Origin of the sequence: Kaistella montana, assembly GCF_024436175.1 — a bacterium.
Taxonomy (GTDB): Bacteria; Bacteroidota; Bacteroidia; order Flavobacteriales; family Weeksellaceae; genus Kaistella; species Kaistella montana.
In genome coordinates this window covers 576,716-692,058 of the sequence record NZ_JANFQP010000002.1, presented here as the reverse complement: position 1 = coordinate 692,058, position 115,343 = coordinate 576,716, and the positions used below count along the sequence as shown (strand labels likewise).

General features: G+C 36.5%; 110 protein-coding genes and 3 tRNA genes (2 of these 113 running past the window's edge). 52 read left to right on the top strand and 61 right to left on the bottom strand.

The window, feature by feature from the left end:
* Both NOV28_RS09420 and NOV28_RS09415 read left to right on the top strand, forming a co-directional pair.
* Positions 1-468: the 3' portion of an endonuclease/exonuclease/phosphatase family protein gene (locus NOV28_RS09420; protein WP_255930158.1), read on the top strand. It extends 735 nt beyond the left edge of the window; 468 of the gene's 1,203 nt are visible here — the last part of the coding sequence; the start codon falls outside the window, past its left edge; the stop codon is at positions 466-468.
* An 81-nt stretch (positions 469-549) separates the two neighbouring features.
* Positions 550-966 (top strand): DUF6146 family protein, encoded by a 417-nt coding sequence (locus tag NOV28_RS09415; protein ID WP_255930156.1) that lies wholly within the window; start codon positions 550-552, stop codon positions 964-966.
* 64 nt (positions 967-1,030) lie between these two features.
* Here the strand turns inward: NOV28_RS09415 and NOV28_RS09410 are convergent, their stop codons facing one another.
* Both NOV28_RS09410 and rho read right to left on the bottom strand, forming a co-directional pair.
* Positions 1,031-1,627 carry a superoxide dismutase gene (locus NOV28_RS09410; protein WP_255930154.1) on the bottom strand — a complete coding sequence of 199 codons (597 nt, stop codon included), beginning with the start codon at positions 1,625-1,627 and terminating at the stop codon, positions 1,031-1,033.
* 147 nt (positions 1,628-1,774) lie between these two features.
* Complete coding sequence (gene rho, locus NOV28_RS09405) at positions 1,775-3,565, bottom strand: transcription termination factor Rho (RefSeq protein ID WP_255930152.1); 1,791 nt, start codon at positions 3,563-3,565, stop codon at positions 1,775-1,777.
* Positions 3,566-3,719: 154 nt separating this feature from the next.
* Between rho and NOV28_RS09400 the strand changes: the two genes are divergently transcribed.
* From NOV28_RS09400 to NOV28_RS09390, 3 genes are all read left to right on the top strand, one after another.
* A complete protein-coding gene (locus tag NOV28_RS09400) occupies positions 3,720-4,109 on the top strand; it encodes a DUF4293 family protein (protein WP_255930150.1) in 390 nt (129 codons plus the stop codon).
* Between the two features lie 93 nt (positions 4,110-4,202).
* A complete protein-coding gene (locus tag NOV28_RS09395) occupies positions 4,203-5,126 on the top strand; it encodes a M28 family metallopeptidase (protein ID WP_255930148.1) in 924 nt (307 codons plus the stop codon).
* A gap of 37 nt (positions 5,127-5,163) precedes the next feature.
* Positions 5,164-7,002: an ABC transporter ATP-binding protein gene (locus tag NOV28_RS09390; protein ID WP_255930146.1), complete on the top strand. Its 1,839-nt coding sequence runs from the start codon at positions 5,164-5,166 to the stop codon at positions 7,000-7,002.
* A 51-nt stretch (positions 7,003-7,053) separates the two neighbouring features.
* On the opposite strand, the gene mutS is transcribed toward NOV28_RS09390, so the two are convergent.
* Positions 7,054-9,633, bottom strand: coding sequence for a DNA mismatch repair protein MutS (gene mutS / locus NOV28_RS09385; RefSeq protein ID WP_255930144.1), 2,580 nt, complete (start codon positions 9,631-9,633; stop codon positions 7,054-7,056).
* 69 nt (positions 9,634-9,702) lie between these two features.
* Between mutS and NOV28_RS09380 the strand changes: the two genes are divergently transcribed.
* Complete coding sequence (locus NOV28_RS09380) at positions 9,703-10,239, top strand: RNA methyltransferase (RefSeq protein ID WP_255930142.1); 537 nt, start codon at positions 9,703-9,705, stop codon at positions 10,237-10,239.
* Position 10,240: 1 nt separating this feature from the next.
* Here the strand turns inward: NOV28_RS09380 and NOV28_RS09375 are convergent, their stop codons facing one another.
* Genes NOV28_RS09375 through NOV28_RS09355 form a run of 5 tightly spaced genes read right to left on the bottom strand, consistent with a single transcriptional unit; the run spans position 10,241 to position 17,034 of the window.
* Positions 10,241-10,762 carry a 2'-5' RNA ligase family protein gene (locus NOV28_RS09375; protein ID WP_255930140.1) on the bottom strand — a complete coding sequence of 174 codons (522 nt, stop codon included), beginning with the start codon at positions 10,760-10,762 and terminating at the stop codon, positions 10,241-10,243.
* 18 nt (positions 10,763-10,780) lie between these two features.
* Positions 10,781-12,187, bottom strand: coding sequence for an efflux transporter outer membrane subunit (locus tag NOV28_RS09370; RefSeq protein WP_255930137.1), 1,407 nt, complete (start codon positions 12,185-12,187; stop codon positions 10,781-10,783).
* A gap of 10 nt (positions 12,188-12,197) precedes the next feature.
* Positions 12,198-15,347 (bottom strand): efflux RND transporter permease subunit, encoded by a 3,150-nt coding sequence (locus NOV28_RS09365; protein WP_255930135.1) that lies wholly within the window; start codon positions 15,345-15,347, stop codon positions 12,198-12,200.
* On the bottom strand, positions 15,347-16,576 hold the full coding sequence (locus NOV28_RS09360) for an efflux RND transporter periplasmic adaptor subunit (protein WP_255930133.1): 1,230 nt from the start codon (positions 16,574-16,576) through the stop codon (positions 15,347-15,349). The genes NOV28_RS09365 and NOV28_RS09360 overlap by 1 nt, the downstream gene beginning before the upstream one ends.
* A 2-nt stretch (positions 16,577-16,578) precedes the next feature.
* A complete protein-coding gene (locus NOV28_RS09355; RefSeq protein ID WP_255930131.1) occupies positions 16,579-17,034 on the bottom strand; it encodes a transcriptional regulator in 456 nt (151 codons plus the stop codon).
* Between the two features lie 144 nt (positions 17,035-17,178).
* On the opposite strand from NOV28_RS09355, the gene NOV28_RS09350 reads away from it, so the two are divergent.
* Together NOV28_RS09350 and NOV28_RS09345 are read left to right on the top strand one after the other, a co-directional pair.
* On the top strand, positions 17,179-17,502 hold the full coding sequence (locus NOV28_RS09350) for a translation initiation factor (protein WP_255930129.1): 324 nt from the start codon (positions 17,179-17,181) through the stop codon (positions 17,500-17,502).
* An 89-nt stretch (positions 17,503-17,591) separates the two neighbouring features.
* Positions 17,592-18,446, top strand: a complete 855-nt coding sequence (locus tag NOV28_RS09345) for a nucleoside phosphorylase (RefSeq protein ID WP_255930127.1) — start codon at positions 17,592-17,594, stop codon at positions 18,444-18,446.
* A 46-nt stretch (positions 18,447-18,492) separates the two neighbouring features.
* On the opposite strand, the gene NOV28_RS09340 is transcribed toward NOV28_RS09345, so the two are convergent.
* Positions 18,493-19,053, bottom strand: coding sequence for a DNA-3-methyladenine glycosylase I (locus tag NOV28_RS09340; RefSeq protein ID WP_255930125.1), 561 nt, complete (start codon positions 19,051-19,053; stop codon positions 18,493-18,495).
* Between the two features lie 176 nt (positions 19,054-19,229).
* Between NOV28_RS09340 and NOV28_RS09335 the strand changes: the two genes are divergently transcribed.
* Entirely contained in the window at positions 19,230-19,529 is a 300-nt protein-coding gene (locus NOV28_RS09335; RefSeq protein WP_255930123.1) for a hypothetical protein, read from the top strand.
* A 101-nt stretch (positions 19,530-19,630) separates the two neighbouring features.
* Positions 19,631-20,440, top strand: coding sequence for an enoyl-ACP reductase FabI (locus NOV28_RS09330; RefSeq protein ID WP_255930121.1), 810 nt, complete (start codon positions 19,631-19,633; stop codon positions 20,438-20,440).
* 53 nt (positions 20,441-20,493) lie between these two features.
* Here the strand turns inward: NOV28_RS09330 and NOV28_RS09325 are convergent, their stop codons facing one another.
* Together NOV28_RS09325 and NOV28_RS09320 are read right to left on the bottom strand one after the other, a co-directional pair.
* Positions 20,494-21,837 carry a M20/M25/M40 family metallo-hydrolase gene (locus NOV28_RS09325; RefSeq protein ID WP_255930119.1) on the bottom strand — a complete coding sequence of 448 codons (1,344 nt, stop codon included), beginning with the start codon at positions 21,835-21,837 and terminating at the stop codon, positions 20,494-20,496.
* Complete coding sequence (locus NOV28_RS09320; protein WP_255930117.1) at positions 21,834-22,865, bottom strand: threonine aldolase family protein; 1,032 nt, start codon at positions 22,863-22,865, stop codon at positions 21,834-21,836. Before NOV28_RS09320 ends, NOV28_RS09325 begins: the two co-directional genes overlap by 4 nt.
* Positions 22,866-23,191: 326 nt before the next feature.
* Between NOV28_RS09320 and NOV28_RS09315 the strand changes: the two genes are divergently transcribed.
* The 3 genes from NOV28_RS09315 (at position 23,192) to NOV28_RS09305 (ending at position 26,032) form a co-directional block, all read left to right on the top strand.
* Positions 23,192-23,842, top strand: a complete 651-nt coding sequence (locus NOV28_RS09315) for a metal-dependent transcriptional regulator (protein ID WP_255930115.1) — start codon at positions 23,192-23,194, stop codon at positions 23,840-23,842.
* Between the two features lie 83 nt (positions 23,843-23,925).
* Complete coding sequence (pruA, locus tag NOV28_RS09310) at positions 23,926-25,551, top strand: L-glutamate gamma-semialdehyde dehydrogenase (RefSeq protein WP_255930114.1); 1,626 nt, start codon at positions 23,926-23,928, stop codon at positions 25,549-25,551.
* A gap of 238 nt (positions 25,552-25,789) precedes the next feature.
* Positions 25,790-26,032, top strand: coding sequence for a YtxH domain-containing protein (locus NOV28_RS09305; protein ID WP_255930112.1), 243 nt, complete (start codon positions 25,790-25,792; stop codon positions 26,030-26,032).
* Between the two features lie 102 nt (positions 26,033-26,134).
* Here NOV28_RS09305 and ypfJ read toward each other — a convergent pair whose 3' ends face one another.
* The 12 genes from ypfJ to NOV28_RS09245 all read right to left on the bottom strand — a co-directional run bounded on the left by ypfJ (position 26,135) and on the right by NOV28_RS09245 (position 40,898).
* Entirely contained in the window at positions 26,135-26,992 is an 858-nt protein-coding gene (gene ypfJ, locus NOV28_RS09300) for a KPN_02809 family neutral zinc metallopeptidase (protein ID WP_255930110.1), read from the bottom strand.
* Between the two features lie 45 nt (positions 26,993-27,037).
* Complete coding sequence (locus tag NOV28_RS09295) at positions 27,038-29,116, bottom strand: LTA synthase family protein (protein WP_255930108.1); 2,079 nt, start codon at positions 29,114-29,116, stop codon at positions 27,038-27,040.
* Positions 29,117-29,174: 58 nt separating this feature from the next.
* Entirely contained in the window at positions 29,175-29,693 is a 519-nt protein-coding gene (gene ribH / locus NOV28_RS09290) for a 6,7-dimethyl-8-ribityllumazine synthase (RefSeq protein ID WP_255930106.1), read from the bottom strand.
* Positions 29,694-29,707: 14 nt separating this feature from the next.
* Positions 29,708-30,418, bottom strand: a complete 711-nt coding sequence (locus NOV28_RS09285) for a YfgM family protein (RefSeq protein WP_255930104.1) — start codon at positions 30,416-30,418, stop codon at positions 29,708-29,710.
* A 129-nt stretch (positions 30,419-30,547) separates the two neighbouring features.
* On the bottom strand, positions 30,548-31,084 hold the full coding sequence (locus NOV28_RS09280; RefSeq protein WP_255930102.1) for an adenine phosphoribosyltransferase: 537 nt from the start codon (positions 31,082-31,084) through the stop codon (positions 30,548-30,550).
* A 2-nt stretch (positions 31,085-31,086) separates the two neighbouring features.
* Positions 31,087-32,241 (bottom strand): hypothetical protein, encoded by a 1,155-nt coding sequence (locus tag NOV28_RS09275; RefSeq protein WP_255930100.1) that lies wholly within the window; start codon positions 32,239-32,241, stop codon positions 31,087-31,089.
* A 219-nt stretch (positions 32,242-32,460) separates the two neighbouring features.
* The gene (locus NOV28_RS09270; protein WP_255930098.1) at positions 32,461-33,792 is read right to left on the bottom strand and encodes a quinol:cytochrome C oxidoreductase; all 1,332 of its coding nucleotides are present in this window, start codon (positions 33,790-33,792) and stop codon (positions 32,461-32,463) included.
* Between the two features lie 13 nt (positions 33,793-33,805).
* Positions 33,806-34,501: a c-type cytochrome gene (locus NOV28_RS09265; RefSeq protein WP_255930096.1), complete on the bottom strand. Its 696-nt coding sequence runs from the start codon at positions 34,499-34,501 to the stop codon at positions 33,806-33,808.
* The gene (locus tag NOV28_RS09260; protein ID WP_055042053.1) at positions 34,494-35,015 is read right to left on the bottom strand and encodes a DUF3341 domain-containing protein; all 522 of its coding nucleotides are present in this window, start codon (positions 35,013-35,015) and stop codon (positions 34,494-34,496) included. Before NOV28_RS09260 ends, NOV28_RS09265 begins: the two co-directional genes overlap by 8 nt.
* A complete protein-coding gene (nrfD, locus tag NOV28_RS09255) occupies positions 35,002-36,399 on the bottom strand; it encodes an NrfD/PsrC family molybdoenzyme membrane anchor subunit (RefSeq protein ID WP_255930092.1) in 1,398 nt (465 codons plus the stop codon). The genes NOV28_RS09260 and nrfD overlap by 14 nt, the downstream gene beginning before the upstream one ends.
* Before the next feature lie 20 nt (positions 36,400-36,419).
* A complete protein-coding gene (locus tag NOV28_RS09250) occupies positions 36,420-39,515 on the bottom strand; it encodes a TAT-variant-translocated molybdopterin oxidoreductase (protein WP_255930090.1) in 3,096 nt (1,031 codons plus the stop codon).
* A 21-nt stretch (positions 39,516-39,536) separates the two neighbouring features.
* Positions 39,537-40,898 (bottom strand): c-type cytochrome, encoded by a 1,362-nt coding sequence (locus NOV28_RS09245; RefSeq protein ID WP_255930078.1) that lies wholly within the window; start codon positions 40,896-40,898, stop codon positions 39,537-39,539.
* Between the two features lie 187 nt (positions 40,899-41,085).
* On the opposite strand from NOV28_RS09245, the gene NOV28_RS09240 reads away from it, so the two are divergent.
* Positions 41,086-41,613, top strand: a complete 528-nt coding sequence (locus tag NOV28_RS09240) for an SPOR domain-containing protein (protein ID WP_255930076.1) — start codon at positions 41,086-41,088, stop codon at positions 41,611-41,613.
* A gap of 68 nt (positions 41,614-41,681) precedes the next feature.
* On the opposite strand, the gene NOV28_RS09235 is transcribed toward NOV28_RS09240, so the two are convergent.
* On the bottom strand, positions 41,682-42,368 hold the full coding sequence (locus tag NOV28_RS09235) for a response regulator transcription factor (protein ID WP_255930074.1): 687 nt from the start codon (positions 42,366-42,368) through the stop codon (positions 41,682-41,684).
* Between the two features lie 67 nt (positions 42,369-42,435).
* Complete coding sequence (locus tag NOV28_RS09230) at positions 42,436-43,983, bottom strand: sensor histidine kinase (protein WP_255930072.1); 1,548 nt, start codon at positions 43,981-43,983, stop codon at positions 42,436-42,438.
* A 189-nt stretch (positions 43,984-44,172) separates the two neighbouring features.
* Between NOV28_RS09230 and NOV28_RS09225 the strand changes: the two genes are divergently transcribed.
* On the top strand, positions 44,173-44,673 hold the full coding sequence (locus NOV28_RS09225; RefSeq protein ID WP_255930070.1) for an SRPBCC family protein: 501 nt from the start codon (positions 44,173-44,175) through the stop codon (positions 44,671-44,673).
* A 14-nt stretch (positions 44,674-44,687) separates the two neighbouring features.
* Here NOV28_RS09225 and NOV28_RS09220 read toward each other — a convergent pair whose 3' ends face one another.
* From NOV28_RS09220 to NOV28_RS11270, 4 genes are all read right to left on the bottom strand, one after another.
* Entirely contained in the window at positions 44,688-45,041 is a 354-nt protein-coding gene (locus NOV28_RS09220; RefSeq protein WP_255930068.1) for a hypothetical protein, read from the bottom strand.
* Positions 45,031-47,085 (bottom strand): S9 family peptidase, encoded by a 2,055-nt coding sequence (locus NOV28_RS09215; RefSeq protein ID WP_255930066.1) that lies wholly within the window; start codon positions 47,083-47,085, stop codon positions 45,031-45,033. Before NOV28_RS09215 ends, NOV28_RS09220 begins: the two co-directional genes overlap by 11 nt.
* Before the next feature lie 119 nt (positions 47,086-47,204).
* Positions 47,205-47,945, bottom strand: coding sequence for a uroporphyrinogen-III synthase (locus NOV28_RS09210; RefSeq protein WP_255930398.1), 741 nt, complete (start codon positions 47,943-47,945; stop codon positions 47,205-47,207).
* Positions 47,946-47,956: 11 nt separating this feature from the next.
* A complete protein-coding gene (locus NOV28_RS11270) occupies positions 47,957-48,526 on the bottom strand; it encodes a DUF4271 domain-containing protein (RefSeq protein WP_500793331.1) in 570 nt (189 codons plus the stop codon).
* Positions 48,527-48,743: 217 nt separating this feature from the next.
* Between NOV28_RS11270 and NOV28_RS09200 the strand changes: the two genes are divergently transcribed.
* From NOV28_RS09200 to NOV28_RS09185, 4 genes are read left to right on the top strand one after another with little or no spacing between them, the layout of a single operon-like run.
* On the top strand, positions 48,744-49,460 hold the full coding sequence (locus NOV28_RS09200; RefSeq protein WP_255930396.1) for a polyprenol monophosphomannose synthase: 717 nt from the start codon (positions 48,744-48,746) through the stop codon (positions 49,458-49,460).
* On the top strand, positions 49,457-49,825 hold the full coding sequence (locus NOV28_RS09195; RefSeq protein WP_255930062.1) for a DUF4296 domain-containing protein: 369 nt from the start codon (positions 49,457-49,459) through the stop codon (positions 49,823-49,825). The genes NOV28_RS09200 and NOV28_RS09195 overlap by 4 nt, the downstream gene beginning before the upstream one ends.
* A 4-nt stretch (positions 49,826-49,829) precedes the next feature.
* Complete coding sequence (tgt, locus tag NOV28_RS09190) at positions 49,830-50,963, top strand: tRNA guanosine(34) transglycosylase Tgt (protein WP_380265549.1); 1,134 nt, start codon at positions 49,830-49,832, stop codon at positions 50,961-50,963.
* A 15-nt stretch (positions 50,964-50,978) separates the two neighbouring features.
* Entirely contained in the window at positions 50,979-52,073 is a 1,095-nt protein-coding gene (locus NOV28_RS09185) for an LptF/LptG family permease (protein WP_255930060.1), read from the top strand.
* Here the strand turns inward: NOV28_RS09185 and NOV28_RS09180 are convergent.
* A complete protein-coding gene (locus tag NOV28_RS09180; RefSeq protein ID WP_255930059.1) occupies positions 52,067-52,783 on the bottom strand; it encodes a biotin--[acetyl-CoA-carboxylase] ligase in 717 nt (238 codons plus the stop codon). The two genes, NOV28_RS09185 and NOV28_RS09180, sit on opposite strands and share 7 nt — an antisense overlap.
* Positions 52,784-52,870: 87 nt before the next feature.
* Between NOV28_RS09180 and rsfS the strand changes: the two genes are divergently transcribed.
* The 5 genes from rsfS to NOV28_RS09155 all read left to right on the top strand — a co-directional run bounded on the left by rsfS (position 52,871) and on the right by NOV28_RS09155 (position 57,574).
* Positions 52,871-53,233 (top strand): ribosome silencing factor, encoded by a 363-nt coding sequence (gene rsfS, locus NOV28_RS09175; RefSeq protein ID WP_255930057.1) that lies wholly within the window; start codon positions 52,871-52,873, stop codon positions 53,231-53,233.
* Between the two features lie 52 nt (positions 53,234-53,285).
* Positions 53,286-55,280 (top strand): ATP-dependent zinc metalloprotease FtsH, encoded by a 1,995-nt coding sequence (gene ftsH / locus NOV28_RS09170; RefSeq protein ID WP_255930044.1) that lies wholly within the window; start codon positions 53,286-53,288, stop codon positions 55,278-55,280.
* 115 nt (positions 55,281-55,395) lie between these two features.
* Positions 55,396-55,977: an LUD domain-containing protein gene (locus NOV28_RS09165; RefSeq protein WP_255930033.1), complete on the top strand. Its 582-nt coding sequence runs from the start codon at positions 55,396-55,398 to the stop codon at positions 55,975-55,977.
* 60 nt (positions 55,978-56,037) lie between these two features.
* Positions 56,038-56,913, top strand: a complete 876-nt coding sequence (locus NOV28_RS09160; protein ID WP_255930031.1) for a phosphatidate cytidylyltransferase — start codon at positions 56,038-56,040, stop codon at positions 56,911-56,913.
* A 7-nt stretch (positions 56,914-56,920) separates the two neighbouring features.
* A complete protein-coding gene (locus NOV28_RS09155; RefSeq protein ID WP_255930029.1) occupies positions 56,921-57,574 on the top strand; it encodes a phosphatidylserine decarboxylase family protein in 654 nt (217 codons plus the stop codon).
* An 82-nt stretch (positions 57,575-57,656) separates the two neighbouring features.
* Here NOV28_RS09155 and NOV28_RS09150 read toward each other — a convergent pair whose 3' ends face one another.
* The gene (locus tag NOV28_RS09150) at positions 57,657-58,862 is read right to left on the bottom strand and encodes a BaiN/RdsA family NAD(P)/FAD-dependent oxidoreductase (RefSeq protein WP_255930027.1); all 1,206 of its coding nucleotides are present in this window, start codon (positions 58,860-58,862) and stop codon (positions 57,657-57,659) included.
* Between the two features lie 135 nt (positions 58,863-58,997).
* Here NOV28_RS09150 and NOV28_RS09145 point away from each other — a divergent pair, with 135 nt between their 5' ends.
* Together NOV28_RS09145 and thiL are read left to right on the top strand one after the other, a co-directional pair.
* Positions 58,998-59,525 (top strand): acyl-CoA thioesterase, encoded by a 528-nt coding sequence (locus NOV28_RS09145; RefSeq protein WP_255930025.1) that lies wholly within the window; start codon positions 58,998-59,000, stop codon positions 59,523-59,525.
* Positions 59,526-59,565: 40 nt separating this feature from the next.
* The gene (thiL, locus tag NOV28_RS09140) at positions 59,566-60,618 is read left to right on the top strand and encodes a thiamine-phosphate kinase (RefSeq protein ID WP_255930023.1); all 1,053 of its coding nucleotides are present in this window, start codon (positions 59,566-59,568) and stop codon (positions 60,616-60,618) included.
* 1 nt (position 60,619) lies between these two features.
* Here thiL and NOV28_RS09135 read toward each other — a convergent pair whose 3' ends face one another.
* The 3 genes from NOV28_RS09135 to rplU form a co-directional block, all read right to left on the bottom strand.
* Positions 60,620-61,465: a UDP-2,3-diacylglucosamine diphosphatase gene (locus NOV28_RS09135; protein ID WP_255930021.1), complete on the bottom strand. Its 846-nt coding sequence runs from the start codon at positions 61,463-61,465 to the stop codon at positions 60,620-60,622.
* Positions 61,466-61,630: 165 nt separating this feature from the next.
* Positions 61,631-61,888, bottom strand: a complete 258-nt coding sequence (rpmA, locus tag NOV28_RS09130; RefSeq protein ID WP_027376950.1) for a 50S ribosomal protein L27 — start codon at positions 61,886-61,888, stop codon at positions 61,631-61,633.
* Positions 61,889-61,900: 12 nt separating this feature from the next.
* Complete coding sequence (rplU, locus tag NOV28_RS09125; RefSeq protein WP_255930015.1) at positions 61,901-62,506, bottom strand: 50S ribosomal protein L21; 606 nt, start codon at positions 62,504-62,506, stop codon at positions 61,901-61,903.
* A 201-nt stretch (positions 62,507-62,707) separates the two neighbouring features.
* Between rplU and NOV28_RS09120 the strand changes: the two genes are divergently transcribed.
* Complete coding sequence (locus NOV28_RS09120) at positions 62,708-63,802, top strand: acyltransferase family protein (RefSeq protein WP_255930013.1); 1,095 nt, start codon at positions 62,708-62,710, stop codon at positions 63,800-63,802.
* A gap of 29 nt (positions 63,803-63,831) precedes the next feature.
* Here NOV28_RS09120 and NOV28_RS09115 read toward each other — a convergent pair whose 3' ends face one another.
* On the bottom strand, positions 63,832-64,077 hold the full coding sequence (locus NOV28_RS09115; protein WP_255930011.1) for a hypothetical protein: 246 nt from the start codon (positions 64,075-64,077) through the stop codon (positions 63,832-63,834).
* Between the two features lie 157 nt (positions 64,078-64,234).
* Between NOV28_RS09115 and NOV28_RS09110 the strand changes: the two genes are divergently transcribed.
* The 3 genes from NOV28_RS09110 (at position 64,235) to tnaA (ending at position 66,982) form a co-directional block, all read left to right on the top strand.
* Positions 64,235-64,816, top strand: coding sequence for a MiaE family protein (locus NOV28_RS09110; protein WP_255930009.1), 582 nt, complete (start codon positions 64,235-64,237; stop codon positions 64,814-64,816).
* 66 nt (positions 64,817-64,882) lie between these two features.
* Complete coding sequence (locus tag NOV28_RS09105) at positions 64,883-65,503, top strand: DUF502 domain-containing protein (protein ID WP_255930007.1); 621 nt, start codon at positions 64,883-64,885, stop codon at positions 65,501-65,503.
* Between the two features lie 102 nt (positions 65,504-65,605).
* On the top strand, positions 65,606-66,982 hold the full coding sequence (tnaA, locus tag NOV28_RS09100; protein WP_255930005.1) for a tryptophanase TnaA: 1,377 nt from the start codon (positions 65,606-65,608) through the stop codon (positions 66,980-66,982).
* A 109-nt stretch (positions 66,983-67,091) separates the two neighbouring features.
* Here tnaA and NOV28_RS09095 read toward each other — a convergent pair whose 3' ends face one another.
* The 3 genes from NOV28_RS09095 to NOV28_RS09085 all read right to left on the bottom strand — a co-directional run bounded on the left by NOV28_RS09095 (position 67,092) and on the right by NOV28_RS09085 (position 71,708).
* Positions 67,092-69,215: an elongation factor G gene (locus NOV28_RS09095; protein WP_255930003.1), complete on the bottom strand. Its 2,124-nt coding sequence runs from the start codon at positions 69,213-69,215 to the stop codon at positions 67,092-67,094.
* A gap of 437 nt (positions 69,216-69,652) precedes the next feature.
* Entirely contained in the window at positions 69,653-70,615 is a 963-nt protein-coding gene (locus NOV28_RS09090) for a YpdA family putative bacillithiol disulfide reductase (RefSeq protein ID WP_255930001.1), read from the bottom strand.
* 145 nt (positions 70,616-70,760) lie between these two features.
* Entirely contained in the window at positions 70,761-71,708 is a 948-nt protein-coding gene (locus NOV28_RS09085; RefSeq protein WP_255929999.1) for an isopenicillin N synthase family dioxygenase, read from the bottom strand.
* A gap of 181 nt (positions 71,709-71,889) precedes the next feature.
* On the opposite strand from NOV28_RS09085, the gene menD reads away from it, so the two are divergent.
* A complete protein-coding gene (gene menD / locus NOV28_RS09080) occupies positions 71,890-73,554 on the top strand; it encodes a 2-succinyl-5-enolpyruvyl-6-hydroxy-3-cyclohexene-1-carboxylic-acid synthase (protein WP_255929997.1) in 1,665 nt (554 codons plus the stop codon).
* Position 73,555: 1 nt separating this feature from the next.
* Here menD and NOV28_RS09075 read toward each other — a convergent pair whose 3' ends face one another.
* Genes NOV28_RS09075 through NOV28_RS09065 form a run of 3 tightly spaced genes read right to left on the bottom strand, consistent with a single transcriptional unit; the run spans position 73,556 to position 77,775 of the window.
* The gene (locus NOV28_RS09075) at positions 73,556-76,129 is read right to left on the bottom strand and encodes a DUF5686 family protein (RefSeq protein WP_255929995.1); all 2,574 of its coding nucleotides are present in this window, start codon (positions 76,127-76,129) and stop codon (positions 73,556-73,558) included.
* 58 nt (positions 76,130-76,187) lie between these two features.
* A complete protein-coding gene (locus NOV28_RS09070; protein WP_255929993.1) occupies positions 76,188-76,814 on the bottom strand; it encodes an aminotransferase class IV in 627 nt (208 codons plus the stop codon).
* Complete coding sequence (locus NOV28_RS09065; protein WP_255929991.1) at positions 76,798-77,775, bottom strand: aminodeoxychorismate synthase component I; 978 nt, start codon at positions 77,773-77,775, stop codon at positions 76,798-76,800. The genes NOV28_RS09070 and NOV28_RS09065 overlap by 17 nt, the downstream gene beginning before the upstream one ends.
* A gap of 78 nt (positions 77,776-77,853) precedes the next feature.
* On the opposite strand from NOV28_RS09065, the gene NOV28_RS09060 reads away from it, so the two are divergent.
* From NOV28_RS09060 to NOV28_RS09045, 4 genes are all read left to right on the top strand, one after another.
* The gene (locus NOV28_RS09060; RefSeq protein ID WP_255929989.1) at positions 77,854-78,576 is read left to right on the top strand and encodes a hypothetical protein; all 723 of its coding nucleotides are present in this window, start codon (positions 77,854-77,856) and stop codon (positions 78,574-78,576) included.
* A gap of 68 nt (positions 78,577-78,644) precedes the next feature.
* Positions 78,645-79,379, top strand: a complete 735-nt coding sequence (locus NOV28_RS09055; protein ID WP_255929987.1) for a beta-carotene 15,15'-monooxygenase — start codon at positions 78,645-78,647, stop codon at positions 79,377-79,379.
* Between the two features lie 72 nt (positions 79,380-79,451).
* The gene (locus tag NOV28_RS09050; protein ID WP_255929985.1) at positions 79,452-80,534 is read left to right on the top strand and encodes an AI-2E family transporter; all 1,083 of its coding nucleotides are present in this window, start codon (positions 79,452-79,454) and stop codon (positions 80,532-80,534) included.
* A gap of 2 nt (positions 80,535-80,536) precedes the next feature.
* Positions 80,537-80,797 carry a DUF3820 family protein gene (locus NOV28_RS09045; RefSeq protein ID WP_255929983.1) on the top strand — a complete coding sequence of 87 codons (261 nt, stop codon included), beginning with the start codon at positions 80,537-80,539 and terminating at the stop codon, positions 80,795-80,797.
* On the opposite strand, the gene uvrB is transcribed toward NOV28_RS09045, so the two are convergent.
* Positions 80,794-82,782, bottom strand: a complete 1,989-nt coding sequence (gene uvrB, locus NOV28_RS09040) for an excinuclease ABC subunit UvrB (RefSeq protein WP_255930394.1) — start codon at positions 82,780-82,782, stop codon at positions 80,794-80,796. The genes NOV28_RS09045 and uvrB overlap by 4 nt on opposite strands.
* 142 nt (positions 82,783-82,924) lie before the next feature.
* Positions 82,925-84,430, bottom strand: a complete 1,506-nt coding sequence (locus tag NOV28_RS09035) for a S41 family peptidase (RefSeq protein ID WP_255929981.1) — start codon at positions 84,428-84,430, stop codon at positions 82,925-82,927.
* Between the two features lie 47 nt (positions 84,431-84,477).
* Here NOV28_RS09035 and NOV28_RS09030 point away from each other — a divergent pair, with 47 nt between their 5' ends.
* Complete coding sequence (locus tag NOV28_RS09030) at positions 84,478-84,858, top strand: hypothetical protein (protein ID WP_255929979.1); 381 nt, start codon at positions 84,478-84,480, stop codon at positions 84,856-84,858.
* Positions 84,859-85,069: 211 nt separating this feature from the next.
* On the opposite strand, the gene NOV28_RS09025 is transcribed toward NOV28_RS09030, so the two are convergent.
* Genes NOV28_RS09025 through NOV28_RS09015 form a run of 3 tightly spaced genes read right to left on the bottom strand, consistent with a single transcriptional unit; the run spans position 85,070 to position 86,314 of the window.
* A complete protein-coding gene (locus NOV28_RS09025) occupies positions 85,070-85,489 on the bottom strand; it encodes a hypothetical protein (protein ID WP_255929977.1) in 420 nt (139 codons plus the stop codon).
* The gene (locus NOV28_RS09020; RefSeq protein ID WP_255929975.1) at positions 85,486-85,626 is read right to left on the bottom strand and encodes a hypothetical protein; all 141 of its coding nucleotides are present in this window, start codon (positions 85,624-85,626) and stop codon (positions 85,486-85,488) included. Before NOV28_RS09020 ends, NOV28_RS09025 begins: the two co-directional genes overlap by 4 nt.
* Positions 85,627-85,648: 22 nt before the next feature.
* Positions 85,649-86,314 carry a GLPGLI family protein gene (locus NOV28_RS09015; protein WP_255929973.1) on the bottom strand — a complete coding sequence of 222 codons (666 nt, stop codon included), beginning with the start codon at positions 86,312-86,314 and terminating at the stop codon, positions 85,649-85,651.
* Positions 86,315-86,395: 81 nt separating this feature from the next.
* Here NOV28_RS09015 and NOV28_RS09010 point away from each other — a divergent pair, with 81 nt between their 5' ends.
* Positions 86,396-87,631: a PQQ-dependent sugar dehydrogenase gene (locus NOV28_RS09010; protein ID WP_255929971.1), complete on the top strand. Its 1,236-nt coding sequence runs from the start codon at positions 86,396-86,398 to the stop codon at positions 87,629-87,631.
* 5 nt (positions 87,632-87,636) lie between these two features.
* Here NOV28_RS09010 and NOV28_RS09005 read toward each other — a convergent pair whose 3' ends face one another.
* From NOV28_RS09005 to NOV28_RS08970, 8 genes are all read right to left on the bottom strand, one after another.
* Positions 87,637-88,149: a DUF6973 domain-containing protein gene (locus NOV28_RS09005; RefSeq protein ID WP_255929969.1), complete on the bottom strand. Its 513-nt coding sequence runs from the start codon at positions 88,147-88,149 to the stop codon at positions 87,637-87,639.
* A 52-nt stretch (positions 88,150-88,201) separates the two neighbouring features.
* On the bottom strand, positions 88,202-89,050 hold the full coding sequence (gene accD, locus NOV28_RS09000) for an acetyl-CoA carboxylase, carboxyltransferase subunit beta (RefSeq protein WP_255929967.1): 849 nt from the start codon (positions 89,048-89,050) through the stop codon (positions 88,202-88,204).
* 93 nt (positions 89,051-89,143) lie between these two features.
* Positions 89,144-90,214: a class II fructose-bisphosphate aldolase gene (fbaA, locus tag NOV28_RS08995; RefSeq protein ID WP_255929965.1), complete on the bottom strand. Its 1,071-nt coding sequence runs from the start codon at positions 90,212-90,214 to the stop codon at positions 89,144-89,146.
* 171 nt (positions 90,215-90,385) lie between these two features.
* Complete coding sequence (locus NOV28_RS08990; RefSeq protein ID WP_255929963.1) at positions 90,386-91,252, bottom strand: NAD kinase; 867 nt, start codon at positions 91,250-91,252, stop codon at positions 90,386-90,388.
* A 2-nt stretch (positions 91,253-91,254) separates the two neighbouring features.
* On the bottom strand, positions 91,255-91,908 hold the full coding sequence (locus NOV28_RS08985) for a CBS domain-containing protein (RefSeq protein WP_255929961.1): 654 nt from the start codon (positions 91,906-91,908) through the stop codon (positions 91,255-91,257).
* A gap of 173 nt (positions 91,909-92,081) precedes the next feature.
* On the bottom strand, positions 92,082-92,966 hold the full coding sequence (locus NOV28_RS08980; protein ID WP_255929959.1) for a DMT family transporter: 885 nt from the start codon (positions 92,964-92,966) through the stop codon (positions 92,082-92,084).
* Entirely contained in the window at positions 92,963-93,607 is a 645-nt protein-coding gene (aat, locus tag NOV28_RS08975; RefSeq protein ID WP_255929957.1) for a leucyl/phenylalanyl-tRNA--protein transferase, read from the bottom strand. Before aat ends, NOV28_RS08980 begins: the two co-directional genes overlap by 4 nt.
* A gap of 69 nt (positions 93,608-93,676) precedes the next feature.
* The gene (locus tag NOV28_RS08970) at positions 93,677-94,054 is read right to left on the bottom strand and encodes a DUF3127 domain-containing protein (RefSeq protein ID WP_255929947.1); all 378 of its coding nucleotides are present in this window, start codon (positions 94,052-94,054) and stop codon (positions 93,677-93,679) included.
* A 157-nt stretch (positions 94,055-94,211) separates the two neighbouring features.
* On the opposite strand from NOV28_RS08970, the gene NOV28_RS08965 reads away from it, so the two are divergent.
* From NOV28_RS08965 to NOV28_RS08950, 4 genes are all read left to right on the top strand, one after another.
* Positions 94,212-94,293, top strand: a tRNA-Leu gene (locus NOV28_RS08965).
* 9 nt (positions 94,294-94,302) lie between these two features.
* Positions 94,303-94,375: transfer RNA gene (locus tag NOV28_RS08960), tRNA-Gly, on the top strand.
* Between the two features lie 9 nt (positions 94,376-94,384).
* Positions 94,385-94,468: transfer RNA gene (locus tag NOV28_RS08955), tRNA-Leu, on the top strand.
* Between the two features lie 102 nt (positions 94,469-94,570).
* Positions 94,571-94,912: a hypothetical protein gene (locus tag NOV28_RS08950; protein ID WP_255929945.1), complete on the top strand. Its 342-nt coding sequence runs from the start codon at positions 94,571-94,573 to the stop codon at positions 94,910-94,912.
* Positions 94,913-94,930: 18 nt separating this feature from the next.
* On the opposite strand, the gene NOV28_RS08945 is transcribed toward NOV28_RS08950, so the two are convergent.
* Positions 94,931-97,582 carry a hypothetical protein gene (locus NOV28_RS08945; RefSeq protein ID WP_255929943.1) on the bottom strand — a complete coding sequence of 884 codons (2,652 nt, stop codon included), beginning with the start codon at positions 97,580-97,582 and terminating at the stop codon, positions 94,931-94,933.
* 64 nt (positions 97,583-97,646) lie between these two features.
* On the bottom strand, positions 97,647-98,444 hold the full coding sequence (locus NOV28_RS08940) for a DUF2797 domain-containing protein (RefSeq protein WP_255929941.1): 798 nt from the start codon (positions 98,442-98,444) through the stop codon (positions 97,647-97,649).
* A 66-nt stretch (positions 98,445-98,510) separates the two neighbouring features.
* On the opposite strand from NOV28_RS08940, the gene NOV28_RS08935 reads away from it, so the two are divergent.
* The 5 genes from NOV28_RS08935 to msrA all read left to right on the top strand — a co-directional run bounded on the left by NOV28_RS08935 (position 98,511) and on the right by msrA (position 104,436).
* Positions 98,511-98,633, top strand: a complete 123-nt coding sequence (locus NOV28_RS08935) for an NAD-dependent epimerase/dehydratase family protein (protein ID WP_305120002.1) — start codon at positions 98,511-98,513, stop codon at positions 98,631-98,633.
* A gap of 554 nt (positions 98,634-99,187) precedes the next feature.
* The gene (locus tag NOV28_RS08930; RefSeq protein ID WP_015807225.1) at positions 99,188-99,409 is read left to right on the top strand and encodes a DUF2795 domain-containing protein; all 222 of its coding nucleotides are present in this window, start codon (positions 99,188-99,190) and stop codon (positions 99,407-99,409) included.
* 115 nt (positions 99,410-99,524) lie between these two features.
* Complete coding sequence (secA, locus tag NOV28_RS08925; RefSeq protein WP_255929926.1) at positions 99,525-102,596, top strand: preprotein translocase subunit SecA; 3,072 nt, start codon at positions 99,525-99,527, stop codon at positions 102,594-102,596.
* Positions 102,597-102,700: 104 nt separating this feature from the next.
* On the top strand, positions 102,701-103,669 hold the full coding sequence (locus NOV28_RS08920) for an ROK family protein (RefSeq protein WP_255929924.1): 969 nt from the start codon (positions 102,701-102,703) through the stop codon (positions 103,667-103,669).
* A 122-nt stretch (positions 103,670-103,791) separates the two neighbouring features.
* Positions 103,792-104,436, top strand: coding sequence for a peptide-methionine (S)-S-oxide reductase MsrA (msrA, locus tag NOV28_RS08915; RefSeq protein ID WP_255929922.1), 645 nt, complete (start codon positions 103,792-103,794; stop codon positions 104,434-104,436).
* Positions 104,437-104,461: 25 nt separating this feature from the next.
* Here msrA and NOV28_RS08910 read toward each other — a convergent pair whose 3' ends face one another.
* The 5 genes from NOV28_RS08910 to NOV28_RS08890 form a co-directional block, all read right to left on the bottom strand.
* Positions 104,462-105,028 (bottom strand): DUF3267 domain-containing protein, encoded by a 567-nt coding sequence (locus NOV28_RS08910; RefSeq protein WP_255929920.1) that lies wholly within the window; start codon positions 105,026-105,028, stop codon positions 104,462-104,464.
* A gap of 94 nt (positions 105,029-105,122) precedes the next feature.
* Complete coding sequence (locus NOV28_RS08905; RefSeq protein ID WP_255929918.1) at positions 105,123-107,261, bottom strand: S46 family peptidase; 2,139 nt, start codon at positions 107,259-107,261, stop codon at positions 105,123-105,125.
* A 136-nt stretch (positions 107,262-107,397) separates the two neighbouring features.
* Positions 107,398-107,862: a GNAT family N-acetyltransferase gene (locus NOV28_RS08900; protein ID WP_255929916.1), complete on the bottom strand. Its 465-nt coding sequence runs from the start codon at positions 107,860-107,862 to the stop codon at positions 107,398-107,400.
* Positions 107,859-108,479, bottom strand: coding sequence for a ribosome biogenesis GTP-binding protein YihA/YsxC (yihA, locus tag NOV28_RS08895; RefSeq protein WP_255929914.1), 621 nt, complete (start codon positions 108,477-108,479; stop codon positions 107,859-107,861). The genes NOV28_RS08900 and yihA overlap by 4 nt, the downstream gene beginning before the upstream one ends.
* A 42-nt stretch (positions 108,480-108,521) precedes the next feature.
* Complete coding sequence (locus tag NOV28_RS08890) at positions 108,522-109,301, bottom strand: alpha/beta fold hydrolase (protein ID WP_255929906.1); 780 nt, start codon at positions 109,299-109,301, stop codon at positions 108,522-108,524.
* A gap of 244 nt (positions 109,302-109,545) precedes the next feature.
* Here NOV28_RS08890 and mraZ point away from each other — a divergent pair, with 244 nt between their 5' ends.
* The 6 genes in view from mraZ to mraY are tightly spaced (at most 55 nt apart) and all read left to right on the top strand, a layout consistent with a single transcriptional unit that may run on beyond the window.
* Positions 109,546-110,016: a division/cell wall cluster transcriptional repressor MraZ gene (gene mraZ, locus NOV28_RS08885; RefSeq protein WP_255929904.1), complete on the top strand. Its 471-nt coding sequence runs from the start codon at positions 109,546-109,548 to the stop codon at positions 110,014-110,016.
* A gap of 55 nt (positions 110,017-110,071) precedes the next feature.
* The gene (rsmH, locus tag NOV28_RS08880; protein WP_255929902.1) at positions 110,072-110,965 is read left to right on the top strand and encodes a 16S rRNA (cytosine(1402)-N(4))-methyltransferase RsmH; all 894 of its coding nucleotides are present in this window, start codon (positions 110,072-110,074) and stop codon (positions 110,963-110,965) included.
* A 15-nt stretch (positions 110,966-110,980) separates the two neighbouring features.
* The gene (locus tag NOV28_RS08875) at positions 110,981-111,346 is read left to right on the top strand and encodes an FtsL-like putative cell division protein (RefSeq protein ID WP_255929891.1); all 366 of its coding nucleotides are present in this window, start codon (positions 110,981-110,983) and stop codon (positions 111,344-111,346) included.
* On the top strand, positions 111,330-113,321 hold the full coding sequence (locus NOV28_RS08870; protein WP_255929889.1) for a penicillin-binding transpeptidase domain-containing protein: 1,992 nt from the start codon (positions 111,330-111,332) through the stop codon (positions 113,319-113,321). Before NOV28_RS08875 ends, NOV28_RS08870 begins: the two co-directional genes overlap by 17 nt.
* Positions 113,322-113,351: 30 nt before the next feature.
* A complete protein-coding gene (locus NOV28_RS08865; RefSeq protein ID WP_255929887.1) occupies positions 113,352-114,812 on the top strand; it encodes a UDP-N-acetylmuramoyl-L-alanyl-D-glutamate--2,6-diaminopimelate ligase in 1,461 nt (486 codons plus the stop codon).
* Positions 114,813-114,860: 48 nt separating this feature from the next.
* Positions 114,861-115,343, top strand: partial view of a phospho-N-acetylmuramoyl-pentapeptide-transferase gene (mraY, locus tag NOV28_RS08860; RefSeq protein ID WP_255929885.1) — the 5' end (the start) only. It continues 759 nt past the right edge of the window; only the first 483 of its 1,242 coding nucleotides appear in the window; its start codon is at positions 114,861-114,863; its stop codon lies beyond the right edge, outside the window.

The window sequence follows — 115,343 nt, the reverse complement described above, 5'->3', positions numbered from 1 at the left end:
GCCGCAGCTGCAAAAATTTTGAAAGATGAAATGGATAAAACAATTGCCGAAGATTCGGATAGAAAATTATTCGCAATGGGTGATTTCAACGATGATCCGGTAAGCCCAAGTTTGCGCAAAATTTTCGGTGCGGTGGGAGAACCTTCTCAACTTTCTGAAAGCAGTCCTTATTATAATTTAATGTACAAACTCTATAAAGCTGGTGTTGCATCTTTAGCATATCGTGATGCTCCAAACCTTTTCGACCAAATTATTGTTTCTAAAAACCTGTATTCAACCGAAAAATTAACTCCAACTTACAGCGTTTACAAAGCAGAAATTTTCGCACCTTCTTACCTTGTTAATAGCGAAGGTCAATGGAAAGGTTATCCTTTAAGATCTTGGGATGGAGACAGATTCACAGGCGGTTATAGCGACCACTTCCCTGCAGTTTCTGTAATTCAAAGAGAATACAAACCAGCAAAATAAGATTTCCAAAAATCAATAAAAAAAACCGGACTTTTATAAGCTCGGTTTTATTTTTTCATAACTTTATATCAAAATAATACGATGAAAAATTTTGTTTCTTTTTTAATGATATTAATGTTGGCTGTAAGTTGTTCTCCGCAACAAAAAATTGCCGACAATAAAGAAAATACTACCATCAAACCAGAAAAAAACGAAGATGGCGAATGGGATATTGAAGTTTTGGATTCTCAATACGATTATTTCCTGAATGCGATTGCTCAACCGATGAACATGTATTCTGAAAGTTATTTGAAGAACAAAAACACTTTTTTGGTCTCCGAGTGGAATTCCTATTACTTTTCCGGAAGATACCGGAATGTGATTGAATCGTCGATCGATTACAATCCTCAGGAAAAATATGGTTTAAAGTTCGAGTACAAACTCTATCAGGTTTTTGCGTATGTTCAGTGGAAATACGGATTGAAAATGAACGGATTAAGCCAGACCGACGTTCGCTAGTTTAAATTCAATAAAAAAAGGTTCAGATAATTTCTGAACCTTTTCTATTATACTTTAAGTGAAATTATTTATTGAATTTCTCTTCAACTTTATCCCAGTTTACAACATCAAAAAACGCTGAAACATAATCTGGTCTTCTGTTTTGGTAGTTTAAATAATAAGCATGTTCCCAAACATCCAATCCTAAAACTGGAGTTCCTTTGCAATCAGCAACCGGCATCAAAGGATTATCTTGGTTTGGAGTAGAGCAAACCGCTACTGAACCATCTTCTTTTTTGCACAACCAAGCCCAGCCTGAACCAAATCTTGTTTTTGCTGCTTCCGAAAAATCTGTCTTGAATTTCTCAAAACCTCCGTAAGCTTCAATAGCTGCTTTCACGTTTCCTACCGGCTCTTTGCTACCTCCTGGAGTCAAAATTTCCCAGAAAAGTGAATGGTTATAGTGACCGCCTCCGTTGTTTCTTACCGCCGCTTTATCAGATCCTGTTTTGCAAATCTCTTCAATAGATTTTCCTTCCAAATCAGTTCCTTCGATCGCTTTGTTCAAGTTGTCAATGTACGCTTGATGATGCTTTGTATGGTGAATTTCCATTGTTCTTGCATCTATTGTTGGTTCTAATGCATCGTAAGCATAACCTAATTTCGGTAATTCGAATGCCATAATTTTTTATATTTAAATGTTAATACCCAAATTTACTCATAATCTGACCGCCCTCCAAAAATGAGCTACTACTTTAATAAATCTTTAACATTGATAAAATAAAAAAACCGCTCGAAAAGAACGGTTTTATATCTAAAAATAAGAATATTATCTATTCATACTCATCAAGAATTCTTCGTTATTCAGTGTTCCTTTGATGTTTTTATTTACAAATTCCATCGCTTCCACAGGGTTCATATCTGCGAGGTATTTTCTAAGAATCCACATGCGTTGTTGCGTAGTTTCATCTAAAAGCAAATCGTCGCGTCTTGTGCTGGAGGACACCAAATCAATCGCCGGATAAATTCTCTTATTGGCAATTTTTCTATCGAGTTGAAGTTCCATATTTCCGGTTCCTTTAAATTCTTCAAAAATCACTTCGTCCATTTTAGAACCCGTATCAATCAAAGCAGTGGCAATTATCGTTAAAGATCCACCTCCTTCGATGTTTCTCGCTGCTCCGAAGAATCTTTTTGGTTTATGAAGCGCGTTTGCATCAACTCCACCCGAAAGAATTTTCCCGGAAGCAGGCGTCACCGTGTTATAAGCTCTCGCCAGACGTGTAATCGAATCCAACAGAATCACCACATCATGGCCACATTCTACCATTCTCTGTGCTTTCGAAAGAACTAAATTCGCCACTTTTACGTGTTTATCAGCAGGTTCATCGAATGTAGAAGCAATTACTTCTGCATTGACGCTTCTTTCCATATCGGTAACTTCTTCCGGTCTTTCGTCGATGAGCAAAATCATCATATAAGCTTCCGGATGATTGGCAGAAATCGAATTCGCAATATCTTTCAACAACATGGTTTTACCGGTTTTTGGTTGCGCAACAATCATCGCACGTTGACCTTTACCAATCGGCGTAAATAAATCTACAATTCTGGTTGAAAGCGTAGAATTTTGTCCTGTTAAATTAAATTTTTCTTCAGGGAACAACGGAGTAAGAAACTCAAACGCCACACGATCTTTGATGAATTCAAGATCACGACCGTTCACTTCGGTTGGCTTCAGCAATGAAAAATATTTTTCGCCTTCTTTTGGCAAACGAACGATCCCACGAACGGTATCTCCGGTTTTCAAACCATAATTTCTGATTTGGTTGGTCGAAACATACACGTCATCTGGAGAAGAAATATAAGAAAAATCGGAAGAACGAAGGAATCCGTAGTTGTCCGGAAGTATTTCTAAAACCCCTTCAATGGTTACTAAACCGTCAAAATTGAATTCTTTTTTAGAATGTTCTTCCTGTTGGTCAGCGTTTTGCTGATTCCGGTTTTGGTTAGGATTCTTGTTTTGATTTCTTTGGTTGGGATGCTGAGGTTTATTCTGATTGGGATTTTTGTTCCCATTCCCATTTTGATTGGGATTTTGATTCTGATTAGGATTCTGATTTTTTTGAGGTTCCGGCTTTGTTTCGATTTCAGGAGCCGTTTCAGAAATCACATTTTCAGCAACTGCTACTTCTTTTGGAGCCGCAACCCGCTGTCTTTTCTTTTTTTGCTGAGGTTTTGGAACTTCAGAATCTTTGGGTTCAGCTATTTCCGGAGCTGGGATTTCAGCAGGTTGTTCTATTATCATTTCTGCGACAGGTGCTTCTGTGTTTTCAAACTGAATTTCTGTGGAAACCTCTACAGGTTTTTCGGTTTTCTTTTTCGCGGCCGGTTTTCTGGTCGTTTTTTTTGGTGCAGGAGCTGCATTTTCTTCTGTAGTCATAGGGAGTTCGGTGGCGTTGAAATAATCTTTTGCAACTTTCGTATTAGAAGCCTGAAAGTCTAGAATTGCAAAGATTTTATCATTATCGGTGCTGTTTCTAGCAATTTTAACGCCTAAATCTTTGGTGATTTTGGTCAATTCCGATTCGGATTTCGACCTTAACGTTTCAATGTTAAACATAAATTGTTATGTAAAAAGTATTTTTATAAGTAGGTGTAAGTAAGAAAGTTAAGTCGGACGACTTTTCTTATTGAAGCATTTGTAATGCAAATCTACATTAATTTTTTATTTATGCAAAAAATATTTGCTATTTTTGCACCTCATTCTCAAGGATATGCTGCAAAGAATACAAACAGTTTGGATATTTCTGGCGATTTTAGGCGCAATTTTTTTGTTCTTCACTGGGCAAGATTTTTCACTTTTCGGCACTATTCCATTCATGTCAATTGCTTGTGTAGTGTTGGTTTTGTTAGGACTATTAAGCATTTTTAGCTACAAAAACCGCAAAAGACAACTTCTGCTGAACTTGATCAGCATTATGATAAACGCTTTGTTGCTCGGTTTATTGGCGTATTGGCTACTCAATTTATCTGGAGGAATTGATTTTCCTGAGAAAGGTATTGAGCCGTTTTTCCCGTTTTTATCGGTAATTTGTTTGTTTATCGCAAACATTTTTATCAGAAAAGACGATAGGCTCGTAAAATCTGTAGACAGACTCCGCTAAACTCACAACGATTTTTTTTGAGTGAAACAGTTCCTTCGGGAGCTGTTTTTTATTTCTATGTTTGAAAATATTTATCTTTATCAAAAATTATTCATGAGAAAATATTATTTCCTTTTTGCTGTATTATGTTCTGCAATTGTATTTGCCCAAGAAGTATCCAAAGAAAGAGTGACGAAAGTACTTTCCGCTTTAGCCTCTGACAAAATGAAAGGTCGGGAAATAGGAACTCCAGAAAACGATTCCGCTGCATTCTACATTGCGCAACGTTTTCAAGAAAACAATTTAGCATTTTGCACCGGCGATTCTTATCTTTTACCTTTTGAATACAAAGGAAAAGTAGCATACAATGTTTGTGGAATTCAGAAAGGAAAATCCGAGAAAATTTTAGCTTATTCGGCTCATTTTGACCATATTGGATCGACAAATAAAAATGGTGACAATGTTTACAATGGCGCAGATGACAACGCAAGTGGCGTAACCCTCGTTGTTGGATTATCCGATTATTTCAAAAATGCTAATCCAGATTTTTCAATGATGTACATGGCTTTTAACGGCGAAGAAAAAGGAATGAAAGGATCCAAAGCGCTCGCTGATACCCAGAATTTACAATCTACATTCAGCAAAATCAGTGCATTGTTTAATTTTGAAATGGTGGCTTCCGTTTCTCAGTTTGGCAAAAATGCACTTTATATGACCGGTGACGAGTTTTCTGATTTCGATGAATTATTGAATGCAAATGCAGAAAATCAACTTAAAATTTATCCAGATCCTTACCTCGGACAACAACTTTTTTACCGATCCGATAATGTAAGTTTTGTGAAAAAGAAAGTGATTGCGCATTCGTTATCTACTGTGGACATGAATGTTGCGAAACATTACCATCAATTAAATGATGACGTCAATATTGTGAATTTTGATAATCTCACCTCGATCATCAACAGTTTCGGAAAAACGATCCAAAAACTTACTCCGGAAAATTTTAATCCAAAGTATAATGAAAACGTAAATCTGAACTAATTGAAAATTCCGTAATTTCGCCCATTAATTTCATTGAATGAAACCATTACAACGCATTCTTTCTTACGCCAAACCTCATCAGAAATATCTTTTTGGAAGTATCTTTTTCAATTTGCTGTATTCACTTTTGCAGATTTTTTCTATCGTAACGATGCTTCCGATCCTTAGGATTCTGTTTAAACTCGATAAAGAAGTTGATACCTCTTCACCACCGGTTTACAGCGGAAGATTTGCTGATTATTTTGCCTATGCGAAAGATTTGGCTTATTATAAAATCCAGATGAATGTGAATGAATATGGAGCAATCCAAGTTCTGGCGGTTCTTTGTTGCATCACGGCGGTAGCGTTTTTACTGAGAAATTTGTTCAGATATTTAGGTTCTTATCTTTTGGTAAATTACAGAGTGGGCATTACCAAAGATCTTCGTACTTCGATGTATGATAAATTCTTGAAACTTCCGGTTTCATTTTTTACGGAACAAAGAAAAGGCGACATGATGTCGAGGATTTCCAATGATATCGGCGCAGTAGAAAGCGGAATCATGGGAAGTTTGGTCGATTTGCTCAACGCTCCTTTCATGATTATTTCGTCACTCGTTACGCTTTTTATTCTTTCGCCAAAACTTACATTGTTTTCATTATTGGTTTTCCCGATCATGGGCGGTTTGATTTCTTGGGTCGGAAAAAGCCTGAAAAGACAAGCACATTCCGCACAAAATGAATTGGGAAATCTCTTTTCTTTGGTTGATGAAACATTGAAATCTTCTAAAGTAATTAAGATTTTCAATGCCGATAAAATTCTAAAAAATCGTTTCAATACCACCACAGATAATTGGCAAAAATATGCTATCGGAATGAGCCGCAGACGAGAATTAGCCTCACCAATGAGCGAATTTCTCGGTTCTGTAACAATTTTGATCATCACTTGGTTTGCCGGAACCGAAATCATCAACGGAACCAACAAAGATCCGGTTACTTTTCTTGCATTTATCGGAGTTTTCTTTCAGATTTTAGATCCTGCGAAGAAATTATCCAATGCGATTTCAGCAATTCAAGGTGGAATGGCGAGTTTGGAACGGGTTGCTGAAGTTTTAGATTATGATTTAAAAGTCGAGGAAATTGCAAATCCTATCGGAATTTCAACATTAAAAGAAAAAATTGAATTCAAAAACATTGGATTTTACTACGATAAAGACAATGTTATTTTAAAGAATTTTAATCTCATCATTCCAAAAGGGAAAACGGTCGCTTTGGTAGGGCAATCGGGTTCCGGAAAAACCACGATTGCCAATCTTTTGGCCAGATTCTACGATGTTCCGGAAGGTGAAATTCTTGTGGATGGAGAAAATATCAGAAACTTAAAACTCGAAGATTACCGCCATCTTTTGGGAATGGTTACTCAGGAATCGGTTTTATTTAATGATTCCGTTTTCAACAATATTTTGATGGGAAAACCCGATGCAACCGAAGAAGAAGTAATGGCAGCCGCGAAAATTGCCAACGCTCACGAGTTCATCCAGAATCTTCCGGAAAAATATTACACCAATATTGGCGATGATGGAAATAAGCTTTCTGGCGGGCAAAAACAGCGCGTTTCTATCGCAAGAGCAGTTCTTAAAAATCCACCAATCATGATTTTGGATGAAGCGACTTCCGCTTTAGACACCGAAAGTGAAAGATTTGTGCAAGATGCTTTAGAAAAAATGATGGAAAACCGAACTTCTTTGGTCATCGCTCACAGACTTTCAACCATTCAAAAAGCCGACTGGATTGTTGTGATGGAACGAGGAAATATCGTAGAACAAGGAACCCACGAGGAACTGATGAACAATAACAATGTCTACAGAAAGTTGGTGGAATTGCAGAATTTTGGGTAAAAGGGTTTGAGAATTTTCAAATTACCTCATTGAAAAATTTTCAAATTGAATTTATTTCCCAATCATCTTTTTAATCGAATTCAGTTTTATTAAAGCTTCAATCGGCGTCAAAGTATTGATGTCGATTTTCGTTAATTCTTCCCGAATATTTTCAAGAACCGGATCATCTAGTTGGAAAAATGAAAGTTGCAAATTCTCTTCTGTAATTGCTTTTGCAGCATCTTTCGGACCACTTTGGGAACGGCTTTTTTCTAAAGTTTTCAATACTTCATTTGCGCGATTCACCACTTTTGAAGGCATTCCTGCAAGTTTCGCTACATGAATCCCGAAGCTATGTTCGCTTCCACCTGGAAGTAGTTTTCGCATGAAAATAATATTCCCTTTATTCTCCTGAATCGAAACGTGGAAATTTTTAATTCTTTCAAAATTCACCGTCATTTCGTTGAGTTCGTGGTAATGCGTTGCAAACAAAGTTTTCGCCTGAGTCGGATGTTGGTGAAGATATTCCGCGATCGCCCAAGCAATGGAAACACCGTCGTAAGTGGAAGTTCCGCGGCCAATTTCGTCCAACAAAATCAAACTTCGCTCGGAAATATTATTCAAAATATTCGCTGCTTCGTTCATCTCGACCATGAAAGTAGATTCGCCGGCCGAAATATTATCCGTAGCTCCAACTCTGGTAAAAATTTTATCGAGAATCCCGATTTCCGCATGTTTTGCTGGAACAAAACTTCCGATTTGCGCCATTAAACAAATGATTGCAGTTTGCCTTAAAATCGCAGATTTACCCGCCATATTCGGTCCTGTAACCATGATGATTTGCTGCGAATCTTTATCTAAAAATAAATCATTCGGAATGTATTTTTCGCCCAACGGAAGTGCATTTTCAATGATCGGATGTCGCGCTTCTTTCAATTCTATCGCGTAAGAATCATTTAAAATCGGTCTCGTATAACTTTCGGAAACTGCCAATTCCGACAAACCAACGCCACAATCGAGTTCCGCGATAATTTTTGAATTCCCTTGAATGGCATCAATGTAAATCATCACATTTTCGCAAACTTTTCGGTAAAGTTCATGCTCAATTTTCGAGATTTTTTCTTCCGCGCCGAGGATTTGTTCTTCGTAATCTTTCAGCTCTTCGGTGATGTATCTTTCGGCATTCACCAAAGTTTGTTTTCGAATCCAATCGCTCGGAACTTTGTCTTTATGCGTATTTCGAACTTCAATAAAATATCCAAAAACACCGTTGAAACTGATTTTTAAACTTGAAATTCCTGTTCGTTCGATTTCTCTTTCGCACATTTCGTCAAGGAAATTTTTGCCTTTGCTTTGCAAACTTCGCAAATGGTCGAGTTCTTCGGAGATTCCGGTTTTAATTACGTTTCCTTTCGCAATATTGACGGGAAGTTCTTCATTCAAATAATTCACCAAATAACTAATGATTTCTTCCAAGTTATTCAATGGTTCTATCCACGCTAAAACATCATCAAATGGATGAAGCAGCGATTTAATCTGATGAATATTTATCAAACTGTGGCGCAGATAACCTAATTCTTTCGGTGAAATTTTTTCGGAAGCCAATTTTCCCATCAATCGGTCAAGATCGGAAATCGATTTTAGAAGTTGCTGAATTTCATATTTCAAATGATCTTCTTTATTGAAAAACTCAATTAAATTCAACCTCCTGTTAATTTCATCTACTGATTTTAATGGCAAAATAAGTCGTCTCCTGAGCAATCTTCCGCCCATTGGCGTTGAAGTTTTATCGATAATATTGAGTAAAGATTTCCCTTGCGGATTACTTGGATAGACGATTTCGAGGTTTCTTAACGTAAAATGATCCATCATCAGATAATCATCCTGCGGAATCATTTGAATTTTGGTAATATGCTGCAAAAGAGCATGATGCGTATCTTCAACCAAATAAGCAAAAATAGATCCGGCGGCAATAATTCCAAGTTTAAATTCTTCAATTCCGAAACCTTTTAATGAATTGGTTTTGAAATGACCTGTAAGTTTTTCGTAAGCATAATTATACTGAAAAGCCCAATCTTCCAGCTTAAATGAGTTTTTATTTTTGAGTTGAGAAGGAAGTTCCGTCGACCTTTGATAAATAATTTCGCTGGGATCGAAAGTGTGAACGATGTGCAACAATTTCTCTAAATTCCCTTCAGAAACCAGAAATTCTCCGGTAGAAACATCCACCAAAGCGATTCCAAATTTTTCTTTTTCTTTATGTACAGAAAGCAGGAAATTATTCTTTTTCGAGGTTAAAACCTGCTCATTGAAAGTAACTCCGGGAGTGACAAGCTCAGTAACGCCGCGTTTAACAATACCTTTCACGGATTTCGGGTCTTCCAGTTGGTCGCAAATCGCAACACGAAGTCCGGCTCTCACGAGTTTTGGCAAATAAGAATCCACGGAATGATGCGGAAAACCGGCAAGTTCGATATGACCTTCCCCGTTGGCTCTTTTCGTAAGAACAATTCCTAAAATTTGAGAAGTTTTTATGGCGTCGGTTCCAAAAGTTTCGTAGAAATCCCCAACGCGAAACAGCAAAAGCGCATCAGGATATTTCGCCTTGATCGTGTTGTATTGCGTCATTAGTGGGGTTTCTTTCTTTGCCATAAGTTGTTTTAGGCCTCAAGCATCATACTTTTAGCCATATTTTTAGTTAATTTTGCCAAAAATACGAAAATGTCATCCACCAAGAAACTGAAACTCGAAGAATTAGGCCGAATCGATATAGAAACCTTCAAACAAACCCAAAAAATTCCTTTGGTGGTAGTTTTGGATAATTTGAGAAGCATGCATAATGTAGGCGCAGTTTTCAGAACGGCAGACGCATTTATCGTGAATAAAATTGTGCTGTGTGGAATCACACCGCAACCGCCGCATCGGGAAATTCATAAAGCGGCTCTCGGTGCAACGGAAAGCGTGGATTGGATTTACAAGAAAAATATTTCAGAAGCTTTGCAGAATCTGAAAAACGAAAACTATAAAATCATTGGAATTGAACAAACTTCAACTTCGGAATTAATGACGGATTTTGTCATTAATAAAGAAGAAAAATACGCTTTAGTCCTCGGAAATGAAGTGGACGGATTGAGCGATGAAGCGCTTCCGATGTACGATACTTTCCTGGAAATTCCACAATTGGGAACCAAACACTCGCTAAATGTATCGGTTTGTGGCGGCATTGTAATGTGGGAATTTTTTAAAAATTTGAAATAAATTATTCCAGATTTTTAATTTTTAAGAGATTCCATTTCCCATTAAAATATTTGAAAAGACAGACTTTATCTACTAAAAAAGAATCTTCGAACGTTTTTAACTGATATTCTTCCCACGCTATTTCAAAATTTTCCGGACTTAAATCTTTGTAAGCTACCGTTAAATGAGGATTCAACTTAGCATAAGGATGAAATTTCATTTGTGATTGTACCTCATCGTATAAGATCTGGAGTTCCTCCTTATTTTCGGGTTTGATGAAAATAGCAGGTTTGTATATATTGGGAAAACATCCAAAATCTTTAAGAAAAACCTTAAAAGGAGCCGATTTTAACTTCATTTGAGAAAAATTTTCCACCAAAATTTCTTCCTCTTCATCAAATCTGAAAGGTTTAATCAAAGTAATATGTGGAAAATTTTTATATGATTTTACCGAATTAAACCGGATAGCAAAATCTTTACTGAATTTTCGAGCTTTGTCACGAAGTTCTTTATGCGGAACTACTGCGATGAAATATAAACTCATAAGAAGTTTTATATCAATTTATCTCCAACCGCCACCAAGCGCTTGATACAGCTCAACTCCGGCTTTCATTTTGGCATATTCCGCATTGGAAATATTCAGTTCGGCATTCAATGAATTTACTGATGCATTCAGCACTTCCAGATAATTCGCCATCCCATAATTCACGAGTTCTTGGGAAAATTCCACCGATTTTTTGTAGGCGGAAAGTTCTTTTCTCTTCAGATCAATAAATTTATCCTGAGATTCATATACTTTCAAAGCATCGGAAACTTCTCTTCCAGCTGTGAGAAGGGTTTTTCTGAAGTTCAGATATGCTTTTTCTTTATTGGCCAAACTCACTTCATAATTGGTTCGGATTTGTCTTTGGTTCAAAATGGGTTGCATCAAACCGCCTACAACATTAGCAAAAAGAGAATTTGCATTAAAAAGATGATCGATATCCAAACTCTGAATTCCACCACTTCCGGTGATTCTTAAGGTTGGATAAAACTGAGCTTTCGCAGCTTTCGATAGTTCAAAAGCAGCCATTAAATCGTATTCAGAAGCCATCACATCAGCTCTGTTCGACAATAAATTGGCAGAAAAACCGAGTTGGTATTCCGCGGGCATTTTTTGTTGTGATAAAGAGGTTCTTTCAATTTTCTGAGAAGGAACGCCCATTAAAAGACTCATGGTATTTTCTAAAAGAGCTATTTGCGTATCGGTATCAATCAGTAAAGATTGCGCATTAAAAACCAATGCTTCACTCTGTTGCACAGCTACTTCCGTGAGTGTCCCGGCTTCTTTCAACGCTTTGGTGGTTTCGAGATTTTTGTTTCTTAAAGCAATGGTTTCGCTAATGATTCTTTTCTGTTCATCAAAAGTTAAAAGCTGATAATAAGTTGACGCAATTGCAGCAACCAAATCGCTTTTCACTGCTTTATGTGCGGCAACGGTACCTAAATACTGAGCTAATTGCGCTTTTTCCTGAGCTTTCATTTTCCCCCAAATATCAGCTTCCCAAGAAATATCGCCGCTTAAATCGAAGAGATTATTATATTTTCTTCCACCCGAAATTTGCCCAAGTTGGGTATTTAAAGATTGGGTTTGAAAAGTATAAGAAGGCCCCACAGAAAGCGTAGGTTGATAAGCAGCTTTACTTTGTTTTAAATATGCTTCAGCCGAAACGATGTTTTGTAATGCAATTCTGATATCGAGATTATTCTCCAAACCTTGAGCAATATGTTTCTGCAAAACAGGATCAGTGAAAATTTCTCTCCAAGAAACAGTCGCTGTGCTGGTGGAATCTTTCGGAAGATAATCTGTTCTGAAAAGGTTTTCATTGATATCTTTTGGTGTTTCATATTTTTCGCGGGTCGCACAAGAGGACACCACGAAAACCGTCAACAAAAGGAAAATGATTTTTATGTTTAACTGTTTTTTCATTTTAAATATATTATTCCGCGAGGTTGAATTCTTTTTTCTTCAAAGGTTTAATTTTTTCCTGCAACCATTGGAAAATCACGTACAATACAGGAATCGCTACCAAACCGAAGAAAGTTCCGATTAATAATCCTGCCGCCGCTCCCGTACCAATCGAGCGGTTACCAGTGGATCCAATTCCGGAAGCAAAAACTAATGGAAGCATCCCGAAAATAAAGGCAAAAGAGGTCATCAAAATCGGTCTTAATCTCGCTTTTGCAGCATTAATCGCTGACATCGCCAATGTCTCGCCGTGATGTCTTCGTTGCACGGCAAACTCCACAATCAAAATTGCATTTTTAGCCAAAAGTCCCACCAACATAATTAAGGCAATCTGGAAATAGATATTGTTTTCCAAACCGGCAATTTTTTGCCCAAAATAAGCACCTGCAACCCCGAGTGGAAGTGAAATGATTACCGCCAATGGCAGCAAGAAACTCTCATATTGAGCGGAAAGAATGAAATAAACAAACACCAAACTCAAAATAAAAATAACCGCAGTTTGCGAACCTGAACTTACCTCCTCTTTGGAAAGTCCGGTAAATTCCACCACATAATCGGATGGTAATTTTTCAGCCGCCACTTCCTGAACCGCTCTAATCGCATCACCAGTTGAATATCCCGGATTATTGGAACCCGAAATTGAAATTGAGGTAAAGAGGTTATATCTTTCAACCGATTTTGGTCCGAAAGCTCTTTCCATTGTTACAAATTGTGAGACCGGAGTCATCTGACCGGAAGCGGTTTTTACATAAATACTACTTAAATCCGTCACTTCATTTCTGGAATCAGGAAATGCCTGAACCATCACCCTGAATTGTTTCCCATATTTGGTAAAATCTGCAGCATAAACTCCTCCAATATATCCTTGCATGGTGCTGAGAATATCCGATACCGACACACCAGTTTCTTTAGCTCTTGGTACATCAATCACCATTTCATATTGTGGATAATTGGTATTGAAAGAAGTTTGTGCAAACTGAATCTCAGGTCTTTGCATCAAAGCTCCTAAATAATCTTTGGCAACGGCATCAAGTTGTTTCAAATCTCCACCCGATTTATCAAGCATCACCGCTGAGAAACCATCACTGGTCCCAAATCCTGGAATACTTGGAGGCGAGAAAAACACAATTTTCGCATCCGCATATCGACTTCCGAGACCGAATAATTTCTTGGTAATGGATTCTACCGATTGATCAGAATCTTTCGCTCTTTCGTCAAATGGTTTAAGTCTGATGAATGCTTGTCCGGCATTGGAACCAGATCCGGACATAAATCCGCGGCTTGCCGTAAAAGTTACGTTAGAAACTCCCGGAATTTTTCGGGCTTCGTTTTGCAAATCTTTTAACACATTATAAGTCCTTTCCATCGAAGCTCCCGGTGGAAGTGCAACATCGGTAAAGATAATTCCACGGTCTTCTTTAGGTACAAATCCGGATGGCATGGTCGAATTTGACCACCAGAAAAATAAACCTCCTACCGCAAAAATAATCAGGGTAACCCATTTGTGTCTTAATAGGAAAACGAAAAATCTTCCATATCGATCAGTTGTTGATTTAAATGCGACATTGAATTTATAGAAAAATTTATCTTTTAAATTCATCGTAGAGTATTCTTGATGATGCGCTGGATTTGGTTTTAAAAATAAGGAACATAAAACCGGACTCAGCGTCAATGCATTCACCGCAGAAATCAAAATCGCAACAATCAAAGTGATTCCAAATTGCTGATAAAAAACGCCTGTAGGTCCTGTAATGAAAGTCACAGGAATAAACACCGCCGACATTACCAAAGTAATGGAAATAATAGCTCCGGTAATTTCGTCCATCGCACTGATGGTTGCTTTTTTGGCATCGGCAATACCATGTTCCATTTTGGCGTGAACGGCTTCTACGACGACAATCGCATCATCCACAACAATTCCAATCGCTAATACCAAAGCGAAAAGTGTCAATAAGTTTAATGAATATCCGAATAAATTAAGGAAGAAAAATGTTCCTACGATAGAAACAGGAACTGCAATCGCCGGAATCAAAGTAGATCGGAAATCCTGCAAGAAAATATACACCACAATAAACACGAGAATAAAAGCTTCCAGAAGCGTGTGTACCACTTTTTCAATAGAGGCTTCAAGAAAATCGTTTGTGTCAAAATTGATGGTATAACCTACATCTTTAGGTAAGGTTTTTTCATTTTTTTCTAAAAAAATTTTAATGTCTTCAATAATATCTTGAGCATTGGAACCCGGTGTTTGGAAAATCCCCATACTCACAGAACTTCTCCCATTATTTTCCCCTTTTGAAGTGTAAGATTGCGCATCAAGTTTGATTTCTGCAACATCTTTTAACTTCAAAAACTGTCCGTTTCCGAGGGATTTTAAAATGATATCGCCGTAATCTTTTTCCTGATTGAATTTTCCTTTGTAAGTAATAACGTATTCAAAAGAACTTCCGCTGTTTTGCCCGAGTTGTCCTGCAGCAGCTTCACGAGATTGTTCGTTGATTGCGGCGGTTACTTCGCTTGGTTCTAATCCGTAAGCAGCCATTTTTGATGGATCGAGCCAAATTCTCATCGAGAAAGTTTTTCCACCAAAAGCTTGTGCATCTCCAACTCCATTAATTCTTTTAATCTCCGGAATTACATTGATATTGAGGTAATTTTGAAGCCAAACTTCGTCCAAATCTTTGTTAGCTGTGTAAAAAGAAAGGAACATCAAGGCGCTGGTTTGCTGTTTCTGAACGATAACTCCGGAACGCGTAACATCCGATGGCAAAAGCGGTGTCGCTCGTTGTACTTTGTTCTGAACGTTTACGGCTGCGATGTCGGGATCAACTCCTTGTTTAAAAAACACTTGAATTCTTGCCGAACCATCATTTCCGGCGGAAGAAGAAATATAATCCATTCCTTCAACTCCATTCACCTGTTCTTCGATGGGAATTACCACACTGTTCATCACGGTTTGCGCACTGGCTCCGGTGTAGTTTGCGGAAATACTTACGGTCGGTGGAGCAATATCCGGATATTGGGTGACAGGCAATTGGTTGAGTCCCAAAACCCCTAAAATTACAATCAGAATCGATACAACACTGGATAAAACCGGTCTGTTAATAAACTTTTTTACCATTAGAATATTGGTTTTATAGCGTTCACGATTTCATCAAAATTCACGGGTTTTGATTTAACGGCGGTTCCCGGTTTCAGGGTTCCTACTCCTTGTGCGACAATTTTATCTCCTTTTGCAACGCCGCTTTTCACAACAACCAAGTTGTTGACACGGTCCGCCACTCCAATTAATATATTTTGAGCCGTATCTTTTTCCACTTTGTAAACATAAACCAAACCTTGCTGCTCGAAAGTTGAACTTTCCGGAACAACCAATGCTTGATCGTAATGTTTTGGAAGTTTGATGGTACCACTATTTCCGTTGCTCAATAATTTCGTAGCATTCGGGAAGGAAACTCTAAACTGAATGGTTCCGGTTTGGGAATCAATTTGTCCGGTTACGGCTTGTATTTTTCCTTTCTCAGGATATTTGCTTCCGTTGGCCAATTCCAATTCAACCATCGGCATATTTCTAAGTTTTTCAGGAACTGTAGCACCAACAGAATCTTCTAAAAATTCGAGATATTCTTTTTCATTCATTGAAAAATAAGCAAAAACTTCGCTGGTATCGGAAACGGTTGTTAAAGGAACCTGATCGGTTGGTCCTACCAAACTTCCCACTTTTAAAGGTAATCTTCCGACAACCCCAGAAATCGGAGCGCGAATAATGGAATAATTGATGTTTTCCTGAACACCTTTATAATTTGCGGAAGCTTGCGAAACATTTGCCGAAGCTTGTTGCTGTGCTGCAATGGCTTGTGAAAGTTGCGCTTGTGCTCTTGCCAGATTTGCTTTTGCGGTTTCCAACTGAACATTGCTGATGATATTTTTCTGAACCAAAGGAATCAATTTGTTGACTTCCACCTGAGCGGCATTCACACTCGCTTTTGCAGCATTTACATTCGCTTTTGCGGCGCTTACTCCCGATTGAGCAGCACCAATTCCGGCTCTTGCCGCATCTGCAGATTCATTCAGCATATTGGTTTCTAATCTGAAAAGCGGTTGACCTTTCGTTACATATTGTCCCTCATCCACCAAAACTTGAGTGATATATCCTTGAATTTTTGCACGAACGTCATTATTTACCCTTCCTTGAATTGATGTTGGAAAAGATAAATAACCGGTAACATTTTTCTGCTGAACCTCTACCACAGGAACTTCTTTTGGTCCATCCGGTTTCTTTTCTTCTTCCTTTTTACAAGCAAGAACAGATAATAATGAAAGGGAAAAAAGGATTATTTTATTTTTCATAGTTAAATTTTATGGAGTGTATGTTCAATGTTTTGAATATTTTTATTTAAAAGAGTTTTGTAGTTTTCAAATCGTTCAATAAGATTTTCGTCCGGGCTTTTACGGTAAGCATTGATTTTATCAAGAATCGCAACTTCACGTTTCAATCGGTTGATAATGGACGTAAACCGAATTTGAATATAATTTTCATTGATGGTAAAGAAGCGTTTTCTTTCATTAATTTTAGTAAAATCTATAATTAAATTGGCGTTCAGAAGCAAATTGAGGTTAGAAGAAACCGAACTTTTACTTGCCGAAAAAACTTCGACGAATTCCTCGAAGCAAATTCCCTTTCTTTCGAAATCGAAAATTAGGTACGAATAAATCTTAGCGGAAAGTGGCGGAAGATTCAGGGTTTCCCCATAAAACTTCATCATTTCACAGAACAGGTCTTTATCTATTTCTAAGGTTGAATTCATTATGCTACAAATATATCAAACTAGTTCAGAACAAAACGAACCAAACACTTGATTTAACAAAAATTTAGCATTCCATAAGCGTTTAAAATGGTTCACAACAAAAAATCCGAGACAGAAAATCATTTATTTTATTAATTTTGTTGAATGGATTTACGAGATCAACTGAAAAACCTATTCCCGGAACACGAAGAGCAAGACTTCGAAATGCCGGAAGAAAAATTCGTTCAGAAAGAACCTTTGGTGTGCAAATTTGAAAAAAAAGGCAGAAATGGGAAACCAGTAACCTTAATCGAAGGCTTCGAAGGAAGCGATGAGGAACTTAAATCCATCTCTAAAAAAATAAAAACAACATTGGGAATCGGTGGTTCTGGAAAAGATGGAATCATTGTAATTCAAGGTGATAACCGTGATAAAATCATGAAAATTCTTCAGGAAATGGGTTACAAAACCAAAAGAGTCGGCGGATAATTGCCCAGAAATTTTAACAAAACAAAAAATCTCCTTACCTTTAAAATCCTTTTTCTGAAAGGATTTTTTTAATCTTAAAAATAAAAATTATGCTTAATAAATTAGCGGCTTCCGAATTGGTTCTTAATGAAGACGGAAGCGTGTATCACCTCAATCTTTTGCCGGAAGATCTTGCCGAGAAAATAATTTTGGTTGGAGATCCGGATCGTGTACCGAAAGTTTCCAAATATTTCGACAAAATCGAAATCAAAAAAAATAAAAGAGAATTTTACACCCACACCGGAACGCTGCGCGGAGAAAGAATTACCGTAATGTCCACCGGAATTGGTACGGAAAACATCGATATCGTGATGAATGAGCTGGATGCGTTGATGAATATCGACCTTCAAAAAAAGGAATTTAAAACCAATCATCAATCGCTGCAACTTTTCAGATTGGGAACTTGTGGAAGCGTAAATCCCGATGTGGAGGTCGATAACATGCTCGTGACCCAAAACGTGGTTGGATTAGACGGATTGCTTCATTTCTACCAAGATTATCAATTTAAAAACGAGTTCTCGAGAAATTTTATGGAGAAATTTCCTTACGAAAGAATAAAACCGATGTTGTATTTTTCCGATTGGGCAGAAGATATTTCCGATTATTACAAAGACGCGAAATACCACGGAAACACAGCGACTTTCCCAGGATTCTACGCTCCACAAGGAAGACAATTGCGATTGAAAGCTTTGGATGATCAGTTTTTGGAAACCTTAAACGACTTGGGCGTGACCAATTTCGAAATGGAAACTTCAGCAATTTATGGGCTTTCTAAATTACTCGGACACAAAGCTTTAACTGTAAATTGTGTTATCGCCAACAGAAGACGTGGCGAATTTTCTGCAGATCATCACGCTTCAGAAAAGAATATGATTGAATGGGTTTTGGAGAGAATCATTAAATAAAAATTACAAGTAAAAATAAAAATGCGGCTCCACCAAGCCGCATTTTTTATTGATTTCTCACCCAGCAATCTTGAAGATGATCATTGACCATTCCCGTCGCTTGCATGTGCGCATAAACTACCGTGGAACCAAGAAATTTAAAACCTCTTTTCTTTAAATCTTTAGCCAAAGCATCAGAAATTTCAGTCGTGGCAGGAATTTGTGATAAACTTTCCCGACCATAATCAATAGGTTTTCCATCAACAAATCCCCAAATATATTCGGAAAAAGTTCCGAATTCTTTTTGCACTTCCATGAACTTTTTTGCATTGCTTATTGTGGCCAAAATCTTCAATCGGTTTCGGATAATTCCAGCGTTTTGCATTAATTCTTCTACCTTTTCGTCGGAATATTCTGCGATTTTTTGGTAATTGTAATCATCAAAAGCTGCTTTGAAGTTTTCTCGTTTTTTCAGAATCGTGTACCATGAAAGTCCTGCTTGAAAACTTTCAAGAACCAAAAATTCAAAAATCGTTTCGTCGTCGTAAACAGGTTTTCCCCATTCCTGATCGTGATAATTTCGGTACAAATCATCTTTTTCGCACCAAGCGCAACGTATTTTTTCCATGATTCAAATATAGTTTCTAAAATTCTTATTCCAAAAATTATCTAGTAATTATTAAGTTGAAAGAAGTGAATTAAGAAAAATTTATAGAATATTTAACATGATTTATAAAGTTTAGGAATGGATGTTGCAACTTAACATAATATCAAATCACAAATATTAATTTAAAAAAAAACGTTATGGACAGACAAGATTATAACAAAGCAGAAAACGCTGTGAACGAAGTAAAATGGACTGTAAACGATTACGCTGAAAGAGCGAAAGACTACATCCGCGAACAGAAAGAAAATAACGCTGAACCAACTGCTGAAGGCTGGTTCGAAAGAGCGAAAGCAAATGTTTCCGATGCTTGGGAAGATACAAAAGATGCTGTTTCTGATGCATGGGAAAAAACAAAAGATTTAGCTGACAACGCTTGGGAAAACACTAAAGATGCAGCTGAAGATGCAAAAGCAGAGGTGAAAAAGGCGACCAACTAAAAGAAGCTTCTAAGTAAAAAAAAGAAACCTAAAGAAATTTGGGTTTCTTTTTTTATGCCGTAAACAATAAAAATTTTAAATTTGTGAAAAATAACAATATTATGTCATACGGATTACTAAAAGGCAAAAAAGGAATTATTTTCGGTGCACTGAACGACCAATCTATCGCATGGAAAGTTGCCGAAAGATGCCACGAAGAAGGTGCTGAATTTATTTTATCGAATGCTCCCATCGCAATGAGAATGGGCGAAATAGATGAGTTGGCTAAAAAAACCGGTTCAGATGTTATTCCAGCTGATGCAACTTCAGTTGAAGATTTGGAGAAGCTTTTTGCTCATGCGGAAGAAAAATTCGGTAAAATCGATTTCATTCTGCACTCAATTGGGATGTCCGTTAACATCAGAAAAGGAAAGGCTTATACCGACCTTAATTATGATTTTCTTGAAAAAGGTTGGGACGTTTCTTCCGTTTCTTTCCATAAAGTGATGAAAGCAGCTTGGGATAAAGACATCATGAACGAATGGGGTTCAATCTTGGCTTTAACTTATATCGCGGCACAAAGAACCTTCCCAAATTATGGTGATATGGCCGATAACAAATCTTATCTTGAAAGCATCGCAAGAAGTTTCGGATACTATTGGGGCGAAAGAAAAGTGCGTGTCAACACCATTTCCCAATCTCCTGTAATGACTAAAGCCGGCGCCGGTGTAAAAGGAATCAGCGGATTCTTCAATTTCGCCGACAGCATGTCTCCACTTGGAAATGCGGATGCTTTAGATTGTGCAAATTACTGTGTGAGCCTTTTCTCGGATCTTACCAGAAAAGTGACGATGCAGAACCTTTTCCACGATGGAGGTTTCAGTAACACCGGAGTTTCACAAAAAATCGTTGATAAATTTGAAGATTTATAAGAATCAGATTCTTTAATCATATTTAAATCCACTCAATCGCTGAGTGGATTTTTTTATCTTGATATTTTAGGAATTACGGGTAAACTTTCGTTTCCAGATTCCGAAATACTTCGCACCGCAAAAAGAAAATTATCTTTTGAATAAGGAATCGTGATTGAAGTTTCTGTGGTAAAAATTTTCCCGGTCCAAACAGAACTATCCGTTTCTCTAACCAACACCTCATAGCCTTTGATTTTTCCTAAAGAAGGCTTTTCCCAACTCAATTTTGTGGTATTTGACAGTTCCTTTACATCCATTAAAACATTTTCAGGTCGTGGAACAGATTTCGCCAAATTAGCCAAAACAGCAACGTTTACAGCTGTGTTCGTTCTTAAATAATCAAAATCCATAAAATCAGCTAAATCCCCATATTTTTTTCCTTTTTCTGTCCTGATATCCTGATGCTGATGATCGTAATTTTCATAATAATCCGTTAAACGAACTGCCGTAAATCCATGATTGACAAAAGGAGTATGATCCCCGCCTCGCAAAAAACGGTCGTTTCTGTAAATCATTTTGATGTCTATATTTTTCACGTATTCTTCTCCTATTTCTTTTATGTACCGCGCAAGTTGTCGTGCTGGACCATCATTTTCAAGACCGTAATTTCTGATAGTCGGCGAATTTTTTTCTGTTTCAAACGCCGGTAAACCCTCACTGAAAATTCGAAGTTTCGGCGTACCGGAATTTTTAGGCGCATCAAAGCTATTATTTCCAATCATGTCATTATTCAAAACTGCTTCTATTTCCCAATTTTCAGCTTTTGCTTTGTCTGCTAACATTTTCGCACCCAAAAGTCCCTGTTCTTCTCCGCTTACTGCAACGAAAAGAATTGAAACCGGAAATTTTGATTGACTTAAAATCCTCGCACTTTCTATCACCGCGGCTAATCCGCTCCCATCATCATTGGCGCCTGGTGCAAAACCACTCGCATCCATAACGTCAGAAACCCGTGAATCAAGGTGGCCGGAAATTATAATGATCCTTTTATCATTGGGATCGGTTCCTTTTAACAATGCCGATGCATTTCCCAAGTTGGTAACTTTGTTGATGCGCTTTCCATCGGGCTGCAAATCTTCATTCTGAAGAAATACTTCCATCCTTCCACCAGAATTCTTGGCGTAATTTCTGAATTTGGCCAATACCCAGTTTCTTGCTGCACCAATTCCTTTATAAGGATCAGAAGTAGAGCTCATGGTATGTCGGGTTCCGAAACTCACGAGTTTTTCAATATTCGCTTTAAGAGAATCCTTATTCACCTGATTTACATATCTCACAATTTCAGGATCTTTTACGGTTTTCTGTGCATTGATAATCAAAGACGTCAACAACGCTAGAAAAAAAAAGGTCTTTTTCATTTCAAATTTTTAATTTCATTTGTAAAATTTGCAACAATTTCATCTGTCGTTGCCCAAGAAGTAATGATTCTAATGGCTGATTGCTCTTCATCTATCTTTTTCCAAACATAAAAATCGTAATTCCGCGAAAGTTGGTCGATCTGGCTTTGGGTTAAAATAGGGAAAATTTGGTTGGTAAATGTTTCAGCCAGAAAACTGCAACCCTGCTCTTTAAATGCTTTTTTAATTTCCATCGCCTTCTCATTGGCATGTTTGGCCAATTCAAAGTACAAATCATCTTTCAACAATTCCTGAAATTGAATTCCGAGAAGCCTTCCTTTCGCCAACATCGCTCCTTTTTGTTTTAAATGAAACCCGAATTCCTTTTGCAAATTTTCATTAGAAATGACAATTGCTTCGCCAATTAACGCTCCGTTTTTTGTTCCTCCCAAATAAAAAGCGTCTGTATATTTTGCAATATCTTCCAATGTTAAATCGTTGGTTTCCGAAGTTAAAGCATGGCCAAGTCTTGCGCCATCAAGAAAGAGATAAAGTTTTTTTTCTTGGCAGAATTCATACAAATCCTGTAATTCCCGTTTTGAATAAATCGTTCCAACTTCAGTAGAATTCGATATATAAACCAATTTCTGTTTCACCTGATGTGGAATATTGGTATGAAGATCCATGATTTTCTGAACATCTTCAGGTTTTAACTTACCATCTTTGGTTGCTACGCCATGTACTTTGTGGCCGGTTGCCTCGATAGCGCCAGTTTCATTAGTGAAAATATGACCAGTTTCTACAGCTACTACACTTTCATGAGGCCTTAAAAAGGCGGAAATCACAATTAAATTGGCCTGAGTTCCACCCGATACAAAATGTACTTCCGCTTTTGGATTATTGATCTTCTTCAAGATGATTTCCTTAGCGTTTTGGGAATATTCATCAAGGCCGTAACCATTTTGCTGAATAGAATTATACTTTACCAAAGCCTCAAGAATTCTTGGATGGCAACCTTCGGAATAATCATTTTTAAAAGAGTATTTCATCTATGGAAATTTAAATAATTGGATGTAACTAATATTTCCGATAAATTTAGAAAAAAAGGGTGATTACACGGTGAAAAAAGGGTTAAAACACCTGAATTATTTACAAAATATTGTATCATCTTTGTCATGCAAAAACGAAGAAAACAAAAAGCTAATAACCATTTTAAAATTAAACCTACGAAAAACATACATTTTCATTAAAAAATTCTCATGCTTTTTAATCATACAATGTAGTGTTCTTGAAGGTTGATAAACGTACAATTTCATTGTGCGTTTTTTTTGTCAATTTATTATTGTTAGATTTGTATTATACTCAATCTAACTTTATGATTTCCCTTACCGAAGAAAATTACCTTAAAGCAATTTTCCATTTAATAACCGCTGAAAACACCGTAACCATCAACGAACTGAGCAAATTCTTAAATGTGAAAATGCCGAGCGTAAACAACATGATGAAGAAATTTATGGATAAAGGCTGGGTTGTTTATGAAAGTTATAAACCTCTAAAAGTAACTGATTCCGGAAAAAAACAAGCTGCCTTGGTCGTTCGAAAACACCGATTAACAGAAATGTTTCTGGTGGAAAAAATGAATTTCGGCTGGGAAAATGTTCATGAAATTGCCGAGCAACTGGAACATATCCATTCAGAAACTTTTTTTGATAAAATGGATGAACTCTTGAATTACCCAAAATATGATCCACACGGCGAACCCATCCCAGATAAAGACGGAAATATTATTGCCCAAGATCTAAAAAAACTAAGCAATTGTGAGGTGAAAGATCAGGTCGTTTTTGCTGCTGTAACTTTAACCGATGAGGATTTCTTGAGTTTTCTTAATGACAAAAATCTGGAATTAGGACAAAAAATAGAAGTTTTAGAAATCGAAAAATTCGACCAGTCGATGCTCATTAAAATTTCCGGAAAAGAGTTGGTATTAAGCAAAATTGTCAGTGAAAAAATCCTTGTAAAAGAATAATCTACCAAGAGTGGTTTTTGGCTTATTGCCACAATTCACTTAACTTTGTAACATTCACAAAAAAATCAATAAAAATTAAAAATATGTCAAAAGCAATTTCGCAAGTTCCTTTCGCAGTGAACGAACCGGTAAGAACCTACGAACCAGGATCTGCCGAAGTGAAATCCTTAATAGCAACCTACAAAAAAATGTGGGCAGAAAAGGTAGAAATTCCAATGATCATCAACGGGAAAGAAGTGAAATCTGATGAAAAAATCGCAATTAGCTCTCCTCAAGATCATCAGCATGACCTTGGTTTCTATTACAGAGGAAACATGCAACATGTGGATGAAGCCATCAATACCGCTCTTGCAGCAAAAGAAAAATGGAACAACCTCGGTTGGGAACAGCGTGCAGCTATTTTCTTAAAAGCAGCAGATTTAATCGCAGGTCCTTACCGTGACCAACTCAACGCAGCGACGATGATCGGGCAAAGTAAAAATGTTCATCAGGCGGAAATTGATGCTGCTTGCGAATTCATCGATTTTCTTCGTTATAACGCAGAATTTATGACTGAAATTTATTCTGATCAGCCAGTTTCTGATGCTGGAATTTGGAACAGATCAGAATATCGTCCATTGGAAGGTTTTTGTTTTGCCGTAACTCCTTTCAACTTTACTGCGATTTCCGGAAACTTGCCAACTTGTATGGCGATGATGGGAAATGTAGTGGTTTGGAAACCTTCGGACAAACAAGTTCTTTCTGCTAAAATCATTATGGATATTCTTATCGAAGCTGGTTTACCTGCAGGGGTAATCAATATGGTTTTCACGGATGGTAAAGAAACTGCAGAGAAAGTTTTGGCGCATCCAGATTTTGCAGGATTGCATTTTACAGGCTCTACCAAAGTATTCCAAGGAATGTGGAAAATGATTGGTGACAATATTCACCAATACAAAACGTACCCAAGAATCGTTGGCGAAACCGGTGGAAAAGATTTCGTAATGGTGCATCCTTCTGCCAATGTAGAAGCAGTTGCAACAGGTTTGGTGCGTGGCGCTTTCGAATACCAAGGTCAAAAATGTTCAGCGGCTTCAAGAGCTTATGTTCCGAAATCGCTTTGGAACGATGTGAAAAAAGTAATGGAAGCTCAATTGAAAACCGTAAAAATGGGAAGCCCTGAAGATCCTTCTAATTTCATCAACGCGGTAATCGACAAAAATTCTTTTGAAAAATGCAAAGGATATATTGAAAGAGCTGAAAAATCCGGAGACGCTTCCGTAATTCTTGGTGGAAAATGCGACGATTCTAAAGGATGGTTCGTAGAGCCAACCGTGATTGAAACAACCAATCCAAAATACGAATCGGTTTGTGAGGAAATTTTCGGACCAATTCTTTCCGTATTTGTTTATGAAGATAAAGATTGGAAAGAAACTTTGAAATTAGTTGATGAAACTTCACCATATTCACTTACAGGATCAATTTTCGCGCAAGATCGTTATGCGATTGATGAAGCTTATAAAGCTTTAGAAAATGCTGCAGGAAACTTCTACATCAATGATAAACCAACTGGTGCAGTTGTTGGACAGCAACCTTTTGGTGGAGCTAGAGCTTCCGGAACCAATGACAAAGCAGGTTCTAAAATGAATCTTTTGAGATGGGTTTCTGTGAGAAGCATCAAAGAAACTTTTATTTCTCCGAAAGATTATAAATATCCTTATTTAGGCTAAAATTGCCACATAACGAATTGAAACTCTGTCTTTATGGCAGAGTTTTTTTTATTTAAAAATTCTAAACAAAACCCTAAAAAATTATCGATATTTTTTTCATCGAAGAATAGCTAATACCAACTAACTGAATAAGTATTTTAACAAAAATTTATATATTTTGATAAATAGATGGCACGCTTTTTACAATTACATTAATATCAAATTAATTTTTTCAAAAAACCACTTAAAACTTAAAATTATGAGCACTAAAAGAAACGGATTACTTGCATTATTGGGACTTGGAGCATTAGCTTTTTGGAAGTACAAAAATTCAACTCCAGAAGAAAAACAAGCAGTAAAAGATAAACTCAACACTGCAAAAGACAACTTCAACAAATTCGGAAGCGACTTGAAAGCTAAAGCAAACGATGTAGCTTCACAAGTTCAAAGTAAAGTAGAAGAAGTGAAAACTTCTGCAGAAAACTCTGTAAATCAAAACTAAACATCGTTTTCATATATAAAAGAAACCGCGATATCCGTTTTTGGGTATCGCGGTTTTTGTTTTAATGCCAAAAAAATCCCGAATAATTCGGGAATTTTTATTTTATTTTAACAAGGCATTGAAAGTGTCTCCTTGTCGGATATCACCGGTGTTATAGCCTTTCATAAACCATTCTTTTCGTTGCGCGGAACTTCCGTGTGTGAAACCTTCCTGATTTACATATCCTTGCGAACGCTTCTGAATATTGTCATCACCAACTGCTTCTGCTGCGGAAATTGCTGACTCGATATCGCCTGGTTCTAATATTTTTTCGCGGTTGTCGGTTTGTTTTGCCCAAACTCCGGCGTAGAAATCCGCTTGAAGTTCTGTCGCTACAGAAACTCTGTTCATATCCGATTCCGAATATCTTCCGCTATTTCTAAGTTGATCGACTTTTTGTGTAGTTCCCAAAAGCGTTTGTACGTGGTGACCGATTTCATGAGCCATCACATAAGCGATAGAAAATTCTGTAACCTGCGCGCCAAATCTTTGCTGTAATTCTTGGAAGAAACTCATATCCATATAAACCGTTTGATCAGCCGGACAATAAAATGGTCCCATCGCAGCTTGAGCCGCACCACAACCGGATTGCGTTGCGTTTTCAAACAAAACTACTTTCGGTGCTCTGTATTGCATTCCATTTTCCTTGAAAATTTCACCCCAAGTTTGCTCAGTTTCGTAAGTAACCATTTGTACAAATTCTCTCACTTTCAACTCATCCGGAGTCAAATCTCTCTGTTCGGTTTGTTGCGTAGAACTTCCCATTCCGGAAGAAAGAATCGCAGAAGGATCGCCTCCAAGGAAAAAAATAATTGCCGCAATAATAAGCGTTCCTAAACCTCCGCCTACAAGCATTCCGCCTCCACTACCAAAACCGCGGCGATCGTCCACATTGTCGCTTCTATCGTTTGTCCATCTCATAATGACTATTTTTTAATTAAAATTCGGAACTAAAAGTACAAAAAATTATTGATTCAGTTTATTTTTTTGCACCCAATCGCTCGTTGATTGAAATACAGAAACGCAGTCATCAACCAAATTCTGTACCGTATTTTTAACGAGATTTTCATCGTAATAAAGCTTGAAATTTTCAGGTAAATCCGATTTCTGAAGGGTTAGTGAATACTGCCTTACTTTTTTTGTCGGAGAAATTACGGTCAAATAATTATCTTTAATTAAACCCAAATCCTGATAAGTCGCTACATAAGCTTTCGGCTGGAAACTACCGCTAAAAACATCTTGTCCTAAAAATTTCGACTGATAATTAAAATTTAAAAGTCCAAATAAAGTAGGCATCACATCGATTTGCGACATCAATTGGTTGAATTGTCTTGGAGCAACGAAACCTTCAGAAAAAATCATTCCCGGAATTCGGTATTTGTCCATAGGAAGCTCGGTTTTTCCTGCACTCGATGCACAATGATCTGCAACAATAACGAAAACGGTATTCTTGTACCAATCTTGTTTCTTCGCCATTTCAAAGAACCTCCTGAGCGAATAATCGGTATATTTCACGCCGCCATCTCGCGATTTTGCAGTTCCTGGAATATCAATTCTTCCTTCCGGATAAGTGAATGGTCGGTGATTGGAAACCGTCATCCAATGGTTGAAAAAAGGTTTTCCCGATTTCGCTTCCTTATTCATCACTTCAATCGCTTTTTTCGCCATATCTTCATCGGAAACGCCCCAAACATTCGCGAAAGTAATTTCTTCTGGTTTAAAATCGTTTCGGTCCACAATATCGTAACCATTTCCTTGATAGAAATCTTCCATATTGTCGAAATAGCTGTAGCCACCGTATAAAAACTTCACATCATAGCCTTTCGATTTGAAAACGCTTCCTGTGGTGAATTTATTCTTATTATTTTCTCTTTTAATAATGCTTTCTCCGGCAGTTGGAGGAATACAAAGCGTTAATGCTTCCAAACCACGAACGGTTCTATTTCCGGTCGCATAAAGATTGGTAAACATCAGAGATTTATTGGCTAAACTATCCAGAAAAGGCGTAATTTTTTGCGTATTTCCGTAGTGAGCAAGAAAATCAGCGGAAAGACTTTCAATGGAAATTAAAACGACATTTTTCTTGAATTCCGGATGTTCAGGGCTAATATTTCTTGATAAAATTGGCGGTTGAAATTGTTTTAAAAATCGTTGTTCAGCCAAATTCTCGTCCATCGTTGGATAGAATTGGAAATAATCGAGTTCTTTTTGGGTGAAAGCTTTGTAAAATTTCGGGAAACCATTTGCCTGAATTTCTTGCGCAAAAGTATTGTTGGTTTTAATGGATTCTAATTTCGGAATCACCACCAAACTTAAGCCACACAACACCAAAAAAATACCGAGCAAAATGAGTTTTTGCTTAAAATTCGGAAGATCAAGCAACTCGCCTTTCGTTTTTTTGAATACCAACCAAGTTATGACTAAACTCAGCGCGAAAATCACGGAAAACAGAGGAATTACCGGATAACTTTCCATGATATTTCCGATAACTTCATTGGTGTAAATCAGATAATCTACCGCGATGAAATTGTACCGAACCCCGAATTCATTCCAGAAAAAGTATTCGCTTACGGCATTGAAAATAATCAGTAAAACATAAAGAAACAAGGTAATGAAATAGAGAATATTTCGGATTTTCACTCTTTTTGCAGGCAAAAAAAGCATTAACCCAAAAAACAAAGTTTTCATTCCAATAAAAGCCATCGCGACTTCCGGAAAAGAACCTCCATATTGCTTGAAAATATTTCCGGGAACGAAAGCTGTATAGCAAAATGCTGCTACAAGTACTCCGAAAATGATATAACCGAACGGTTTTTGGTATTTAGAATTCGATAAAAATAGAAAATACAACGCCAATAAACTGCTCGACAAAACGAAAACAAAAATATCACTGAGCAATCCCACCAATAGAATTTGCAAACTTTCAAAAACCCCGAAACTCGCATTGGTAATAGGGTGAAAGATAAAAACAACTCTTAAAACCAAAGACACCAGAAGATAAAAAATCCCGAGGTACAAAAACGGTTTAATTTTTTTGGAATCCATTTATAATTATTTAGTCAACCTCAATTTTTTAAATATGAGATTTAAAATTGATGTAAAACTACAAATTTCCAAAACCAATATTCCCCTTTTTCACAGAAAGATTTCTCTTGAAATCAATCATTTGCAAAGCGGTTACTGCAGCTTCTATTCCTTTGTTGCCCAAACTTCCGCCGCTTCTGGCGATCGATTGTTCTTTGTTGTCATCGGTCAACAGACAGAAAATTGTAGGTATATCGGTTAAAATATTACAATCTTTAATTCCTTGCGCAACAGCCGAACAAACATAGTCGAAATGCGGAGTTTCCCCGCGAATTACGCATCCAATCGCAATCACCGCATCAAATTTTCTCTCTTTGCAAAGCTGCATCGAAGCATAATTGAGTTCAAAAGCGCCCGGAACTTTAAAAATCGAGATATTTTCTTCTTGTACGCCTTCTTTTTTAAGTACTTCTACTGCTCCGTCACGAAGATTATGGGTTACAAAATCGTTCCATTCAGAAACAACAATGCCAATTCTAAAAGAACCGGCATTATCAATCTGTAATGGTTTGTAATCTGAAAGATTTACAGTTGCCATTGTATATTTTTTATTTAGTAATATTTTACCATTTCGATGTAGGAATCAGACATTCCGTTATCGTAATCCTGATATTTTTCGTCGATGGTAGAGAAGTATTTTTTCGCTTCAGCATTCTTTTTCAACGCCAATGCTACCATACCAGCTTTTCTTGTAAAATAATAAGAAGTGTAAGGATCATCTGAAGCAGAAGTTGCTTTGTCTAAAAGCGATAAAGCTTCTTCATTTTTATTAAGGTTCGCTTGGCAATCAGCCATCGCTCCATATTTCAAAGCCATCAACACTTTATTTCCTGAAGAAAATTGATCGAGCAAATTGTATGCTTCCTGATATTTCCCTTCTTTGAATTTCAAAAGACCTGCGTTGTAAGCAGAAAGTTTCCCTACTTTAGTTCCGGAATATTCATTGTATGTTCCCAAATATCCAGGGTTCGCAGCGGTTTTTCCACCCAATGCCAATTCTTCTTTTCCATCTGCTAAGTTTTTCTGAGCAGCAAGATAGCTCAAAGTAGCTTCTTCATTTCTCGGCGCTACATAAAACTGCTGAAACGCAAAATAACCCAAAACTGCGATAACCAAAGTTCCGAAGACAGTGATTAAAGTTTTAGAATGTTTCTCTAGAAAACGTTCTGTATCCAATGCACCACGGTCTAAATCTTTGAAAATCTCTACTGTTTCCTTCCCTTCTAGATCTTTTTGGTGGTTGTGCGTTTTATCTTTTGCCATAATAGTATTAAAAATTGAAGTGCAAATTTAGATGTTTTATAACGATTTACAAAATTATGTCTGAAAAAACATTTTCATTATTAAATTCTCCTCAAAATAATGATTTTTTGAGTGAAATCTTTAAGCATCTTAATATTCTAAAATACTATAAACTTCCGCATCGAATTTCTTCAGAACTTCCTCTCCGTGGAGGTCTTTTAAACCAATTAAAAAACTGAACTGCACGACTTTTGCTCCTTGTTTTTCTACCAACTGAGCAGCAGCTTGAGTCGTTCCTCCGGTCGCGAGCAAATCATCATGAATTAAGATTCTTTGTCCTGGTCGTATTTGTCCGGTACGCATTTCGATTTCTGCGGAACCGTATTCCAAATCATACTTTTCACCAATAAATGGCGGAGGAAGTTTTCCTGCTTTTCTAATTAAAATAAAAGGAACTTCCAATGCAACAGCCACTGCAATTCCGAAAAGATAGCCTCGACTTTCGATACCACAAACGGCATCTACTTTTCCTCTGCTGAAATTTACAAGATCGGCAATCACATCTTCGTACAGTTTCGGTTGAAGAAAAATCGGTGTAATATCTTTAAACTGAATCCCCGGCTTCGGAAAATCAGGAATATTTTCTATCGTATTTTCTAAATTCCGGATGAGTTCGCTTTTGCTCATTATTAATTGATTTTATAACTTGAAATTTTCCACTCGCCGTTGACGTTTTTTAAACCAAAAGTCACCAAAAGCGAAGTGGTTTGTCCGTTTTTATCAGTCACATCGTAAGTAGCATTCACACTTGCGTTGTTGGAACTCACATTATTCGTGGTAATGTTTTTTACATTAATATTTTTCACTGCACCAAACCCGGAAGTCGGATTGGAAAAAGTCTCATAAGAACCCCAACTTGGATTATCAGAAGTTTCATAAGCTCCTTTTAAATTTTTCGCACTCAAATTATTCAAAAACTTAGAAACACTAGCTTTTGGATCAGCGGTAACGGCTACAACTGGTGTTTCCGTTGCGGTTGCATCTTCAGTCGGAGTTGTAGACACATCAGTAGTTACATTCGCTGGATTATTGGCTGGATTTCCGGAAGGCATCAATAATGCTTTTGGATTTACTGTAACGCCAATTTTCGACATTTTAAAGGTTTTCTTAGTTGTTTTTACAGAAACGGTGATATCGATTTGGTTATTAGAAATTTTATCCGCAGGTAAAGATGCAAATCTCATATTGAAACCTTTGAAATTATTATCCAACATCAAATTTTTGGAGGTGAGGATTCTGTTACCGTTGCTGAAGACTTCAAGTATCGTTTCTAAAGCAGCTCCTTCGAAAACAATCGGGTTTCCTGAGCGATCTACCAACCTCGGTACAATTTGCAAGGATTTGGGCCCTAAAACACTATCCACCGCCATTGGTTTTGTAATAATACTTAGAGCATTGGCAGAAATATCATTCGGATCGGATTCTTTTGCCATTTCATTTCCGAAAATATTCATTTCACCCAAAGAAGGCGGCCCTGTACTGGACCAATCGATTCCATTTTTTTGGGCAACTTGATCAGCAAGTGCGAAAATCTCTGGAACTTTCTTTCCATTAATTAGTTTTCCCAAAGCATTCAATTCGTTCACATCACCATCAGCTTCCACTCCGAAAGTTTTCAGGATATAAAGTGCTTCACTGAATTTAACTTGCTTTAAAGTATTTAAACTCGATGCCATATCGTTAATACTCGATTGCAAAGTTTTGGTATTGGTAGCATCTACAGAATCTTTCTTGCAGGCAATCATTAGAAAGCAAAAAAGAAACAAAAACACGATTTTCTTCATAAGTGATGGGTTTATTACAAATTTAAAAAAATTCCCGACAATGCTGGGAAATAATTTATATAATGGGCACATAAAGATTCCTTTGACAAAGTCTTCAATTGATTTTTCTTATGAATATTTTATCTTAAAATTAAATGATGAATTAAATAAACCAAAACAACGCATAAAAAAGTCCTGATAATCAAATTACCAGGACTTTTATTATTGATTAATACCTTATTAGAAAGGATATTCGTAGATTTTAGATTCTTTAAGGAATGGGTTACCTTCAGGAAGTAATTTCAGTTTAGAAAGCGCTGACATTACTACGAAGATGAATAAACCTACTCCAAACAATACGGATCCTAAATTCAATAATAGAACTTCAGGAGTTTTCCAGTAAGGTCCTACTGTTCCCGGCATTACCATGTTGAAATAATCTAACCAGTGACCGCAAAGTACGATAATTGCCATTACAGTAACTACAGTATAGTTTCTCTTAATGCTTGAACTTACCAATACCAAAAGTGGAATGAGAAAGTTAATGATCAACATAGGTAAAAATGTTGGTGCATAATATTTGAATCTTCCGAAGAAATAATTCACTTCTTCTGGTACGTTTGCATACCAATATAACATGAATTGTGCGAACCAAGTATAGGTCCAAAGCATACTTGTAGCGAAAAGGAAAACCCCTAAATCGTGCAAGTGATTATCATTAAACTGTGGTAAAAAACCTTTTTTCTTCAAATAAACACTGATCAAAATGATCGCAGCAATAGAAGAAGAAAGACAGCTTACCATTGCATACCAAATATACATAGTAGAATACCAGTGAGGGTCAATAGACATCAACCAATCCCAAGCCCAAGCTGCAGAAGCAAAACCGAAGAATGCGATATAACCTACACTCCAGCTATAATAGCTTGCGTAATCTTTTCTGCTTTTGGTTTCATCTACTTTCTTAGAAAGAGATTTCAGTTTCCATGCGAAGAAAGAAGCTCCAATTACGTAAATAAGGGTTCTAACTGCATAGAAAGGTATGTTAAGGAAAATTTTCTTTTCGAAAAGGATAGCATCAAAATGAATGTTTCCAGGTTCTGTCAATTCCGGATCCATCCAGTGGAAAAGATGTCCTTGATGGGTGATATTCAAAATCATAATAATCACTAAGATTGCCCCACCATAAGGAATATAAGAAGCAATTGCTTCCATAACTCTTAAAATGATGATAGACCAACCTGCGTGCGCTGCATTTTGGATACAGTAAAAGAACAATGCACAACAGCTTAAAGCAAATAAGAATACCGCCACAGCATGAATCGCTGCTAAAGGCTGGTTATGAATCTGCAATGTAGCATGTTCCAAATGAGCTTCATGATCTTGTGGACCAACCATTTCGCTGGAATGAGTAGGAGCATGATTTCCTCCGGCATGTACCGCTTCCATCATGTGTTCTATCTTTTCGGGGCTAATGGATTTGTTCATAAAATAACCTGCACCAAAAAGCACTAATCCCAGAACGATAAATATGATTGAATATAATCTTAATTTAGGTGAAAAACTATACATTTTTTAATACTTTTTATTTTTGAGGACTAGTTGTTACACTTGTTGAAGCTACTGCAGCTGCTGGTGTAGCTGCAGGTGCAATTCCGCCTTTGAAAGCATTCATTACATACATTGCAACTCTCCAGCGGTCACCCGGTGTTAGTTGTCCCGCGTATGATCCCATTGCGTTTCTACCATTGGTTAAAACATAATGTACAGATCCTACGGTAATTTCTCTGTCGGCATATTTAGGAACTCCCGAATAAGCACCACTTACTACAATCGGACCTTGTCCGTCACCTGCTGTACCGTGACATGCAGCACAAGTTCTGTCGAACAAAACTTTACCTCTTTCAAGGTCTTTAGCCTGATTAGCTGGGTTAAGCGGAGATGCTGTAATCGTTTTAGACTCATCATATCCTGCGTTATAAGTATCTGGAGTCATTCTGTCATTTGCTGCCACATCTGCAACGGCATCTTTATCATGAACTACAGTTCCGTTTACAGGTCCTAATCCAGTAGCTCCATTATTTTTAACGAATGCAGGAATTTCATTTTCATGAGTAGAATATGCATCTTCTGCTTTCATCAAAGGATCATAAGCGACAGGGTAATACATATCCGGAAAATAAACCAAAGGTGGATTTTCTTTACTGCAAGAACTTAAGGAAATTGCTGCAAATCCTAAGATAGCTGTAATTTTAATAATATTCTTTGTCATTTTAAGCATCTTTTACAGTTATTTCTTCAACTCCGGTATCAATCAGAATTTGCTTTACAGCATCCACATTGTCGGTAACAAATTCCATCATAAATTTATCATCGGTTGTTCTTGGATCTGGGTTCTGAGGCGGACATCCAGGATACATTTTGTTTCTTACCAAGAAAGTAAGTGACATCATGTGTGCAGCACAGAATACCATTAACTCAAACATCGGAACAACAAAGGCAGGCATGTTATGCGCCCAGTCGAAAGCGGGTTTACCACCGATATTTTGTGGCCAGTCATGGTTCATGGTATAGAAAGTAACCAAACTACCGATGGTAACTCCATATACTGCATAAAGAAAAGCAGCATCGGAAATTCTGGTTTTTCTAAGACCTAAAGCTTTGTCAAGCCCGTGAACCGGAAACGGAGTATATACTTCGTCTATTTTAATTCCTTTATCGTTAAATGCATGTACGCCGTTCATTAAATCATCGTCGTCTGCATAGATTCCAAATATTCTTTTAGTGGTGCTCATCTTCTTCTTTTGCTTTATAAGTTTCACCAGATATTTTCAAAATAGATTTTAATTCAGCCTGTGCAATTACAGGGAATGTTCTGGCGTACAATAAAAATAACACTCCGAAAAACCCTATCGTTCCAAGGAATACCCCTACATCAATGATTGTTGGTTTAAACATCGTCCATGAACTTGGTAAGTAATCTCTTGAAATATTGATAACGATAATATCAAATCTTTCAAACCACATCCCGATATTAATAATCAAAGCGATAAAAAATGTTGCGAAGATGTTGGTTCTAACTTTTTTGAACCAAAATGCAGCAGGAACTACAAGGTTACAGATAATAAGCGACCAGAATGCCCACCAATAAGGACCTGTAGCTGCTCCCGGAGAAAGATAAGTAAAGTCTTCAAATCTTGATCCTGAGTACCATCCGATGAAATATTCAGTTGCATATGCTACGGTTACCATTCCACCTGTTACGATGATTACGATATTCATAATCTCGATGTGGTACATGGTGATATAATCTTCTAAGTGACAAACTTTTCTTGCAACAAGCAATAAGGTTTGTACCATTGCAAATCCTGAGAAAATCGCACCCGCAACGAAATACGGAGGATAAATTGTGGAGTGCCAACCTTTGATTACCGATGTAGCAAAGTCAAAGGATACCGTGGTATGTACCGAGAATACCAATGGAGTTGCCAAACCTGCCAATACCAAAGATAATTCTTCGAAACGTTGCCAATGTTTTGCTTTTCCACCCCATCCGAATGCTAAGAATGTATAAATTCTTTTGGTCCAAGGAGTTTTAGCTCGGTCTCTGATCATTGCAAAGTCAGGAATCAATCCCATAAACCAGAAAACGGTTGATACGGAGAAATAGGTTGAAATTGCAAATACGTCCCAAAGGAGTGGAGAGTTAAAGTTACCCCAAAGTGAACCGAATTGGTTTGGCAAAGGGAAAACCCAATAACCTACCCAAACTCTACCCATGTGGATTACCGGGAAAAGCGCAGCTTGTACAACGGCGAAAATCGTCATCGCTTCAGCTGAACGGTTTACAGACATTCTCCATCTTTGTCTAAACAATAAGAGAACTGCAGAAATAAGGGTTCCTGCATGCCCGATACCTACCCACCATACGAAGTTGGTAATATCCCAACCCCAGTTGTTGGTTCTGTTGAGTCCCCATGAACCGATACCTGTACCAATAGTGTAAGCAATACAACCAAATCCATAGATGAATAGTGTTAAAGCTATCCAAAATGAAATCCACCAAAGTTTTCCGGCTCTTTCTTCGATAGGTCTTGCGATATCTTCTGTAATATCGTGATAAGTTTTGTGACCAATAATTAAAGGTTCCCTTATCGGAGCTTCGTAATGTCCTGACATTTTTTACCTATTTATTATTTTTAAACATTGTTTTCTTTTCTGTTTCTCACTTTGGTATGGTAGAAAACGTTTGGTTTTGTACCAATTTCCTCAAGCAAAGTATATCTTCTGTTGGTGCTGTATAATGCTCTTACTTCTGAAGTTTTGTCATTCATATCACCAAACTTCATTGCTCCTGTAGAACAAGCGTTCACACAAGCTGTAGAGAATTCACCATCTTTAACTTTTCTTCCTTCTTTCTTCGCTTCTAGGATGGTGTTCTGTGTCATTTGAATACACATTGAACATTTTTCCATTACCCCTCTTGTTCTTACAACAACGTCTGGGTTAAGAACCATTCTTCCTAAATCATTATTTTGGTTGAAGTCGAATTTATCATTAAGGTTATAAGTAAACCAGTTGAATCTTCTTACTTTATAAGGACAGTTGTTTGCACAATATCTTGTACCGATACATCTGTTGTAAGCCATTTGGTTTTGTCCTTGTTTCCCGTGTGAAGTAGCCGCTACTGGACATACAGTTTCACAAGGAGCGTGGTTACAGTGCTGGCACATTACCGGTTGGAAGATCACATCTGGATTATCCGCTGGATGATTAAGGATTCCGCTATCTTTATCGAATGCGTGACCATACATACCAGGAACATCAAGATCAGCAGTGATAGCTTCTTCTTGAGAAAGTTTGCTATCTTTATTCAAATCCATTTCTGCAGGAACTGAAGTAGAATAGTAACGGTCGATTCTCAACCAGAACATATCTCTCGACATTCTTACTTCTTTTTTACCTACAACTGGCACGTTGTTTTCAGCTTGACATGCAATTACACAAGCTCCACAACCTGTACAAGAATTTAAATCTACAGATAAATTGAAGTGTGGTCCATCGGTATCATCAAATGCATCCCAAAGGTCAACTTTTCCTGCTGGCAATGCTCCTCCGATCGTGTGATATTCTAAAGGCTTATTCCAACCTAGTTTTTCATCATCGAATTTTACATTTAGGAAAGTATCTAAAGGAACTTCTCTTGCGATTTCATAACGTCCCATTAAGGTATTTTGAAGCTGCATTCCTGCAAATTCATGATCTTCACCTGTTTTCTCAATTTTTACATTAGATAAAACCAAGTTAGAACCATCGAATAACGGGTAAGCGTTTACACCTGTTTCCGCTACTTTACCTGAATCTTTTTTACCATAACCAAGCGCCAATCCCATTGATCCTTCCGCTTGTCCTGGTTGAATAAATACTGGTACATCTTTAATAGTAACACCATTTACCGTAAGATTTACTATAGAACCATCCAACTGCATTCTTGCATTAAGATCATTATCAAGTCCTAATTTTTCGGCATCTTTAGGAGATACTGTTAAATAGTTATCCCAAGACAATCTTGTAATTGGATCCGGCATTTCCTGCAACCATGGGTTGTTGGCTTGAGTACCATCTCCGATAGAAGTTTTGGTATAAAGAACTAATTCAAGATCTGAAGCTTTAAAACCAGACAAATCTGAAACTGCTTGAGCAGCATTTCCGCCTGTATAAGAAAGTGTGGTAGCAACACCGCCCTCCAAAACTCCATTATAAAGAGCTTTGTTGAAGGTTGTTCCTCCAATAAATGAAGCTGCGTTGGCTTTTAAATAGTCGTAGTAATTATTTGCAGCGCTGTCTTTTCCATTCATCCAAACCAAAAGAGATTCTTCGATCTGTCTTGATTTATAGATTTTTTGGATGGTTGGCTGCATTAAAGTATAAACTCCGGTTTGTGGAGTCATATCTCCCCAAGACTCTAACCAGTTGGCAACTGGGATAACAGCTTTCGCTGCTTTGTACATTTCGTTTTTCTTATCAGCAACAGCAACTACACAAGGTACTTTTGCTACTAATTTCTTGAAATCTTCACCTTTATTGTTTGAATAAATTGGGTTTACGTTGTTTGTGATTAATACACCAACTTGCCCTGCATTCATCCAAGATAAAAACTCTTGATATCTTACTGCATCAAACTCTTTTAAGAAACTTGCTTTGCCTGTGAAAGCAGCAGATCCTAATTTTTGGTTGATTAAATGTGCTAAGACGTGTGCCGCTTTGGAACCATCCGCTAAAACAACAGCGTTGCTGCCTTTCGCTTGTAATTCTTTCACTATTCCCGCTGCTTCTTTACTTGTAGCACCACCGTTCAAACCGTTGTAAACTTCCACAAGAACTTTGTTTACTGCGCTTGGTTTCAATTTAATTCTTGTATCGGCATTGGCTCCGGTTAAAGACATGTTAGATTCCACTTGAATGTGTCTCAACATATCTGGTCCTGGCTTTCTCGCTGCTGCGTAAGAAGTTTCTAAAGAACTTCCATTATAATCTCCTAAGAAATCAGCTTGGAAAGAAACTACCAATTGACTTTTTGAAAGATCATAAACTGGTAAAGCTCTTTGTCCGAATACTTCCTGAGCTGCCTCCAAAGCTGCAGTATGAGGGATTGCATCATAAGTAACCAATTCCGCTGTTGGATATTTGGCCTTAAAGTCTGTAAATAATTTTTTGAAAGTAGGAGAAGCGTAAGAATGTGATAAAACCACAATTTTCTTACCTCCAGCTTGTGCATCTGCCAAACCTTTTAAAACGAAATCATCAACTTTGTTGAAAGTTTCATCTTTACCATCAAGTTTTGGTTGCTTTACTTTATCATTATCATAAAGTGAAAGAACTGCCGCCTGTGCTCTAGCACTGGTTTTACCCAACTCTTTTGCTAATGGGTTTGGTTCAATTTTGATTGGTCTTCCTTCTCTGGTTTTTACTAAAACACTTGCGAAATCGTAACCGTCAAAATAGGTTGATGCATAATAATTAGGAATTCCCGGGATAATTTCGTGGGGTTTCACCACGTAAGGAATGGTTTTGAGCACTGGTGCTTCACAGGCAGCTAAAGTAACTGCAGCTGTAGAGAATCCTAAAAGTTTCAGGAAATCTCTTCTTGAAGTTCCTGATTCGTTCGATTCACCATCTCCCAATAACTCATTCACCGGAATTTCATCCTGAAATTCTTTTTGAGCCAGCTTACCATTTAAGCTTGGATCTTTCAGTTCGTGAATACTTCTGAATTGTATTTTATTTGAAGCCATTGATACTTCTAATTTTTGTTATTAATAATGACATTTACCACACTCAAGACCTCCAATTGCATCTACCGTAATTTTAGTCCCTGAACCGTATTGTTTTTTCAGTTTTTCGTGTAGATTTTTGAAGTACTCTTTATTATAACCGTTGTTCATATCAACTTCTGTTGTTCTGTGACATTCGATACACCATCCCATGGTGAAGTCATTCGCCATTTGCACCACATTCATGGTATCAATTTGTCCGTGACAAGCTTTACAAACTACATCAATTTTCGCATCAGGATTTTTCTTGTTGAAAGAATTGATAATCGCTTGCTCGCCTGCAACAACGTGTTGCGAGTGATTGAAATAAACAAAATCCGGCATATTGTGAATTCTAGTCCATTCCACTGGTTGTGTTTTTCCTGTATATTGTTGTTTTGCAGGATCCCAACCTGTTGCAGCATAAATCTTCTGAATTTCACCATCGTAGAAACTCTTATCTTTTCCTGGCTCCAAATATTTACCATTGTACTCAGAAATTGTTCTGTGACAATTCATACAAACATTCATAGAAGGAATCTCAGAAACTTTACCATATTTTGCAGAAGAGTGACAAAGTTGACAATCAATTTTATTTTCTCCAGCATGGATTTTATGAGAGAAATAAATTGGCTGTTCTGGCTTATAACCTTTGTAAACGCCAATCCACATCATCCAGTTCCAAATTCCGTAAGCAGCTAATACTCCGAGAACCACTAAAATTCCTTTGCCGATAAAGTGATATCTCTTGTACATATCCGCAAATGAAGTAGCTCTAGTTTCGTTAAGCCCCGCCAATTCTTCAGATTGCTGAAGTTTCACCAATTGTCTCAACTTCAAAAGTAACCATAATAAAAGACCTCCAATTGCAAGCAATGAAATCAAAATGATTTTTGAATTGACAGATTCTTTTTTAGCAGCTTCCAAAGCAGCAACTGAATCCGTACCAGTAGACGCAGCAGCATCAGCAGCTGGCTCTGGAGCAGGAGGATTGGTTGTGAATTCTAAAATGTCGTTAATATCCTGATCCGAAAGAGCAGGAAACGCAAGCATTTCAGTCTTGTTGAATTTATTAAAGACTTCATTGGCGTATTTATCACCAGAAGCCCTTAATGCTTTGTTATCTTTAATCCACTTGTGAAGCCAATCTGTATCGAGATTCTGCTCCTTTTTAAGTCTGTCTACTACGCCTCCTAATGCAGGACCGATAATTTGTTTATCTAATGCGTGACATGCGGTACAGTTTGCTTTAAAAAGCTTTTCTCCGTTTTTCGCATCTCCTTGAGCGTAAATAGAAGCACTGGTCGACAGCAATAGACCTATTGCGATAAGACCCCTTTTGTAATGCTTTCTCCAACTAATCATTTATAAAATCTTGGGTTAGTAAAATATTTTGAGTTTACTTTTCAATAGCGCAAAAATAAGACTTTTAACAGAAAATTAACGGTAGAAGCATGAGCAATTCGTCTTTTTAGTTAATTTGTATTAATTCTAAATAACAAATGTTGGTATGATTTTTATTTGTTTTAAATTTGCATAAAAATAATCTTTAATGAAATATATCCTTAAAATATTCACAGTTCTTTGTTTTCTAGTTGCGAATTCTATTGATGCACAATTAGTTGTAAAAAACGACACTATTTCCGGCACACCGATAACATTAAGCATGGACAAAAAAGTGGACGAACTTCTTGAAAGTGCAGAAAACAAATGCGCAACCACTATCACGAATACTTACTCAGACAACACTCCGAAAACAACCATTCCGAAAATTTCGGTGCCTGAAAGAAATTTGTCACAAGCAGAAATTTGCAGAAGAAACCCACGTATTATGGGATATAAAATTCAACTTGCAGTAGTAAAAAGCAATGAAGAAGCGCGAGAAGTGGGAATGTATTTCCGCAGAAGGTTCCCAAATATGAAAGTAGAAATCGATGCTTCTTTAAGACCTAATTATAAAGTAATGGCCGGAAGTTATTTGTCCAAACAAAGTGCTGCAGCTGATTTATCAAGAATCCGCCAGTATTTTAAAAGCGCAATCGCTATTCAGTATCGCGTTTTCTGTGTAGAAGCAAAATAATATCTTTATATAAATATCAAAAAAGCTCAGAAAATTTTCTGAGCTTTTTTATTTGAATGGAATTTCAATTAATTCTTCACCAACAATCTGAAACCTTCTCCGTGAACGTTGATGATCTCCAAACCTTCGTCATCTTTCAATAGTTTTCGGAGTTTTGCAATATAAACGTCCATACTTCTGGCGGTGAAATAATTTTCTTTTTTCCAGATTTTTCTTAGCGCCAAATCTCTCGGCATAAAATCGTTTCGGTGCATACAAAGTAACTTCAACAATTCATTTTCTTTGGGTGAAAGTTTATATTCATTATCCCCAACTCTCAACTGACGTAGCATCGAATCGAAGAATGTATTAGAGATTTTGAATTGTTCTTGCTCTTCATCTTCCAAAACTGCACTTCTTTGCAAAATTGCTTTAATTTTATACAATAAAAGCTCCGTATCAAAAGGCTTGGTGATATAATCGTCTGCTCCGAGTTGATAGCCTTTCAAAATATCTTCACGCATATTTCTCGCAGTAAGGAAAATAATCGGAGTGTTTTTATCAATTCTTTTAACGTCTTCAGCTAAACTGAAACCGTCTTTTTTAGGCATCATCACATCGAAAATACAAATATCAAATTCGTTTTCTGTGAATTCTTTCAAACCTTGTTCACCATCGGTCGCAAGGGTAACTTCAAAATTATTTATGGTTAAATAATCTTTCAAAACAGCACCAAAACTTTGGTCGTCTTCTACTAATAAGATTCTGTTGCTCATAATTTTATTTATTTTAATTTTTTTGATAAGGTTTTTACATAAACCTTTATTATTCTTTAATTTTCAATTAGCTCATTGGCAATTTTATAGTAAAAGTACTTCCCTTTCCTTTCTGAGAATCTACTATAATCTGGCCTTTGTGCAGTTCTACGATCTTTTTCACGTAAGAAAGTCCCAAACCTTGTCCTTTTACATTATGAATATTTCCTGTTTCTTCACGGAAGAATTTTTCAAAAATTCGGGTTCGGTTGTCGGTTTCCATTCCCATTCCTTTATCAGAAATTTCTACAACGTACCAATTTCCTTCATTTCTGGTTCTCACTTTAATTTCTGGCGTTTCTGGCGAATATTTATTGGCATTATCCAGCAAATTCACCAATGCGTTGGAAATATGAAACTCATCAATTTTAAATTTATACCGATCCGTATTGAATTCTTGAGTTAATGTTCCGTTTCGTTGAGCCACAATTAATCCGAAAGATTCGGTAATTTCTTTAATTAAAGCCCTTACATCGGTTTCTTTCAAGAAAAGTTTCACTTCATTTCTTTCCAATTTCGACATGTTGAGAACATTTTCCACCTGCTTTTTCATCCGAAGATTTTCCTGTTTGATCAGGCCGGAATAATATTTCACTTTTTCAGGATTGGTGGCAATTTTATAATTCGCCAAAGAATCTGTTGCTACCGAAATCGTTGCCAAAGGCGTTTTGAACTCATGCGACATATTATTGATGAAATCGGTTTTCACTTCCGCAATTTTCTTTTGCCTCATCATATAATTAATGGAAATGATATAAATCCCTAAAATCGTAAGCAATGACATGAAAGTCCCCAACAGCATCGGCAAATTATTCTTTGCCAACGAGTAGTCTTTCCTCGGAAAAACCACTGCCAAAGTGTATAACGTTCGATCTTTACTATCGGTAAATAAAGGATAAGTGTAACCATTGGTATCTTTTTGGTCGGAATAAATTACGTTCGCCACCTTAGTCACTTTATTTTTTTTGTCCATTACAGCGAAACCGAATTTTGTGTTTAAACCATTCAATTTCAATTCATTAGACAAAACAGAATCCAGAGTTGCAACATCTACCCTTTTCTCAATCGGAAGGCTTGAAGCGCTGAGTTTAGCAAATTCTTTCAACGCATAAGTGTTATTGTTGATATCCTTACTAAGTTGCTCGGTAAGCGGTTCCGAAGAATTGGCATCTTTTTTTATTTTCAAAATTCCTTCGTCGGTGTATAATTTGGTGAGTTTTAAACTATCACCTTTCTGAGAAATCGGGAAATTCTGGTTCTCTACAATACTTTTCTGAAACGTAATGGTTTGTCTGTTCGCAGAATCAGAATTTTGTTGAATATATGTTTGCGTTGGTTGATTACTACTGTCCACAACATTTTTAGCAAAGTTTTTATAATCCTGGTTCAAGTATTTTTCAACTTCTAATTGCTGGGTTTTAAGTGCAGAAGTTTCGAGTGCAGAATATACTTTGTTCGAAAAATCTTGGTTAAGCGCGGAATACAGCTCTTTTATCCAATATAATTGTAGCGTGACGAAAACAATCATTGAAATCGTCATCAATACTGAAATAAATGGAATAAACTTATTGTTCATTATGAAATTTTAATTTGAATTGTTAAAATTAATGATTTTAAGATTAATATAACACAAAAAAGTCAAAAATATTACAGCAAGTTTCTTAAAATTCTTTTTTTTAACATTTTTTTAGTAAAACAAGCCAATAATTATTTTGGAAACCAGCGACATATCAAATAAAGAATTAAATTTGTTAAAACTACATTTATGAAATCTAATATTGTTTTTAATAAAGATTTTGAAGCGGCAACCGTTTTCGTGATGGCGACCTACAAAAGTACACCCGCTCTCGTTTGGGATTATTTCACAAAACAAGAATTGCTCGATCAATGGTGGGCTCCAAACCCGTGGCGTTGCGAAACTTCAAATCTCGATTTTCGTGAATGCGGACAATGGAATTACGCAATGGTTGGTCCCGACAACGAGCGGCATCGCGCCGGAGTAATTTACGAGGAAATCAATGCTCCGAGAAGCATTTCATGGACTGATTTTTTCGCAGATGAAAACGGAAATCCAACTTTAGAAATCCCTTCTGTAAACTGGCTGATTGGTTTTACGGGCATTGAAGAAGGCACAAAACTCACCATCAATATCCATTTTAACTCCGAAAATGACATGAAAATGATTCTTGATATGGGTTTTGAAGAAGGTTTTAAAATGGGTTTAAACCAGCTTGCAGAGCTTATCAATGAAAAAGATCGGCCATAAAACCGACCTTTTTGCTATTTGAATAATTCTTCGTCGATAAAATACTGAATGATTGCTTTTTTCATCAAAATTTGCTGTTCATTCGGTTTTAATTCTGGGAGATTTTCCACTTCTTCAAAATGTGGATAACCATCGTCATCGTAATGCGAAAAACGATAATATCCGAATGGTTCCAAAAGTCTACAAACAGCGATGTGAAGGAGATTTACCTTATCATCTTTGGTATATTTCTGTTGCCCGCTTCCGAGTTCCTGCACGCCAATTAAAAACAAAATAGTGTCAATTTGCGGATGTTTATCAGTATCGAAATTTTCAACAAAAAACTGTTCTACTTCTTCCCAAAGTTGGTTTTCAGATTTATTTTCCATCAATTTTATTTTCTAATTTTAATAAAAAGGCATACTCCAATGCATCTTCCTTTAAAGATTCAAATCTACCTGAAGCTCCGCCGTGACCGGCACTCATATCGGTTTTGAATACTAAAATATTCGAATCCGTTTTCAGTTCACGGAGTTTTGCGGTCCATTTTGCAGGTTCCCAATATTGCACTTGCGAATCGTGTAATCCGGTAGTAATCAACATGTTTGGATAGTTTTTAGCTTCCACATTATCATACGGCGAATACGATTTCATGTAATCGTAATATTTTTTTGTTTTAGGATTTCCCCATTCGTCAAACTCACCCGTTGTCAAAGGAATCGTTTCATCAAGCATTGTTGTAACCACGTCCACAAAAGGAACTTGCGCCACAATTCCATTGAAAAGCTCCGGCTCATAATTGATCACCGCGCCCATCAAAAGTCCGCCCGCGCTTCCGCCCATTGCGTAAAGATGTTTTTCTGAAGTATAATTTTCTGAAATTAAATGTTTCCCAGCATCGATAAAATCGAAAAAAGTGTTCTTTTTGGTAAGCATTTTTCCATCTTCATACCATTCTCTTCCCAAATATTCACCACCACGGATGTGTGCAATTGCATATATAAATCCCCGATCAAGAATCGATAACCTTACATTCGAAAAACTCGCATCAACCGTGTGTCCGTAACTTCCGTAACCATACAAAAGCAATGGTGTTTCCGCTGATTTCGGTGTGTCTTTATGATAAACTAAAGAAATCGGAATCTGATTTTTTCCATCTCGTGAAGGTGCCCAAATTCTTTCGGAAATATAATTTTCGGCTATAAATTTTCCACCTAGAACCACTTGTTCTTTCAAGATTTTGGTGGTTTTTTCCTTCATATCATATTCTAAAGTGGAATTCGGTTTCGTGAGCGAAGTGTAACCAAATCTCAATTTCTGAGTGTTGAATTCTAAATTCAAACCAATATAAGCAGTATATGTTGGATCAGAAAACTCAAGATAATGAGAGTTTCCAGTATGATTTTCAATGATTTTGATGTGAAGCAAACCTTCAGTTCTTTCTTCAAGTACCAAATAATCTTTGAAAATTTCGAAACCTTCGAGCAAAGTTTCTTTCCGATGCGGGATTACTTCAACCCAATTTTCCATTCCGGGTTGGGAAACTTTGGTTTTTACAATTTTGAAATTAGTAGCATCATTTGCATTGGTAATGATATAAAATTCATCTTCGTAATGCTCAACGGAATATTCCAAATCATCAATTCTTGGTTGAATAACCTTCCAATCTGCCGAAACATTATCCGCAGGAATAAATCGCATTTCGTCAGAAATCGTACTAGAACTTGAAATGAAAATATATTCTAACGATTTGGTTTTAAAAACATTGACGTCGAAGGTTTCATCTTTTTCATGAAAAATCAAAACATCATCTTCCGAATTTGTTCCTAATTGATGCCTAAAAACCTGATAAGCGCGCAAACTATCGTCTTTTCTTATGTAGAAAACATGCTGGTTATCATTGGCCCAAACCGCTTTTCCGGTCGTATTGAAAATTTGATCCTGAAAAACTTCTCCAGTTTCAAGATTTTTGAAATTAATGGTATAAATTCTTCTTCCGAGATTGTCGGTAGAATAGGAAACCAGCTTGTTATCGGGCGAAACTGCAACGCTTCCTACTTCGAAAAATTTTTCGCCTTCTGCTAAAACGTTTACATCAATCAGAATTTCTTCTTTATTTTCCAAAGTCTGGAATTTTCTGCTGAAAATGGGATATTCTTTACCTTTTTCGTAACGCACCAAATACCAATATTCATTGAAAAAATAAGGCAAACTTTCGTCGTCTTCTTTGTATCTGGCTTTCATTTCATCGAAAAGCAACTGCTGAAACTCTTCGGTATCTTTCATGACCTGATCGCAGTACGCATTTTCATCTTCGAGGTATTTCAAAACCTCGGGATTTTCTCTTTCGTTCAGCCAGAAATACGGATCAACCCTTCTGTCACCGTGAATCTCGAGAACTTTTTCTATTTTTTTTGCTTTGGGAGCATTCATAATATTGTGAAATTGTGCCGGTTTTTTCATTAAAAAAAGCCGATAAAGTTATGATTTATAAAAAATAAAACCATCTTATTCATAGAAAAAGACGGTTTTATATCTCAACTGAAGATGAATTATTTATTCATGCTTCTTATATATTTTTCAATTGCCATGGTCATCGATGGAGTTTCTTTGCTTGGCGCCATCACATCTACTCTCAGTCCGGCTTCTTTTGCAGCCATTTCTGTAGTATTTCCGAAAACTGCAATTTTGGTGTCTCCTTGTTTGAAATCTTTAAAATTGGATCCTAAAGATCTAATTCCTTGTGGACTAAAGAAAACCAACATGTCGTAATCTTTTATATTGATATCCGTCAAATCACTAGAAACCGTTCTGTACATGGTAGCTTTGGTCCATTCAATTGGTGAAGCTTCCAAAACTTTCAGAATATCAGCGCTTAAAGCTTCAGCAGCAGGTAACAAATATTTTTCTGTTGGAAATTTTTTAAACAAAGGCATCAAATCTGCGAAAGTTTTTTCTCCGAAAGAAATTTTTCTTTTTCTGTAAACAATATGCTTCTGAAGATAGTTCGCAATCGCCTCCGATTGGCAAATATACCTCATAGAATCTGGGACTGTGAAACGCATTTCTTCAGCAAGTCGGAAGTAATTATCCACGGCATTTTTACTAGTAAAAATAATCCCTGTATATTGTGCCAGATCAATTTTTTGTGTTCTAAGTTCCTTTGCATCCACCCCTTCTACATGAATAAAAGGTCTGAAATCTATCTTGATTTTTTCCTTTCTTGCCATCTCTAAATACGGAGACGATTCGTTCGGTGCGGGTTGCGAAACTAATATAGATTTAATTTTCATCATCAAAATAATTAAAAAAACAATACCTTCCAAAGTACCAAAACTGGTATAATTTGGAGGGTGCAAATATACAAAAATTTATAATACCATATTTCGGGCAGTATCCGACTGCTGTGAAAAAGGTAATAGCTTAATTTAAACAGAAAAATAGCAGCAAATCCTATTAAACAGTAGTTAAACATTTCTGTACGATTTACCATATAAAAATTGCCAATCATGCATAAAACCATGATTACCAAAGAAAAACAGAAATAGAATTTGGAAGTAGTAAAATAAAACACTTCCCATTTTTTCACCGATCCTGTTCCGGCAAAAAACAAATAACTTAGGGCATTTTTCAGGAAATAAAATGTACTTATTGCTAAAAGAGAAAAGCCAAATTTATTCAGCTCATAACCACCGATTTGCAGTGCACTAATGCTTTTGGGAACCGCCGGTAAATACGGGGAAACCAAAACCGATAAAGTGAGGCAAAAAACCACACTGATGATAATCCAACTCAGGAAATTGTTGGTAGAATCTGGAAATTTCTGCGTTAGAAATTCCAAAACTCCGGAATCCCGTCGCAACGAAATCAGCATGAATATATAAAGGAAAATGCACCCAAGGATGATCCAAACGACCCAATCGTGATGCTGTGCAATTCTAATCAATTGATTAATTTTTTTTTGCAAAAATAAGAATATAAAAGGAAATAGTTGCTTGGATTTTTCATCAAATAAAATCTCGGTGATTCCTCCATCAGAATTCCTTAAAAAAGATGCAGGAAAAGTTTATCTTTGCAAATTAATTTCACGGATGAAGAAACTCGTCATTATCCCGACTTACAACGAGAAGGAAAATATTGAAAACATAATTTCAGCAGTTTTTGCGCTGGAAGAGGATTTCCACATCCTTATCGTTGACGACTCTTCGCCCGATGGAACAGCAGATATCGTAAGAAATTTACAGAAAATTTACCCGAACACTCTTCATGTCAGCGTTCGGAAAACCAAAGACGGATTGGGAAAAGCTTACATCCATGGTTTCAAATGGGCTTTGCAAAACCATTACGATTATATTTTCGAAATGGATGCCGATTTTTCGCACAATCCGCAAGATCTCAATAAACTTTTTGAAGCGTGTAAAAATGCTGATATGAGTATCGGATCACGCTATTCTAAAGGAGTAAATGTGGTGAATTGGCCGATGGGAAGAGTTCTTTTGTCCTATTTTGCCTCAAAATATGTTCGTGCGATTCTTGGAATTCCAATTCATGATACTACTGCTGGTTTTGTTTGCTTTTCAAGAAAAGTGCTTGAGGAAATCGGTTTGGATGACATTAAATTGAAAGGTTACGGTTTTCAGATCGAGATGAAATTTCGCGCGTTCAAGAAAGGTTTCAGAATTGTGGAAGTGCCAATTATTTTCACTAACCGAGAATTGGGCGAAAGCAAAATGAATGGCGGAATCATCCATGAAGCTGTTTTTGGTGTTTTAAATCTAAAGTGGAAATCAATCATCGGAAAATTATGAAAAATTGGTTTTTTATATTCCTTACATTTTTATTGGCGGGTTGTTCTGAGCTAATCGATCCTCCAAAAAAACTGATCGAGAAAGATAAAATGTCCGAGCTTATGGCTGAATTTGCCATCAATGACCAGATGAGCAATTTCTTCCCGCAAACCAATATCGAAAATTCAACCCGATTTACCCTTAAACAAAAGAATATAACCGCAACTGAGTTTATAGAAAGTTATAAATTTTATACCGCGACAGGAGATATGGAAAAAATTCTCAATAATGCACAAGAAATTATTTTAGAAAAAGATCCTGCTGCAAAAGATTATATTGATAAAAAATTAAAAGAAAACAAAGACGTACCCGCGTTTGCAAGATAATATGATGTCCCCATTTTTCGAAATCAACAATACAACCACCGGAAAAGCAAGAGCCGGAACCATTACTACAGATCACGGAACCATTCAAACGCCAATATTCATGCCTGTTGGAACGGTGGCTTCTGTAAAAACTGTTCATCAAAGAGAACTCAAAGATAACATCAAGGCCCAAATTATTTTAGGAAATACCTATCATCTCAATTTGCGTCCGAAAATGGATATTATGCAAGCTGCAGGTGGTTTACACAAATTCATGAACTGGGATTTGCCGATTCTTACCGATTCCGGTGGTTATCAGGTTTTTTCTTTGTCAAAGTCTAGAAAACTCACCGAAGAAGGTGTGAAATTCAAATCGCACATCGACGGAAGTTTGCATTTCATTTCCCCTGAAAAATCAATGGAAATTCAGCGTCAAATTGGCGCGGATATTTTTATGGCTTTTGATGAATGCACGCCGTATCCTTGCGATTACAATTTAGCCAAAGATTCTATGGAAATGACGCATCGATGGCTGAAAAGATGCATCAAATGGACTGAAGAAAATCCCGAAATCTATGGACACAAACAACGACTTTTCCCAATTGTTCAAGGTTCAACTTATTCGGATTTAAGAAAAATTTCTGCGGAATTTATTTCTGAGCAAAACGCAGCCGGAAACGCAATCGGCGGACTTTCCGTGGGTGAACCAGAAGAGGAAATGTACCGAATTACGGATGAAGTAACCGATATTTTACCCAAAGACAAACCGCGTTATTTGATGGGCGTCGGAACACCTTGGAACATCCTAGAATCCATCGGACTCGGTGTTGATATGATGGATTGTGTAATGCCAACAAGAAACGCAAGAAACGCAATGTTATTCACTTGGGGTGGCATTATGAACATGAAAAACAAAAAATGGGAAAACGATTTTTCTCCTTTGGATGAATTCGGTACAAGTTATGTAGATTCTGAATATTCAAAAGCGTATGTGCGTCATTTGTTTGTGGCGAAAGAATATTTGGCAAAACAAATTGCTTCAGTACACAATTTGGCTTTTTACGTTGATTTAGTAAGAGTTGCCAGAGAACACATCATTGCTGGCGATTTTTACGAATGGAAAAATTCAATAATTCCAACGCTGAAACAAAGACTCTAAATTGACATTGATTTCATGAAAATAATCGATTTATATATCATCAAAAAATACCTCGGAACTTTCGGGTTCATGTTGGGACTATTAACGATTATTATCTTGGTTATCGATGTGCAGGCAAAAGCGCCAAGAATTGAGTCCAATGGTTTTAAAGTTTCGGAATTTCTCGTAAATTTTTATCCGTATTGGATCATCAATTTGATCATTACTTTCATGTCGATTTTGGTATTCATTTCCGTGATTTTTTTCACTTCAAGAATTGCCAATAACACCGAAATTGTTGCAATCATCAGCTCCGGCGCGAGTTTTCACCGATTTGCGAGACCTTATTTAATTACTTCAGGCTTTATTGCGTTTATCGCACTTCTGATCAATCATTTTGTTTTGCCACTTGCGAATATTAAGAAAAATGAACTCGAACCTTACACTTACAGTGCTGTAAACCGCGAACAATTCACCGGAAGTTCCGAAGTTTCAACCCAACTTTCTAAAACCGAATATATCTTTATTAAAAGTTATAATAAAAAAGAAAAACGCGGTTCTGGATTTATTTATCAAAAATTCGATAAGAACAAAAAACTAATCTATCAGCTCAACGCCAATGATTTTTATTGGGATAAAGACAAAAAATACTTTTCGCTGAACAATTATCTCGAAAAGACCATAAATAAAGACGACACCGAAAAACTAGGCAACGGAAATACTTTGAACAAAAGTTTTAATCATCCACCGGAAGAACTTTTCCCTGATGTTTTGTTAGGACAAAATAAAACCACTCCAGATCTCATCAAATTCATCAACCGCGAAAAAGAAAAAGGAAACGCAAACCTAAACAGCTATCTGAATGAGCTTTACCAAAGAACTTCGATGCCGGTTTCCGTCATCATTCTCACCATTTTGGGGCTCAGTTTAGCATCGGAGAAAAAACGTGGTGGTTTAGGCCTCAATCTCGCGCTTGGTATTGCCTTGGCGTTTGTTTTTGTATTCTCTTTCGAGGTTTTAAAAGTAGTTTCTGAGAATAAAACATTGCCTCCGCTTCTCGCGATGTGGCTTCCCGATCTTGTTTTCGGACCGATTGCTTTGTACCTTTATTTCAAAAGAGCGAATCAATAAAGCAATTCGATTTCTTTATGATAGAATTTTTTTAGGCCATCATTTTCTAAATCAACCCAAAGGAATCCCTCTTCATCCACGTTTTTGATGATGCCATTTTGTCGCATTCCATTTTGTGAGAAAACAGAAACTTTATCTTTTTTGAATAATCGCTGATTGATTTCTTTTAAAATATTTTCTTCGGAAACATTTTTAGCTAAATTTTCAACTAAATAACTATAAAGTTTTTCAGTGAAATTATGAAGTTCAAACTTTTTTCCAGTTTGCGTGAACAGTGAACCCGCTTTCGAAAGCTCCTGAAAATCAACTTGTAAAATATTCAAACCGATTCCGATAATGAAATAAGAAATTCCATTAATGTTTTTTTTCTCTATTAAAATTCCTGCAACTTTTTTGTTATTGATAATCAAATCATTCGGCCACTTGATTTCCACAGGTGATTTTGTCATTATGGCAAGAAAATTAGCCAAGACTTCAGCGGTACGGAAATTGATAAATTGATCGCGAATAACAAATCGATCAGCAGATAAAATCATAGAAAAAGCGAGATTCTGATTGACCGATAAGTTCCAATTATTTCCATACTGTCCTCTTCCTTGAGTTTGGTTGAAAGTATAAAGAGCGAGATTTGCAGATTGCTTTAAAGTAAAATGCTTGAGTATTTCGTCATTAGTAGAAGTACATTTTTCAAGGAAAACAAGTGCGCTCATTTATGAAAACTTTAAGAGATAGAAACGGCAAAATTGGCTTTAATTAAATAAAAAAACAATAAATTTGCAGATTATACAAGATTTTTAATGAACAAAATTACAGAAAAACAACTGCTTACCAACAAAATCGTGGAAGCAATACAAGATACAAAAGGTGAAGACATCATGATTTTTGATCTTTCAGGCATCGAAAACTCAGTGGCACAAACCTTTATTATTTGCACAGGAAATTCCAATACTCAAGTTGCAGCAATCTCCGGAAATATTGAAAAAAAGGTAAGAAACGAGCTACAAGACCGACCATGGCATGTGGAAGGAACCGAAAATGCAATGTGGGTTCTTCTCGATTACGTATCGGTTGTCGTACACGTTTTCCAAAGAGAAACCCGTGAATACTACGACATCGAAGAACTTTGGGGCGATGCGAAAATCACCAAAATAGATAATTAATTTAAAGCATTGACGGAATCCTTTTTTCGTCAAAATTTTTATAAAAACAGATATGAATAACAACAAAGGATTTAACTGGTTTTTTCCGATACTGATCGCAGCGGTATTGCTGTTCTTCTTCACCAACATGAATAGTGATTCAAGCACCAATTCACTCGACGAAGAAGGCTTCTATCAAATGCTTCAGCAAGGAAAAATTCAGGATGTAATGATCTACAAAGACACCGAAAAAGCGGATGTCTTCTTAACAAAAGCTGCTAAAACAGAACTTGCCAATAAGCAAGTTGCTAAAGATAAAAGCCCGTTTTCAACATTTGATTTCGCGCCAAAACCCGATTATACTTTGAGTTTTGGGGATTTACAGCTTTTCCTTGAAAAGTTTGATAAAATTAAACAAGAAAACCCGGCTATTGTAACTAAAAAAGATTACGGTGTTGGCAAAAACCCAATGACAGAACTGCTTTTCACAGCTGTTTTCTGGATTGCAATTATGGCGTTGTTCTATTTTGTAATCTTCAGAAAAATGATGGGTGGCGGAGGCGGCGGTCCTGGTGGACAAATATTCTCCATCGGAAAATCCCGCGCAAAACTGTTTGATGAAAAAGAAAAAGTGCAGGTAACATTTAAAGATGTTGCAGGTTTAGAAGGCGCAAAAGAAGAGGTACAAGAAGTAGTAGATTTCCTTAAAAATTCAGAAAAATACACCAAATTAGGAGGTAAAATTCCAAAAGGCGTTCTTTTGGTAGGTCCTCCAGGAACAGGTAAAACTCTTTTGGCAAAAGCCGTTGCGGGTGAAGCAAAAGTTCCTTTCTTTTCACTTTCAGGTTCGGATTTTGTGGAAATGTTTGTAGGAGTTGGAGCTTCTAGAGTTCGTGATCTTTTTGCTCAAGCGAAAGCAAAATCTCCTGCAATTATCTTTATTGATGAGATTGACGCCATTGGTAGAGCAAGAGGAAAAGGGAATTTCACCGGTGGAAACGACGAAAGAGAAAATACACTGAACCAATTACTTACCGAAATGGACGGTTTCGGAACCGATACCAATGTAATCGTGATGGCAGCAACCAACAGAGCTGATATTTTGGATAAAGCTTTAATGAGAGCCGGCCGATTCGATCGTTCAATTTATGTGGATTTGCCTGAACTTCATGAAAGAAAAGAGATTTTCAACGTTCATTTAGCTAAAATTAAACTCGACGAAAATATCGACAGAGAATTTTTAGCAAAACAAACTCCAGGATTTAGCGGTGCTGATATTGCAAATGTTTGTAATGAAGCTGCCCTTATCGCTGCGAGAAACGGTCATGAATCAGTAAATAAACAAGATTTCTTGGACGCTGTTGATAGAATCATCGGTGGACTTGAAAAGAAAAATAAAGCGATAAAACCTTCAGAAAAAAGAAGAGTTGCTTATCACGAAGCTGGTCACGCAACTATTTCTTGGCTTGTGGAACATGCTGCTCCACTTTTGAAAGTTACTATTGTACCAAGAGGTCGCTCGTTAGGAGCTGCGTGGTATTTGCCAGAAGAAAGACAGCTTACGACAACCGAACAGATGTACGATGAACTTTGTGCAACATTGGGCGGAAGAGCTGCGGAACAAACAATTTTTGGAAATATTTCTACTGGAGCGCTTTCTGACTTGGAAAGAGTAACCAAACAAGCTCAAGCAATGGTGACAATCTATGGTTTGAACGACAAAATCGGAAATATCTCTTATTACGACAGTTCTGGTCAGTCTGAATACAGTTTCGGAAAACCTTACTCGGAGCAAACAGCTAAAATGATCGATGAGGAAATCTCTAAAATCATCGAAACTCAATATCAAAGAGCATTGGATATTTTAGCTGCGAACAAAGATAAACTCGACGCTTTAGCCAATAAACTTCTAGAAAAAGAGGTGATCTTTAGAGAAGATTTAGAAGAAATTTTCGGCAAAAGAGCATGGGATCCTGAACTTACGGAACGACCAGTTTCCAACACTCAAGATTCAGAAAATGATTCGCCGGAAACGATATTAGGTCCAGAAACCAATACCCAACTATAAATTACATCCTGATAATTGCAGTAATATGCAAATTATCAGGATTTTTTTTATATTTTTATCGCCTCTAATAAATATTTTCTATTTTTGTAGTAACAATCGCATAATTCAATAGAAATTGAGTCTTTTCAAAAAAATTGTAGGTAAAATATTGAATCAACCTGAAGAAGAAGAAAATCAGGATATGATCAAACTTGGAGATCAGCTGAAAAATGCAGATCTCGACTATAAATTTGCCCAATTATTTACCCATTCCGGAGGTTTTTTTAATTATTGTGCTGATGAAGCTGAAGCGCTTCAAACCCTTAATCATATTCTAAAAATCGAAGATGTCAAATCTGTATTTTGCTGGGATCACGATTTGAAGAATTTCCTTGATGTGGTTAAAGTTCCTTATACAACTGAATTGGAATTATTCAATGACACTGCATTTATCACTTGCGAATATTTAATTGCTTACGATGGCAGAATTATGCTTTCCCATAACAATATTCTCCATTATCATTCTTCGCGACTTCCGCAAAAAATCATCATCATGGCGAATGTTTCACAGATTGTGACGAATTTGAATGATGCGATGAGCAAAATCAAGCGCAACGGAAACATCCGCAACCTTACTTCAATTAGCGGAAGCAATTCAAAATTAGACACTCCAAACAAAGACAATACAAAACTTTTCTTACTTTTGCTCGAAGATTAATTTTTCAACAGAATAAATAATTTCTGAGGAAAATTCTAACACGCTTAATCAAAAAAAATCTTGGATAAAAATCTAGTTCAACGGCTTTTCGGAGGTGCCATTTATGGTTTGCTCGTCATTTTGTGTACAACACCGCTCGGTGCAAATTTGATTAATAAAATCTCACCCAATCTCGTTCGCCAGGAAAATCTTTTCTATGGATTATTGACTTTCTTTGCATTTGTAGGAGCTTGGGAATGCGTAAAAATGATGAAATTCAACCCAAAAAGCTGGGAAAAATGGTTGGTTTTTCCACTTATTTTATTGGTGTTTTATCGTTTTTCAAAACGATTTTTCGAACATGGATTTTATTTTAATTTCAATCTTTCAGAAATCCTTGCACTTTCATTAATTGTAATTGCAGTCATTACCCTTTTTAAATTTCCAAAAGAATTATATTACGACAACGGAAAACTGATTTTCACTGTAATTTATATTTCGCTACCTTTTGGTTTTGCGCTTGGCTTGCCGAAATTCACTTCATACGACGATACTTTTACCTTAGAAGTTTTCTTTCTTTTCGCGCTCATTTGGAGCAGTGATAGTTTCGCATTTTTCGCCGGAAAACTTTTCGGAAAACATAAAATGGCTCCAAAAATTTCTCCTAAAAAAACCTGGGAGGGTTTCGCAGGCGGAGTGATTTTAACTTTAATTCTTTCATTTTTTGTGGAGAAATTTCATCCCGATTTGCGTGGGAATTGGATGGTTGTAGGATTTTTAATTTCTGTTTTTGCACCATTCGGCGATTTAGTTGAAAGCCAACTAAAAAGAACATTTGGCGTGAAAGATTCTGGGAATATCATTCCAGGTCATGGCGGGATTTTAGATCGACTCGATAGTTTTATTATCTGCGCTCCTGTCGTATATTTGTACTTTATTTTAGAAAAATTTATATAAAAAACTTATGAAACTGCATAAAGAATCCACCGGGACCATCGTCGTAGCGAGTATTGTATTCGCTGTACTTGCTTTCCTTTCGGTTTATTTTCTGAAAGAATGGTCGCTTTTGATCATTATTCCATTGTTAATTATTTACGGATTGGTGTTTTGGTTTTTCCGTGTTCCTCAACGTGATATTTTAGACCATAAAGAAAACGTGATCGCTCCAGTTGACGGAAAAGTAGTGATGATCAAAGAAGTGGAAGAAGATGAGTTTATCAAAGGAAAAGCCATACAAATTTCGATTTTTATGTCGCCGTTGAATGTTCACATTTGTCGTTATCCAGTTTCCGGAAAAGTGATTTACAAAAAATATCATCCAGGGAAATATTTGGTAGCTTGGCACGAAAAATCCTCTACCGAGAACGAAAGAACCACTGTTGCAGTTGAAAGTTTGACGAATCATAAAGTTGTTTTCCGTCAAATTGCGGGATATGTGGCGAGAAGAATCGTTTTTTATTGTAATGAAGGGGATTCCGCTAAAGCCGGCCACGAATTCGGTTTTATTAAATTCGGTTCCCGAATGGACGTTTTCTTGCCTTTAGATACTGAAATTACTTGTAAAATCGGCGATAAAACCAAAGGAGGCATCGACGTAATTGCAAAAATGAAAGCTTAAATACAAAAAAGCTTACAAAAAAATTGAGATTAATCTCAATTAATTTTTCTCTTAAATTATAAAGTCATGGTCGCGAAAATAATTAAAGATTGTTCAAATCCTGCGCAATCAACCAAGCTTCACTCCAACAAGCTTGGAAATTAAATCCTCCTGTAATCGCATCAACATTAAGAACTTCGCCTGCAAGATAAAATTGATCAATCACTTTGCTGGACATGTTTTTAAAATTAATTTCCTTTAAATTAACTCCGCCTGCTGTGACAAATTCGTCTTTGTAAGTCGATTTTCCAGTAACTTTCATTGTGTTTTTGCAAAGATTCTGCAAAATATTTTGAAGTTCTTTCGAAGAAATTGTGGAGATATTTTTATCTAAATCGATTTTTGAAACCCATAAAATTCGATGCCAAAATCTTGTCGTAACATCAAAGATTTTCGAAGTTCCAATAGATTTTTTTGGATTTTCCTGACGGAATTTCATGAACATTTCTCTTGCTTCCTCGATATCAATTCCGATAAAATTGACAAGAATATCAAATTGATATTTTAACGCCGCCAATTCGCGGGCTTTCCATGCTGAAGTTTTCAAAATTGCCGGTCCGGAAAGTCCCCAATGCGTGATCAACATTGGTCCAGATTCGTCAGTTTTCAGCTGAGGAATTGCCACTTCTGCATTCGGAAAACTGGTTCCCTTTAAATCTTTCAGCATTTCATTTTTAATATTAAAAGTAAAAAGCGACGGAACCGGTTCTACGATTTGATGACCAAGATTTTGCAAAATTTTTAGCGATTTCGGAGAGCTTCCTGTACAATAAACTATGAAATCTGCCGCAAAATCACCAGAATTCGTCTTCACAAGAAATTGTCCGCCATTTTTTTTAATATCGGTAACAACTGACTTGGTTTTGATAGTGAAATTCTTCTGATTCACTTCATTTATCAAACAATTAATGATGGTTTGTGAAGAATTGCTTTCAGGGAAAATTCGATTGTCATTTTCAATTTTCAGGGCAACATTTCTTTGATCGAACCAATCCATCGTATCTCCCGGTTGAAACTGATGAAAAACACTCAAAAGTTCTTTGTTTCCTCGTGGATAAAATCCCACCAAATCTCTTGGATCAAAACAAGCGTGAGAAACATTGCATCTTCCGCCACCGGAGATTTTCACTTTCTGTAAAACATCCGAATTTTGTTCCAGAATCGTTACATAATATTTACTTTCGTCAAGATTTGCAGCACAGAAAAAACCTGCTGCTCCGCCTCCGATGATGATGATTTGTTTCTTCACAAATTGATGTTTTTTAGACTTAAATAATTTTTCAGCAGCGATTTAATAAAAATAAACACTGCATAGGATTTGCAAAAATACAATTTTTCTAACCCATGATTAATGCGTAATTTTGCAATCTAAAAATAATACTAAATGTCTTTGTATCATTATAAATTTGAAGTAAGATGGAGCGATATCGACGCCAATAAACATCTTGCAAACTCCTCTTATGTGCAATATTGCGCGCAAACCCGAATGGCTTTTATGAACACCCACAAAATGGGGCTTAAAGAACTGAGCAGATGGGGAATCGGACCAGTAATTTTACATGAAAGATATTCTTTTTTCAAGGAAATCTACGCGGACCAAACGGTGTATGTAAGCGCAGAAATAGCTGGAATGTCCGAAGATGCGAGTATTTATCAGTTTCTTCATAAATTTTATTTACCCGACGGAACACATTGTGCCACTTCAGAAGCAACCGGAGTTTGGATTGACATGATGTTAAGAAAAACGACTACTCCACCCGATGATATTTTGGAAGTAATGAAGGAATTCAGCTCTGAAAACACAAAGATTTTAACCAAACAAGATCTTAAAGATCTTCCTTTTCGTCCGGAAAATGTAGAAGCTTTTCATAAAAGGGATACTTTTACTTGGAGAAAATCAAAAGAAGATTAGTCATTTTTTCTAATTTCTTAACCCATTAAATCAAAAAGCAATGCTCGAAGATAAAAATCCGCAACTTACGCCCATTTCAACATATGGTGAATTCGGACTGATTAAACATTTAACCGAAAATTTTAGTTTCAAGAATACTTCCACCGAAATTTCCATTGGTGATGACGCTGCAGTAATCAATCCTGAAAATAAAAATATTGTTGTATCGACAGATATTTTGGCTGAAGGCGTGCATTTTAACCTTGGTTATGTTCCTTTGAAACACCTTGGTTATAAAGCAGTTGTTGTGAATTTAAGCGACATCGCTGCGATGAATGCTACACCAACGCAAATTCTGGTTTCGCTTGCGGTTTCCAATCGTTTTCCGGTGGAAGCTTTGGAGGAAATCTACGCAGGAATTGCGTTAGCTTGTAAACATTATAAGGTTGATTTGGTAGGTGGCGATACCACAAGTTCCACTTCTGGTTTGGTGATGAGCATCACCGCAATCGGAATGGAAGATTCTGAAAATATTGTAAAAAGAAGTGGTGCAAAACCTAATGATTTATTGGTAGTAACCGGCGATTTAGGCGGTGCATATCTTGGTTTGCAAATTTTGGAAAGAGAACACTCTGTTTATCTTGCGAATCCGAATATGCAACCGGAAATGGAAGGCTATGATTACATTCTCGAAAGACAATTAAAACCAGAAGCGCGAACCGACATCAAAAAAACTTTAAATGAACTCGGCGTAAAACCTACTTCTATGATTGATATTTCAGACGGATTATCTTCGGAAATCCTGCATTTATCGGATCAAAGCAAAGTTGGCTTCAGATTGTATGAGGAAAAGATTCCGATGGATTCTTTAACGATTTCTACGGCTGATGAACTGAATTTGAACCCTGTAATGTGCGCGATGAATGGCGGCGAAGATTTCGAATTGCTATTTACTATTGCTCCTGAAGATTTCGAGAAAATAAGAAACCATCCGGATTTTAGCATTATCGGTCATGCTGTGGAATTAGAACACGGAAATTATTTAGTGGCGAGAGGCAGCAACGAACTTATCGCTCTGAATGCACAAGGTTGGGATGCTTTTTTGAAAAAATAGATTAAATTCTATTTCCAACGAATGCGGCGAAAACATTTGGATGTATCAGTTCTTCGACGTTTACGGAAATATCATTGGTTTCAATTTCAGGTTTTTCGAATTTATTTTCATCAAAAAAAAGAAGTTGCCACTCTCCATTATTGTATTCCAGGTAAGATAAATTCTCGATCCAATCACCAGAATTCAGGTAATGTACAGAGCCGGCTTCTTTTGTTACAGCCCGATCGGCTGGTTGATGAATATGCCCGCAAATCACGTAATCATAATGGTTTTCAATGGCAAGTTCTATCGCTTTTTCTTCGAAATCGCCAATGAATTTCATGGCATTTTTCACTGAATTTTTAATTCTTTTAGAAAGTGAAACTTTTTTTCTGCCTAAACTTTCGAGGATAAAATTAATGGCTCTGTTGACTAAAATCAACCAATCATAGCCAATTCCGCCAATTTTTGCAATAATTTTAGCGCCACCTTTTGTGGTATGATCGAAAATATCTCCATGAAAAAACCAATGTTTTTTTCCGTTGATTTCTAGCAGATATTTGTCGGTGAGAAACAGGTTTCCCATCGTCAAATCGGTATATTTTCTTAAGAATTCATCGTGGTTTCCCGTGATATAAATGATTTGCGTTTCGCTTTTCATCATTTTAAAAAATTCACTCAGTACCGCCATGTGTGAATTGGGAAAATATTTCTTGGAAAACGCCCATCCATCAATGATGTCGCCATTTAAAATAAGTATTTTCGGGTTGATGCTTTTCAGGTAAGCAACCAATTCGGTAGCGTGGCAACCGTATGTAGCCAAATGGATGTCTGAAAGAACAACGATTTCTACTTCTCTTTTTCCCATATTCGTTTTTCCAAATGTAAGATTTGAATATGAAATATTGATGAATTAAAAATTAATTTTCCGCTGAGCTATTTGTTTGAAAATGTTTTTGATTTTAAACCAAATAAAATCCCCAATCTTGTGAAAGGGGATTTAATTTATGTCCGAATAATCGGTACGCAATAATTATGCGTTAGGTTCAATAGATACGAAAGATCTGTTATTTTGTTTCTTTCTGAAAACTACTTTACCGTCAACAAGAGCGTGAAGAGTGTGGTCTTTACCCATTCCCACGTTTTCACCTGGGTGGTGTTGTGTACCTCTTTGTCTCACGATGATGTTCCCAGCAATCGCTTCCTGTCCACCGAAAATCTTTACACCCAATCTTTTAGAGTGAGATTCTCTACCGTTTTTGGAGCTACCAACTCCTTTTTTGTGTGCCATTTTATTTCAGTATTATTTTTTTGGAGTTAATTTTTCTAAATTTTCTTTGATGAAAGCATCAAATTCTTCAGAACCTAGAACTCTTTTCCCTAAAGATTCTTTCAATTCTTTACCCAATTCTACCAATACTTTTCTGTTATCGCTAGATTGAGAAAGACCGTTTTTTTCTAAAAGGTGGTTCAATTCGTGGTCTTCACCGAAGTTTACGGTAGCAGCATCGCGGTTAGCAACAGCTTTAGTTTCGGTTTTTGCAGCTTTAGCAGCTTTTGGTTCTGCAGTTTCTTTTTTAGCTGTTTTTTTCGCACCATCAAATCCTGTAATACCAGTGATTACGATTTGAGTTAAAGATTGTCTGTGACCGTTTTTCTTTTCGTAACCTTTTCTTCTTTTCTTTTTGAAGATGATTACTTTATCCGCTTTCACGTGGTCTAAAATTTCAGCATCAACAGTGATACCGCTTACAGCCGGGGCGCCGATTGTTGTAGTACCGTTTACAGTAAGAAGAACTTTGTCGAAAGATACTTTCGATCCTTTATCTCCTTTCAAACGGTGTACAAACAACTTTTGGTCTTGCTCAACTTTGTATTGAAGCCCTGCTATTTCTACAATTGCAAACATTGTTTATAAATTTTGTTAGTTAATTCGAGGTGCAAAAGTAATAAATATTTTTGAGTTATCCACAATCATCTTATTTTTTTTGATCAATTTTTCGAGATAAGTTCCTGAGGATGACATTCGTATTGAAAAAAACATCATTTATTATTCATCAAAAATCTATTTTACAGAAGATTTTTAATTAAATTTGAATTTCTTACCACTATGAAAAGAGATTTATACATTGATTTTGCCAAAGGTTTTGCCACCTTGGCGATTATTTTCATCCACACCGTTTTTTGGTCCGGTCAATTTTATGTTCCTACGGAATGGCGCGTTTTTTCGTTGCTGATTGACGTTCCATTATTTTATGCACTCAGCGGATTGACTTCCGGCGGAAATGTAGAAAAAACCCTCTACAGGCTTCTCAAGTTGCAGATCACTTTCATGATTTTTGTGACTTTCCTCTTCTTCCTCGATTATTTTTTCAAAGTTTTTGGTTTAAATATTTTCGGTTTGGAATGGATGAAAGATTTCTATTCTACTTTTGGGACGAAATATGTTCCGCAAAACATTTCCGATGTTCCACAATGGCAAAATCTCGGAAATTGGTATCTTCATCAATACACCAATGCGGATACTTTCCCAGTCGTGATGGGAAGTTTCTGGTATTTGAAAGTCTATTTCATCCTCACCGTTTTCGGAGTGCTAATTCTTAGGTTTTTCCCGAAACATATCAATTGGTTTATTGCTTTGTGTTTTGGTTTAACTCTGATTTTTAATCTTTTACCACAATATTATCCATCGGGGCAAGTTGGCTATGTTGCTTTTTATTTAGGTCTATTTTTATTGGCAAATCGTTTTAAAGGAAAGAAAATTCCCACCAAATGGATTCCTATTTTATACGGAGTTTTAATTCTGATTTTCATTTTCCTCTTCTGGAATTCGGGCAAAGAACTTTTCATGAAGATGAATAAAGCCAAATTTCCACCGAAATTACTGTACATTTTCTGGTCTTGTTTTTCTTTGGTCACGCTTTTCACTTTATACAATCAATTGAAAATCAGCAAAGAAAGCTTCATTACTTATATTGGAAAAAATGCTATATTTTTCTATTTCGCTCAAGGCATGAGCTCGTCACTTGTCTATTTTTTGGTGGTCGGTTTAAAAGATAAAATGCAATGGTGGTTATTAATGATCCTCATTTACCTCATCAACATTCTATTGGCCGTAATCATTGCGGAAGGATTAAAAAAAGTAGATGCATTCGGCTGGAAATTATTGGAGTTTCTTCGCAAAAAAACCGCTTCAACGAATTGAAACGGTTTAAATTATTATACCTAAGTATATTAATTTTTATTGCCACCACCTCTCGCTACCAAAGCGATAATGATTATCAATACCAACGCACCAATAACCCAATAAATAGGATTGGTGAACCACTCTTCTGTGGTAGTGGTTTTAGTTGTAGTAACATCCACATTCAAATCCGGTGTTTTGGTTGCATCTTGAGCCATGCTCATTACACTGAAGAAAAAAGTAAGGATTACCAAACCGAATTTTTCTAGTTTACCTGATAATAGTTGCGTGTTCATAATTTATTTTTTTTAATGTTATAGTTTTCAATATTCAACATTTATGCCACAATTTTTCTTTATTCTTTTAATTTTCATTAAAAATTTATCGTATTGCTAATCAAATCGCAATTCAGCGTCAAGTAAATATTAATTAAATTTGTCATAAATTCTAAAAATGTTCAAACTCAAACTTCTTACCGATCCCAGATGGGCCAATATTGCTGAAGGAAACCTTGAGGAAATCCTCACCGATCACGCTTGGTGCGAACAAAAAGCAACCACCAATGCAATAACGCTGATCACCATGTTGCCGGAATATCCCGAAATCATCACCGAACTCATTCTCATTGCTCAGGAAGAGTTGCAACATTTTCAAATGGTTCACGAAATCATCAAAAAAAGAGGTTACGAATTCGGAAGAGAACGAAAAGACGATTATGTGGGCGAGCTCATTAAATTTGTTCGACACGGAGGCACGCGAGACGAAAGAATTATTGACAGAATGCTGTTTGCCGCGATGATCGAAGCCCGAAGCTGCGAGCGTTTCAAAGTGCTTACCGAAAATATCAAAGACGAGGAACTGAAAGTTTTTTATCGAGAATTAATGATTTCTGAGGCCAATCATTACACCACTTTTATCAAATTTGCTCGTCAATTGGGTGATCCCGAAAATGTAAATGAACGCTGGGAAGAATGGCTGGAATACGAAGCTAAAATCATCAAATCTTACGGTAAAAAGGAAAGCATTCACGGGTAATTTTTTTTCCAAAAATCAGTAGAATTTTCCTAATTTTACACAAGTCAATTTACTTTCGGAAAAAAGATGCAGAAACAAAAGTTTGAACAAATCCTCAACACCTTGGTAAAATCTTTTTTCCAAGGTTTATTAATTATCGGTCCGTTTGCAGCAACGATCTGGATCATCTGGTACATTGTTTCCGGCATCGATAATATGATTCCAACGGTTTCCGAAAAACTGTATCCCGGCATCACTTTTATTACTGTCATTGGTTCCACTACCCTTATCGGATATTTGGGGAACAAATTCATCATCGGTCGTGTGGTAGTCGATAGTTTCGATTATCTGCTCGAGCACACTCCGGGTATTAAATTTATTTACACTTCGCTGAAAGATGTGATGACCTCTTTCGTTGGAGATAAAAAAAAATTCAACCAACCTGTTCTCATTAAAACTACAGAAAATCCTGCGATTTGGCGAATTGGCTTCCTCACGCAAAGTGACCTTTCCTCTGTTGGATTTCCGGGTTATGTTTCTGTTTATCTTCCCCATTCTTACGCCGTTTCCGGATGGGTGGTTTTCGTGGAAGCGAGCAATATTCAAATTTTAAAAAATGTAAGCGCTTCACAAGCTATGAAATTCGCTGTCAGTGGTGGCGTTGCAGGATTCCATTCGGATGACAACGTATTCAAAGCACCGGAATGAAATAATTAACAATTAATAATGAACAAAGAAGCGGCAGTTACCCCAATTTTTGTTCAAAAATCTCAATTTCCAATTATTAATTTTTTTAATTATTCATTATTTATGAAACTCCCTTACGCAGAACCTTATCGAATTAAAATGGTGGAAGAAATCCGCCAATCTACACAAGAAGAAAGAAAACAATGGCTCAAAGAAGCTGACTATAATTTATTCAATTTAAAATCATCACAAGTTTTTATCGATCTTTTAACCGATTCTGGAACTGGCGCGATGAGTGACCAACAATGGGGCGCTTTGATGACGGGCGACGAAAGTTATGCCGGATCCAGAAGCTTCGAGGAACTTCATGAAACCGTAAAAAAAATCACCGATTTCCAATATCTTTTGCCAACGCACCAAGGAAGAGCCGCTGAAAATGTTTTGTTTTCAGTTTTGGTAAAAGAAGGCGATGTGATTCCGGGAAATTCCCATTTCGACACCACAAAAGGTCATATTGAAATCAGAAAAGCCCACGCCATCGATTGTACGATTGATGAAGCATTCGATATTGAAAATCTTCACCCTTTCAAAGGAAATATCAATTTAGAGAAATTAGAAGAAGTTTATAAAACCTATCCGAAAGAAAAAATTCCGTTTTGTCTCATTACGATTACTTGTAATTCTTCCGGCGGACAACCCGTTTCCCTCGAAAATGTAAAAGCTGTAAAAGAACTTTCCGACCGATACGGAATCCCGATTTATTTTGATTCGGCGAGGTTTGCGGAGAATGCATATTTCATTAAAAAAAGAGAAAAGGGTCAGGAAAACCGTAGCATCAAAGAAATTGCAAAAGAAGTTTTTTCTTACGGCGTGGGAATGACGATGAGTTCCAAGAAGGATGGTTTGGTGAATATTGGCGGTTTTATCGCATTAAATGACGAAAATATTTTCAGAGCCGCTTCCAATATTACCATTATTTATGAAGGTTTCATCACTTATGGCGGAATGGCAGGTCGCGATATGGCAGCTTTAGCTGTTGGTTTAAACGAAGCTACGGAATTCGAATATCTCGAAAGTCGTATTTCTCAGGTAGAATATTTGGGAAACAAGCTGATTGAATTCGGAATTCCGGTGCAGAAACCGATTGGTGGACATGCTGTTTTCGTTGATTCACTGAAATTTTTACCGAATATTCCGAGGGAAGAATATCCTGCGCAAACTTTAGCCACTGAAATTTACAAAGAAGCCGGAATCAGAACCGTAGAAATTGGGACTTTATTAGCTGATCGCGATCCTGAAACCCGTGAAAACCGCTATCCAAAACTAGAATTGGTTCGTTTGGCAATTCCGAGACGGACATATACGAACAATCACATGGATTATATTGCGGTGGCGATTAAAAATGTTTTCGACCGAAGAGATGAAATTAAAAAAGGTTACCAAATCACTTGGGAATCTGAGATTTTAAGACACTTTACGGTGAAATTGAAGGAAGCGTAAAAATAAAAAATCCGTTCATTTCTGAGCGGATTTTTTTTAATTCAAAAACCATTGCCCTTAAAACCCAGAATTTCTGGTTTGAGAGAGGTTTTCCTTAGATTAAAATCAATTAAGCTTCATGCAGAACCGCATGAGACTTCACCAATTCTTGCTGAACATTGGGTGGAACCAACTGATATTCTGAAAACGTCATGGTAAATTTTGCTCTACCACCAGTGATAGAACGCAATGTGGAACCATAATCGTGCAATTCAGCGAGCGGAACTTCGGCAAGAATTTTTTGGTAATGACCTTCGGAATCCATGCCGGAAATCATCGCTCTTCTTGTTTGCAAATCACCCATCACATCGCCGGTATCTTCGTCCGGACAAAGGATTTCCACTGAATAAATTGGCTCTAAAAGTTGTGGGTTTGCATTATTGAATCCTTCGCGGAATGCTCCCGAAGCTGCCAATTGGAAGGAAATATCATTGGAATCCACGCTGTGCATTTTGCCATCGTAAACAACTACTCGAATATTCTGGCAGTGCGAACCAGTGAGCGGACCTTCTTTCATCTGTTGCATAATTCCTTTCTTTATAGCTCCAATATATCGATTATCAATTGCTCCACCCACGATGCACCAATATAACGCGAGTTTTCCTCCCCAAGGTAAATCTTCGATCTCTTTTTGGCGAATATTTACACCAGTTGGTTCAGGCATATCGTCGTAGAAATTTTCAACTCTCATATGGATTTCCCCGAATTGGCCGGAACCTCCGGATTGTTTTTTGTGGCGATAATCGGCATCTGCTTTTCCGGTGATGGTTTCGCGGTAAGGGATTTTCGGGTTGTCGAAATTCATTTTTAAACCAAATTCTTTTTGAAGACGTTGCTTCACCAAATCTAGGTGCAACTGACCTTGACCATGAAGAATTGTTTGTTTAAGTTCTGCAGACTGCTCCACTTTCAAAGTCGGATCTTCCTCCTCAATTTTGTGTAAAGCGGTGACAAGTTTTTCCATATCGGCGGTGGAATCGGTAGAAACAGCTTTTCTGATGCGGCTTTCAGGAAATTCCATCGGACGAACTTTTCTTTCAACACCTTTTGTATTTAAAGTATTGTTGGAATGTCCATATTTTAATTTTACGGTTACGCCCAAATCCCCTGCAACCAGTTCATTTACTGGAATCCTTTCTTTACCTTCTGCTACAAAAAGTTGTGAAATCCTTTCCGTTTCTCCATTATTGGCATTGACGAGTTCGTCGCCAGGTTTTAGTTTTCCACTAAGGACTTTGAAATAAGAAACCATTCCGACTTGTGGTTCAGAAAGGGTTTTATAGATAAATATGGTGGTTTTGTCTGCAGGATCGTAATTAATTTCACCACCGTTTTCCAGTTTTCTTGCAGGTCTTTCAGCAGGAGACGGAGCAATATCATCGATGAAGCCCATCAATCTTCCGCTGCCCATATCTTTGAGTCCACTGGCTACAAATACAGGGAAAAACTGTTGTTTTGCCAATGCGATGGTAATTCCTTTGGCGAGTTCTTCTTCAGAAAGATTGCCTTCTTCGAAGTATTTTTCCATTAAACCTTCCTCGTTTTCGGCAGCAATTTCTACTAAGGCATTGTGCATTTCGTTGGCTCTTGCCATTTCGGATTCTGGGATGGGTTTCTTTTCAGGTTTTCCGCCATTCACAGGGAATTCATACATGACCATTCTTAAAGCATCAATAATGGCATTAAAATTAGCACCGGAATTGTATGGATACTGAATAGGAACGAGTTTCGAGCCGAATCTTTCTTTCGCTTGCTCCAAGGTTTTCTCATAATCGGCTTTTGGATGATCCATCTGGTTGATGACGAAAATTGCGGGGGTTTGGTATTTTTCCACATATTCCCAAACTAGTTCGGTGCCCACTTCCACACCATTCGCAGCGTTCAGTACAATGACTGCGGTATCGGCTACTTTTAACGAAGAAACGACTTCGCCAACGAAATCGTCAAATCCGGGAGTATCGATAATGTTTATTTTGTTGTTTTTCCAGTTCACGAACATTTGGTGGGAGAAGATGGTTTTTCCTTTTTCGTGTTCCAAATCGGTGTGGTCGCTCACGGTGTTTTGTCCTTCAACAGAACCGCGGCGTTTAATCGCCCCTCCTTCGTAGAGCATGGTTTCAATCAGGGTAGTTTTGCCACTGTCGGAATGGCCGAGCAAGACTACATTTCTTAAATCTTGGGTATTAGCACTCATAATATAAAGTTTTAATTATTCTATGGGAATGCTAAAAAGGAAATGACCTGCATTTGATTTTTAGGTAGTTAAAGTTACGAAAGATTTGAAAGTGTTGAACTATTTTATCAAAAATGGATAGATGATATTTGGCAGTAAAGTTGGCCATAGCTTTCGATACACTATAATTTGGCTTTGACATACCTTTGACATACCTCTGATATACCTTTGACATAACTTTGGTACGGCTCAACTACGGCTCAACCTTTTGGATTTACTTTCTATAAATGGATTGGGGAAAATTAATAAGTAAAAAATGAGCGTTTTGGAATTGGAAAAGCAACACAACGCACTAAAGTTCAACTGATTCCAAAGATAAGGAAATTAATTGGGAATGACCTGTTGTTGTAAAAAATATTGTATTGGTTTACTTTTTAAAATAAAAATTTCACAAGAGGCTAATTCTTGTTTAAAATATCTTTCATAATCATTTCCGCGTGGATTCTGGAGTTTTCGATGAACCAAAGGTGGGTGTCTTTTCCTCCGCAAACTACGCCTGCCAAATAGAGGTTTTCGATGTTAGTTTCCATGGTTTCAGGATTGTATATTGGGCGAAGGTTTTCGTCTTTTAATTGAATTCCGGAGTTTTTTAGAAATTCGAAATCGGGAAGATAGCCGGTCATCGCAAGCACAAAATCGTTTTCAATTTCATGGATTTTGCCCAATTCATCTTTAAAAATGACAGAATTATTTTTAATTTCTACCATTTCTGCATTAAAATAAGCTTTAATGCTGCCTTCCGCAATTCGGTTTTCAATATCTGGTTTTACCCAATATTTCACCGATTTAGAAATCTCCGAACCTTTGATAATCATGGTTACTTCCGCACCTTTCCTGTAAGTTTCCAAAGCAGCATCCACCGCTGAATTACTTGCTCCAACAACCACAATTTTCTGTTTCGCGTAAGGATAAGGTTCTGTATAATAATGCTTTACTTTAGGCAAATTTTCACCAGGAATATTCAACAAATTCGGAATATCATAAAATCCGGTTGCAATGATGATGTTTTTTGCGAGATATTTTCCTTTAGAAGTTTCAACCTCGAAGATTTCATTTTTAGAAATGTTTAAAACCCGTTCGTAAAGGTTGATTTTCAGCTCTCGTTGACGGGCAATTCCTTGGTAATATTCCAGAGCATCTTGTCTTCCCGGTTTTGGAGATGAAGTGATAAAAGGAGTTCCGGCGATTTCCAATTTATCGGCTGTGGAAAAAAACCGCATATACAACGGATAATGATAGAGCGAATTGACGATGGTCCCTTTTTCAATAATTAAATAATTCAGTTGATTCTTTTCTGCTTCCAAAGCACAATTCAACCCGATGGGTCCGGCTCCGATAATCAATACCTCTAAAATTTCCATGGTACAAAATTACGAAACCTATTTTTCATGGTGAGTATTTTGAAAAAACTTGCCCTTTGAAGAAAGCATTGAATTTCATTGAAAATCTAAACAAAAAAAACGGGCAGAAAAATCTGCCCGTTTATAGCTCTAAATTTTGAAAATCTTACTTGATCAAACCTAATTCTACAAGTCTTTCGTGAAGAAATTCCCCAGCAGTAGTATCAGGATATAATTTTGGATTGTTTTCGTCATAGGTTCCTTCCAATGCGTTCAGCGGCATTTCGCTCACCGGGTGCATGAAGAAAGGAATCGAATATCTTGAAGTTCCCCATAATTCGCGTGGTGGATTTACCACTTGGTGAATGGTTGATTTCAGTTTATTATTGGTGTGACGCGACAACATATCTCCCACATTGATCATCAACTCATCCGGTTCTGCGATTGCATCTACCCATTCTCCGTCGTGATTCATTACTTGAAGACCTTTCCCTTGAGCACCCATTAAAAGCGTAATCAAGTTGATGTCGCCGTGTGCAGCTGCACGTACCGCGTTATCCGGCTCTTCGGTAATTGGTGGATAATGAATTGGTCTTAAAATAGAGTTTCCTTCACCGACAAATTTGTCGAAATAAAATTCATCCAAACCAAGGTGCAAAGCCAAAGCGCGCAACACATAAATGCCGGTTTTCTCCAACATTTTGAATGCTTCTTTCCCCACTTCATTGAATTTCGGGTTTTCCGAAACTTCCACATTGTACGGATAAACTTCTTCATACTTAGAACCTGGTTCCAAATATTGCCCGAAATGCCAGAATTCTTTCAAATCCCCTTTTTTAAATCCTTTGGCAGTTTCTTTTCCGAAACCTACGTAACCGCGCTGTCCGCCGATTCCCGGGATTTCGTACTTTTGTTTGGTTTCCACAGGTAATTCAAAGAAATGTTTTACCTCTTGGTACAAATCATCCACCAGTTTCTCATCGAGAAAGTGACCTTTCAAGGCCACAAAACCGATTTCTTCGTATGCTTTTCCGATTTCATTTACAAATTTTTGTTTGCGTTCCGGGTTACCCGAAAGGAAATCACGCAAATCCACACTTGGGATCTGTTTCATATTGAATTGATTAAAAAAATGTTTCGTTGCAAAATTAAGTGATTTTATTCAATTAATAGTCCCTTTTTCTATGTAAACCTATCAAGCAAATCGATGCTTATTTTTAAATAAAAACCATATCAAATATTTTCTGATTAAAATTTTAATTATCAGTAAATTTGCAGTTAGTCAAAATTTCCAAATGAAACAGTTCTCTTCCAAAAGAAGCATCCAAATCTTAGCATATCTCCTAAAAGAATACGGAATTTTCAACATCGTTATATCTCCTGGATCACGTAATGCGCCTTTGGCCATTCATTTTTCCGAGACCGATGAGTTCAATTGCTACAGTATTGTGGATGAAAGAAGTGCGGCCTTCGTAGGACTCGGGATGGCGAAAAGTGAGAAAAAACCTGTTGCAATTACTTGTACCAGCGGTTCTGCAGCTGCCAATTATTATCCTGCAATTACTGAAGCGTTTTATCAAAATGTTCCGTTATTGGTGCTTACCGCGGATCGTCCGACAGATTTTGTGGATATTTTCGATGGACAAACCATTCGTCAGAAAGAGATTTTTGAACAACATTCTTACGGGGATTTTCAGCTTTTGGAAGACGGAAAAGAGAATGCCGAAGATGAAAATTTTAATTTAATTAAGAAAGCCATTGAGCTTTGTTTTGAAAAACAAGGTCCGGTTCACATCAATATTCCTTTGGAAGAACCTTTGTATCAATTGGTTTCGGAATTGCCCACTTTTCCGCCTGTTGAAAAAACACTTCCAAAAAAACAATACGAACTTCCATCCCATCTTGCTGCAGAATGGAATCTGTCGAAAAGAATTCTGATTTTAGTTGGAACAAGAGATTACAGTGAAGAACTGGAAATGCAGCTTGGACAACTCGTTAAGAACCATAGTGTTGTAGTATTAACAGAAGCCACTTCCAACATCAAACATCCTAAATTTTTCAGCCATATCGACCGTTATATTTTCAATTTTTCGGAGGAAGATTTCAAAATGTATGCGCCTGATCTTTTGATAACTGTCGGACAAAACGTGGTTTCCAAAAAAGTGAAGCAGTTTCTGAGAAAAGCAAAACCCAAAAACCACTGGCACATCCACGAAATCTGGCAACCCGACACTTTCTTTTCACTTACAGAAAAAATTGAAACCCAACCTGAAGTTTTCTTTAAAAAAATATTGAATTTCATCAAGTTAGAGCCACAACCCTATTTTAATTTATGGGATGTTCTTCGCGATAAAAGAGATTCAAAACATCAAGATTATTGCTTAAAAACTTCTTTTTCCGATTTTAAATTCTTTGAAATACTTTCTCAAAAATTACCTGAAAACATCAATCTTCATTTCAGTAATTCCTCCGCAATCCGTTACGCACAACTTTTTGATTTTCAGAAGAATAACATCTACTGTAATCGCGGAACTAGCGGTATTGACGGCTCCACCTCTACAGCGATGGGGTTTGCAATGAAAAACGCAAATCAAACGGTTCTGGTAACTGGAGATTTGAGTTTCTTTTACGACATTAATGGACTTTGGAATAATTATATCCCGCCATATACGAGAATTATTATTTTCAACAATGGAGGCGGTGATATTTTCAAGATAATTCCAGGACCCGGAACGACAAATGCATTGGATGAATTTATCTTGACAAAGCATCACAAAAATGCAGAACATTTATCCAAACATTTTGGTTTTTCTTACACGAAAGTTTCCGATGAAGACACGCTTTCAAGAGTTCTTGACAATTTCTTTAAACAAGATGAAAAGGCAAAAATTCTCGAAGTGGACACCTCAGCCATTGAAAATTCGGAGGTTCTGAAAAATTATTTTGAATACTTAAAGTAGCTTAAAAATTCATCTGTAATCCGAATTTCACACCAAATTTAGAAACATCTGGACGGTCGAGATAGTTGCCACGCCAATTGAAATCGACCCGTAAAATTTTGAGATTTCCGAAGCCTATGTTTTCTAACCCAAATCCGTATTCATAATAGATTTGCTGATCTGGTGCGGAATATTTTTGGTTCTCGAAGTTGATGTTTTTAGAAGCATCACTTAAAGTTCCGTACGCGCCACGCCAGAAAATCACTTCCCTAAGTTTGAGTTTTTTAATCAAAGGTAAATAAGAAAGGATTTTTCCTTGAAAATGATGCTCAAAATGTAAAGTCGTGTACGCATCAGCTACAAATTCGTAATATTTGAGCAACGCAAAAGTATTGGAAACTAAGCTGTATGATTGATTTCCAGGAATTATATTCTGCAAAGCCAAAGGAACTGTATTGAAGTTTTTACCCGCTTCGAAATTCAAATTGGTACGGCCGAAATTTCCAAGAATTATTGGTTGTGCGTACAAAAACTGCAATTTATTATAATCGAAATCACCATTCAAAACATTTTCAAATCCGTGCGTAAATTTCAGGACGAAAGTTGGTGAAAGTGTGGTGAAAGCATATCGATCAACACCGTATTGAGAGTATTTTGCGCCCGGTTGAGCCATTAAGCTAAAAGTCGTATGGAAATCGTTGACTTCAGATTTTAGCATTCCATTTTTATAAAAATCTAAATTGAATTGTGCAGGATTTGCCGATTTAATCTGTTGTGTAGAAGCATCCATTCTTACCTGAAAATTTTTAATCGGCTCGAAAGAAAAGAACAAATTATTTTGTTTTACGGAACTCAAAGAGATATTGCTTCCGGAAGAAAAAACCGAAGACGAAGCGAAGGAACGCGTCATAATTCCATCATCATTGGTCAATTGAGCTCCGAGTTGCATCACATCATTACGACTTCCGAAACCAATGGTAGAGCGACTTTCACGATTAAACATATATCGTGCTTCTGCACCGTATTTCCATTTTTTATCTTTAAAACCATATGCAGAATATCCTTCTATTCTCCATAAATCATTTGGTGAAAAATACGTTCTCGCACCTACTCGAATTCGGTCTCCTTCCACATCATTGTGGCCATAAACAGAAAATACGTCGCCAAAATCAATGGCTTTCCATGCATTGATATAGCCAGATTGTAGTATTTCTACCGTTTTTACAATCCGCTTAAATTTCGGCACACTTTCAAGCTGATTTACCATCGTGTAGACCTTTTTTTCATCTTCTTCCAAAGGCTCTACCCTTTCTTTTTCCCAGAATTCATCGGTTTTAGTTAGATTCTCGTCACTTAAAGTCTGGTCCTTCGGCATTAAAAAAGAATCACTGAAATTCTGATTGAAGAGGTAATCGCTGTAAATATCGGTTCGTTTGAAAAGTACTCCTTTTGAGTCTTTCTTTTTATTGAAAATCGACATTTCGAGTTCGGTATAGGTTTTCTTTGGCAGGAAGACCTCGTCATTTGACGTGTCATATTCCAATTCCATATAAATTCCGTTCACGAAATTCACATTAATTTTGTTGGTAGATTTCTGGGTAGATTTTACAATATTGTACGTATCTTTTGAAATATAAAGACTTCCTTGAAAAGCCAACATCTCCTTTCTTTTCGGCAAATATTTAATTAAAAAACATTCTGTTCCGTTGACGGAAAGCGAATCGGCGAGTTCGTATTCGTAATTGCTAAAACCATCAGTTCCTGCCGGACTTGGGAAACCAATATTGAAAAAATTGAGCGTATTGTCGTAGATATTAACGTCTTTAAATTGATTTTTAGCCGTCGCTGCGATAAGTTCGTTGTTGCTAAAGCCGGAAAATTTATTGGCAATGATCAGTTTATTTTCTCTTTTTTCGGGAGTGTTTTTCCCATAAGTTTTAAAGATTGTTTCATTGAAAAAAACCGGCAGCGTAAGCTTTTTATCATAATTGGCAGAATCCGCATAATCGAAAACAAATTCCAATTGATTGAATATTTTTTTCTGCATGAAAGCACTGTCGATATTGTTGAGCCCAATTTCTATTTTCTCATATTCTTTGAACTGGTAATCGTTGTAATTGGCTAAACCATTGGTTCTTTTACGTTTCCAAACCTCCTGCATAATTGCATACGCGGGGTTATCTTTTTTATTTTTAAACTTTTTCTTATTGATTCCTGAAAGTACCACTTCCTGAATTTGTGCAACATTTTCGGGTTGCATTTTCAGACTCAAGTTTTCAAAACGTGCGTTGCTGAAATTCAAAACTTCGGTTTTGTAATTTTTTTTAATGAAAGTCGCGGTTGTAATTCCTGAGTCGGAGACGATGGTAAAATTAGAAGAAGTTGTGAGCAATTCTGGTTTCTCCTTATTATTAATGAAAATTTCAACACCAGAAAGCGGTTTTCCATTCACAGCATCTACCACCGAACCAGAAATTTTGGTTTGGGAAAATGCAAAAGTCCCCAACAACAAAAACACTAAAATTTTTGTTTTTTGGATGAAACGGTACCGAAACTGTGAATTTCTCTTCATGAATTCGTCAACATATAACTGCATATAGAAAATCTCTATAGCGAAAAGCAGACCAATGAAAAATGGAATGCAAAATTTAATTTTAAAACTCTAAATAACCTTCTCCGTCGGGAAGATTGGTGATTTTTGAAATCGGGTAAATAAACATATCATCAAAATCATTCATCGCATTAATCAATTGAAAATGAGAATATTCTTTGATGTTTTGTAACGTGATTTCTGCTTCTTTTATTTTTTTATTTTTCAACAAATGCGTCCGCTGAACTCCGTTGAGCAAAAAGGTGTTCGGCGTAAACCAATCTTTTCCTTTCAGAAAAAGCAAATTCGAAAAAGATGTATCGGTAATATGATTGTTTTTCACAATAATAATTTCAGAAGCTTTCGCTTTATTAATCATCTTTTCAAACTCTTTTCTATCCTCAAATTTAAAGGAATAATCGTACACATTATTTTCCACGAGTTGGAAATCATCAATCTCGGAAATCGCATAAGGAATCAATTGCGTACGATAATTTTTGTTCAGATCGTAGGTGATTTTCAGTTTATAAAGTCCGTCTTCGTCGTGTTCCAACTCTTTGAAAATCTTTGCAATATCGATAGAACCTTCTTTCCCGAAATGCGAGAAAGTATTGTTCATTCTTTTTTGATGAAGTTCTAAGAGGAAAATTTCCTGATCTTCTATTTTAATGCTTTCAATAAATTGGGACATAAATTTTATTTTTCATTTCTTGGTATTCATCAGCAAAATTACTCAAATGCGTGATTCCACCGCCACTTTTGAAATATAATTTGTCTTTTTCTTTTTCGATGAATCTGATTATCACACAGGAATCGAGATTTTTCCCATCAAACCAGCCGCAAACACCGGTGTAAAAGCCTCTGGAATAATTTTCCGCTTCGAGGATTATTTCTAAAGTTTTAGGTTTCGGTGCGCCTAAAACCGAACCTGCTGGCAAAACCGTTTTCATTATGCTTCCAATTTTCCCTCGGAATTCGGGTTTTAGCTTCCCGGAAATCTCGGAACTCATCGCAAAAAGGTTTTTTTGTTTGGTTTTCAGGAAGTCAATTCTCTGAAAATCATCCAATTTCACCTCATCGGCAATCATGCTCAAATCGTTTCTCAATAAGTCAACTACTGTATAATGTTCCGCTTTTTCCTTCATATTGTTTTTCAGTATTTCAGCAGCATTTTCTATTTCTGCATCAATCGTTCCTTTCATCGGATGTGTGAAAACCTTATTGTCAACAATTTCAATAAAAGTTTCTGGTGAGAAAAACATCCAGTTTCCGGGATAAAGCACTTTGTATTTCGCCTGAGAAATTTGGTAAAAGTTTTCTAAAGTCAGATTCGTTTTGATTTCTGTTTTGCAAGTATAATTAACGAGATAAGAATTTCCTTTTTTCAAATGATTTTGAACAATATCAAACCCTTTTTTGTAAGATTCTTCTGAAATTGGCAAGGATTCAAAGATAATTTCTTCCGGAAGTTCTTGCTCTTTTAATGTCGTTTTAAAGTTTTGAAAATCAATTAATAAACCCGATTCTTCAATTTCCTTTTTAGTGAAAATTTCAACATTTTCCATTAAAAAATCAATCATAAAAAAGAAAGGAACTTTCTGTTGGGAAAGCTCATCCATTACATCAAAATTTGGGTGAAAAGTGGAGTTCATTTGTCGCAAAAATAAAGAAAAGTGAGAACTAACCTATAAAAACATCGGGTTTAAATCCTAAAAGATTATTTTTGCGGTATGAATCGCAATCCATTACAACAAATATCTATATCGAAAATCCTGAATTCGGCATTCGCATATTGGAGCAAAGCAATGCTTTATCACTTCATTTACAGCATCTTATATCTTTCTTTGTTTTTTGTAGGATATTATTCGCTTTTTCAATATTTCGGACTTTGGAATGAGATTATGCAACATCGTGATTTGGTGCGAACTGACCTTCCAGCTTTCAACAAAAAAGTGGAAGAAATCGCTAGGCTTCCGCAAGCTCAGAATTTTGGGTTGGCATTTTTCCTTTTGTTGGCACTGATTAATCCACTGAATGTGGGGTTATTTAAAATCTATCGAAAAATTGACCTCAAAGAACCGATTGGTTTTAATGATCTTCTCGCAGGATATCAAGGATTTGATTTTTTTAAATTTTTCGGATTTTATCTGTTCTGGTTGATCATTTTCACTTACGCAAACGCCCTTTTGTTTCTTGGAATTTTCTGGATTTTCATCACCTTATTTTCTGTTCCGTTGATGTTTTTCATGAATGTGAAAACCTTTGAAGGCATTTCATTAACACTCAAAGGATTACGAGGCAACTTTGCGACCATCGTCATTTGTATGATCGTTGCCGCGGCATTTAGTTTTTGTGGAATTTTGCTTTGTGGCTTTGGTTTTCTGCTCACTTTCCCGTTTTGGCAAACGATGATTTATACGCTTTATCAAAATCTTTATAAAGAAATCGGTTAAATTTAGTTTCAATTCATGAGTTTTTCAATATTAAATTTTAAATTTGAGAAACTTTAAAAACTTAAACAATGACCTCATTTCAAGAATTTAGCCAGAAAAAAGCTCCCGAACGTAACTCCGGAGAAATTATTTCCCACGCATTTGAAATGTACAAAGGAATTTTTCTTTATGCACTTTTGGCGATGGTACTCTATTTTGTAGTTTCCCTTTTGGTACAACCTGTTTCGGGATTCGATTCGAGAGAATTTAACGAAGTAATCCGATCCTCAGATGGTGATTTTTCTTCAATCAATATGTGGTCGGTTCCGGGGCTGAAGCTTTATTATGGACTTTCCGGGCTTCTCAGTTTGGTTTTAGCTCCTTTGTATGTTGGACTTATTTATATGGCTAACAAATACAATTTCAACCAACCAATTCAAGCTTCGGACTTGTTTATCGGTTATAAACAAAACTTTCTGAACATTGTCCTTTACAGCTTGGTTTCGAGCGTTGTGATGGGAATCGCTTTTATGATGTGTGTGATTCCCGGCTTTTTTGTTCTTCCTTTTTTCTTGTTGGGTTATCCGATTTTGTTGTTTGAAAATGCCAGTTTTGCAGATGCAATAAGTAAATCTTTTAAGATTGCAAAAGAGAATTACGGCGTGTTTTTAGGAACTTCCGTTTTGGGGCTTCTGATTAGTCTTTCGGGTGTTGTCCTTTGTGGAATAGGGATTATTGCAACCGCACTGTTCTATTTTGCAGTGATGTATTCGGCATATTGTGCATTTTTAGGTGCGCCTCGACAAATAGAATTTAAAAATTAAAATTTATCAATATTATATGTAAATTTGAAAACAACAGATGAGCTGTTGTTTTTTTCTTTTTAAACTAAAAATATGTCAACCAAAAAACACCAAATAAGCGAAGTAAAAATAAAGCAGATTTTTTTATTGGCTGTCATTATCGTCTTAGCCGGATTAATTTGTTTTAATCTTGCGTTGTTCATTCCGTCGGTTCTTGGTGCGATTACGCTTTATATTATCTCCAGGAAATACAATCTTTATCTCCAAGAGCAAAAGAACTGGAAACCTTGGGTAGCATCAATGGTTATTATATTTGCGACTTTGGTCATTCTGATTCTTCCGATTTATTTCATCGCTGATTTACTCATTGAAAAATTAGGAAATGCGAATGCTTACATGCAGAAATTCAATGTATTTGTTGATAAAATCCACGATTACGTTTTTTCTAAAACAAAAATTGATATTTTAAGTAAAGAGAACCTCACCAAGCTGAAAGAAAATGTTGGAAAATTCTCTACATCCGCACTTAGTGGTACTTTCAATACACTTACTGTTGTAGTCTCAATGTATTTCATCCTTTATTTTATGCTCGAAAAACCACGTCTTTTTGAAAGATTGGTAAAAAGTTCAGCCCCTTTAAAAAAAGCCAACATTAACCTGATCGGTGAAAAAATCCGTAAGATGGTTATTGCCAATGCAATTGGAATCCCAGTAGTTGCCATGGGACAAGGTATTGCCGCTTTAATCGGTTATCTTATTTTCGGTGCTCCGAGTGCAGTATTGCTTTTTGCACTTACCGCAGTAGCTTCTATGATTCCTATTGTGGGAGCGGCAATTGTGTATGTTCCTGTGTGTATCTTCATGATTGCTGAAGGAAATGTAGGTCCTGGGCTTGGTTTAGCTGCATATTGTTTAATTGTGGTTGGATTAACGGATAACCTACTCCGTTTTACTTTATTAAAAAAACTCGAAAACATTCACCCGCTCAATACCGTATTCGGAATTATCGTTGGAATGAATATTTTCGGATTTATGGGACTTATTTTTGGGCCTATTCTTATTTCGATTACCGTGCTGTTGATTCAGGTTTACCGAGACGAATTTTCTGATGATGAGCGAGAATTGATTATGCCGGAACCTAAAGAAATTGAAAAGAAAATCGATTTAAGCATCTAAAAATGGAAGGTTTTAATCCAGAAATATTAGTAGAAATCTGCACGGCAAAAATGCCTTTCGGCAAATACAAAGACACCGTGATCGCCGATTTGCCCATCAATTATCTTGAATGGTTTCAGCGAAAAGGAATGCCTCCCGGAAAATTGGGGATGCAACTTTCCACGATTTATGAAATTAAAATGAATGGATTAATGGATTTGTTGACACCCATTCGCGGAAAAGTGAGTTATGAGAAGCCGAAAAAGAAGGTTTATAAGTTTTAGCCCTTCAAAGCGGCAATTTCATCCCGTAATTTGGCAGCTTTAATGAAATCGAGATTTTTCGCGGCCGCTTCCATCGCTTTTTGCTTTTCTGCAATTAGTTCGGTGGCATCTTTGCCATAGTTCGCTTTTTCTTCTGCGACCTGTTTTAGGATTTCTTTTTGGGTGTATTTCGGATCCGGGAAATCTTTGGATCTTCCGACAAGAATTTCAGAAATTTTCTTGTTCAAAGCCATCGGTTTTACCCCATGTCTTTCATTGTAAGCGATTTGTTTTTCGCGACGATAATTGGTTTCATCGATTGCTTTTTGCATAGAACCTGTCATTTTATCGGCATACAAAATTGCTTTTCCATTTACGTTTCTTGCCGCTCTACCAATGGTTTGAACTAAAGAACGACGCGAACGAAGCATTCCTTCTTTATCTGCATCGAGGATTGCAACCAGTGAAACTTCCGGCAAATCGAGACCTTCTCTCAATAAATTCACACCCACCAAAACATCAAACAAACCGACCCTCAAATCCTGCATAATTTGAATTCTTTCTAAAGTTTCCACATCGGAGTGAATATATCGTGTTCTAATCCCAAATTTTGTGAAATATTTGGTAAGTTCTTCTGCCATTTTTTTGGTTAAAGTCGTTACCAGAACCCTTTCATCGACTTCGGTTCTTTTTTGAATTTCCTCAATTAAATCATCAATCTGATTCATCGAAGGCCGAACTTCAATCACAGGATCCAAAAGTCCGGTTGGACGGATGATTTGTTCCACATATTCGCCGCCGGTTTTTTCCAATTCATAATCGGCAGGAGTTGCGGAAACGTAAATCACCTGATTCTGCATTGATTCAAATTCCTCAAACTTCAAAGGTCGGTTGTCCATCGCAGCCGGAAGTCGGAAGCCATGTTCCACCAAAACTTCTTTTCTACTTCTATCGCCTCCGTACATCGCATGAACTTGCGGAATTGTTACGTGACTTTCATCAATCACCATCAAAAAATCTTTCGGAAAATAATCTAAAAGACAAAACGGTCGCGAACCAGGTAGTCTTCCATCAAAATAACGTGAATAATTCTCAATTCCACTGCAGTAACCGAGTTCTTTCATCATTTCCAGATCGAGTTCGGTTCTTTCCTGAAGTCGCTTGGCTTCAAAAGGTTTTCCGATTTCATTGAAAAAATCAACCTGCTTCACCATATCATCCTGAATTTCCCGAATGGCATTATTTTGCGTTTCTTTGGAAGTCACAAATAAATTGGCCGGATAAATATTCATTTCCTCAAATTCAGCCATCACATTTCCAGAAAGCGGGTTGAAACTCTGGATTCTTTCAATTTCGTCTCCGAAAAATTGAATTCTCACCGCATTATCAGCATAAGCTGGATAAACATCAATCACATCACCTTTCACCCGAAACGTACCTCTTGTGAACTCCCCCAAAGTTCTGGAGTACAATGCGTTTACTAATTTATGAAGAAAAGCTGTTCGAGTGATTTTTGCATTTTTCTGAACTTCAATTAAAGATTTATTGAATTCTGTCGGGTTTCCGATACCATAAATACAAGAAACCGACGCCACAATCAACACATCTCTTCTCCCCGAAAGCAAACTTGCGGAAGCTGAAAGCCTAAGTTTTTCCACTTCTTCGTTGATGGAAAGATCTTTTTCGATATACGTATTTGTAGATGCAATAAATGCTTCCGGTTGATAATAATCGTAGTAACTCACGAAATATTCCACAGCATTTTCAGGGAAAAATTCTTTAAATTCCATGAAAAGCTGCGCAGCCAAGGTTTTGTTGTGCGCCAAAACAATGGTAGGTTTCTGAACGCTTTGTACCACATTGGCAACGGTAAAAGTTTTCCCAGAGCCTGTAACACCCAAAAGCGTTTGGTATCTTTCGCCATCTTCAAGACCTTTTACCAGTTTTTCAATGGCTTGAGGCTGATCTCCGGTTGGTTTATAATCTGATTGAAGTTTGAACTGCATCATGCAAAATTACGGAAATTTAAGCGCGAATTTTTAATTGATATTGCTTTAATTAAGTTCTATTATTATGATTCTGTGATTTGGAATGATCGATATGTAAAAGAAGATAAGATGTTCAACACTTGTCAATTATTCTAAATAATTATTTCTTTCTTTTAGAAAATCTCTCAAAGTCTTCTATGACAAGACCATTAGCTTCATTTCTCGGTTGAAAACGTATATTCTTGTTGGTGTACAATACAGGGCTTTCAGCTGTTTTTGTAATCGTTTGTCCGCTAATCAATTCCAAAGCTTTTTTGAGCTCTGGATCTGAAGTATTCCCAAATTCTTTAATATTGTTAATGGCTTTATAAGGATTTACGTCATATGTAGGAAGAATACCTCTACCTCCTGAAGGATTACTATCTCTATCTTTATTGTAATAAGAGAAAGTGATAGGCTGTAATTTCCATTCATGAGTTGTATTCCTCGATGAGTAAGAAGTATAATCTGACGCAGGGGAATCATAAAGGGTGATGGAACCTACAAACTTGCCATAAGTTTCATTACCAATGGTAGTTACTGGAACATATTTATTCAGACTAATTACTGTAAGTTCGCTCGCAGATGCCGTTTGGAATGATACTAAAACATAGATCTTAGTTAAATTGAGACTATTAACAGGCTGTTGACCAGTTACTTCTGGATGCCCATTAATTATATTATAAGTATTAACTGTATTTTTCAAAAACTCCATTCCGTCTTCATTATTATGCTTATTATTAAAATCAAGATATACATAAGGTTGTCCGGTGAAACTTCCATTAATCATTTGCGCTAATGCAGAAGCCGTTTCCAAAGAGCCCCCTCCATTGTATCTCAAGTCTAAAATAAGTTCTGTAATTCCGTCGCCTTTCATCGTAGCGAAGGCTGCATTTAATTCATCATTATAGTCAGATTTAAACCCATTATAGACAAGGTAACCAATATTTTTACCACTATAAGAATATTTTTTATAGAATGCTACCGGATTTTCGTCGATATCGGCTCTAGTAATGCTGATGTTTTCTACCTTATCAGTTGTTACCAGCGCAGTGGAAGTCATAACAGCCGTTGCAGCCCTTGTTATGGAAAATTGATCCTGAGAAAGAGATGAATAATTACTCAACGTTAATGGATTACCGTTAACTTTGGTGATAATATCACCGCGTTGAATCCCTGCATTTGCAGCTGGAGAGCCAGGAACCACATAATTTACCAAAGCTACCGCAGAAGTATTGGTACCATCTTTGGGATACACTGCATAGTCGAATCCTGAACTTTTTTCTACTTCAGCAACCCGAGATGCGGCAACAATTGTATTTTTATTTTCTATCCAAGAGAAACGATCGGTATTTCCGTAATCATATAAAAGACTGTAAAATAATCCATCTGGAGATTTTGAATTTATAAAAGGAATATAATCGGCAGAGTTTTTGAAGCTATCTGCCAAACTGGGAACATTGGGTTGCCAATAATACCAAGAGTTCATTGCCTTCCACACAAAATCATTGATCTCATTTGCCTTAGTAGTCGGTGTAGGTGTAGACTCAGGAGTATTATCTCTCGAGCAAGAAACCAATACTAGGGTACTAAGAGCAAAACCTGCTATGTATTTTTTGATATCCATATGTAATAATTTTAATAAATTTGAGTTTAACAATTAACGAAAAAATTATGAAAAACAATATACTATCGCCAACAATATTAATAATTGCAGGTACATTTATTTCAACTTCCTGTACTACAAACCAATTGCCAAGAGTGAAAGACCCTACCTATCAAGCCTATGATATCTCCGGTGAAAGAGGATATCATGTTGCTTTTGAATTGTCACACGATTCAATTCAAGCAACTGCGTTGATCATTAATAGGATTCAGCAAAGTATTTCTAATGAAAATAAAGTTGGTTTAAAATACAATGTTAATGTAATCTCACAGTCAAAAAAAATCCTAGGTTTTAAGCCAAAAGTTACGAATCAGGAAAACGGAATCTTATTTAAAACCGATACAACCGAGGTTTTCAAACCAGTAGATTTCAAATTACTTTCAAAATAAAGCGTTTAGAAAGAGCAATTGTTCATGTCTAATAGATTCTCTTTGTTTCCCAAGAATACCAATCAACAGAGTGAAGTTGTTTTAGAAAATAGATTTTAAAGATGATTACAGAGGATAGAGAGGTGAGCTAGATATTGCATTAAACACCAGACTCACTGATGATTAATGAAATTTAATTATTCAAAAATAATTAAAAAGGAAAATGATTGGTTTATTTCAATTTCTGAATGCTATTCAAAAGAAATTCTAGATTAGAAGGCGAGCTTTTTTCTCCAGACTTTATTGCGATGGTTATTTTTCTGTCATCAATGATCGTGTCCCTATAAATGAAATCATTTTTCTTTATTTTATTATTTAGTAGAAGATAGTAATCGGTTTCAATGGTGGAAGAAGTTCCAAAAAGAATAATATTTTTAAATTCCAAATTTCTTTTCAACTGAAACTTTCTGAACTCTTTTTTACTGTTTGCAACTTTGAAAGCACCAAAGGAAGTAAACTTTATATTTAAAGAATCGTTGCTTATACACACATAGCCTCCACAACTTTGCGTGCTATTATATTTTGAAAATTTACTAAATGAATTGCATGAACACAACAAAACTAAAACAATGATTACTAAAATACTTTTCATTTTGGATAAGTTATTTTATGATTAAGCTCTACCGGATTATTATTTTCACGAATTTGTTTTTGTTCCCTTTCGTTCATTTCCTTAAAATTAGGAGTAAATACTTTTCCGTTTTCATCTTGCCATTTGATAATTTGCATAGAACCTCCTGAATTTTTACCATTAATTTCTCTGGTAGGGGTCTGAATAATAATCTAACGCCAATTTCTCATATTGCTTCCAACTAATTGGTAGCGCTTTATCTTTATCATATAAGTTACCATCATTATTTTTAATCTGTACCAAAGAAAAATGATAATCCTTTTTATCATCATAAATTTCTATTATTAATCCTGGTAACCCACTGAAAACATATGGCCCGTCTGAAATCGGGACTTCATTTGTGAACCAAGCAATCCAGTTCCTTCCTCCATAACTAACTTCTGCTTTTTGAGTTTTCATTTCTAGAATTTCTCGTGTTTCAGCTTCGATTTTCGAATGTAGTTCTTCATCAATTTTAATTGTATAAAGATTTTTAAAATTATGAATATATTTATGCGTATTCATTAGTTCCAAATCTTTTGTTACGCTCAAAAAATCTTTAAAAGAAGTGGTAGTAAAAGAAAATCTATTTGTAGTATGAAAAAGTGAATCCGACTTCTTCTCGTCAATTGTTCTGAATATTGATTTCCTACTTACGACATCCAAGACAAATTTTTCTTTTGAAATACTTTCCTTAATTAGGCTGGGTCTAAATTCAAGTTCATAGATAAAACTTTTATTCTGTGAAAAAACAATCCCATAAGTCACAAGAAAAACAAAAATTATATTTTTTTTCCAGATTTGCATGTCTTTTTTATTAACAAATGTAATAAAATTTGTCGGCGCAATTTTTGTTTCTTTATCTTCACAATCACTAAAATTCTCAATATGAAATCATTAATAACCAAATCTTTACCATTTCTAGGAATAGCACTAATGCTTTCCTGCAGCGGGAATTCCAAGAATACCAATCAACAGAGTGAAGTTGTTTTAGAAAATGGAAAGCTTCCCAATCCTGAAACTTCCGACAAAAACTCTCCGGAATACGAGCCTGCTTTTGCAGGACAAACCCGTGTTGAAGGTTTAAAAACAAAAACGGCTTATCAGGTTGAAGTCATTAATTCAGATTTAGAAAAACCTTGGGGAATTATCAATCTACCCGACGGAAGATTTTTAATCACTTCAAAACCTGGTTATTTGAATATTGTTTCGACGGATGGAAAAACTATTTCTAAAGTTGATGGTTTACCAAAAGTTGATGCAAAAGGGCAAGGTGGATTGTTGGATGTCGCTTTAGATCCGGATTTTAAGAACAACAGAATGATTTTCTGGACTTTTTCTGAACCTTTTTCAGGTGGAAATCATACTGCAGTAGCGAAAGGAAAACTTTCCGCTGATGAAAAATCTATTGAAAATCCGACCGTTATTTTCTGGGCAACACCAACTTATGATGGCGATAAACACTACGGAAGTCGTTTGGTTTTTGATAAAGACGGAAATCTTTTTGTAAGCACCGGCGAACGTTCGGATAAGGAAACCAGACCATTTGCTCAAAAACAAGATTCGTATTTGGGGAAAGTTCTAAAAATAACAAAAGATGGGAAACCCGCATCCGGAAATCCCAATATTTCAGGATGGAAACCCGAAATTTATTCGACAGGTCACCGAAATCCACAGGGATTGGCAATGGATGAAAATGGTCAACTTTGGGAAGCAGAGATGGGACCACGAGGTGGAGATGAAATCAATTTAATAAAACCTGGAAATAACTACGGTTGGGGCGACGTAACCTACGGAATTGAATATATCGGCTCAAAAATTAATAACGGAACAACGAAAAAAGAAGGTACAGAACAACCCGTTTATTATTGGGATCCTTCGATCTCCATGAGCGGAATCACCTTTTATACCGGAAATATTGAGGAATGGAAAAACAATTTGATGATTGGTTGCCTTAGCGGACAAAAAATTATTCGTTTGGTGATAAAAAATAATAAAGTAGTAGGCGAAGAATGGCTGTTGGAGGACAAAAACGATCGAATTCGTGATGTACTCAACGGGAATGACGGTAATTTATATGCGGTTTCAGACAGCGGAAAACTTTATAAAATCACTAAAAAATAAGCATTTTATTCTGCCAAATAAACCAAATCATTATTGTGATTTTCTTTTAAATCGGTGAGAACTTTAGCTGTTTTCAGTTTTTCGAAAAGACTATCAATAATAAAATTTTTCTCGAAAAATTGACGATGAATTCCGGGAAGCATATCCATGAAAAGATTCATTCCGACTTGGTTATTGTGCAAATCCATTTTCTTTTCCAATGGTTCGTTAGGAAATAATTCTTCGTGCAAATCAGTCATTTCTTTGCAGAATTTTAATGCTTTTTTAGGAGAAGAAATCTTGCAACAATACATCATAATCAACGCGGACCATAAAGCATGTCTGAAAGCATTACCAACACCGTTCGTAGCACTGGTTTTTGGAAAGAATTTTTCGGCGAGCGTAAAACTTTTAATCGTGGCATAAAATCCTAAAAAGGCAAACAAAGGATGCGGAACCACTAATTTTAGAAGTCGCAAAAGCTTCTGAAAACTCAGTGTTCTAATCGTATTGAAAAGTATTTTTATAATTTTTCTCATAATAGAAATCTCTCCTGATTAGGAGAGATTTTCAATGATTTATTAACTTATTTTAGTGTACCAACAGATTCACTGTTTTGGAAACTTTTTCTTTGATTTCAGTTCTTTTCACAATGAAATCTACGAAACCTTTTTCCTGCAAAAATTCTGAAGTTTGGAAACCTTCGGGCAAATCTTTTCCGATGGTTTCGCGAATTACTCTTGGCCCAGCAAAACCGATTAAAGCGCCTGGTTCAGCCATAATGATATCTGCTGTCATTGCAAAAGATGCTGTAATTCCACCAAAAGTAGGATCGCACAAATAGGCGATATACAAAAGTCCCGCTTCTGAAAGTTGAGCCAATTTCGCTTGTACTTTTGCCAATTGCATTAGTGAATATGTTGCTTCCTGCATTCTTGCTCCTCCGGATTGGCAGATGATCATGTACGGGAGTCGGTTTTCGATACAATAATCTACGGCTCTTCTAATTTTTTCTCCCATTACAGAACCTAAAGAACCCCCGATGAATGCGAAATCCATACAGGAAATCACCATTTCGGTTCCGTTTACTTTTCCTACACCGTTTCGGATAGAGTCGGTAAGTTTGGTTTTTGCTTTTACTTCTTTAAGACGGTCGGTATACGACTTGGTATCTTTGAAATTAAGCATATCCACACTTTCTACTTCTGCATGAAGTTCAGTATAATTGTTGTCATCAAAAAGGATGGAAAAAAATTCTTTACTTCCAATTCTCACATGGAAACCATCTTCAGGGGAAACATAATTATTAGCTTTAAGTTCCTCATGTTCAATAATTTTCCCGGTTGGAGTTTGATGCCAAAGACCTTTCGGTACATCTTTCTTATCCTCCGTGGAAGTAGTAATATTTTTTGCTTTTCTTTTAAACCAGTCGAATGCCATTTCTTAGAAAATTTAGATTTCAGGAGTGCAAATTTATGGTATAAGTTCTAAATTATCGCTTATTTTAAAACTTATACCAAAAAATTGATAAAATTAGTTGAGAGTATTTACGTTGTTCAGGTCTTCAAAAGCCTGTACCAATCTTCTGCTGAAGGTTTCTTCGCCTTTTCTTACCCAAACTCTTGGGTCATAGAATTTTTTGTTTGGTTTTTCTTCGCCTTCAGGGTTTCCGATTTGTGTTTTCAGATACTCGACATTATTAACCATATAATCTCTGATTCCTTCGGTATAAGCGAATTGAAGATCAGTATCAATGTTCATTTTGATTGCGCCATAGCTGATTGCTTCTCTGATTTCTTCAACTGTAGAACCTGATCCGCCATGGAAAACAAAATTCACTGGTTTTTCACCTAAACCAAATTTCTCTTGAACGTATTTTTGAGAGTTATCAAGAATTTTCGGTGTTAATTTCACATTCCCCGGTTTGTAAACACCGTGAACGTTTCCGAACGCTGCTGCGATGGTGAAATTAGGAGAAATTGCATTTAATCTTTCATAAGCATAAGCAACTTCATCAGGTTGCGTGTATAATTTAGAAGAATCTACTCCGGAATTGTCTACTCCGTCTTCTTCACCACCAGTTACTCCCAATTCGATTTCCAAGGTCATTCCCATTTTTGCCATTCTTTCAAAATATTTGCAAGAAATGTCAAGGTTTTCTTCGATTGGCTCTTCAGACAAATCGAGCATGTGAGAAGAGTATAAAGATTTTCCGGTTTGTGCGAAAAATTCTTCGTTTGCATCCATCAATCCGTCAATCCAAGGCAATAATTTCTTAGCACAGTGGTCGGTATGAAGAATTACGGTAGCTCCGTAAGCTTCAGCCAAAGTGTGAATATGTTTTGCACCTGCAACCGCACCTAAAATAGCTGCTTTTTGTCCATCATTGCTTAAACCTTTTCCTGCATTGTATGCAGCACCACCATTAGAAAACTGAATAATTACTGGAGAATTCAATTTTGCGGCAGTTTCTAAAACTGCATTTACGTTACTGGATCCGATAACATTTACCGCCGGAAGCGCAAAGTTATTTTCTTTGGCATAATTAAAAATGTCTGTAACCAATTGACCTGTGGCAACACCTGCCGGAAAACGTCTGCTCATAATAAAATTATTTTTGTAAATTTTGAATAGGTAAAAATACAAAAATTATGATGATTATAAAGCAGGCTCAGCAATTTAGTTTCAATAATGGTGCATATAGAAAATGAATCCATTACCGAAAAAAACAGATTTCAGCATTAAAATATCAATGCTTTTTAAAAAAAATAAAATTTAGTTTCGTTTGTCTTTTCCCCAAAGTAGTTTCTGGCGGATGGTTTCATAGAAACTCAAATTATTTGGGTGTACAAGTAAAATTTGGAAGCGTGCTTTTTTCAGTACAATCTCCACATTGGTTTCCATGTGAATCAGGCGGGAATCCAGTGATAGAGAATATTGTGGAACGCGACTTTCTACTTTTAATCTAATTTCAACATCATCATTTACAATCAAAGGTCGTACGTTCAAATTGTGTGGTGCAATCGGAGTGATTACAAAATTTTCATTGTTTGGAGTGATGATTGGCCCACCACAACTCAATGAATAAGCCGTAGAGCCTGTTGGTGTAGAGATAATGACCCCATCTCCCCAAAAGATGTTCAAAAATTCTCCGTTGATATAAGAATCTATGGTGATCATTGCTGTTGTTTCCTTTCGCGAAATGGTAATATCATTTAATGCATAAGGAAAAAACATCGATTTATTGGGCGAAACGATTTCTATGACCGATCTGCGGCTGATTTTCACTTCGCCTCTGATAATTTCATCAAGTTCCAGGAAAACTTCTTCTTTGCTAAAACTTGCCAAAAAACCGAGCCTGCCAGTATTGACTCCAACTACCGGGATTTCTAAATCTTGTACAAACAGAAGTGAATTCACGATGGTTCCATCTCCTCCAAAAGTAAAGAAGAGATCAACTTTTTTCTCTTTCAAATCTTCTTTCCCGGTAAATGTTTCAAAGATTTTCGAGAACTGCATCGCTTTGGCCATATCTTCATAGAGAACTGCCTGTACTCCGCGCTTTTCGAGTTCAGAAACAAATTTACTCAGATACAGAAAGGTATCTAAATCATTTTTTTGAGAATAAATTGCTGCCTTCATTATTAAAACTCGAGGTATTTTTGGAAAAATCCGAAGCGGTCTTTCAACAGGTCTTCTTTTTCATCATCATAATATTTATGTACGACGCTGTAGCCGTATCTCTCAAAGGTTTCATCGATAGAACTTAGATTTTCACTGCTTATTTTTAGGGTGATTTGTATGAAATCGTCACTGATTAAATTGATAAAAGACCCATAAACTTTGCCATTATTGGTTTCTACAATTTTACAAACTTCGGTCATCGAATAATGTTTGCCATTTGTTTGAATGGTCATAATAGCTCCATTTTCGGAGAAAAGTGGGTATTTGGAAAACTCACAAAAAATATCATCACTAGAAAGATACCCTACATACTTCTCCTCTTTGGTAATCACTGGAACTATATTGCTATTAAAAGTATGAAAAAGCTTTATAGAATCTAATAAATTACCATCATCCAAAATGGCAAATTTCTCATAGTGAATTGCAAGACTCCCTAGATTACCTTCCGGACTTTCTTCCAGGAAAGATTGGCTAATGGAGCCTTGGTAGACTCCTTTTTTCTTCACAAAAACGTGAGAATAACAGAATTCCTTTGCCATTTCTTTAGCCTCTTCAATCGTGTCGCTTGTGCTGAACGCAGGATAATCTTTCGAGATGTAATCTTTGATAAACATGATGCTAATTTAGGAAAATATTAAAAAGGGAAGGTGTTTTTGAAAAAATTAAAAAAAATAAAAAAAATATCTTGCATGATATGAAAACAATTATATACCTTTGTCGCCTTTCATTTTTACTTTTTATTAGATTTATTTCAAACTGCAACGCTTACAAGGCTTTGCGGTTTTTTTTATTTTTGTTTTGAAGGCATTTGGCGAAGAAAAATAAGCCCTGCTAATATGATCAGCCCTCCAAAACCTTGCATCAGGGTCAGTTTTTCGCCATCCAGAAGTCCCCAAATTATTGCAACAATTGGCATTAACAAGGTAACTGTAGAAGCAAACAAAGGTGTAGAAACGCTCAAAAGTCTGTAATTCAACATCATCGCCAATCCTGTTCCAAAAACAGATAGCAAACTCACAAATCCCAAACCTATCAATAAATTATTATCCGCTTTTAAATCATTGAAAAAGCCCGCAAGAACCAAGGCAATCAATGAAGGTAAAATTAAAACGAAAGAAAACACAAACGCAGATAAAATTTTGGCCGGAATATCACTAAGCTTCGATTTCACCGTAGTTGTACTAATTGCATACAGTAAAGTAGCGAGCAACAAAAGCAATATAGGAATAAGCTTAAACTCTCCACCTTCTCCACCGGAAAAAGCCAGAATACACGCTCCGGAAAAACTGATGAACACCCCTATAATCTGTCGTTTAGTCGTTTGAAATTTCCATAAAAGCGCTCCTACAATAATGACAAAAATCGGCATCATCGAATTGATAATTCCTGCGATACTGCTGCTAACTTCGGTTTCGGCAATCGGAAAAAGAAACATTGGAATAAAATTCCCTGTAATCGCAGCAAGAATTAGCCATTTCACATTTTTCTTGGGAAATTTCCGGATATTCATCGCCGCAATAGGAAGTAAAATGATTCCCGCAATTAAAACACGTAAAGCTCCGACCTCGTAAGGATTGAAATGCTCCAGCGATTTTTTAATTAAAATAAATGATGAACCCCAGATAATGGAGAGCAAAGCCAATAAAACCCATTTTTCTTTTTCAGGATTCATGAAGATTGTTTTTGTAAAATTTTTAAATATTCTTTTTTAGGAATCATTTTGGCGCCTAAACTCTCCAAATGTGCAGAATGTATTTGGCAATCCACCAGTTCTATGTTTTTATTATTTAATATAAAATGAATAAAACCTGCTTTCGATGCATTGCTTACCTTCGCAAACATGCTTTCACCACAGAAAACATTTCCAATTTGAACCCCATAAAGTCCACCGACTAATTCATCATTTTGCCACACTTCGATACTTTTTGCAAAACCATGTTGATGAAGAATCGCGTAGGATTCAATAAGCCGATCCGAAATCCAGGTTCCATCTTGATCTTTTCGATCCACATTTTTACATTCCTGCATTACCTCTTCGAAACATTGATTTTCCGTAAAACTAAAAACATCGTTTCGCAGAATTTTCTTCATTGATTTTGAAATCTTCAATTCATCAGGAAAAAGAACAAATCGAGGATCGGGACACCACCAGAGAATTTCTTCACCCTCATTAAACCAAGGAAAAAGTCCCAATTGATATGCAAACAAAAGTCTTTCCGGCGACAAATCTCCACCGACGGCCAGTAAACCATCTTTGGAATCAATCAGCGCTGGATCTGGAAAAGAAATTTCGTTAGGATCGAGAAGAACCATTTTTTTTATAAAAATTAAATCCCGCCCTTTAGAAAAAGCAGGATTTTATTTCAGTTTTGTTGATACAGATTAAAAAGGTAAATCGTCATCTTCTTCAGTGAAAACATCAGTTTTATCAACCGAGGTGCTATTCGTTGCAGGTTTAGCTTCTACAGGCTCGTTGAAGTTTCCTCCGTCAACTTTCTCCAATCTCCAACCAGTGATTGAGTTGAAATACTTCACTTCACCTTGTGGGGAAGTCCACTCTCTACCTCTGATATTGATGCTCACCTTCACTTTGTCACCTTCTTTATAGGCATTCAGCAAATCGCATTTATCTTGCAAAAATTCTACATTAATCGGTTGCGGATATTGCTCTTCGGTAAGGATTACCATTTCTCTTTTCTGAAAACCGCTTGCAAATGTCTGAATGTCAGATATCTTTTTGATTGTTCCTTGTAATTCCATAATTGATTGTTAAAGGTGTAAAAGTAATAAATAAAGAATAGAAAAAGAAAGTTGAGGTTCAAAAAAAATAAAAAAAGTAAAAAAAATAAAATTTTCTTGTTTTAAAAAAGAAAAAGTCATTATATTTGCACTCACAAAAAAAGAGAAGAAGATATTTGCGGATGTGGTGTAATTGGTAGCCACGCCAGACTTAGGATCTGGTGCCGTGAGGCGTGGGGGTTCGAGTCCCTTCATCCGCACTTTTTTTTGCGAAAATAGCTCAGCTGGTAGAGCACGACCTTGCCAAGGTCGGGGTCGCGGGTTCGAATCCCGTTTTTCGCTCATCCACTTGCCTTGGTGGTGGAACTGGTAGACACGCAGGACTTAAAATCCTGTATCCGCAAGGATGTACGGGTTCAAGTCCCGTCCGAGGTACATAAAAACGCTGTTAATCTTTATGATTTTCAGCGTTTTTTGTTTTCTGTTGTCTCTTCGGCAGACATTTTGTTGCTTTAATGGTATCAAATACACCACATTATGGCCAATCACAATTTAAAAACATTATCTCAGGTTCTCAATGTCCTTCGCGGAAGAGGAATTACCCGAGAAATTCGGATGAACGAAGAAAAACAATTCGTTTTAGAAGGAACTAATTTCACCTATAAACCCAGCGACTTGTGTATTGTGAAATCTTACCGTTTTGAAGGCGACAGCAACCCAGATGACAATGCGGTGTTGTATGTTTTGCAGGATAAAGATGGTTTACAATCTATTATTATAGATTCATACGGAGCCGAAAGCAATTATAACGGTGAGGAATTTGATGATTTTCTAAGACAAATTCCTGTTGAAGAAAAGGAAGATTTTGATATCGAGTAAAAAAGATAAATCCGGAAATTATTTTTCGGATTTTTTTCTGAAAAGATTCTTCAACAAAGGCTTTTCATTGATTTTCTCTTTTACATTTTGCACTTTTTCTTTCACCTCCTGTTTCGTTTCTTTCATGTCTTTTTTGTTCTGTTCCAACGCAGACTTGGTGTTTTCAACCGTGTTTTTCACTTTCTTTTCGGTGACTTCTATATTTTTTCCAATCAATGTTTTCTTCAAACCTTCTTCAATTCCTTTCCAGAAAAGATTGAAAAAAGATTTTGTTTTATCGCGTTGCACATGATCCACGAGAACCGATTCGGGATATTTTCCAGAGTCTGATCTCACGAAAATATTGGCAACCGCCGAAAGCAACTTGTTTTTTTCACCAGTTTCTTTCAATATAGAAACCCGCAAATCTTTATGCTTCATTTTCAAAGTTCCGTTCAAACCTTCATAATTCCCTTTAAAATTAAAAATTAAATCAGAAATATTCCCAACTGCACGAATTTTCAGATAAGGTTCAATAAAAGGATTAATCCCAGAAGCCGGCAAATCTGAAATATTTCCGGAAATCGCAAAAGCATCAGTCATATTCGCTGTATCGAAACTCCATTTTACATTCATCGGCGATACATTCATGAATTTGCATTGAATCTCAATCGGAACTTGAGTGGGTTTTCCTTTCATTTTTCCGGAATTCAGGTTTTTCACCTTCATATTAAACTGATCGAAAGTGAGTTTTCCTGGTCCGTCACTTTTTTTTGTGTCTTCTTCGTATTGCAAATAAGAGTTTTTGATGGTCATTTGCTGAACAAACATCGGCATTTTAATGCTTCTCAATAATTTAGAATAAAGCGGTTTTTCCGAAAGATCATCTTTTGGAATTTTACTTCTGAAAATTTCCGCATTCATCCCATCAAATGTCAGTTGTGAAACATTTAAATATGGATTTGAAGACTCAAAATCCCAGTTTCCATTCATTGAGATTTGCTTGACTTTCAAATTATAAAGATCTTTTTCTGTCGGGATTTTTCGGATAAATTCTGCAAGCGAAAGCGTCGGTCGCATTTCGAAATTAGAAATTTGTGCTGAATTTTTATTCAACTTTAGCAAAGAAGCTGAGAAACGGTAAAATTGTGTTTTATAATTGAAATTGTTAGTCGAAAAACCATAATCTCCAACTTTAAAAGGGATTTTGCCTTTTATGGTTGATTCGTTCATTTCAATATTCTTCAAATTTGCATTTAAATTATTGAATTGTAGAGGATTATTTGGTCTATCCAAAACAAGATTTGAATTTTTCAACTGAACATTTCTCACCATTAACGGAAAATCAATTCTATCGAAAGTTGCTTTCTTTTTCTTCGGATTTTCAGGATGTTGAATCTTTCCGTTTAAACTGGAAATCAACACATTTTCGACATCTAATTTGAGTTTATTATTGATGAATTTCCACTCATTTACTTTAAGAAAAACTTGTCTCGAACTCAGATCCATTAAAGGTTTATCGGACTTTGAAACGGTTGGTTTCACTAAAATATCCCGAAGATCCGCCGATTTTGAATTGATTGCTGCCGCAGCAACTTTTATATTTTGTGAAGCTGAAATATAATTGACTTTCTGTGCATTTATTTTAAAATCATGATACTGAAACGGAATATTTCCCTTCGCAGTTTCGTCATCCATCATTAGTTTATTGATGCTCATATTGAGTTTTTCGGCAGCGAATTTTGGAGTTCCGTCAGGTTTCAAAATCAATATTTTCGCTTGATCCATGATGACATCTTCGAGACTCACCTCATAAGTAAAACTTCTTTCTTTTTCAGCAGGTTTGACATCAGTCGTGTGCATTTTGAGATCCGGATTTGCAAAACGAACTTTTGTTAGAGCAATTTTATCATCTTTTAAAATAAAATCTTTAAACTCCATTTCAGATGTTTTTAAATCGAAAAGATTCCTTTTTTTAGGATAAAACCTTCTGAAATCTACATAAGACAACAAAGGATGCATCGCAAAATCTTTGATATTGAGTTGTCCGGTTTTGGTGGTAATATTAGTCGCCGTGAATGCATAAACATTATCGGGACGAAAAAAAATATTTCTCGCGCTGATGTCGTATTGATCAAAGATTACGGGTAACTTCCCACTTTTAGAACCATCATTCAGCTTCATGTTCTCCAACTGAAGATTAAGGTCGTTTACCGACAAAAGTTTTTGTTTATCGTGTTTGAAAATCTTTAAATTTCCTTTGCTGATGTTGATATTTTCAAAAAGAAAAGGGTTTTTGTCTTTTTTAGATTTTTTATCGAAAGGTTTTGGGAGAATGATGTTCAGATTCGGGCTATTCAGGGTCAAATCGGAGACGTTAATTTTTTTATTAACCAAGAGATCAAAAATCCCAATTCTTGAAACCGAAAGCGTATCCACCGTTCCCTGAAACCCGATCACCGCTTGGTTTTCTGGGTTTTTATTGTTTACCGAAATTCCGGTAGCGAAAATTGCACCCGTTCCTAAATTGACTTCGAGTCTCTGGTAAGAAATATTGTAATCGGTATTGTTTTTAATGAAATCCGGAAGTTGATATTTTAACCAAAAATTCATTCCGAAATTGGCAATCAGAATAATGAGAAATATAATTCCCAGAGCAATTGACAAGACTTTTAGGTAGATTTTCTTCATTCTGCTGAGGATTAAAATTTTATGCCAATTTTTTTGATTAATGAAGAAAAATAATTTTCTTTATTTATTTGGAAACACCTAGCTCTACCACATACCCTTCGTGTCCTCTTACATTAATGAAATTTCCACCTTCGAAACAGAGATACTGGCCTTTAATTCCTTTCAAAACACCTTCGAATTCCGGCTTTTTATCCAAAGTAAACGAATTGATTTTTTCGGGAGCTTCGTATGGATAATCCAAGCGAATCATCTCCTGCTCCATCAAATAAAAATTCTTGAAATCTGCGGGAAAATAATCTTTAATTTGCTCTCGAAAATTTGTCAAATCCAGATCGTCCTCGAAATCATCTTCCAACATTTTTCGCCAGTTGGTTTTATCAGCAAGATGTTCTTTCAGGGCAACTTCGATCATTCCAGCTTCGTATCGGTTTTCGGTTTTGGCAATAGGAATAGCGAAAGTCGCTCCTTGGTCAATCCATCGTGTGGGGATTTGGGACTCGCGCGTCACTCCCACTTTCACGTCTCCGGTATAGGCCAAATAAACCACATGCGGTTGCAATTGTATGGATTTTTCAACCTCCAAATCCCGTTCTGCAATTCCGAGATGAGCCGTGGAAAGTTCCGGTCGGATAATCGTTTCGCTAGCATACGGACTTTCAAAAAAACATTTTTTACAGAATCCCATTCGGTAAATTTTCTCATCACTTCCACAGTTTACGCATTGATAACCGATATGTTTCAGCTTTAAATTTTTCCCAATAAGCTGGTTCATATTGATCAAATCATCCGAAAGATTCAGAAAGTATTGAATGGGTTTACCGTTTTGGGTGGTCATTTTTAGAATTTGCCCGGAGAATTGCATAATTAAATATTTTCGTAAAAATAATGATTTGATTTTAATTAAATTTGTGGGAATTAAAAAACACAGATGAAATATTTAGTTACCGGCGGAAGTGGATTTATCGGTTCGCATTTGGTAGAATGTTTCTTGAAAAATGGACATTCTGTCATTATTATTGACAATTTTAATGGATTTATGACTATAAAATAAAAAGCAGTTAAGAATCCATAGCTGAAACATTAGAATATTTCTTTTCTCATTAAAGTACACTACATTTAGAAAATAATTTTTGAAACTTTCGGAAAGCCTTATCCATTTTATTATCATAACGTTAGGAATCCTAAAGGGTTACAGAAGATCTTTACAAAAAACACAAAATCGGTATGTTCATCAACCTAGCCGCATTATCAGGATCGAAATAAAGCCGTTTATAAAATCATTAATTTAGGTGAAAACGAGGTAATTAATTTGAATGAATACTTTCAACTCTGGAAGAAAACCTGGACAAAAAAGCTCATAAAAACCATTTGCCTACACAACCTGGAGATGTGCCAAAAACCAATGCAGATGTACAAAAAGCGAAAAATCTGATCGGTTATCACCCCTCAATTCGCTTCCAAAATGGCATAAAAAAATTTGTGGAATGGTTTTTGAGAAACGCTACTTGAAAAATTTAAAATAAAAAATCTAAGTTTATTGAAAATCAGCGACAAAATCCCTTTTTTATGTCGCCTATTTTTATACTTTTGCAAAAAAATAAATATATGTATTGGACATTAGAATTAGCTTCTTATTTAAGCGACGCGCCTTGGCCGATGACTAAAGCGGAACTTATTGACTACGCAATTAGAACAGGTGCACCAATGGAAGTAGTTGAAAATCTTCAGGCTATTGAAGATGAAGGAGAAATTTATGAATCCATAGAGGAAGTATGGAGCGATTATCCAACGGATGACGACTTCCTATGGAACGAAGACGAATATTAAAAAAAATGCAGTCGGTAGTCGGCAGCGGCTACCGGCTTTTTATATTTTAGAAAAATTCTAAAACTAAAATCTTTTAAATGGCCACGCATTTTCAGCTGGCCGAAAGCGAATACTTATGGGTTTTATAGACAAAGTTCTTAAAGGTTTCTTGGGCGATAAAAACGCAACCGACCTGAAAGAAGTAAAAAAAGTACTGATCAAAATAAAAGCGGTTGAACCAAAAATTCAGGAACTCACTGATGATGGATTGAGAGCAAAAACAGCAGAATTCAAAGAAAAATTAAAAGCTGCTACCGCCAACTTTACCTCTCAGATAGAGCAAACGAAAGAACAAATTAAGAATTCAACCAATGTTGATGAAAAAGAGGAACTTTTTACCAAAATAGAACAGCTTAAAAAAGATTCTTATCAAGTTGAAGAAAAAGTACTCAATGAGATCCTTCCGGAAGCATTTGCCTTAATCAAGGAAACTTCTAGAAGATTAGCACAAAACGGAGAAATCCGCGTTACTGCGACCGATATGGATCGTGAATTGGCCGCTACTAAAGATTTCGTTGAAGTACAAGGCGACACCGCCATCTGGAAAAACAAATGGGATGCTGCAGGAACCGCGATTCATTGGGATATGGTACATTACGATGTACAATTTATCGGTGGTGCGGTGCTTCACAGCGGAAAAATTGCCGAAATGGCAACCGGTGAAGGTAAAACTTTGGTAGGAACTTTACCAATTTACCTCAACGCATTACCAGAAAGAGGTGTTCACGTAGTAACTGTAAACGATTATTTGGCGAAAAGAGACTCCGCTTGGATGGGGCCACTTTATCAATTCCATGGTTTAACAATTGATTGTATCGATTTGCACCAGCCGAATTCTGACGCCAGAAGAAAAGCATACAACTCCAGCATTACTTACGGAACCAACAACGAATTTGGTTTCGATTACCTGAGAGATAACATGGTAACCAATCCTAATGAATTGGTACAGCGCGAATTGAATTTCGCTATTATCGATGAGGTAGATTCCGTTTTGGTGGATGATGCGAGAACGCCTTTGATTATTTCCGGACCAGTTCCACAAGGTGATAGACAAGAATTTGATGTTTTAAAACCATCAGTTGATAGAATCGTTGAAATTCAGAAAAAAACAGTTTCAGCCATTTTTAATGAAGCTAAAAAATTAATCGCCAACGGAAATACTAAAGAAGGAGGTTTCAAATTATTGCAAGCTTACAGAGGTTTACCAAAATCTCGACCTTTAATTAAATTCCTTTCTGAAAGCGGAAACAAAGCCCTTCTACAAAAAACCGAAGGTCAATATATGGCCGACAACAACCGCGATATGCCGATTGTTGACAAGGATTTATATTTCGTAATCGACGAAAAAAACAACCAAATCGACCTTACCGACCGCGGCGTAGAATATATGTCTGCAGGAAATGAAGATAAAGATTTCTTTGTTTTGAATGATATCGCAACTGAAATTGCCGAGCTTGAAGCTAAAAATTTATCTAAAGAAGAAGAATTTGAAGCAAAAGAAAAGCTTTTCAATGAATTTGCCGTAAAATCTGAAAGAGTTCACACTTTAAGCCAACTTTTGAAAGCTTACACGTTATTTGAAAAAGATGACGAATATGTTGTAATCGATGGTGAAGTGAAAATCGTAGATGAGCAAACCGGCCGTATCATGGAAGGAAGAAGATATTCCGACGGATTGCACCAAGCGATTGAGGCAAAAGAAAATGTAAAAATTGAAGCCGCTACGCAAACATTCGCAACCATAACACTTCAGAATTATTTCCGCATGTACAACAAACTTGCGGGGATGACCGGAACTGCGGAAACCGAAGCTGGTGAACTTTGGGAAATCTACAAACTCGACGTTGTCGTAATTCCGACCAACAGACCAATCCAACGCGATGACAAACAAGATTTAGTCTTCAAAACTAACCGCGAAAAATACAATGCAGTAATCGAAGAAATCGAAAGATTAACCGCTGCAGGAAGACCAGTTTTGGTGGGTACAACTTCAGTTGAAATTTCTCAATTGCTTTCCAGAGCGCTTCAACTCAGAAAAATAGAACACAATGTATTGAACGCTAAACTACACGCCAGAGAAGCAGAAATTGTTGCAATGGCAGGTGGACCGGGCGTTGTAACCATTGCTACCAACATGGCAGGTAGAGGTACCGACATTAAGCTACAAGGCGATGTAAAAGCCAACGGTGGTTTAGCAATCATCGGTACTGAAAGACACGACTCCCGAAGAGTTGACCGCCAGTTGCGTGGTAGAGCCGGCCGACAAGGAGATCCAGGTAGTTCACAATTCTATGTTTCTTTGGAAGACAATTTGATGCGTCTTTTCGGTTCTGAAAGAATCGCGAAAATGATGGACAGAATGGGACACAAAGAAGGCGAAGTAATTCAGCATGGAATGATTTCCAAATCTATCGAAAGAGCACAGAAAAAAGTAGAAGAAAACAACTTCGGAATCAGAAAAAGATTGCTCGAATACGATGATGTAATGAACAAGCAGCGTGATGTCATCTATAAAAGAAGAAAAAACGCTCTCTTCGGAGACCATTTGAAATATGATATTTCGAACATGATTTTTGATGTAGCTCAATCTATTGTTACCAAAACTAAATTAGAAGGCGACTACAAAGATTTTGAATACGAAATCATCAAAAACTTCACTATGGAAGCGCCAGTTTCTGAAAGCGAATTCAAGAATAAAACCGTTGCAGATATCACCAATGCAGTTTTCAAAGCTGCTACAGAAGATTACCGCATGAAGTTGGACTTGCTGAAAGAAAAATCCTTCCCAATCATTGAAAACGTGTACCAAAACCAAGGTTCAATGTTCAAAATGATTCAGGTTCCTTTCACCGATGGAATTAAAACCATGACCATCGTTACCGACCTGAAAGAAGCGTACGAAACCAAATGTGAATCTCTTATTAATGATTTCGAGAAAAATATTTCACTCGCCATCATCGATGAAAACTGGAAACTTCACTTAAGAGAAATGGACGATTTAAGACGTTCTTCGCAAGGTGCGGTTTACGAGCAGAAAGATCCATTGGTGATTTACAAACAAGAATCTTTCTATCTTTTCAGCGAAATGGTTGAAAAAGTAAACAAAGAGATTATCTCATTCTTATACAAAGGAGAAATCCCTGCGTAAAACAAGAAAATGAAAATTATCATATCAACTTCTCCAACTTTGGAGAAGTTTTTTTGTTAACGTAATGTGAATTTGTTGTATTTTTAAAGTCTAAATTTTTTTTAATGGCATTAATAGATTTGTCAAAACAGATTGCTTTAGGAATCGATATTGGCGGCACCAACACCAAATACGGCTTTGTAAACCATCGCGGCGAAATCCTTGAAAAAGGAAGCATCAAAACCGATGAATATGAGAAAGTTGAAGATTTCATCGATGCGTTATACAATAAAATATCGCCCTTGATGAAAAAACACAGCAACCAAGCCCGATTCGACGGAATTGGAGTGGGCGCTCCCAACGCAAATTATTATACAGGAACCATTGAGCAAGCTCCAAACCTCCGCTGGAAAGGAATTGTACCTTTTGCAGAACTCATGACCAAAAAATTTGGACTTCCCTGCAAAATGACGAATGATGCAAACGCAGCAGCACTAGGCGAAATGATGTTTGGCGCAGCGAGAGGAATGAAAGATTTCATCATGATCACCCTCGGAACGGGCGTTGGAAGCGGAATTGTTTCAGGCGGAAGTTTGATTTACGGGCACGATGGATTTGCGGGAGAATTGGGACATACCATCATCAAACCTGGCGGAAGAAAACACTGGAGCACCGGCTCCGAAGGCTCTTTGGAAGCTTATGCATCTGCAACTGGAATTGCGATTACCGCTAAAAAAATGCGTGCAGAATTCCCGGATTCGATGCTTAATAATTATCCCGAAGAAGAAATTAATTCTAAAGTTGTACACGAATGCGCTAAAAAAGGCGACCCAACCGCAATTGAGGTCTTCCGCTATACCGGACAGAAATTAGGCGAAGCTTTAGCGAATTTCGTCATGTTTTCTTCACCTGAAGCCATTCTTCTTTTCGGTGGCGTGATTCAAGCCGGTGATTTTATTTTAAAACCAACAAAACTCCACATGGAGCGCAATCTTTTACCTATTTTTAGAAACAAAGTTAAATTGGTTTTCAGTGAGTTGGACGAAGCCGATGCTGCGATTCTCGGCGCAAGTGCTTTGGTTTGGGAAAAATGACTAGCTTTTTACTAAAATAAATGAATGAACATCTCGGAAATGAGGTGTTCATTTTTTTGAACAGAAATACCTTTTTATTATTTTTAATTAAAATTTTCATCATAGAAATTCGTTATTAAAACATGAATAAGATTTTAGTATTTTTGATGGCTTTAATATTGATTTCCTGCAACGGTCAGGAGACGAAGAAACCTTTAACAAAAAATGTAAAAATGGATAAACAGAATTTAAAATATATCACCTTCGGTGGCGGATGTTTTTGGTGTGTAGAAAGTTGTTTCAATTTGCTAAAAGGTGTTGATGCAGCAATTTCAGGATATTCTGGAGGACATAAGGCAAACCCGACCTATGAAGAAATTTGCACTGGCCAAACGGGTCATGCAGAAGTTGTACAAATTGCTTACGACCCCCAAATTATTTCTTATGAACAACTAATGGATGTTTTCTTTTTCCTACACGATCCTACCCAGCTGAATCGACAAGGGAATGATATCGGAACGCAATATCGATCGGTAATTTTCTATAAAGATGAAGCTGAAAAACAAAAGGCTGAAGCCGCTTTAAAAGCCTCTGAAGCTTCAGGAAGATGGAGCGGAGATTATGTAACGGAATTTGCTCAATTTGAGAAATTTTGGCCTGCAGAACAGTATCATCAAGGTTACTACAATGAAAATCCTACGCAACCTTATTGCAGTGCAGTAGTAGGTCCGAAAATCGCTAAGTTCAAAAAACATTACGGAGAATTGGGAATGTTAGAAACTGAATAAAAATAAAGCAGAGAAATTCTCTGCTTTATTTATTTTTGAATATAATGTAACCTGCTTCAGTAGGATGATCCTGAACATAATCTTCAGGGTTTTCTTTTTTTATTAGTTGGTATATCATTAAATCTCCTGCTGCTGCGCCAGAGAAAAAAATTCCAAATATGAGAAGAATAAGATTTCCGGTGAACAAACTGATGATTGAAGGAATAATACCAAGTATCACAAACGGTGCAAGTAAAGCAATCTTATAATGTTTGATTTGTAACGGTTCTTTACAATGGCAATAAGGAGTTAACATTTTCCAAAGGATTCCAAATTTGATAGATTTGAAACCTTGTTTAGCATACATGGCAAAGAACATTCCATGGATCAACTCATGAGCAATGATTCCCAAAATCATTCCTACCACAGGTGAAAATAGTTTAACAAAAATATAATCCGAACTAAATGAGGCCTTAGAAAAACTATTCTGCCATATGAGAAAAAAAGGGACAGCAAAAATAATAACAAATAATAACAAATATTTTAAGGCTACTAAATTCGCTTTCATCAAATCAATTATCTTTTCTTCTTTTTCGAAGTTTTCTAAATTCATTTAGTTGCTTTTATTCTCCAAATATAAAAATTATCGAGCAAAAAAAAAAAGCCCGTTGAAAATTTCAACGGGCTTTTTTATAATTTGAAAAATATTATTTCACTAAAGACATTTCACTGATTAAGTGACCTGCTTTACCGTATTTCTCGATAATCCAAAGTACCATTCTCACGTCAACGTTGATGGTTTTTTGCCATTTTTGGTCGAAGATGATATCTCCGCTCAACGCTTCGCTGTTTCCATCGAATGCTAAACCGAGTAAATTACCTCTTCCATCAAGAATTGGTGATCCAGAGTTTCCTCCTGTGATGTCATTATCTGAAAGGAAATTCGCAGGCATAAATCCTTTTTTATCCTTATACTGTCCAAAATCTTTTTTCTTTACCAAATCGATGAAATCTTGTGGCAAATCAAATTCTTCGTCGCCTTTTTTGTATTTGGCAACCATTCCGTTTACATCAGTGTAATAGTTGTTTTTCTCAGAAATTCCGTAGTAGTTTCTGTCGGTTCTTACCGGCAAGGTGCTTACTTTACCGGAAGTCAATCTCATGGTAGAGTTTGCATCTGGATAGAAATCTTTTTCAGGCATTGATTTTCTTAAACCATCTAAGAAAATTCTGCTATTTTTAGCAAAAGCTTCATCAACTTTCGCATATTTATCACTTGCTAATTTTTGATCATTAATGAAACCGTTTGCCAATTTCAACATTGGATCTGCATCAATTTTCAATCGATCAGGATTATTTACAAAGTTCAAAGCAGATTCTTTATTTGCAAAAATCGAAGAGAAAGCTACCGTTGAAAGATTTTTAGCATCTGCCGCCAACAAAGTTGGTGAAGCATCGGATTTCGCAACTTTTTGCTGATAAAGGTTTACCATTGAATTCAACATTTCGCCTTCCAAATTTGGATTGAAACCATCATAAAGTCTATCGATTGCATCGGTAACTTTGGTTTTCATTGCAACTTTTCCGTTGGCATCTTGATCCGCATAAGTTTTCAAAAGAGAACCTAATTGGTAAGCTACTGCTATATATTTAGCATTTCTTTGAAGCTGAGAAGAGTAATTTCTTTCTACATTTCTGTTAGAAAACTGAGCGTAATTGGATTTAATATCCGATAGGACTCCGCTATAAGTAGCTTGGTTTTCTGGTAGAAGTGCCCAAACCATATATTTATCTTCCAAAGCTTTCTTATCGGCTACGGTTCCGTTTTTATTAACGGCATCGATAGTTCCTTGTCTGTTTTTCCAGTAGTTGGCTACAGATGCATACTGAGACGCATAATCAAGTTTGGTTGCTTGATCTTTGTCCATGTATTTTTTCATCACATCCATGGCAAGTTTAGACGCTTCTACCCAAGCCGGATAGTCTTTGTTTACCATTTGTTCGATTCCGTAAGAAGTCAAGAATCTGTTGGTTCTTCCAGGAAATCCTACGATCATTGTGAAATCTCCAGGTTTGTAACCTTTCAAAGAAATCGGAAGCGAATGTTTAGGCTTCATTGGAACATTGCTTGGTGAATATTCTGCAGGGTTGCCATTTGCATCAGCATATACTCTGAAAACAGAGAAATCTGCGGTGTGTCTTGGCCATTCCCAGTTATCGGTATCGCCACCGAATTTTCCTAAAGAGTTCGGCGGAGTCCCTACCAAACGAACATCTTTGAAATCTTGGTAAACGAAATAGTAAAACTCGTTTCCGTTAAAGAAATCTCTTACTACTACGGTGTATTTTCCGTTTTCGGAGTTTTCAGCTTGGATGGCTTTATATTCTGCATCGATTATTGCTTTTCTTTCATCAGCAGACATGTTGTTATTCAATTTTGAATTGATGCGTTTCGTAGCATCATCCATTCTTACTAAAAATCTTACAGAAAGTCCTTTAGCAGGAAGTTCTTCGCTTTTTTTCATAGCCCAAAAACCATTGGTTAAATGATCTTTCTCTGGGGTTGACAATGCTGCAATATTTCCGTATCCGCAGTGGTGATTGGTAAAAAGCAAACCTTCTTTAGAAACCATCTCTGCTGTACAACCTCCGCCAAACTGCACAATTGCGTCTTTTAAACTGGAGTTATTGACTGAATAAATCTCTTCAGGAGTAAGTTTCAATCCTTCTTTTTTCATATCAACTCCGTTGAGTCTTTTAATCATCATTAAAAGCCACATTCCTTCATCGGCTTTCATTTGTAAAAAGCTCATCATGAAAGTGAGCAGTAAAAATATTCTTTTCATTTATAAATTATTTTATAGGGCTAAATTAAGAAAATCATTTGATATAGCGATTTTGAGTAAAAAATTATGGTTGGATAAATTTTAAACTATTTATTTCTATATCTATAAAATTATATTGAAAAAGGATTCTTTCAAATTACTTCATTGATATCACTCTCACCATCTCCGTATGTGGAATATCATCTTCCAAATATTTCTTTCCGGTATCTTGAAAACCAAATTCTGAATAAAACCGAAGCAAATAATCCTGTGCGGATATTCTTATAGATGAGGTACGAAATCTCGACTCAATGCTATTTATAGCAAATTTGACCAAGATTTTACCCAAATTATTCCTCCGATAATTAGGATGAGTTAAAACCCGACCAATGGAAGCTTCATTGTATTTTATTGCAGGTTTAAAAATTCGGCAATATGCTAAGATTTCTCCATCTTTTTCTGCCCAAATATGTATCGCTCGCTCATCGTAACCATCCGCATCAAGGTAATAGCAGGTTTGCTCCACGATGAATACTTCCTGACGAATTTTTAGGATTTGATATAGCTCTTGGGTTGAAAGTTTCGAGAAAGGTTTAATTTTCCAAATTATTGAACTTGTCATTCAAAATTCACTTTATTTTCAAATAAAAACTGATTGGTTGTAGAAATGAATTTCAAAATTTCATCGCCTCCCAATTTTTTTTCAGCGGAAGTCACATAAATTTCTGGAAGATCTTCCCACGTTTTCAAAAGTTCGGTTTTGTAATCTTCCACATTTGTTATAACGGTATTCGGTTTCAATTTATCCGATTTTGTGAAAACAATTGAAAAAGGAACGCCGTTTTCTCCGCACCATTCGATAAACTCAATGTCGATTTTCTGAGGTGTGTGACGAGCATCAACCAAAACAAACAGGTTGACGAGATTTTTCCGGTTCAAGATATAGTTGGTAATGATTTTCTCGAAATCGCGGCGCATGCTTTTCGAAACTCTTGCGTAGCCGTAGCCCGGTAAATCGGTAAGATACCAACTTTCATTGATGATGAAATGATTGATGAGTTGCGTTTTTCCTGGCGTTTGCGAAGTTTTTGCCAGATCTTTATGATTAAGCATTGCATTGATCAAAGAAGACTTTCCCACATTGGATCTTCCTATGAAAGCATATTCGGGCAAGTTCGGTTCCGGGCAATCTTGCCATCTTCCGCTACTTTTTACAAATTCTGCTGTTTTAATTACCATTTCTGATTTTTTTTCAAATTTAATTAAATAAAAAATGGAAGTTTAACCTTCCATTCCATTATTTTCAATCTTTTTAAGCCATCTGTAGAGAATTTCATTAAACTCATCTGGTTTTTCCATCATCGCGGCATGTCCGCATTGCTCAATCCAGAAAAGCTCTGAGTTGGGTAAGAATTTATTCATGTCTACAGCCACTTCCGGCGGTGTTACATTATCTTGTTTTCCCCAAATTAAACAAACTGGTTGGGTAATCTTTGGAAGATCGTTCAACATATTGTGTTTGATGGCGCTTCTCGCAAGCATTACCGTTTTGATGCCTTTCATACGATCGTTTACTACCGCAAAAACCTCATCTACCAATTCATCTGTCGCGACTTTAGGGTCATAAAAAACATCTTCTGTTTTTCTTCTTATATAATCTTTATCGGATTTTCTTGGGAAACTATCTCCGAAAGTTCTTTCATACAGTCCGGAACTTCCTGTAAGTACAAGATTAGAAACAAGCTCTGGTCTTGCTAAAGTTAAAATCAAACCAATATGTCCTCCCATGGAATTTCCCACTATCGTTACTGGTTCATTTACCTTTTCTTCAATAAATTTGGCAACATGTTTTGCAATAGTTGTTAAGTTGGTATTTAAAATTGGCAAATCATAGATAGGAAGTACCGGAACGAACACCTTATATCCTCTCTCGGAAAAAAAGTTTACGGTTTTATCAAAATTACTCAAACCGCCCATTAATCCGTGTAATAAAATCAACGGATGTCCTTCTCCAGCCTCAATGAAAGAGAATTTTTTTTCTTTTTTCGTTATCAATCTCATAAAATTGCTATATCAGCCTTGCAAAAATACAAATTAAAGACCAACTTTAATTTGTCTCGTGTGAATTTTCGATAAAAATAGGATTTTTAGCAATACCAATTGATATTTATGAAAGAAATTTTATCATCTCTATAACTACTTTTCTATCAATCATTTACTCAAGAAAATCAAAACTTATTAACATTAAGTCAAAAAGTGGGAAAAAGTGGGAAGTTTTAGAATTTTTTCTATAAATTTGTCCCAAATGAAGAATTTCATAGGCACATACGAATGCAAAATGGACGACAAAGGTCGCATCAAACTCCCATCATCACTGGTAAAACAGATGGAAGGTTTTGGTGGTGATTCCTTTGTGGTAAAACGTTCTGTTTTCCAATATTGCCTAGAAGTTTACCCACTGAACGGTTGGGAAAAACTGATGGAAAAGATCAATAAATTGAATCGTTTTCAAAAGAAAAATGCGGATTTCATCAGACAATTTACGGCAGGTTTGAAGACCGTAGAACCTGATAATGCCGGAAGATTACAGATCTCAAAAGATCTCACTTTGTTTGCTAATTTAAAAAAAGATATCGTAATCACCAGTGCAGGCGAGCTTTTCGAAATTTGGGACAAAGAAGACTATGAAAAAACCATCGCAACTTCTGCTGAAGAGTTTGCACTACTTGCTGAAGAAGTGATGGGCAATATCAATTTCGAAGACGACGTGAATTAATCCCGAAAACACAGAGGGAATTAAACAACATTTTTACCATCCATAATATAAAGATATGTATCACAACCCGGTTTTGCTGACGAAAAGTGTAGATGATTTGGTGACAAATCCTGACGGAATCTATGTGGACGTAACCTTTGGCGGTGGTGGTCACTCGAGAGAAATCCTGAAAAGGCTTTCAAATAAAGGAAAACTTTACAGTTTTGATCAGGATTTAGACGCTCTGAAAAACACAATTGAAGACGAAAGATTTACGCTGATCAATCAAAATTTCCGGTTTTTGGAGAATTCGTTAATGATTTACGGAATTCACCAAGTTGATGGAATTTTAGCAGATTTGGGCGTTTCTTCACATCAATTTGATGCTGCTGAACGCGGTTTTTCTACCAGAAGCAATGCTCCGCTCGATATGAGAATGAACGTGATGCAACATTTGGATGCCAAAAAAATCATCAATGAGTATGAAGAAGAGCAACTTGCGAATCTTTTTTATTACTACGGCGAACTTCGCGAAAGCAGAAAATTGGCAAGAGAAATCGTTCATCATCGCAAACTAAAACCGATTGAAACTACGGAAGATTTGAAGAAATTATTCAGTTATATCCCTCAGTTTAAGCAAAATAAATTCTTCGCTCAGGTTTTCCAAGCGATCAGAATTGAAGTGAATCAGGAATTGGATGTTTTGAAGGAAATGCTGCTTCAGTCTTATAAAATTTTAAAACCAAACGGAAGATTAGTGGTGATTTCTTACCATTCTTTGGAAGATCGATTGGTGAAAAGATTCCTGAAAAACGGAATGTTTGAAGGCGAACCAGCGAGAGACATTTATGGAAATTATGCGAAAGCATTTGATCTTTTACAAAGCAAAGCCATCATCCCCGACGAAGCTGAAATCGCAGAAAATTCGAGAGCAAGAAGCGCAAAAATGCGTGTTGGAATTAAAAATTAAAACAAAAAATAGCCTTTGGCAAAAAAGCAAACATATCGTCCCCAGAAAAAACTCACTTTTATAGACATTATAAAAGGAAACTTCCTGAATCGTGATGAAGTAAAAATTCATTACCGATATTTCATGTTGGTGTTTTTCCTTTTGATGATCATGATTTTTAGCAATCACCTTGTGAGTAAAAAAATTGAACAGGTGAACGATTTGAAAGAACAAACCGAAGAATACAAATCCCGAAACGCATACGCACAGAGCAAGCTGATTAAAGTAAAACTAGAGTCAGAATTGGGAAAAGAAATGGTGGAAGATTCCTTATTATCATTGGAAAATCATCCTCATAAATTATTGATAAAATTAGACAGTACAGATGGCGGTTCAAAATGAATTCGAAAACAAACGCTCAAAAACATTGAGATGGGGCTACCTTTTTGCAGGGTCTGCCTTTCTTGTCTTTCTCGTATTTTTAGCTAGAATTCTTATTTTACAGAACACCAATGTTCAAAAAATAAAAGACGATTACATCAGCAAAAATTATCGGGAAGCCACCCTTAAAGCTGCTCGTGGAAATCTTTACGCTTCCGACGGATCTATCTTGGCAACCACCGTAATGCGATATGATGTTTATATTGATTTTAAAACCATTAAAGACACCGTTTATACAAACAACATAGGTGCGTTAACCGACTCATTGTCAGCAATGTTCGGTAAGCCTAGAAGCTATTTCAGAGATAGGCTTGATCAGCAAAAAAACAAAAAAAATCAATATTATTCATTAATAAAAGGACTCGATTTTGATGAATATGACAGAATAAGAAAATTTCCTATTTTCAAAAAAGGCAAGAATAAAGGCGGATTTATTGTTGACAGAAATTTCAAACGCGAGCTCGCTACAACTCAAATTGGATCCGGAACCATCGGAATGGATAACGGCGTGACAAAATCTGGTTTGGAAGGCGCTTTCTCTAAATACATGACCGGTACAGATGGTACTCGCCTTGAACAGCGCGTGAATTCGAGCCAATGGAAACCCATCGATTATTGGAAAGTAAAAGAACCTATTGACGGACAAGATGTTTACACCACAATTGATCTGAGAATTCAGGATATTGCTCACTCAGCATTAGAAAAACAACTTATTAATTTTGATGCAGATCACGGTTGTGTTTTGGTGATGGAAGTGGCTACCGGAAAAGTAAAAGCCATGGTCAACCTTCGCAGAACCGAACCCGGAATGTATGTGGATTCTTATAATTATGCTTTAAAAGATGCCACAGAACCTGGTTCTACCTTCAAAACTGTATCGCTTTTGGCTGCTATGGATGATGGTTTTATCGACGAAAATACAACTGTGAATGTAGGAAACGGAGTATGGACTTATGCCAAACAAAGAATTTCTGACGGACACGGAGGTGGAACCTATGAAATCGCTGATGTTTTGGCAAAATCCAGCAACGTGGGTTCTGCAAAACTCATTACTAAATATTATGCTGATAAACCACAGGTTTTCCTCGATCATTTGAAAAGATGGAAAATGTTTGATAAAATGGATATTGAACTCCCTGGAATTACCAAACCTTTCATTGTAACCCCGGAGAATAAAAGATGGAATGCCGCCACTTTGGCCTCATTATCTTATGGCTATTCTTCCCGATTCAACCTTTTGCAACTTACCACTTTCTATAACGGATTAGCCAACAAAGGCAAAATGCTAAAACCTCTTTTCATCGATAAAATAATGAAAGACGGGCAAGTGCTTTATACTGCAAAACCAGAAGTGATGGTTAACAAAATGGCTTCCACGAAGGCAATCACGATGATGACTCACGCGCTTACCAAAGCTGTAGAAAAAGGAACTGCAAAAAGCATCTTCACCCCTAACCTGAAAATGGCTGGAAAAACCGGAACCGCAAGATTTGAATATTGGAAACCAGGTCCTGCAAAATATCAAGCAAGTTTCGCCGGATTTTATCCCGCAGATAATCCCAAATACACCTGCATCGTGATGATCAACCAGCCCGATAATTCCAAAGGATTTTACGGAGCAACCGTATCAGCGCCGGTTTTCAAAGAAATTGCTGGTAAAACCTTCCTTAAAACTCCTCAAAATGTAGAACAGGAAATGTTGGTTGACAAGAAGGTTGATTTAAGTAAAATGGTAGAACCTAACGTGAAAATTGCAATCAACGAAGGTCAAATGCCAAATGTTGTTGGATTGATTGGTAAAAATGTAATTCCTCAATTGGAAAACTCTGGTTATCGAGTTAATTTCAAAGGAGTTGGAAGAATCAAAGAACAGTTCCCGCTGGAAGGAACAAGAATTGGTAAAAATCAAAAAATTTACCTCAGTTTACAGAATTAAAAAAACAGGAAATTTCCTGTAAAAGATAAAATGAATTTAGAAGCGTTATTGAACAGAATTCCCGTAGTAGAAATTTTCGGAAACAAAAATCCGGAAGTTTCAGAAATCGTTTTCGACAGCCGCAAAGCTGTTGAAAATTCGCTGTATGTGGCGATTAAAGGAACGGTTTCCGACGGACATTCATTCATTAATGCAGCCATTGAAAAAGGGGCAAAAGTTATCGTTTGCGAAGATTTCCCAGAAAATTTATACCAAGAAATCACTTTTATTAAAGTGAAAGATTCCTCGAAAGTTTTGGGTCAATTGGCTTCTAATTTCTATGGAAATCCATCTGAAAAACTCAATTTAATTGGAATCACCGGAACCAACGGGAAAACTTCAGTTACAACACTTTTGTACGATATTTTCAAAAATTTAGGCTTTCAATCAGCTTTAATTTCAACCGTGGAATACCGAATTGCGGACGAAATATTCCCTTCAACACATACCACTCCGGATGTTTTGACTTTAAATAAAATTTTAGCAAAAGCTGTAGAAAACGGTTGTGAATATGCTTTCATGGAAGTTTCTTCGCACGGAATCGATCAAAACAGAACCGAAGGTTTGCATTTCAAAATCGCTGGATTTACCAATATTACTCATGATCATCTTGATTATCATAAAACTTTTGATGTTTATTTAAAAACCAAAAAAAGATTTTTTGATGAACTAAATCCGGAAGCAATCGCCATCACCAACGTTGATGACAAAAACGGAAACGTAATGCTGCAAAACACCAAAGCGCAAAAGAAAACCTACGCTTTGAAAACAATGGCAGACTTCCACGGAAAAATTCTGGAAGTTGATTTCAATGGAATGCTTCTGAATTTTAATGGAAAAGAATTTTGGTCAACGTTGACCGGAAAATTCAATGTTTATAACCTTCTGTTGGCTTTTGCAGTAACCATTGAATTAGGATTTCAGGAAGAAGATGTTTTGAAAGCCATCTCGAATTTGAAAAGAGTGAAAGGTCGTTTTGAAACCCTGAAATCGAAAGGCGGAATCTTTTTCGTGGTCGATTACGCTCACACTCCCGATGCTTTGGAAAATATTTTAGATTCCATCAACGAGATTCGCACCAAAAACGAAAGATTAATTACCGTTTTCGGTTGTGGCGGCGACAGAGATCATGCGAAACGCCCTGAAATGGGAAAAATTGCTACAAGAAAATCTACTTTGGCGATCATCACTTCCGATAATCCGAGAACGGAAAACCCTGCGGAAATCATCAAGGAAATCGAAGCCGGTGTGGATCCACAAAATTATAGCAAATACACTTCGATCCCCGATCGAAAAGAAGCAATAAAGATGGCGATAAAATTTGCCGAACCGAAAGACATCATCCTCGTTGCCGGAAAAGGTCACGAAGATTATCAGGAAATCAATGGCGTGAAACACCATTTTGATGACAAAGAAGTGATCATTGAATTATCTCAATTGATGAGCAAATGATCGATAAATTAAAGAATTTTTAAACCAACCAAAACCGAAAAAAAGAACATGTTATACTATCTCTACGAATATCTTACCAATCTTGGGATTCATATTCCCGGACTCGGTATGTTTAAATTTATTTCATTCCGCGCAGGAATGGCAGTTTTGCTTTCGCTGATTATTGCGGTGGTTTATGGTAAAAAAATCATCAATTACCTTCGAAAAAAACAGATGGGAGAACTCGTTCGTGATCTCGGCCTCGAAGGACAAAAGCAAAAAGAAGGAACTCCAACAATGGGTGGTTTAATCATCATTATCGCTACCTTAATTCCGGTTTTGCTGTTTACCCGAATTTTCAATGTGTATATCGTGTTGCTCATCACATCGGTAGTTTGGATGGGTGTAATTGGTTTCATTGACGATTATTTAAAGAAAATCAAAAAAAATAAAGACGGTCTTAGCGGAAAATTCAAAGTTATCGGACAAGTTGGTTTGGGATTGATCGTGGGAGTTACCATGTTTTTCCATCCTGATATTTCGGTAAAAAGA

Excerpts from the sequence above, each read along its gene's own strand:
- NOV28_RS09030 (WP_255929979.1), top strand. The coding sequence starts at position 84,478 with ATGAAAAACAATATACTATCGCCAACAATATTAATAATTGCAGGTACA.
- NOV28_RS09305 (WP_255930112.1), top strand. The coding sequence starts at position 25,790 with ATGAGCACTAAAAGAAACGGATTACTTGCATTATTGGGACTTGGAGCA.
- yihA (WP_255929914.1), bottom strand. The coding sequence starts at position 108,479 with ATGGTAATTAAAACAGCAGAATTTGTAAAAAGTAGCGGAAGATGGCAA.
- NOV28_RS09285 (WP_255930104.1), bottom strand. The coding sequence starts at position 30,418 with ATGGCAAAAGATAAAACGCACAACCACCAAAAAGATCTAGAAGGGAAG.
- NOV28_RS09250 (WP_255930090.1), bottom strand. The coding sequence starts at position 39,515 with ATGGCTTCAAATAAAATACAATTCAGAAGTATTCACGAACTGAAAGAT.
- NOV28_RS09220 (WP_255930068.1), bottom strand. The coding sequence starts at position 45,041 with ATGGAAAATAAATCTGAAAACCAACTTTGGGAAGAAGTAGAACAGTTT.
- NOV28_RS09090 (WP_255930001.1), bottom strand. The coding sequence starts at position 70,615 with ATGGAAATTTTAGAGGTATTGATTATCGGAGCCGGACCCATCGGGTTG.
- NOV28_RS08910 (WP_255929920.1), bottom strand. The coding sequence starts at position 105,028 with ATGAATTTAGAAAACTTCGAAAAAGAAGAAAAGATAATTGATTTGATG.
- NOV28_RS09245 (WP_255930078.1), bottom strand. The coding sequence starts at position 40,898 with ATGATTAGTTGGAGAAAGCATTACAAAAGGGGTCTTATCGCAATAGGT.
- NOV28_RS09195 (WP_255930062.1), top strand. The coding sequence starts at position 49,457 with ATGAAAAATTGGTTTTTTATATTCCTTACATTTTTATTGGCGGGTTGT.
- NOV28_RS09185 (WP_255930060.1), top strand. The coding sequence starts at position 50,979 with ATGAAAATAATCGATTTATATATCATCAAAAAATACCTCGGAACTTTC.
- NOV28_RS08980 (WP_255929959.1), bottom strand. The coding sequence starts at position 92,966 with ATGAATCCTGAAAAAGAAAAATGGGTTTTATTGGCTTTGCTCTCCATT.
- tgt (WP_380265549.1), top strand. The coding sequence starts at position 49,830 with ATGTCCCCATTTTTCGAAATCAACAATACAACCACCGGAAAAGCAAGA.
- pruA (WP_255930114.1), top strand. The coding sequence starts at position 23,926 with ATGTCAAAAGCAATTTCGCAAGTTCCTTTCGCAGTGAACGAACCGGTA.
- uvrB (WP_255930394.1), bottom strand. The coding sequence starts at position 82,782 with ATGCAGTTCAAACTTCAATCAGATTATAAACCAACCGGAGATCAGCCT.
- NOV28_RS09415 (WP_255930156.1), top strand. The coding sequence starts at position 550 with ATGAAAAATTTTGTTTCTTTTTTAATGATATTAATGTTGGCTGTAAGT.
- NOV28_RS09235 (WP_255930074.1), bottom strand. The coding sequence starts at position 42,368 with ATGAGCAACAGAATCTTATTAGTAGAAGACGACCAAAGTTTTGGTGCT.
- ypfJ (WP_255930110.1), bottom strand. The coding sequence starts at position 26,992 with ATGAGATGGACAAACGATAGAAGCGACAATGTGGACGATCGCCGCGGT.
- rplU (WP_255930015.1), bottom strand. The coding sequence starts at position 62,506 with ATGTTTGCAATTGTAGAAATAGCAGGGCTTCAATACAAAGTTGAGCAA.
- tnaA (WP_255930005.1), top strand. The coding sequence starts at position 65,606 with ATGAAACTCCCTTACGCAGAACCTTATCGAATTAAAATGGTGGAAGAA.
- ribH (WP_255930106.1), bottom strand. The coding sequence starts at position 29,693 with ATGGCAACTGTAAATCTTTCAGATTACAAACCATTACAGATTGATAAT.
- NOV28_RS09345 (WP_255930127.1), top strand. The coding sequence starts at position 17,592 with ATGCTTAATAAATTAGCGGCTTCCGAATTGGTTCTTAATGAAGACGGA.
- NOV28_RS09260 (WP_055042053.1), bottom strand. The coding sequence starts at position 35,015 with ATGAGCACCACTAAAAGAATATTTGGAATCTATGCAGACGACGATGAT.
- NOV28_RS09280 (WP_255930102.1), bottom strand. The coding sequence starts at position 31,084 with ATGAGCAAAAGCGAACTCATCCGGAATTTAGAAAATACGATAGAAAAT.
- NOV28_RS08890 (WP_255929906.1), bottom strand. The coding sequence starts at position 109,301 with ATGAGATTGATAACGAAAAAAGAAAAAAAATTCTCTTTCATTGAGGCT.
- NOV28_RS09055 (WP_255929987.1), top strand. The coding sequence starts at position 78,645 with ATGACCTCATTTCAAGAATTTAGCCAGAAAAAAGCTCCCGAACGTAAC.
- mraZ (WP_255929904.1), top strand. The coding sequence starts at position 109,546 with ATGAAGAATTTCATAGGCACATACGAATGCAAAATGGACGACAAAGGT.
- NOV28_RS09325 (WP_255930119.1), bottom strand. The coding sequence starts at position 21,837 with ATGAAAAAGACCTTTTTTTTTCTAGCGTTGTTGACGTCTTTGATTATC.
- NOV28_RS09315 (WP_255930115.1), top strand. The coding sequence starts at position 23,192 with ATGATTTCCCTTACCGAAGAAAATTACCTTAAAGCAATTTTCCATTTA.
- NOV28_RS09010 (WP_255929971.1), top strand. The coding sequence starts at position 86,396 with ATGAAATCATTAATAACCAAATCTTTACCATTTCTAGGAATAGCACTA.
- rpmA (WP_027376950.1), bottom strand. The coding sequence starts at position 61,888 with ATGGCACACAAAAAAGGAGTTGGTAGCTCCAAAAACGGTAGAGAATCT.
- NOV28_RS08985 (WP_255929961.1), bottom strand. The coding sequence starts at position 91,908 with ATGTTTATCAAAGATTACATCTCGAAAGATTATCCTGCGTTCAGCACA.
- rsmH (WP_255929902.1), top strand. The coding sequence starts at position 110,072 with ATGTATCACAACCCGGTTTTGCTGACGAAAAGTGTAGATGATTTGGTG.
- nrfD (WP_255930092.1), bottom strand. The coding sequence starts at position 36,399 with ATGTCAGGACATTACGAAGCTCCGATAAGGGAACCTTTAATTATTGGT.
- ftsH (WP_255930044.1), top strand. The coding sequence starts at position 53,286 with ATGAATAACAACAAAGGATTTAACTGGTTTTTTCCGATACTGATCGCA.
- rho (WP_255930152.1), bottom strand. The coding sequence starts at position 3,565 with ATGTTTAACATTGAAACGTTAAGGTCGAAATCCGAATCGGAATTGACC.
- NOV28_RS09050 (WP_255929985.1), top strand. The coding sequence starts at position 79,452 with ATGTCAACCAAAAAACACCAAATAAGCGAAGTAAAAATAAAGCAGATT.
- NOV28_RS09025 (WP_255929977.1), bottom strand. The coding sequence starts at position 85,489 with ATGAAAAGTATTTTAGTAATCATTGTTTTAGTTTTGTTGTGTTCATGC.
- thiL (WP_255930023.1), top strand. The coding sequence starts at position 59,566 with ATGCTCGAAGATAAAAATCCGCAACTTACGCCCATTTCAACATATGGT.
- NOV28_RS09105 (WP_255930007.1), top strand. The coding sequence starts at position 64,883 with ATGCAGAAACAAAAGTTTGAACAAATCCTCAACACCTTGGTAAAATCT.
- menD (WP_255929997.1), top strand. The coding sequence starts at position 71,890 with ATGAAACAGTTCTCTTCCAAAAGAAGCATCCAAATCTTAGCATATCTC.
- NOV28_RS09075 (WP_255929995.1), bottom strand. The coding sequence starts at position 76,129 with ATGCAGTTATATGTTGACGAATTCATGAAGAGAAATTCACAGTTTCGG.
- NOV28_RS08930 (WP_015807225.1), top strand. The coding sequence starts at position 99,188 with ATGTATTGGACATTAGAATTAGCTTCTTATTTAAGCGACGCGCCTTGG.
- NOV28_RS08945 (WP_255929943.1), bottom strand. The coding sequence starts at position 97,582 with ATGAAGAAAATCTACCTAAAAGTCTTGTCAATTGCTCTGGGAATTATA.
- NOV28_RS09230 (WP_255930072.1), bottom strand. The coding sequence starts at position 43,983 with ATGAACAATAAGTTTATTCCATTTATTTCAGTATTGATGACGATTTCA.
- accD (WP_255929967.1), bottom strand. The coding sequence starts at position 89,050 with ATGGCATTCGACTGGTTTAAAAGAAAAGCAAAAAATATTACTACTTCC.
- NOV28_RS09215 (WP_255930066.1), bottom strand. The coding sequence starts at position 47,085 with ATGAATGCTCCCAAAGCAAAAAAAATAGAAAAAGTTCTCGAGATTCAC.
- NOV28_RS08935 (WP_305120002.1), top strand. The coding sequence starts at position 98,511 with ATGAAATATTTAGTTACCGGCGGAAGTGGATTTATCGGTTCGCATTTG.
- NOV28_RS09065 (WP_255929991.1), bottom strand. The coding sequence starts at position 77,775 with ATGAACTCCACTTTTCACCCAAATTTTGATGTAATGGATGAGCTTTCC.
- aat (WP_255929957.1), bottom strand. The coding sequence starts at position 93,607 with ATGGTTCTTCTCGATCCTAACGAAATTTCTTTTCCAGATCCAGCGCTG.
- fbaA (WP_255929965.1), bottom strand. The coding sequence starts at position 90,214 with ATGAGCAGACGTTTTCCGGCAGGTGTTGCCACAGGTCAATTGGTTACA.
- NOV28_RS09120 (WP_255930013.1), top strand. The coding sequence starts at position 62,708 with ATGAAAAGAGATTTATACATTGATTTTGCCAAAGGTTTTGCCACCTTG.
- NOV28_RS09380 (WP_255930142.1), top strand. The coding sequence starts at position 9,703 with ATGTCATCCACCAAGAAACTGAAACTCGAAGAATTAGGCCGAATCGAT.
- NOV28_RS09035 (WP_255929981.1), bottom strand. The coding sequence starts at position 84,430 with ATGGATATCAAAAAATACATAGCAGGTTTTGCTCTTAGTACCCTAGTA.
- secA (WP_255929926.1), top strand. The coding sequence starts at position 99,525 with ATGGGTTTTATAGACAAAGTTCTTAAAGGTTTCTTGGGCGATAAAAAC.
- NOV28_RS09210 (WP_255930398.1), bottom strand. The coding sequence starts at position 47,945 with ATGAAAATTAAATCTATATTAGTTTCGCAACCCGCACCGAACGAATCG.
- NOV28_RS09020 (WP_255929975.1), bottom strand. The coding sequence starts at position 85,626 with ATGCAAATTATCAAATGGCAAGATGAAAACGGAAAAGTATTTACTCCT.
- NOV28_RS09240 (WP_255930076.1), top strand. The coding sequence starts at position 41,086 with ATGAAATATATCCTTAAAATATTCACAGTTCTTTGTTTTCTAGTTGCG.
- NOV28_RS09375 (WP_255930140.1), bottom strand. The coding sequence starts at position 10,762 with ATGAGTTTATATTTCATCGCAGTAGTTCCGCATAAAGAACTTCGTGAC.
- NOV28_RS09365 (WP_255930135.1), bottom strand. The coding sequence starts at position 15,347 with ATGGTAAAAAAGTTTATTAACAGACCGGTTTTATCCAGTGTTGTATCG.
- NOV28_RS08905 (WP_255929918.1), bottom strand. The coding sequence starts at position 107,261 with ATGAAAAGAATATTTTTACTGCTCACTTTCATGATGAGCTTTTTACAA.
- NOV28_RS09350 (WP_255930129.1), top strand. The coding sequence starts at position 17,179 with ATGGATTTACGAGATCAACTGAAAAACCTATTCCCGGAACACGAAGAG.
- NOV28_RS09355 (WP_255930131.1), bottom strand. The coding sequence starts at position 17,034 with ATGAATTCAACCTTAGAAATAGATAAAGACCTGTTCTGTGAAATGATG.
- NOV28_RS09410 (WP_255930154.1), bottom strand. The coding sequence starts at position 1,627 with ATGGCATTCGAATTACCGAAATTAGGTTATGCTTACGATGCATTAGAA.
- mutS (WP_255930144.1), bottom strand. The coding sequence starts at position 9,633 with ATGGCAAAGAAAGAAACCCCACTAATGACGCAATACAACACGATCAAG.
- NOV28_RS09085 (WP_255929999.1), bottom strand. The coding sequence starts at position 71,708 with ATGAAACAGATCCCAAGTGTGGATTTGCGTGATTTCCTTTCGGGTAAC.
- NOV28_RS08970 (WP_255929947.1), bottom strand. The coding sequence starts at position 94,054 with ATGGAATTACAAGGAACAATCAAAAAGATATCTGACATTCAGACATTT.
- NOV28_RS09400 (WP_255930150.1), top strand. The coding sequence starts at position 3,720 with ATGCTGCAAAGAATACAAACAGTTTGGATATTTCTGGCGATTTTAGGC.
- NOV28_RS09015 (WP_255929973.1), bottom strand. The coding sequence starts at position 86,314 with ATGCAAATCTGGAAAAAAAATATAATTTTTGTTTTTCTTGTGACTTAT.
- NOV28_RS09070 (WP_255929993.1), bottom strand. The coding sequence starts at position 76,814 with ATGTCCCAATTTATTGAAAGCATTAAAATAGAAGATCAGGAAATTTTC.
- NOV28_RS09330 (WP_255930121.1), top strand. The coding sequence starts at position 19,631 with ATGTCATACGGATTACTAAAAGGCAAAAAAGGAATTATTTTCGGTGCA.
- NOV28_RS09270 (WP_255930098.1), bottom strand. The coding sequence starts at position 33,792 with ATGTATAGTTTTTCACCTAAATTAAGATTATATTCAATCATATTTATC.
- NOV28_RS09145 (WP_255930025.1), top strand. The coding sequence starts at position 58,998 with ATGTCTTTGTATCATTATAAATTTGAAGTAAGATGGAGCGATATCGAC.
- NOV28_RS08870 (WP_255929889.1), top strand. The coding sequence starts at position 111,330 with ATGGCGGTTCAAAATGAATTCGAAAACAAACGCTCAAAAACATTGAGA.
- NOV28_RS09110 (WP_255930009.1), top strand. The coding sequence starts at position 64,235 with ATGTTCAAACTCAAACTTCTTACCGATCCCAGATGGGCCAATATTGCT.
- NOV28_RS09155 (WP_255930029.1), top strand. The coding sequence starts at position 56,921 with ATGAAACTGCATAAAGAATCCACCGGGACCATCGTCGTAGCGAGTATT.
- NOV28_RS09370 (WP_255930137.1), bottom strand. The coding sequence starts at position 12,187 with ATGAAAAAACAGTTAAACATAAAAATCATTTTCCTTTTGTTGACGGTT.
- NOV28_RS09265 (WP_255930096.1), bottom strand. The coding sequence starts at position 34,501 with ATGCTTAAAATGACAAAGAATATTATTAAAATTACAGCTATCTTAGGA.
- NOV28_RS08920 (WP_255929924.1), top strand. The coding sequence starts at position 102,701 with ATGGCATTAATAGATTTGTCAAAACAGATTGCTTTAGGAATCGATATT.
- rsfS (WP_255930057.1), top strand. The coding sequence starts at position 52,871 with ATGAACAAAATTACAGAAAAACAACTGCTTACCAACAAAATCGTGGAA.
- NOV28_RS08940 (WP_255929941.1), bottom strand. The coding sequence starts at position 98,444 with ATGCAATTCTCCGGGCAAATTCTAAAAATGACCACCCAAAACGGTAAA.
- NOV28_RS09335 (WP_255930123.1), top strand. The coding sequence starts at position 19,230 with ATGGACAGACAAGATTATAACAAAGCAGAAAACGCTGTGAACGAAGTA.
- NOV28_RS08950 (WP_255929945.1), top strand. The coding sequence starts at position 94,571 with ATGGCCAATCACAATTTAAAAACATTATCTCAGGTTCTCAATGTCCTT.
- NOV28_RS09390 (WP_255930146.1), top strand. The coding sequence starts at position 5,164 with ATGAAACCATTACAACGCATTCTTTCTTACGCCAAACCTCATCAGAAA.
- NOV28_RS08900 (WP_255929916.1), bottom strand. The coding sequence starts at position 107,862 with ATGACAAGTTCAATAATTTGGAAAATTAAACCTTTCTCGAAACTTTCA.
- NOV28_RS09060 (WP_255929989.1), top strand. The coding sequence starts at position 77,854 with ATGAATCGCAATCCATTACAACAAATATCTATATCGAAAATCCTGAAT.
- NOV28_RS09275 (WP_255930100.1), bottom strand. The coding sequence starts at position 32,241 with ATGAAGAAAATCGTGTTTTTGTTTCTTTTTTGCTTTCTAATGATTGCC.
- NOV28_RS09045 (WP_255929983.1), top strand. The coding sequence starts at position 80,537 with ATGGAAGGTTTTAATCCAGAAATATTAGTAGAAATCTGCACGGCAAAA.
- NOV28_RS09395 (WP_255930148.1), top strand. The coding sequence starts at position 4,203 with ATGAGAAAATATTATTTCCTTTTTGCTGTATTATGTTCTGCAATTGTA.
- NOV28_RS09320 (WP_255930117.1), bottom strand. The coding sequence starts at position 22,865 with ATGAAATACTCTTTTAAAAATGATTATTCCGAAGGTTGCCATCCAAGA.
- NOV28_RS09360 (WP_255930133.1), bottom strand. The coding sequence starts at position 16,576 with ATGAAAAATAAAATAATCCTTTTTTCCCTTTCATTATTATCTGTTCTT.
- NOV28_RS09135 (WP_255930021.1), bottom strand. The coding sequence starts at position 61,465 with ATGGGAAAAAGAGAAGTAGAAATCGTTGTTCTTTCAGACATCCATTTG.
- NOV28_RS09295 (WP_255930108.1), bottom strand. The coding sequence starts at position 29,116 with ATGGATTCCAAAAAAATTAAACCGTTTTTGTACCTCGGGATTTTTTAT.
- NOV28_RS09200 (WP_255930396.1), top strand. The coding sequence starts at position 48,744 with ATGAAGAAACTCGTCATTATCCCGACTTACAACGAGAAGGAAAATATT.
- NOV28_RS08865 (WP_255929887.1), top strand. The coding sequence starts at position 113,352 with ATGAATTTAGAAGCGTTATTGAACAGAATTCCCGTAGTAGAAATTTTC.
- NOV28_RS09340 (WP_255930125.1), bottom strand. The coding sequence starts at position 19,053 with ATGGAAAAAATACGTTGCGCTTGGTGCGAAAAAGATGATTTGTACCGA.
- NOV28_RS09225 (WP_255930070.1), top strand. The coding sequence starts at position 44,173 with ATGAAATCTAATATTGTTTTTAATAAAGATTTTGAAGCGGCAACCGTT.
- NOV28_RS09115 (WP_255930011.1), bottom strand. The coding sequence starts at position 64,077 with ATGAACACGCAACTATTATCAGGTAAACTAGAAAAATTCGGTTTGGTA.
- NOV28_RS11270 (WP_500793331.1), bottom strand. The coding sequence starts at position 48,526 with ATGCTGATTTCGTTGCGACGGGATTCCGGAGTTTTGGAATTTCTAACG.
- NOV28_RS09095 (WP_255930003.1), bottom strand. The coding sequence starts at position 69,215 with ATGAGTGCTAATACCCAAGATTTAAGAAATGTAGTCTTGCTCGGCCAT.
- NOV28_RS09005 (WP_255929969.1), bottom strand. The coding sequence starts at position 88,149 with ATGAGAAAAATTATAAAAATACTTTTCAATACGATTAGAACACTGAGT.
- NOV28_RS09180 (WP_255930059.1), bottom strand. The coding sequence starts at position 52,783 with ATGAGCGCACTTGTTTTCCTTGAAAAATGTACTTCTACTAATGACGAA.
- NOV28_RS08990 (WP_255929963.1), bottom strand. The coding sequence starts at position 91,252 with ATGAAGGCAGCAATTTATTCTCAAAAAAATGATTTAGATACCTTTCTG.
- msrA (WP_255929922.1), top strand. The coding sequence starts at position 103,792 with ATGAATAAGATTTTAGTATTTTTGATGGCTTTAATATTGATTTCCTGC.